Source organism: Streptomyces sp. RB17 (genome assembly GCF_009604455.1).
In the GTDB taxonomy this organism is placed as follows: Bacteria; Actinomycetota; Actinomycetes; order Streptomycetales; family Streptomycetaceae; genus Streptomyces.
The window spans coordinates 57672-173014 of sequence record NZ_WEGL01000004.1 but is presented as its reverse complement, the minus strand read 5'-3'; the positions used below and the strand labels follow the sequence as shown (position 1 = coordinate 173014).

Annotated in this window: 99 protein-coding genes, 12 tRNA genes, 1 other RNA gene and 2 pseudogenes (2 of these 114 cut by a window edge); 56 read left to right on the top strand and 58 right to left on the bottom strand. The window is 71.5% G+C overall.

Annotation, left to right across the window (positions count from 1 at the left end):
• The 3 genes from SRB17_RS18705 to SRB17_RS18695 all read right to left on the bottom strand — a co-directional run.
• Positions 1-344 carry the 5' portion of an SCO family protein gene (locus SRB17_RS18705; protein ID WP_153540183.1) on the bottom strand. It extends 310 nt beyond the left edge of the window, so the window shows 344 of its 654 coding nt (coding positions 1-344); the start codon lies at positions 342-344; its stop codon lies beyond the left edge, outside the window.
• Between the two features lie 117 nt (positions 345-461).
• Positions 462-1199 (bottom strand): YcnI family protein, encoded by a 738-nt coding sequence (locus tag SRB17_RS18700; protein ID WP_153540181.1) that lies wholly within the window; start codon positions 1197-1199, stop codon positions 462-464.
• Positions 1200-1316: 117 nt separating this feature from the next.
• Positions 1317-2189: a hypothetical protein gene (locus SRB17_RS18695; RefSeq protein ID WP_194294054.1), complete on the bottom strand. Its 873-nt coding sequence runs from the start codon at positions 2187-2189 to the stop codon at positions 1317-1319.
• A gap of 186 nt (positions 2190-2375) precedes the next feature.
• Here SRB17_RS18695 and SRB17_RS18690 point away from each other — a divergent pair, with 186 nt between their 5' ends.
• Both SRB17_RS18690 and SRB17_RS18685 read left to right on the top strand, forming a co-directional pair.
• On the top strand, positions 2376-2822 hold the full coding sequence (locus SRB17_RS18690; RefSeq protein WP_153540179.1) for an ATP-binding protein: 447 nt from the start codon (positions 2376-2378) through the stop codon (positions 2820-2822).
• Positions 2823-2829: 7 nt separating this feature from the next.
• On the top strand, positions 2830-3393 hold the full coding sequence (locus SRB17_RS18685; protein WP_153540177.1) for a GNAT family N-acetyltransferase: 564 nt from the start codon (positions 2830-2832) through the stop codon (positions 3391-3393).
• 46 nt (positions 3394-3439) lie between these two features.
• Here the strand turns inward: SRB17_RS18685 and SRB17_RS18680 are convergent, their stop codons facing one another.
• From SRB17_RS18680 to SRB17_RS18670, 3 genes are all read right to left on the bottom strand, one after another.
• On the bottom strand, positions 3440-4804 hold the full coding sequence (locus SRB17_RS18680; protein ID WP_323375880.1) for a PLP-dependent aminotransferase family protein: 1365 nt from the start codon (positions 4802-4804) through the stop codon (positions 3440-3442).
• A gap of 146 nt (positions 4805-4950) precedes the next feature.
• Positions 4951-6435: an aminopeptidase P family protein gene (locus tag SRB17_RS18675; RefSeq protein ID WP_323375879.1), complete on the bottom strand. Its 1485-nt coding sequence runs from the start codon at positions 6433-6435 to the stop codon at positions 4951-4953.
• A 147-nt stretch (positions 6436-6582) separates the two neighbouring features.
• A complete protein-coding gene (locus SRB17_RS18670; protein ID WP_194294086.1) occupies positions 6583-8100 on the bottom strand; it encodes a PP2C family protein-serine/threonine phosphatase in 1518 nt (505 codons plus the stop codon).
• 493 nt (positions 8101-8593) lie between these two features.
• Here SRB17_RS18670 and SRB17_RS18665 point away from each other — a divergent pair, with 493 nt between their 5' ends.
• Both SRB17_RS18665 and SRB17_RS18660 read left to right on the top strand, forming a co-directional pair.
• On the top strand, positions 8594-9280 hold the full coding sequence (locus tag SRB17_RS18665; protein WP_153540171.1) for a bifunctional DNA primase/polymerase: 687 nt from the start codon (positions 8594-8596) through the stop codon (positions 9278-9280).
• A 420-nt stretch (positions 9281-9700) separates the two neighbouring features.
• A complete protein-coding gene (locus SRB17_RS18660) occupies positions 9701-10363 on the top strand; it encodes a hypothetical protein (RefSeq protein WP_323375878.1) in 663 nt (220 codons plus the stop codon).
• A 242-nt stretch (positions 10364-10605) separates the two neighbouring features.
• On the opposite strand, the gene SRB17_RS18655 is transcribed toward SRB17_RS18660, so the two are convergent.
• The 3 genes from SRB17_RS18655 to SRB17_RS18645 all read right to left on the bottom strand — a co-directional run bounded on the left by SRB17_RS18655 (position 10606) and on the right by SRB17_RS18645 (position 13470).
• Positions 10606-11571 carry a DUF5926 family protein gene (locus SRB17_RS18655; protein WP_153540169.1) on the bottom strand — a complete coding sequence of 322 codons (966 nt, stop codon included), beginning with the start codon at positions 11569-11571 and terminating at the stop codon, positions 10606-10608.
• Positions 11572-11831: 260 nt separating this feature from the next.
• Complete coding sequence (locus SRB17_RS18650; protein ID WP_153541111.1) at positions 11832-12470, bottom strand: ATP-binding protein; 639 nt, start codon at positions 12468-12470, stop codon at positions 11832-11834.
• Positions 12471-12639: 169 nt separating this feature from the next.
• The gene (locus SRB17_RS18645; RefSeq protein WP_323375877.1) at positions 12640-13470 is read right to left on the bottom strand and encodes a glycerophosphodiester phosphodiesterase; all 831 of its coding nucleotides are present in this window, start codon (positions 13468-13470) and stop codon (positions 12640-12642) included.
• A 261-nt stretch (positions 13471-13731) separates the two neighbouring features.
• Here SRB17_RS18645 and SRB17_RS18640 point away from each other — a divergent pair, with 261 nt between their 5' ends.
• Together SRB17_RS18640 and SRB17_RS18635 are read left to right on the top strand one after the other, a co-directional pair.
• Positions 13732-15255 carry a S1C family serine protease gene (locus tag SRB17_RS18640; RefSeq protein WP_323375876.1) on the top strand — a complete coding sequence of 508 codons (1524 nt, stop codon included), beginning with the start codon at positions 13732-13734 and terminating at the stop codon, positions 15253-15255.
• A gap of 172 nt (positions 15256-15427) precedes the next feature.
• Positions 15428-15512: transfer RNA gene (locus tag SRB17_RS18635), tRNA-Ser, on the top strand.
• Between the two features lie 66 nt (positions 15513-15578).
• Here the strand turns inward: SRB17_RS18635 and SRB17_RS18630 are convergent.
• On the bottom strand, positions 15579-16457 hold the full coding sequence (locus SRB17_RS18630) for a bifunctional DNA primase/polymerase (RefSeq protein ID WP_153540167.1): 879 nt from the start codon (positions 16455-16457) through the stop codon (positions 15579-15581).
• 369 nt (positions 16458-16826) lie between these two features.
• Between SRB17_RS18630 and SRB17_RS18625 the strand changes: the two genes are divergently transcribed.
• The 7 genes from SRB17_RS18625 (at position 16827) to SRB17_RS18595 (ending at position 24031) form a co-directional block, all read left to right on the top strand.
• The gene (locus SRB17_RS18625) at positions 16827-17144 is read left to right on the top strand and encodes a hypothetical protein (RefSeq protein WP_153540165.1); all 318 of its coding nucleotides are present in this window, start codon (positions 16827-16829) and stop codon (positions 17142-17144) included.
• 181 nt (positions 17145-17325) lie between these two features.
• Entirely contained in the window at positions 17326-18189 is an 864-nt protein-coding gene (locus SRB17_RS18620; protein ID WP_323375874.1) for an acyl-CoA dehydrogenase family protein, read from the top strand.
• A gap of 11 nt (positions 18190-18200) precedes the next feature.
• On the top strand, positions 18201-19178 hold the full coding sequence (locus SRB17_RS18615) for a bifunctional MaoC family dehydratase N-terminal/OB-fold nucleic acid binding domain-containing protein (protein WP_153541103.1): 978 nt from the start codon (positions 18201-18203) through the stop codon (positions 19176-19178).
• Between the two features lie 123 nt (positions 19179-19301).
• Positions 19302-19709, top strand: a complete 408-nt coding sequence (locus tag SRB17_RS18610; protein ID WP_153541100.1) for a MaoC family dehydratase — start codon at positions 19302-19304, stop codon at positions 19707-19709.
• On the top strand, positions 19706-20872 hold the full coding sequence (locus SRB17_RS18605) for a lipid-transfer protein (RefSeq protein WP_153540161.1): 1167 nt from the start codon (positions 19706-19708) through the stop codon (positions 20870-20872). The genes SRB17_RS18610 and SRB17_RS18605 overlap by 4 nt, the downstream gene beginning before the upstream one ends.
• A 754-nt stretch (positions 20873-21626) precedes the next feature.
• Positions 21627-22232: a SigE family RNA polymerase sigma factor gene (locus SRB17_RS18600; RefSeq protein WP_153540159.1), complete on the top strand. Its 606-nt coding sequence runs from the start codon at positions 21627-21629 to the stop codon at positions 22230-22232.
• Between the two features lie 143 nt (positions 22233-22375).
• Positions 22376-24031, top strand: a complete 1656-nt coding sequence (locus SRB17_RS18595) for a long-chain fatty acid--CoA ligase (protein ID WP_323375873.1) — start codon at positions 22376-22378, stop codon at positions 24029-24031.
• Between the two features lie 191 nt (positions 24032-24222).
• Here SRB17_RS18595 and SRB17_RS18590 read toward each other — a convergent pair whose 3' ends face one another.
• The gene (locus SRB17_RS18590) at positions 24223-28797 is read right to left on the bottom strand and encodes a PAS domain-containing protein (protein WP_323375872.1); all 4575 of its coding nucleotides are present in this window, start codon (positions 28795-28797) and stop codon (positions 24223-24225) included.
• A 390-nt stretch (positions 28798-29187) separates the two neighbouring features.
• Positions 29188-29631 (bottom strand): SSI family serine proteinase inhibitor, encoded by a 444-nt coding sequence (locus SRB17_RS18585; RefSeq protein WP_323375870.1) that lies wholly within the window; start codon positions 29629-29631, stop codon positions 29188-29190.
• 300 nt (positions 29632-29931) lie between these two features.
• On the opposite strand from SRB17_RS18585, the gene SRB17_RS18580 reads away from it, so the two are divergent.
• Both SRB17_RS18580 and SRB17_RS18575 read left to right on the top strand, forming a co-directional pair.
• Positions 29932-30022: transfer RNA gene (locus SRB17_RS18580), tRNA-Ser, on the top strand.
• Between the two features lie 203 nt (positions 30023-30225).
• Positions 30226-30298 (top strand) — tRNA-Arg (locus SRB17_RS18575).
• A gap of 104 nt (positions 30299-30402) precedes the next feature.
• Here the strand turns inward: SRB17_RS18575 and SRB17_RS18570 are convergent.
• A complete protein-coding gene (locus tag SRB17_RS18570; RefSeq protein ID WP_153540155.1) occupies positions 30403-30894 on the bottom strand; it encodes a MarR family winged helix-turn-helix transcriptional regulator in 492 nt (163 codons plus the stop codon).
• Between the two features lie 98 nt (positions 30895-30992).
• Here SRB17_RS18570 and SRB17_RS46395 point away from each other — a divergent pair, with 98 nt between their 5' ends.
• The 8 genes from SRB17_RS46395 (at position 30993) to SRB17_RS18530 (ending at position 40691) form a co-directional block, all read left to right on the top strand.
• Complete coding sequence (locus SRB17_RS46395; RefSeq protein WP_228396134.1) at positions 30993-31361, top strand: HGxxPAAW family protein; 369 nt, start codon at positions 30993-30995, stop codon at positions 31359-31361.
• 66 nt (positions 31362-31427) lie between these two features.
• Entirely contained in the window at positions 31428-32417 is a 990-nt protein-coding gene (locus SRB17_RS18560) for a Bro-N domain-containing protein (protein ID WP_153540153.1), read from the top strand.
• 134 nt (positions 32418-32551) lie between these two features.
• Positions 32552-33445, top strand: coding sequence for a DUF2797 domain-containing protein (locus SRB17_RS18555; protein ID WP_153540151.1), 894 nt, complete (start codon positions 32552-32554; stop codon positions 33443-33445).
• Positions 33446-33670: 225 nt separating this feature from the next.
• Positions 33671-34411, top strand: coding sequence for a response regulator transcription factor (locus SRB17_RS18550; RefSeq protein ID WP_228396133.1), 741 nt, complete (start codon positions 33671-33673; stop codon positions 34409-34411).
• Positions 34408-36021 (top strand): sensor histidine kinase, encoded by a 1614-nt coding sequence (locus SRB17_RS18545; RefSeq protein ID WP_153540146.1) that lies wholly within the window; start codon positions 34408-34410, stop codon positions 36019-36021. The genes SRB17_RS18550 and SRB17_RS18545 overlap by 4 nt, the downstream gene beginning before the upstream one ends.
• Positions 36022-36035: 14 nt before the next feature.
• The gene (locus tag SRB17_RS18540; RefSeq protein ID WP_153540144.1) at positions 36036-37562 is read left to right on the top strand and encodes a bifunctional glycosyltransferase family 2/GtrA family protein; all 1527 of its coding nucleotides are present in this window, start codon (positions 36036-36038) and stop codon (positions 37560-37562) included.
• A complete protein-coding gene (locus SRB17_RS18535) occupies positions 37559-39778 on the top strand; it encodes an ArnT family glycosyltransferase (protein ID WP_153540142.1) in 2220 nt (739 codons plus the stop codon). The genes SRB17_RS18540 and SRB17_RS18535 overlap by 4 nt, the downstream gene beginning before the upstream one ends.
• A 151-nt stretch (positions 39779-39929) precedes the next feature.
• Positions 39930-40691, top strand: coding sequence for a TetR/AcrR family transcriptional regulator (locus SRB17_RS18530; protein ID WP_323375868.1), 762 nt, complete (start codon positions 39930-39932; stop codon positions 40689-40691).
• 82 nt (positions 40692-40773) lie between these two features.
• On the opposite strand, the pseudogene SRB17_RS46390 reads toward SRB17_RS18530, so the two are convergent.
• From SRB17_RS46390 to SRB17_RS18505, 5 genes and pseudogenes are all read right to left on the bottom strand, one after another.
• Positions 40774-40884, bottom strand: a pseudogene (locus SRB17_RS46390) (PPOX class F420-dependent oxidoreductase); the annotation flags it as partial.
• Positions 40885-40973: 89 nt separating this feature from the next.
• Complete coding sequence (locus SRB17_RS18520) at positions 40974-41447, bottom strand: PPOX class F420-dependent oxidoreductase (RefSeq protein ID WP_153540140.1); 474 nt, start codon at positions 41445-41447, stop codon at positions 40974-40976.
• Positions 41448-41496: 49 nt separating this feature from the next.
• Positions 41497-42318, bottom strand: a complete 822-nt coding sequence (locus tag SRB17_RS18515) for a YceI family protein (protein WP_153540138.1) — start codon at positions 42316-42318, stop codon at positions 41497-41499.
• A 103-nt stretch (positions 42319-42421) separates the two neighbouring features.
• A complete protein-coding gene (locus SRB17_RS18510; protein ID WP_153540136.1) occupies positions 42422-44989 on the bottom strand; it encodes an MFS transporter in 2568 nt (855 codons plus the stop codon).
• A 13-nt stretch (positions 44990-45002) separates the two neighbouring features.
• Positions 45003-45518: a MarR family winged helix-turn-helix transcriptional regulator gene (locus SRB17_RS18505; protein ID WP_153540134.1), complete on the bottom strand. Its 516-nt coding sequence runs from the start codon at positions 45516-45518 to the stop codon at positions 45003-45005.
• A 207-nt stretch (positions 45519-45725) separates the two neighbouring features.
• Here SRB17_RS18505 and SRB17_RS18500 point away from each other — a divergent pair, with 207 nt between their 5' ends.
• On the top strand, positions 45726-45923 hold the full coding sequence (locus SRB17_RS18500; RefSeq protein ID WP_153540132.1) for a hypothetical protein: 198 nt from the start codon (positions 45726-45728) through the stop codon (positions 45921-45923).
• A gap of 16 nt (positions 45924-45939) precedes the next feature.
• Here SRB17_RS18500 and SRB17_RS18495 read toward each other — a convergent pair whose 3' ends face one another.
• The 9 genes from SRB17_RS18495 to SRB17_RS18455 form a co-directional block, all read right to left on the bottom strand.
• On the bottom strand, positions 45940-46671 hold the full coding sequence (locus tag SRB17_RS18495) for a hypothetical protein (RefSeq protein WP_153540130.1): 732 nt from the start codon (positions 46669-46671) through the stop codon (positions 45940-45942).
• A gap of 73 nt (positions 46672-46744) precedes the next feature.
• Complete coding sequence (locus SRB17_RS18490) at positions 46745-47683, bottom strand: RNA polymerase sigma factor SigF (protein ID WP_153540127.1); 939 nt, start codon at positions 47681-47683, stop codon at positions 46745-46747.
• A gap of 326 nt (positions 47684-48009) precedes the next feature.
• Positions 48010-48900 carry an RNA polymerase sigma factor SigF gene (locus tag SRB17_RS18485; RefSeq protein WP_153540125.1) on the bottom strand — a complete coding sequence of 297 codons (891 nt, stop codon included), beginning with the start codon at positions 48898-48900 and terminating at the stop codon, positions 48010-48012.
• 132 nt (positions 48901-49032) lie between these two features.
• Complete coding sequence (locus SRB17_RS18480; protein WP_153540122.1) at positions 49033-49326, bottom strand: Dabb family protein; 294 nt, start codon at positions 49324-49326, stop codon at positions 49033-49035.
• A gap of 10 nt (positions 49327-49336) precedes the next feature.
• Positions 49337-49516 carry a hypothetical protein gene (locus tag SRB17_RS18475; RefSeq protein ID WP_153540120.1) on the bottom strand — a complete coding sequence of 60 codons (180 nt, stop codon included), beginning with the start codon at positions 49514-49516 and terminating at the stop codon, positions 49337-49339.
• A 172-nt stretch (positions 49517-49688) separates the two neighbouring features.
• Positions 49689-49773, bottom strand: a tRNA-Ser gene (locus SRB17_RS18470).
• Between the two features lie 81 nt (positions 49774-49854).
• Entirely contained in the window at positions 49855-50286 is a 432-nt protein-coding gene (gene tadA, locus SRB17_RS18465; RefSeq protein ID WP_228396132.1) for a tRNA adenosine(34) deaminase TadA, read from the bottom strand.
• 56 nt (positions 50287-50342) lie between these two features.
• Positions 50343-50879 carry a hypothetical protein gene (locus SRB17_RS18460; RefSeq protein WP_323376038.1) on the bottom strand — a complete coding sequence of 179 codons (537 nt, stop codon included), beginning with the start codon at positions 50877-50879 and terminating at the stop codon, positions 50343-50345.
• Positions 50880-51195: 316 nt separating this feature from the next.
• A complete protein-coding gene (locus SRB17_RS18455) occupies positions 51196-51438 on the bottom strand; it encodes a hypothetical protein (RefSeq protein WP_323376053.1) in 243 nt (80 codons plus the stop codon).
• A gap of 405 nt (positions 51439-51843) precedes the next feature.
• On the opposite strand from SRB17_RS18455, the gene upp reads away from it, so the two are divergent.
• The gene (gene upp, locus SRB17_RS18450; RefSeq protein WP_069783726.1) at positions 51844-52479 is read left to right on the top strand and encodes a uracil phosphoribosyltransferase; all 636 of its coding nucleotides are present in this window, start codon (positions 51844-51846) and stop codon (positions 52477-52479) included.
• A gap of 102 nt (positions 52480-52581) precedes the next feature.
• On the opposite strand, the gene SRB17_RS18445 is transcribed toward upp, so the two are convergent.
• From SRB17_RS18445 to SRB17_RS18420, 7 genes are all read right to left on the bottom strand, one after another.
• Positions 52582-53214: a LytR C-terminal domain-containing protein gene (locus tag SRB17_RS18445; RefSeq protein ID WP_228396131.1), complete on the bottom strand. Its 633-nt coding sequence runs from the start codon at positions 53212-53214 to the stop codon at positions 52582-52584.
• 105 nt (positions 53215-53319) lie between these two features.
• The gene (locus SRB17_RS18440; RefSeq protein ID WP_004943146.1) at positions 53320-53616 is read right to left on the bottom strand and encodes a type II toxin-antitoxin system VapB family antitoxin; all 297 of its coding nucleotides are present in this window, start codon (positions 53614-53616) and stop codon (positions 53320-53322) included.
• Between the two features lie 172 nt (positions 53617-53788).
• A complete protein-coding gene (locus SRB17_RS47600; RefSeq protein ID WP_267133438.1) occupies positions 53789-53923 on the bottom strand; it encodes a hypothetical protein in 135 nt (44 codons plus the stop codon).
• Between the two features lie 75 nt (positions 53924-53998).
• On the bottom strand, positions 53999-54319 hold the full coding sequence (locus SRB17_RS18435; RefSeq protein WP_323375866.1) for a hypothetical protein: 321 nt from the start codon (positions 54317-54319) through the stop codon (positions 53999-54001).
• A 96-nt stretch (positions 54320-54415) separates the two neighbouring features.
• A complete protein-coding gene (locus SRB17_RS18430) occupies positions 54416-55084 on the bottom strand; it encodes an HdeD family acid-resistance protein (RefSeq protein ID WP_153540114.1) in 669 nt (222 codons plus the stop codon).
• A gap of 93 nt (positions 55085-55177) precedes the next feature.
• Positions 55178-55780: an HhH-GPD-type base excision DNA repair protein gene (locus tag SRB17_RS18425; protein ID WP_153540112.1), complete on the bottom strand. Its 603-nt coding sequence runs from the start codon at positions 55778-55780 to the stop codon at positions 55178-55180.
• A 25-nt stretch (positions 55781-55805) separates the two neighbouring features.
• Positions 55806-57269: an FG-GAP-like repeat-containing protein gene (locus tag SRB17_RS18420; RefSeq protein WP_153540110.1), complete on the bottom strand. Its 1464-nt coding sequence runs from the start codon at positions 57267-57269 to the stop codon at positions 55806-55808.
• 299 nt (positions 57270-57568) lie between these two features.
• On the opposite strand from SRB17_RS18420, the gene SRB17_RS18415 reads away from it, so the two are divergent.
• Positions 57569-59347, top strand: coding sequence for a copper resistance protein CopC (locus SRB17_RS18415; RefSeq protein WP_323376037.1), 1779 nt, complete (start codon positions 57569-57571; stop codon positions 59345-59347).
• Between the two features lie 754 nt (positions 59348-60101).
• Here the strand turns inward: SRB17_RS18415 and SRB17_RS18405 are convergent.
• Positions 60102-60500: a hypothetical protein gene (locus SRB17_RS18405; RefSeq protein ID WP_228396130.1), complete on the bottom strand. Its 399-nt coding sequence runs from the start codon at positions 60498-60500 to the stop codon at positions 60102-60104.
• 123 nt (positions 60501-60623) lie between these two features.
• Between SRB17_RS18405 and SRB17_RS18400 the strand changes: the two genes are divergently transcribed.
• Entirely contained in the window at positions 60624-61610 is a 987-nt protein-coding gene (locus SRB17_RS18400; RefSeq protein ID WP_153540108.1) for an SMP-30/gluconolactonase/LRE family protein, read from the top strand.
• A 372-nt stretch (positions 61611-61982) separates the two neighbouring features.
• Here the strand turns inward: SRB17_RS18400 and SRB17_RS18395 are convergent, their stop codons facing one another.
• Positions 61983-62855 carry a helix-turn-helix transcriptional regulator gene (locus tag SRB17_RS18395; protein ID WP_153540106.1) on the bottom strand — a complete coding sequence of 291 codons (873 nt, stop codon included), beginning with the start codon at positions 62853-62855 and terminating at the stop codon, positions 61983-61985.
• A gap of 186 nt (positions 62856-63041) precedes the next feature.
• On the opposite strand from SRB17_RS18395, the gene SRB17_RS18390 reads away from it, so the two are divergent.
• Positions 63042-63809: an SDR family oxidoreductase gene (locus tag SRB17_RS18390; RefSeq protein ID WP_323375864.1), complete on the top strand. Its 768-nt coding sequence runs from the start codon at positions 63042-63044 to the stop codon at positions 63807-63809.
• 260 nt (positions 63810-64069) lie between these two features.
• Here SRB17_RS18390 and SRB17_RS18385 read toward each other — a convergent pair whose 3' ends face one another.
• From SRB17_RS18385 to SRB17_RS18375, 3 genes are all read right to left on the bottom strand, one after another.
• A complete protein-coding gene (locus tag SRB17_RS18385; RefSeq protein WP_153540104.1) occupies positions 64070-64729 on the bottom strand; it encodes an MOSC domain-containing protein in 660 nt (219 codons plus the stop codon).
• A gap of 357 nt (positions 64730-65086) precedes the next feature.
• Positions 65087-65407, bottom strand: a complete 321-nt coding sequence (locus SRB17_RS18380; RefSeq protein ID WP_153540102.1) for an NIPSNAP family protein — start codon at positions 65405-65407, stop codon at positions 65087-65089.
• 30 nt (positions 65408-65437) lie between these two features.
• On the bottom strand, positions 65438-66403 hold the full coding sequence (locus tag SRB17_RS18375) for an NADP-dependent oxidoreductase (RefSeq protein ID WP_153541074.1): 966 nt from the start codon (positions 66401-66403) through the stop codon (positions 65438-65440).
• A 128-nt stretch (positions 66404-66531) separates the two neighbouring features.
• Here SRB17_RS18375 and SRB17_RS18370 point away from each other — a divergent pair, with 128 nt between their 5' ends.
• Positions 66532-67512 carry a GlxA family transcriptional regulator gene (locus SRB17_RS18370; protein WP_153540100.1) on the top strand — a complete coding sequence of 327 codons (981 nt, stop codon included), beginning with the start codon at positions 66532-66534 and terminating at the stop codon, positions 67510-67512.
• 215 nt (positions 67513-67727) lie between these two features.
• Here the strand turns inward: SRB17_RS18370 and SRB17_RS18365 are convergent, their stop codons facing one another.
• Positions 67728-68096, bottom strand: coding sequence for a DoxX family protein (locus tag SRB17_RS18365; protein ID WP_153540098.1), 369 nt, complete (start codon positions 68094-68096; stop codon positions 67728-67730).
• 77 nt (positions 68097-68173) lie between these two features.
• On the opposite strand from SRB17_RS18365, the gene SRB17_RS18360 reads away from it, so the two are divergent.
• On the top strand, positions 68174-68584 hold the full coding sequence (locus tag SRB17_RS18360) for a winged helix-turn-helix transcriptional regulator (RefSeq protein ID WP_153540096.1): 411 nt from the start codon (positions 68174-68176) through the stop codon (positions 68582-68584).
• Positions 68585-68781: 197 nt separating this feature from the next.
• Here SRB17_RS18360 and SRB17_RS18355 read toward each other — a convergent pair.
• Positions 68782-68869, bottom strand: a tRNA-Ser gene (locus SRB17_RS18355).
• Between the two features lie 97 nt (positions 68870-68966).
• Between SRB17_RS18355 and ffs the strand changes: the two genes are divergently transcribed.
• From ffs to SRB17_RS18320, 6 genes are all read left to right on the top strand, one after another.
• Positions 68967-69063: signal recognition particle sRNA small type (gene ffs, locus SRB17_RS18350), an RNA gene on the top strand.
• Positions 69064-69143: 80 nt separating this feature from the next.
• Positions 69144-71549, top strand: a complete 2406-nt coding sequence (locus SRB17_RS18345; RefSeq protein ID WP_323375863.1) for a DNA polymerase III subunit gamma and tau — start codon at positions 69144-69146, stop codon at positions 71547-71549.
• A 474-nt stretch (positions 71550-72023) separates the two neighbouring features.
• Positions 72024-73310, top strand: coding sequence for a phosphoribosylamine--glycine ligase (gene purD, locus SRB17_RS18340; protein ID WP_323375862.1), 1287 nt, complete (start codon positions 72024-72026; stop codon positions 73308-73310).
• 273 nt (positions 73311-73583) lie between these two features.
• Positions 73584-75863: a hypothetical protein gene (locus SRB17_RS18335; protein WP_323375861.1), complete on the top strand. Its 2280-nt coding sequence runs from the start codon at positions 73584-73586 to the stop codon at positions 75861-75863.
• Between the two features lie 293 nt (positions 75864-76156).
• Complete coding sequence (locus SRB17_RS18325; RefSeq protein WP_153540092.1) at positions 76157-77638, top strand: N,N-dimethylformamidase beta subunit family domain-containing protein; 1482 nt, start codon at positions 76157-76159, stop codon at positions 77636-77638.
• 89 nt (positions 77639-77727) lie between these two features.
• The gene (locus tag SRB17_RS18320; RefSeq protein WP_323375860.1) at positions 77728-78627 is read left to right on the top strand and encodes a phosphoribosylaminoimidazolesuccinocarboxamide synthase; all 900 of its coding nucleotides are present in this window, start codon (positions 77728-77730) and stop codon (positions 78625-78627) included.
• Positions 78628-78672: 45 nt separating this feature from the next.
• On the opposite strand, the gene SRB17_RS18315 is transcribed toward SRB17_RS18320, so the two are convergent.
• The 5 genes and pseudogenes from SRB17_RS18315 to SRB17_RS18300 form a co-directional block, all read right to left on the bottom strand.
• Positions 78673-78745 (bottom strand) — tRNA-Gly (locus SRB17_RS18315).
• 31 nt (positions 78746-78776) lie between these two features.
• A pseudogene (locus tag SRB17_RS46385) lies at positions 78777-79215 on the bottom strand (DNA-binding response regulator); the annotation flags it as partial.
• Positions 79216-79383: 168 nt separating this feature from the next.
• Positions 79384-79456, bottom strand: a tRNA-Gly gene (locus SRB17_RS18310).
• An 82-nt stretch (positions 79457-79538) separates the two neighbouring features.
• Positions 79539-79610, bottom strand: a tRNA-Gly gene (locus SRB17_RS18305).
• 205 nt (positions 79611-79815) lie between these two features.
• Positions 79816-80133, bottom strand: coding sequence for a histone-like nucleoid-structuring protein Lsr2 (locus SRB17_RS18300; RefSeq protein ID WP_031164632.1), 318 nt, complete (start codon positions 80131-80133; stop codon positions 79816-79818).
• 310 nt (positions 80134-80443) lie between these two features.
• Between SRB17_RS18300 and purS the strand changes: the two genes are divergently transcribed.
• The 8 genes from purS to purM all read left to right on the top strand — a co-directional run bounded on the left by purS (position 80444) and on the right by purM (position 88158).
• Positions 80444-80716, top strand: coding sequence for a phosphoribosylformylglycinamidine synthase subunit PurS (gene purS, locus SRB17_RS18295; protein WP_323375858.1), 273 nt, complete (start codon positions 80444-80446; stop codon positions 80714-80716).
• Positions 80713-81417, top strand: a complete 705-nt coding sequence (gene purQ, locus SRB17_RS18290; RefSeq protein ID WP_323375857.1) for a phosphoribosylformylglycinamidine synthase subunit PurQ — start codon at positions 80713-80715, stop codon at positions 81415-81417. The genes purS and purQ overlap by 4 nt, the downstream gene beginning before the upstream one ends.
• Entirely contained in the window at positions 81414-83690 is a 2277-nt protein-coding gene (gene purL, locus SRB17_RS18285; protein ID WP_153540090.1) for a phosphoribosylformylglycinamidine synthase subunit PurL, read from the top strand. Before purQ ends, purL begins: the two co-directional genes overlap by 4 nt.
• A 189-nt stretch (positions 83691-83879) precedes the next feature.
• A complete protein-coding gene (locus SRB17_RS18280) occupies positions 83880-84026 on the top strand; it encodes a hypothetical protein (RefSeq protein WP_153540088.1) in 147 nt (48 codons plus the stop codon).
• Positions 84027-84036: 10 nt separating this feature from the next.
• Entirely contained in the window at positions 84037-84834 is a 798-nt protein-coding gene (locus SRB17_RS18275; protein WP_153540086.1) for a maleylpyruvate isomerase family mycothiol-dependent enzyme, read from the top strand.
• A 35-nt stretch (positions 84835-84869) separates the two neighbouring features.
• Positions 84870-85328: an META domain-containing protein gene (locus SRB17_RS18270; protein ID WP_153540084.1), complete on the top strand. Its 459-nt coding sequence runs from the start codon at positions 84870-84872 to the stop codon at positions 85326-85328.
• A gap of 200 nt (positions 85329-85528) precedes the next feature.
• Positions 85529-87058, top strand: a complete 1530-nt coding sequence (gene purF / locus SRB17_RS18265; protein WP_323375856.1) for an amidophosphoribosyltransferase — start codon at positions 85529-85531, stop codon at positions 87056-87058.
• A gap of 32 nt (positions 87059-87090) precedes the next feature.
• Complete coding sequence (gene purM, locus SRB17_RS18260) at positions 87091-88158, top strand: phosphoribosylformylglycinamidine cyclo-ligase (protein WP_153540082.1); 1068 nt, start codon at positions 87091-87093, stop codon at positions 88156-88158.
• Between the two features lie 67 nt (positions 88159-88225).
• Here purM and SRB17_RS18255 read toward each other — a convergent pair whose 3' ends face one another.
• Positions 88226-88477, bottom strand: coding sequence for a DUF3073 domain-containing protein (locus SRB17_RS18255; RefSeq protein WP_153540080.1), 252 nt, complete (start codon positions 88475-88477; stop codon positions 88226-88228).
• Between the two features lie 289 nt (positions 88478-88766).
• Positions 88767-89873, bottom strand: coding sequence for a Leu/Phe/Val dehydrogenase (locus tag SRB17_RS18250; protein ID WP_323375854.1), 1107 nt, complete (start codon positions 89871-89873; stop codon positions 88767-88769).
• 200 nt (positions 89874-90073) lie between these two features.
• On the opposite strand from SRB17_RS18250, the gene SRB17_RS18245 reads away from it, so the two are divergent.
• Positions 90074-90916, top strand: coding sequence for a hypothetical protein (locus SRB17_RS18245; protein WP_323375852.1), 843 nt, complete (start codon positions 90074-90076; stop codon positions 90914-90916).
• 539 nt (positions 90917-91455) lie between these two features.
• Positions 91456-91662, top strand: a complete 207-nt coding sequence (gene bldC, locus SRB17_RS18240) for a developmental transcriptional regulator BldC (protein WP_003949541.1) — start codon at positions 91456-91458, stop codon at positions 91660-91662.
• A 459-nt stretch (positions 91663-92121) separates the two neighbouring features.
• On the opposite strand, the gene SRB17_RS18235 is transcribed toward bldC, so the two are convergent.
• The 8 genes from SRB17_RS18235 to SRB17_RS18200 form a co-directional block, all read right to left on the bottom strand.
• Positions 92122-92313 carry a DUF6274 family protein gene (locus SRB17_RS18235; protein ID WP_153540076.1) on the bottom strand — a complete coding sequence of 64 codons (192 nt, stop codon included), beginning with the start codon at positions 92311-92313 and terminating at the stop codon, positions 92122-92124.
• Between the two features lie 475 nt (positions 92314-92788).
• Positions 92789-92863, bottom strand: a tRNA-Asp gene (locus tag SRB17_RS18230).
• 96 nt (positions 92864-92959) lie between these two features.
• Complete coding sequence (hrpA, locus tag SRB17_RS18225) at positions 92960-96940, bottom strand: ATP-dependent RNA helicase HrpA (protein WP_153540074.1); 3981 nt, start codon at positions 96938-96940, stop codon at positions 92960-92962.
• A 57-nt stretch (positions 96941-96997) separates the two neighbouring features.
• Positions 96998-97294 carry a hypothetical protein gene (locus SRB17_RS18220; protein WP_323375851.1) on the bottom strand — a complete coding sequence of 99 codons (297 nt, stop codon included), beginning with the start codon at positions 97292-97294 and terminating at the stop codon, positions 96998-97000.
• Between the two features lie 63 nt (positions 97295-97357).
• Positions 97358-97431: transfer RNA gene (locus tag SRB17_RS18215), tRNA-Phe, on the bottom strand.
• A 24-nt stretch (positions 97432-97455) separates the two neighbouring features.
• Positions 97456-97530 (bottom strand) — tRNA-Asp (locus tag SRB17_RS18210).
• 36 nt (positions 97531-97566) lie between these two features.
• Positions 97567-97639: transfer RNA gene (locus tag SRB17_RS18205), tRNA-Glu, on the bottom strand.
• Between the two features lie 80 nt (positions 97640-97719).
• Complete coding sequence (locus SRB17_RS18200) at positions 97720-99306, bottom strand: metallophosphoesterase family protein (RefSeq protein WP_194294053.1); 1587 nt, start codon at positions 99304-99306, stop codon at positions 97720-97722.
• 82 nt (positions 99307-99388) lie between these two features.
• On the opposite strand from SRB17_RS18200, the gene SRB17_RS18195 reads away from it, so the two are divergent.
• From SRB17_RS18195 to SRB17_RS18185, 3 genes are all read left to right on the top strand, one after another.
• Positions 99389-99739 carry a metallopeptidase family protein gene (locus SRB17_RS18195; RefSeq protein WP_323375850.1) on the top strand — a complete coding sequence of 117 codons (351 nt, stop codon included), beginning with the start codon at positions 99389-99391 and terminating at the stop codon, positions 99737-99739.
• A 102-nt stretch (positions 99740-99841) separates the two neighbouring features.
• Positions 99842-100375: a hypothetical protein gene (locus SRB17_RS18190; RefSeq protein ID WP_323375848.1), complete on the top strand. Its 534-nt coding sequence runs from the start codon at positions 99842-99844 to the stop codon at positions 100373-100375.
• 235 nt (positions 100376-100610) lie between these two features.
• Complete coding sequence (locus tag SRB17_RS18185) at positions 100611-102836, top strand: DEAD/DEAH box helicase (protein ID WP_153540066.1); 2226 nt, start codon at positions 100611-100613, stop codon at positions 102834-102836.
• A gap of 137 nt (positions 102837-102973) precedes the next feature.
• On the opposite strand, the gene SRB17_RS18180 is transcribed toward SRB17_RS18185, so the two are convergent.
• Positions 102974-104878 (bottom strand): helix-turn-helix domain-containing protein, encoded by a 1905-nt coding sequence (locus SRB17_RS18180; RefSeq protein WP_153540063.1) that lies wholly within the window; start codon positions 104876-104878, stop codon positions 102974-102976.
• Between the two features lie 421 nt (positions 104879-105299).
• Here SRB17_RS18180 and SRB17_RS18175 point away from each other — a divergent pair, with 421 nt between their 5' ends.
• Both SRB17_RS18175 and SRB17_RS18170 read left to right on the top strand, forming a co-directional pair.
• Positions 105300-105914 (top strand): methyltransferase, encoded by a 615-nt coding sequence (locus SRB17_RS18175; RefSeq protein WP_323375847.1) that lies wholly within the window; start codon positions 105300-105302, stop codon positions 105912-105914.
• A 314-nt stretch (positions 105915-106228) separates the two neighbouring features.
• Positions 106229-107035 carry a transketolase gene (locus SRB17_RS18170; RefSeq protein ID WP_153540059.1) on the top strand — a complete coding sequence of 269 codons (807 nt, stop codon included), beginning with the start codon at positions 106229-106231 and terminating at the stop codon, positions 107033-107035.
• Positions 107036-107158: 123 nt separating this feature from the next.
• Here SRB17_RS18170 and SRB17_RS18165 read toward each other — a convergent pair whose 3' ends face one another.
• Positions 107159-108004, bottom strand: a complete 846-nt coding sequence (locus SRB17_RS18165; protein ID WP_228396129.1) for a helix-turn-helix transcriptional regulator — start codon at positions 108002-108004, stop codon at positions 107159-107161.
• Positions 108005-108475: 471 nt separating this feature from the next.
• Here SRB17_RS18165 and SRB17_RS18160 point away from each other — a divergent pair, with 471 nt between their 5' ends.
• From SRB17_RS18160 to SRB17_RS18140, 5 genes are all read left to right on the top strand, one after another.
• Positions 108476-109819, top strand: a complete 1344-nt coding sequence (locus tag SRB17_RS18160; protein ID WP_323375845.1) for an NDP-sugar synthase — start codon at positions 108476-108478, stop codon at positions 109817-109819.
• A gap of 41 nt (positions 109820-109860) precedes the next feature.
• Positions 109861-110562 carry an SDR family oxidoreductase gene (locus SRB17_RS18155; RefSeq protein ID WP_228396128.1) on the top strand — a complete coding sequence of 234 codons (702 nt, stop codon included), beginning with the start codon at positions 109861-109863 and terminating at the stop codon, positions 110560-110562.
• A 218-nt stretch (positions 110563-110780) separates the two neighbouring features.
• Positions 110781-112103: a transposase gene (locus tag SRB17_RS18150; RefSeq protein ID WP_153540053.1), complete on the top strand. Its 1323-nt coding sequence runs from the start codon at positions 110781-110783 to the stop codon at positions 112101-112103.
• Positions 112104-112474: 371 nt separating this feature from the next.
• Entirely contained in the window at positions 112475-113923 is a 1449-nt protein-coding gene (locus tag SRB17_RS18145) for a maltokinase N-terminal cap-like domain-containing protein (RefSeq protein ID WP_153540051.1), read from the top strand.
• Between the two features lie 144 nt (positions 113924-114067).
• Positions 114068-115343 carry the 5' portion of an AGE family epimerase/isomerase gene (locus SRB17_RS18140; RefSeq protein ID WP_153540049.1) on the top strand. Its footprint extends 563 nt past the window's final position, so only the first 1276 of its 1839 coding nucleotides appear in the window; it begins with the start codon at positions 114068-114070; its stop codon lies beyond the right edge, outside the window.

Below are 115343 nucleotides of genomic sequence, written 5' to 3'. Positions count from 1 at the left end.
ACCCTCAGGTCGTTCTGCTCGGCCTTGGGCAGCGCCTTCTTGGCGACGGCGATGTTGCTCATCGTCGTCGGGCAGATGTCGGGGCAGTGGGTGTAGCCGAAGTACAGCAGGGTCGGACGGCCCTTGGTCTCCTGGCGGAGGTCGTACTTCTTGCCGTGCGTGTCGGTCAGGACCAGGTCCGGCTTCTGGAAGGGCTGGTCGAGGACGGTGGCGGCCTTGCCCGAGTCGGACTCCTCCGAGACCACGGAGACCGGCGACTTGTCGTCGTTCCCGCTGCCGCAGGCGGAGAGGGTGAGGGTGGCGGCGGCGACCAGCGCGGCCGCGGCGAACGTCTTCTTGCGCATAGAAAAATGTCCCAGATGTGAGTTCTCCGGCGCGCACCGGGGGCGTACGGCGGCTGACGAGGGCAACGACAGCGTCGCACGCGCCGCACGACCCCCGGTGCGCGGTCCGGAAGGGGCTTAGGCGGTCCGGCGGCGGCCGGCGAGGACGCCGTAGGCGACGCCCGCGACGCCGACGACGATGCCGACCACACCGAGCACGCGCGCGGTGGTGTCGGTGTCGTGGGAGCCGGCTCCGGAATCGGCGGACGCGTTCGCGGTCCTGTCGGAGGCGTCCTCGGGGCCCGCCGTGCCGTGGTGGTCGTCGGTCGCGGCGGACAGCTGCAGCACGGGGGCCGGGTTCTCCGGCTCGTCCTGGCCGGTCTGCGGCACCTCGATCCAGCGCACGACCTCCTTGTCGGAGTACGTCTGGATCGCCTTGAAGACGAGCTGGTCGGTGTTCTCGGGCAGGGCGCCGAGGGAGAGCGGGAACTTCTGGAAGTAGCCGGGCCGGATGCCCGTGCCGTCGGCGGCGGTCCAGGTGACCTTGGTGACGGCCTCGTCGAGCTTCTCGCCGTGCACGGTCAGCGGCTTGTCCAGCTTGGCCTTGGTGACCTTCACGTTCCAGCCGGCGACGGGCTCGGGCATGACCGAGGCGAGCGGGTGGTCGGCCGGGAAGTTGACCTCGATCTCGGTGGTCGAGGCGTTGTCGCGCTCGTTGGGGACCTTGAAGTCGACGACCGCGTAGCCGCCCTTGGCCGCGGGGCCCTCCGGCTGCACGGTGACGTGCGCGAAGGCGGGGACGGACAGCGCCAGTACGGCCGTGCCCGCGACGGCGGTGGCAGCGGTGACACGAGAAGCGATACGGGAAGCCTGCATGGCAGGAGCACTCCACTCTGAGAGTTCTGATGTCGAAGAGAGGTACGCGCACGCGCGCGTGCCGCGCGACGGCGGCGGCCTCTCCCGTGAACCCGTGAAGTGGTGGCGCGCGTCGCGTCAGGCGGCGAGACGGAAGCCGGCGGCGGGCGGGCCGCGCCGGATCACCGTGTGCTGGAGCGCGGTGGTGTGCGGGTCGGGTGCCTCGTCCCGGGCGGTACGGCGGCCGCGCGGAAGGGGCTCGGTGTCGGGCAGCAGCCCGGCGCACAGGGCGCGCGCCAGCGCGAGCGCGGCGCGCAGGGACCGTACGAGCGCCCCCTCTGCGACTCCGTGCACCGACAGTTCGATCAGCCGCAGCAGCGCCAGATCGCCCCGGCGCAGCAGCCAGCCCGCGGCGACGGCCGCGAGGACGTGACCGAGCAGCATCGGCAGCGAGGGCAGCAGCGCGGCGGAGGAGCCGGTGGCGGCGTACGCGTGGTGCATGCCGCCCGTCACCGCCGCGGGCCGGCCCGAACGGTCGACCAGGTGCGCGGCGAGCAGCAGGTGGTAGGCGTGCCCCGGGGTCAGGGCGGCCGGGCTCGACCCGCACAGCAGCCGTGCGGCCTGCTCGACCAGCGCGGTGTCGTTGAGCGAGGAGGCCGCCGAGCCGGTGGAGTTCATCGACTCCATCGATCCCATCGTCCCCATCGCCGTCCCGCCCGCGGCCATGGCGGTTCCGTGCTGGCCCAGTCCGAACAGCGTGTGCAGCGCGATCTGGCCGAGCGCGAGCAGCGCGGCGATGCCCGGCAGCGAGCGGGCCCGCCCGGCGAGCGGCACCACGAGCAGCAGACAGCCGACGAAGCCCGCGCCCAGGGTCCACAGGGGCACGCTCGCGCACGAGGCGAGGGTGTGCCCGCACGCGGCCAGCGCGACGCAGACCGCGGCGAACACCGCGGCCCGCAGGATCCGGAGCCCGGCTCCGGGACGCGCCGTGCGCGGGTGGGGGGCAGTCATGGCGGGCTCATCATCGCACTGCGCTTACGGGCGTCCTACGGCAGGGCCGTGGGATCGTCCGTCATACACCGATTCCTCCCTCGGCGCATCTGCCGTATGGGCGGAGTCACGTCAACTGTGTGCTTACGGCCCCCTACGGGCGGCAATACGTATCGGTATGTCGAGCCGCGGCCAGGAGGCTGGAGCATGAGCATCTGGTGGTCACTCCATCTGCGCCGCGAGGCCGCGAGCGTGCCGCTCGCCCGGCGGCTGTTGATCGGCACCATGGAGACGGCGGGCGTCGACCCCGAGGTCTCCTACGACCTGTCCGTCGCCCTGACCGAGGCCTGCGCCAACGCCGTCGAACACGGCGGGAACACGCCGTACGGCGGCTCCTCGGAGGCGTACCGGGTGACCGCGTATCTCGACGGCGAGAAGTGCCGTATCGAAGTGGCCGATTCCGGACCGGGGTTCTCCCGTGCCCACGAGATCCGGCCCGCCCGCGCGGACGCCGAGCACGGCCGCGGGCTCTGTCTCATCCGGGAACTGGCTGACCACGTCCACATCGGCGCCAAGCCCGGCCGGGCCGGCACGGTGGTCAGCTTCGACAAGATCCTCAAATGGACGAAGGATCCCTCGCTGCTGACGGCATAGTGAGGGCATGGGGATCGAGAGCGGTGACATAGCGGCCGGGGTGACGCTGCGGCTGCTGGCGCGGGCCGACGCGGGCGCGCTGAGCGCGGCCTACGTGGACAACCGTGAGCACCTGCGGCCGTGGGAGCCGCGCCGGCCGGAGTCCTTCTTCACCGAGGCGGGGCAGCGGGAGCGGATCGACAGCCAGCTGAGGTCGTACTCCGACGGCGGCCTGCTGCCGTTGGTGTTCGAGGCGGCGGACGGGCGGATCGTCGGGACCATCACCCTGAACGCCATCGTCCGGGGGGCCTTCTGCAGTTCGTTCGTCGGCTACTGGGTGGCCGCGGACCAGCAGGGCCGTGGCCTGGCCAGCGCCGCGCTGGAGCGGGTCTGCCGGATCGCGCGGGACACGGTGGGGCTGCACCGGATCGAGGCGTCGACACTGCTCGGGAACACGGGTTCCCAGCGGGTGCTGGCGAAATGCGGGTTCGAACCGATCGGCACGGCCCCGAAGTACCTGCACATCGACGGGGAGTGGCGGGACTGCCGGCTCTTCCAGCGGATCCTGCACGACCACGATCCGGTCCTGTGAGGGACGTTTCTGCGCAGGCCCGTGCCCCACGGCGCGACCCCGCACGTCACCCGAGCACCTTCGCCAGCACCTCCAGCGCCTGCGGATACACCCGCTCCCGCGGCGTCCCGTAGCCGACGACGAGCCCCTGCGGCCGGCCCTCGGCAACCGTGTGCCAGTGGTCGCCGAGGGCGCCGAGGGCGAGGCCCTCCGCCTCCGCGCGGGCCAGTACCTCCGCCTCGTCGGGCACGTCGATCAGGGCGTGGAGGCCGGCCGCGATCCCGTGCACGCTCCGAGCGGCCCCCAGCCGCTCCAGGAGCCGGTCCCGGCGGCGCCGGTAGCGCAGCCTGCACGCGCGCACGTGCCGGTCGTACGCGTGGCTGTCGATCAGCTCGGCGAGCGCGAGCTGGCCGATGGTCTCGGTGTGGTGGTCGCTGTGCAGCTTGGCGTCGGCGACCGCGTCGACCAGGTGCGGCGGCAGCACCATCCAGCCGAGGCGGAGCGCGGGGCCGAGCGTCTTGGAGGCGGTGCCCAGGTAGACCACGTGGCCCGGTGCCATGCCCTGCAACGCGCCCACCGGCTGGCGGTCGTAGCGGAACTCGCCGTCGTAGTCGTCCTCGACGATCAGCCCGCCACGCGCGCGTGCCCAGTCGCCGAGCGCCCGCCGCCGCTCCGGGTGCAGGGTCACCCCGGTCGGGTACTGGTGCGCCGGTGTGACCACGACGGCGGCGGCATCACCGAGGTCCTCGGGGCGCACCCCGCGCGCGTCGACCGGCGCCGGCCGGACCGTTCCGCCGTTGCGCCGCACGATCTCCCGGTGGAACGGCAGCCCGGGGTCCTCCATGGCCACGGCGGCGCCGTCCAGCACGCGCGTGAGCAGCGCGAGGCCCTGCACGTATCCGGAGGTGACGACGATCCGCTCCGGCGGCGCGAGCACCCCACGTGCCCGGCCCAGATAGCCGGAGAGCGCCGTGCGCAGCTCGATCCGGCCGCGGGGGTCGCCGTAGTCGTACGCCAGTGGGGGCGCCGTCGCCATGGCCCGGCGCAGCGCGCGCAGCCAGGCCGCCGCCGGGAACGCGCCGACGTCCGGGCTCCCGGGGCGCAGATCGAAACGCGGGGCAAGCGTGTGTGCCGCCGTTCCGGGCTCCGCCGAGGCGACGGGCGGCAGTTCGGCGACCCGGGTGCCCGAGCCCTGGAGCGCCGTGAGATACCCCTCGGCGACGAGCTGGTCGTACGCCGCCTTCACCGTGCCCCGCGAGACCCCGAGCTCGGTCGCGAGGCGCCGGGTGGCCGGCAGCCGCGTCGTGGGGGCCAGCCGCCCGTCCCGTACGGCGTCCCGCAGCGCCCGTTCGAGCCCGGCACGGCGCCCGTCGGTCGAGTCCGGCTCCACATGCAGATCGACACCGAACCCGGCCCAGAAGTCGTCGTCCACTTCTCCACCCCCGTGAGTGCAACGCGCCCCGCAAGGGGCACGGCACCGTGTCGATATGCGGCTCCGCCGCGTGGGCGCGACCAGCCGCCCACCGCGCGCAGACGAATGGCCGGGCACCCTCCGGTACCCGGCCATTCAAACGCAGATCAGCCCTTCAGCGCGGCCATCCACGCCTCGACCTCGCCCGACCGCCGAGGCAGCGCGGCGCTCAGGTTCCTGTTGCCGTCCTCGGTGACGAGGATGTCGTCCTCGATCCGGACACCGATGCCCCGGTACTCCTCCGGCACGGTCAGGTCGTCGGCCTGGAAGTACAGGCCCGGCTCGACCGTCAGCACCATGCCCGGCTCCAGGACACCGTCCACGTACGTCTCCGTCCGCGCGGCGGCGCAGTCGTGGACGTCCATGCCGAGCATGTGGCCGGTGCCGTGCAGGGTCCAGCGGCGCTGCAGGCCCAGTTCCAGGACGCGCTCGACCGGGCCCTCCACCAGGCCCCACTCGACGAGCCGCTCGGCGAGCACGCGCTGGGCGGCGTCGTGGAAGTCACGGTACTTGGCGCCCGGCTTCACGGCCGCGATACCGGCCTCCTGGGCCTCGTACACGGCGTCGTAGATCTTCTTCTGGATCTCGCTGTACGTGCCGTTGACCGGCAGCGTGCGCGTGACGTCGGCCGTGTACAGCGTGTGCGTCTCCACGCCCGCGTCCAGCAGGAGCAGGTCGCCGGAGCGGACCGGGCCGTCGTTGCGGACCCAGTGCAGGGTGCAGGCGTGCGGGCCGGCGGCGCAGATGGAGCCGTAGCCGACGTCGTTGCCCTCCACGCGCGCGCGGAGGAAGAACGTGCCCTCGATGTAGCGCTCACTCGTGGCCTCGGCCTTGTCGAGGACCTTCACGACGTCCTCGAAGCCGCGGACCGTGGAGTCGACGGCCTTCTGCAGCTCGCCGATCTCGAACTCGTCCTTGATCAGCCGCGCCTCGGAGAGGAAGACGCGCAGCTCCTCGTCCCGCTCCGCGGTGACCTTGTCGGTCAGCGCGGCCTCGATGCCGGCGTCGTAGCCACGCACCACGCGCACCGGGCCAGTGGCCTCGCGCAGCTTGTCGGCCAGCTCACGCACGTCGGCGGCCGGGATGCCGTACAGCGCCTCGGACTCGGCGAGGGAGTGGCGGCGGCCGACCCACAGCTCGCCCTGGCCGGAGAGCCAGAACTCGCCGTTCTCGCGGTCGGAGCGGGGCAGGAGGTAGATCGTCGCCTCGTGGCCGTCGGCGGTGGGCTCCAGGACCAGGACGCCGTCCTCGGTCTGGTTGCCGGTGAGGTACGCGTACTCGACGGAGGAGCGGAAGGCGTACTCGGTGTCGTTCGAGCGGGTCTTCAGGTTGCCCGCAGGGATCACCAGGCGCTCGCCCGGGTAGCGGGCGGACAGCGCGGCGCGGCGGCGCGCGGTCTCGGCGGCCTGCGGGATCGGCTCGAGGTCACGCAGCTCCGTGTCGGCCCAGCCCGACTTCATGTTCTCGGCCAGCTCGTCGGAGACGCCCGGGTACAGGCCGTTCTTCCGCTGCTTGACGGTCTCCTCGGCATCGGTCTCCGGGCCCTCTGCGGTAGCAGAGTCGGGCACAGCCGGGTTGAGCTCGTCGGACACGTGATCCTCCTCGATACGCCATGTGATCTCCCCCGGGCCCGCGACGCTCCTGCTTGTGGCCGAGCGGGGACCTCCATCATCGTACGGTCGTACCGGGCGGGAGCCAGGGACGGATGGCCTGCTATGCCCCCTCATGCCGGCGGGGGGTCAGTCGAAGCGGGCCGCCAGCAGCACCACGTCCTCCTCGCTGTGGGCCGCGTCCAGACCGTCGGGCAGGACGGTGCGGAGCACGTGGTCCGTGACGGCACCGGGGTCGTGGCGCAGCGCGCGAGGGATGCTCGCGGCGGCCGCGTGCAGGCGGGCGAAGGCGCGGTCCGTCGGGTCGCCGGTACGGTGCAGCAGCCCGTCGGTGTAGAGCAGGACCGTCTCCCCGGCCTCCGCCTGGATCTCCACGCTCGGCGCCTCCCAGCAGGCGAGCATGCCGAGCGGCGCGGAGACGGAGGTCTCGGCGAACTCGGTGCGCCGCTCGCCGATCAGCAGCGGCGGGCTGTGCCCGGCGCCGGCCAGGGTGACCTTGCGCAGAGCGGGCTCGCAGTAGGCGAACAGGGCGGTGGCCGAACGGGCGGGCTCGGTCAGCCGCAGCAGCAGCTCCAGGTCCGACAGGACGGCGACCGGGTCCTCGCCCTCCATCACGGCGTACGCGCGCAGTGAGGCACGCAGCCGGCCCATCGCGGCCACGGCGCTCGGCCCGGAGCCGGTGACCGAGCCGACGGACAGGCCGAGCGCGGCGTCCGGCAGCGGCAGCGCGTCGTACCAGTCACCGCCGCCGCGGGGGCCGGTGCGGCGCCGGGCGGCGAGCTGGACGCCGGGCACGCGGGGCAGCCGGGTGGGCAGCAGTTCCTCGGAGATGGTCGCCACGCACGCGCGCGTGCGCTCCACTTCCACCAGCCGGGCCAGGTGCTCGGTGGCGTGCCGGACGTAGAGGCCGACGAGGTGGCGCTGCCGCTCATGAGGTTCGGCCGGTTCGTCGTAGAGCCAGACGGCGGCGCCGAGACGTCCGGCGGTGTCGGTGGCGAGAGGCAGGGCGTAGCTGGCGGCATAGCCGAGGCGGGCGGCCACCTCCCGGTGCCGGGGGTCGAGGCCCTCCTCGGCCGGCAGGTCGGGGTGGACGATCTCGGTGGCCGTGTTCGTGTCGTACGGCAGCGCGCCGCGCGGGACGGTCTCGATGTGGCCGAGGTCGGCGCGGCCGAGGCCGAGGCCGAGGGTGGTGCGGGGGCCGAGGCCGTCGCCGGGCTCCAGGGCGACCAGGCCGCGGCGGGCGCCGACGAGGGCGGCTCCGGCGCGCAGGAGCTCGTGGAGGGCCGGTTCCAGTGCGCTCGTGCGGGACAGGCGCTCGGTGAGTTCGTGGAGGGTCGTGAGGTCCGAGACCCAGCCGGCCAGCCGGTCCTGGAGGAGGGCGCCGGGCGCGGGGGTGTGCGGGGCGGGGACGGGAGCGGGATCCTGGGCGGCACCGGCGTCGGCGGCGGGGGGAGTGGGCGCGACAGTGTGTGCGGGCGTCGGAACCGTTGGATCGATTCCAGCCACTTTCGGAGGGTGCGGGGCGTTCATGGCGTCCGGCTTTCCGACCGGTGCGTATTGCTGAAAAGCATCGCAAACCCCCATGGCATTCTGCGCCGCTAGCAGTGTCTCCACATGTACACGCACTCGTGAGGGGATGTCCAGCATTGTCCTGCGGGGATTCCTGGTGTCCATGAGCCGGACGAGGTTTCCCTCGAACCCCTTGCCTTACTGCCAAGTTGGCTGAAAACTGCACCAGGTATCGGTCCATTGCGGTCGACTGGCCTTGCTCCACGGAGCGTCACAGCGGTCGTGATGGGTACGTACTCGGTGAAGGCCAGGGGTGGTTGGGGGCCGCCCGGAACCTGGCGACGGACCCGGGCGTCATAGCCACCGACGGCCGAGCCCCATCCTCCCTGGCGGAGGCGGAGAGAAACACGCGCGACGGCAAAACGCCATACTTCGCCACCCCCGCGCCGCAGCCGTGCTTGTGAACGACGCACTATGGACGCGGACGCGGCCCTTGCTCGACCCCTTGGGGTTCCCCCTGCCCTGCGCAGGGGTGTGATGCGCCAATAGGTACGCACAGTGAAGTGATCGACACATGGTGTGATGTGGACCACGGTGTTGCCAGCGGTGCAACGGAAAGGAACGAGCGCTCATGCGCGAGATCCTCGGAAGGCGACGCAGGCTCCTGTCCAGGCGGAACGACGGGAGGCCCAGGCGGAACGACGCGAGGCCCGAGCTGGTCGGCGCGGCCCTGACCTTCGCGACCCAGTGGCAGTGGCCGGTACTCCCGGGCGTGGCCCCGGACCCGCAGGGGCGGGCCCGCTGCGCCTGCCCCGACCCGGAGTGCACGGTGCCCGGTGCGCACCCCTTCGATCCCGGCCTGCTCGCGGCCACGACCGACGCCCGCATGGTCCGCTGGTGGTGGACCAACCGGCCCAGCGCGCCGGTCATCCTCGCCACCGGGGGCAAGGCGCCCTGCGCGGTCAGCCTGCCCGCCCTCGCCGCCTCCCGCGCCCTCGCCCTGCTCGACCGGCGGGGCATGCGCCTCGGCCCGGTGATCGCCTCCCCGACCCGCTGGGCGCTGCTGGTGAAGCCGTATTCCATGGAGCAGTTGGGCGAACTGCTCTACGCCAAGGACTTCGTCCCGGGCTCCCTGCGCTTCCACGGTGAGGGCGGCTACCTCGCCCTGCCCCCGTCCGAGACAGGCCAGGGCGCCGTCCGCTGGGAGCGCGCCCCGCTGCCGGGCTCGGCCGCGCCCTGGGTGCCCGACGTGGAGGCCGTGGTGGACGCCGTGGTCGACGCCCTCACTCGTACGGGTGTGAGCGCGCCCGAGTTGTAGGGGTGTCCGGCGCGGGTGGGGCCGCGCGTCCCGCTCGCTCGTTATCTTCCGCACATGCTGCGAATGTCTGGGGGACATGGGGGACACGGCCGTCGGTTCTCCGGTAGGCCTTCTGGGGGGCACAGCCGTCGGTTCTCCGGGTGGACTTCCGGGGGGTACGGCGGCCGGGATTCCGAGGGGGCTTCCGGACGGTACGGCGGCGGGGGTTCCGAGGGGTCTTCCGCGGCGTACGGCCGCGAGGGCGTCGAAGGTTCTGCCGGAGGGTTTGGCGGCAGGGCATCCGAGGGGGCTTCCGGCCGCGGGGGCTCTGAGGGTTCTTCCGGACGGTATGGCCGTCGGGGGCCCGGACGGCACGGCCGCCGGTCGCCGCGGCACGCGGCGCGGGCGACGGGGGGCCGGGCCGCCGGGCTGCGGCCGTCGGTGCTGTGGCCGGCGCTGTCGCGCGAGCGGGATCCCCGAAAGCTACGGCTGCTCGCGCTCGCGGTCGCCGTGACGGCCGCGGTCGTGCTGCCGCTGGCCGTGGCGTCCGCGGGGCCGGTGGGCGAGGCGGCCCGGCACGCCATGGCCGGGAAGCCGCGGGACGCCGTACGGTCCCCGGGGCCTTCAGGCGCCTCCGGAAGCCGGGGCGCCGCCGGGTCCGAGGCTGCCGCCGGGTCCACCGACGCCAAGCTGCCGTCGCTCGACGGGCCCACTCGGCTGCTCGGGCTGGGCCTGGCCACCGCCGCGCGGTGCGGCCCCCAGCTCACCTCCCCCGACGGCATCGAGGCGCAGACCTGTGTGCTGGCCCAGGGCGCCGACACCTGGGCCCGCACCTACTACCGCAACTCCACCGGCAAGCCGCTGGACTCCGTGCTCAGCCTGATGGGCCCGGGCGGCCACAGCCTGGAGATGCGGTGTGTCACGGGCGCCGACGACGAGCCCGCCACCTGCGAGACACCCCGTGAGCACAGCCGGGGCGGGATGGACGCCTACACGGCCGTCACCGAGTTCGCCGCGCACGGGTCCGACGGCGCGCTGCTGCTGCGCTCCGGCAGCAACTCGATGGGCGCCGACGGCAACTCCGGGTCAATCGACGGGAGTTGACGCTGCGCGACCGGCTGTGCCCGGTACGCGGACATGGAAAGACCCGGTTGCTGGCGACGGGGGATGCACCAGCAACCGGGCTACTGGAACGGTAACAAGAGATCGGCGGTTCGCAAATTCCGTCTGGGGCATTCGGCCACCGATTTCCCTGTCATCAGCGGGAGTTGTGACAGGAGTCACCTGTTTCGCGGGCCGTGCGCACGCCTTACCGACCGTTCAGTCGCCAGACGCGCGCGGCGGCGTCAGCTGAGCGTGACCTGCCGGTTGGTCAGTCCGCCACGCGCCCGGCGCTCCTCCGGCGTGAGCGGCTCGGTGGCGGCCAGGGCGGCGGCGAGGCGCTCGGCGAACTCGGCGGCCGGCTTCTCCACGTCGTCCGCCGTGACCCCGCTCGGCAGGTCCCAGACGGGCACGGTGAGGCCGTGAGCTCGGAAGGAGCCCACGAGCCGGGTGCCCTCGCCCAGGTGGGAACGGCCCGCCGCGTGCAGCCGCGCGAGAGCGTCCAGAAGCTGCTCCTCCGGATGCGGCATCACCCAGCGCAGGTGGTTCTTCTCCGGGGTCTCGCACCAGTACGCGGCGTCCACGCCGGTCAGCCTCGCCGTCGGGATGGCGGCGGCGTTGGCCCGCTCCAGGGAGGCGGTCACCTCGGGCGTGGCGTTCTCCGCGTCCGGCACCCAGAACTCGAAGCCGCTCTGCACCTCCGGCTCGAACGGAGCCTGGAGGTCGAGCACGTCCTGCAGCCGCGGACCGTCGGCCGGGGCGCGGCGGCCCTGCACCGGGGTGCCGGGCTCGGCCGTGAGGGCGCGCTGGAGGGTGTCCGCGAGGTCGCGGCTGAGGTCACCGGACGACGTGTCGTTCTGCAGGCCGAGCAGCACCGCGCCGTCGTCGCGGCGCAGTGCCGGCCAGGCCATCGGCAGCACCGTGGCCAGCGTGACCGACGGGACGCCCTCGGGCAGGCCGTCCTTGAGGGTCAGCTCGACCGTCGCGGCCGGCACCAGCTCGCGCAGCGCCACCCAGTCGCACTCGCCGGGCAGCCCCTCGAACGGGCGATGCACCAGTTCGGTCACCGCGTGCGCCGCGGCCCGGCCGTGGCACGCCTTGTAGCGCCGGCCGCTGCCGCAGGGGCAGGGCTCGCGGGCGCCGACAACCGGGACCTCCGCATCGCTGAGCTGCGGCCGCTCGGCCTTCGTCTGGGGTCGCTTCTTGGCCATCGTGGGTGTCTCCCGGTTACGGCTCTTCTCGTACGGGCGGGAGCCTAGCCGTTCAGGCCATGACCGGCGGGAACCTGTGGACAACGCACGCCCGCTCGACTCCAACGGTGTGAACCTGTGGACGACTTCGGAGCATCCGGCGGCGCGGTCCGAGCCCTCCCGGCCGAGCCGTCGTACGGCCGTCGGGTCGGACCTGGCACTGCGTCCGCCGGCCCAGCTCTTCGACCGTGTCCGTGATTACAAGCCCCCCGGACTGTCCGTCAGTCCAGGTCGTCGAACGCGTCCGCGAAGTCCAGCTCGGGCAGGGCCGGGCGCGCGGGGGACGTGACGCGCGTAGCGAAACCGTCCCGGCGGTACCCGGCATCGGGATCGTGTACGTCCTGGTGGACCACCACCCAGACCGTCACCTCGCCGTGGACGTCGTCCCGGACGCCCCAGTCGTCGGCGAGCGCCGTGATGATGTTCAGCCCGCGGCCGCCGTGCGCTGTCACCGACGGGGTGGCCGGTGCCGGGCGGGTCGGGCCGCCGCCATCCGTCACCTCGACGATGAGCCGGCCCCGCGCGTCGACCCGCCACGAGGCGCGCACATCGCCGTCACCGGCCGGCGCGTCGCCCAGGGGCCGCCCGTGCTTGCAGGCATTGCTCAGCAGTTCGGAAAGGATCAGTACGGCATCGTCGACGACCGATTCGGACACGCCACCGCTGCGCAACTGCGAACGCATCCGGTGTCTCGCCTTCCCCACGCCCGCAGGGCCATGGGGTACGGCCATGCTCGACGACGTGGGCACCTCCTGTGCCACCACCAACGCCACCCCCGAGACCTCCTTTGCCCCACGCCACGGTGTGGATGCCCCATTGGCCTGTACCGGAAACCGGCCAATCCGCTTCCGGTGACGCATTCGCAACGGCCCTGCACGGAGCGAACGCGCCGGAGCACTCCCTGTGACGAAGGCCTTTCCTCCGGTCGTCGTATGGCTGGATTTCAATGGTGTGGCCAAGAGGGGAGAATTCACCCAGCCGCACAGCGGGGTCAAGGGACAGGCACGGCTCCTTACCGGCCTCTTGAGGTCACACACGTCCCAGTTGACGCAGGACCGCGCGCGGGCGGTTGGTGATGATGGCGTCGATGCCCAGCTTCACGCAGAGATCGACGTCCTCGGGCTCGTTCACGGTCCAGACGTGCACCCCGTGACCGGCGCGCTGCAGCCGCTCCACATAGGCGGGGTTGTTGCGCACGATGCGGATCGAGGGGCCCGCGATCCGCACGCCCGCCGGCAGCCGTCCGTCGCGCAGCCGCGGCGTAAGGAACTGCACCAGGTAGACCGTCGGCAGCGTCGGCGCGGCGGTACGCACGCGGTGCAGCGAGCGCGCCGAGAAGCTCATGATCCGGACCTGCGACTCGGCGGCCGAGGCCGGAGCGTCCAGGCCGAACCGCTTCAGCAGCGTCAGCAGCCGCTCCTCGACCTGGCCGGCCCAGCGCGTGGGGTGCTTGGTCTCGATGGCGAGCTCCACCCGCCGCCCGGCGTCCGAGACCAGCTCCAGCAGCCGTTCCAGAGTGAGCACGGAGGTCTCCTCGCGGTCCTCCGGCCGGTGCTCCCAGTCGGGCTCCTCGTCCCGTCCGTGCCAGCTCTCGCGCGGCTTCCAGGAGCCGAAGTCCAGGGCGGCGAGATCGGCCAGTTCCAGCGCGGAGACGGCACCGCGGCCGTTGGAGGTACGGTTCACACGCCGGTCGTGGACGCAGACCAGATGGCCGTCGGCGGTCAGCCGTACGTCGCACTCGAGGGCGTCGGCGCCGTCCTCGATCGCCTTCTTGTAGGCGGCCAGGGTGTGCTCGGGCGCGTCTTCGGAGGCGCCTCGGTGGGCGACGACCTGGACGGAGCGCTGTAGTGCGTGGGTCACCGCGTCATGGTGCCACCGTCCGGGGGTACGAGGGGCGGCCCGGGCGCACCCGGTGCCCGTTTATGTAACTTTTGCCAGTAAAGGCCCTATGTAAAGACTCGCCGTGGACCCACAGCCACCGCTTATGGTGCTCTGACGGCTCGTGGGAAAAGCTGACTGCATACAAACGGAACAGCGATGATTGACCACAGCACCATGCACAGCTGCCGAGCGTGACCGAGTGCGACCCAGAAGAACAGCCGTGGACCGAGGAGAAGAGCTGTGAGCACCGAGAACGAGGGCAACGAGGTACCCGAGGCCCCGTCCGCGCCTCCTGTGCCGATGGCCGCTCCCGCCACTTCCCCGCAGGGCTCCACCCCCGGGGGCAACGAGCCGACGGCCGCCCTCCCGCCCGTACCGCAGGACGCCCCGGCCGCGGCCGAAACCCAGCCGGGCCGGCCCGCCACCGCGCACGCCGCCACCCCGCACGCCTCCGGCCCGTCCGCCCCTGGTTCGGCCCCCGAAGGCTCCTGGCCGCCTCCGCCGCCGGCCAACCCGCCCTACGGCGAGGGCGCGCCCTACGGTGACGCCGGTGCCGGTGCCGCCGGCTTCGGTGCGGGTGGCGCGGGCGGTGGCGGCGGCTGGGGAGCGTCGTACCAGCAACCCGCCCCCAAGCCGCGCAACGGGCGCGGCGGGCTCGTCGCCGCGGTCCTGGTGGCCGCGTTGGTCGCGGGCGGCCTGGGCGGCGGCCTCGGCTACACCCTGGCCAAGGACCACGACAACAACGGCTCCACCACCGTCTCCGCCTCCGACGGCAGCGCCGCTCAGGTCAAGCGCGCGCCCGGCACGATCGCCAACGTGGCCGCCAGGGCACTGCCCAGCACCGTCACCATCGAGGCCGAGAGCACCAACGGCGAGGGCGGCACGGGCACCGGGTTCGTCTTCGACACCCAGGGCCACATCGTCACCAACAACCACGTGGTGGCGGACGCCCTCGACGGCGGCAAGCTGACCGCCACGTTCCCGAACGGCAGGAAGTACGACGCCGAGGTCGTCGGCCACGCCCAGGGCTACGACGTGGCGGTCATCAAGCTCAAGAACCCCCCGTCCGACCTCAAGCCCCTCGCCCTCGGCGACTCCGACAAGGTGGCCGTCGGTGACGAGACGATCGCCATCGGCGCCCCCTTCGGCCTGTCCAACACGGTGACGACCGGGATCATCAGCGCCAAGAACCGTCCGGTGGCCTCCAGCGACGGCAGCTCCTCCAGCAAGGCGTCGTACATGAGCGCGCTGCAGACCGACGCGTCGATCAACCCGGGCAACTCCGGCGGCCCGCTGCTGGACGCCTCCGGCGCGGTCATCGGCATCAATTCGGCGATCCAGTCGACCAGCAGCGGCGGCGGTTTCGGCGGCTCCGGCCAGTCCGGCTCGATCGGCCTCGGCTTCGCCATCCCGATCAACCAGGCCAAGTACGTAGCCCAGCAGCTGATCAAGACCGGCAAGCCGGTGTACGCCAAGATCGGCGCCTCCGTCTCGCTGGAGGACTCCACCGGCGGAGCGAAGATCACTGACCAGGGCGCGGCCGGCTCCGCCGCGGTCGAGCCGGGCGGTCCGGCCGACAAGGCGGGCCTCAAGCCGGGTGACGTGATCACCAAGCTGGACGACATGGTGATCGACAGCGGCCCGACCCTGATCGGCGACATCTGGACCCACAAGCCCGGCGACAAGGTCACGATCACCTACAAGCGCGGCGGCCAGGAACACACGGCCCAGCTGACCCTGGGCTCCCGGGCCGGCGACAACTGACCGGCCCGACCGGCACGCACGCGTAGGGGCGCTTCTCCTGGGAGGGGCGCCCTTGCCGGCGGCCACCCCGGGTCCCGTACCGGCTCCCGAGGCTCCACCACGGACCACGCCACCCGCCGGACGTCCGGTCCCGGTACGCTGTACCCGCTCCGCCCCAGGTGGGCGGGGACGAGGTGGGTTGCCCGAGCGGCCTAAGGGAACGGTCTTGAAAACCGTCGTGGCGCGAGTCACCGTGGGTTCAAATCCCACACCCACCGCGGATGTTGGAAAGGGGCGCCCCCTGAGGGGGCGCCCTTTTCATGTGTTCCGGCGGCGTCCCGCTGTCACGGTCGGTGGCCCGTCATCCGTGCGGCCGAGGCGATCGTCGCGCGGGCCTCGCGTTCGGACAGGCCGGTGCCCAGGGCGGCCTCGGTGAGGGGGTCGGCCAGGGCGGCGCCGATGCCGTTCTCGTAGGCGCGGCAGGCCGCCCAGAAGAGGCGGGTGTTGCGCTGGCCCTCGTGCGCCGAGAGGACGAACTGGACCAGGCCGCGGCCGTGGTCGACGGGGACCGGGGGGTCCGGGTGCGGATGCGGGGGCCGGGGTGGTGGCACCAGCAGGCGCAGCAGGGACGGCGGGCAGGGGGCGGGCGCGAGGTGTGCGGTGCCGGGGGCGGTCGTGTACGCGCCGTGGTCGGTGCGGGAGCCGGGGCCCACGAGGTAGCCGCCGGCGCCGCGGATGTCGATGCCTGGGGCGAGGCGCCCGGCGGAGTTCGGTACGACGACGTCCGGCGGGCCGGTGAGCCACAGGTGACGGCCGCCGCTCGGAGTGCGTACGACGACCGTCTCCGGAATGGTGAACAGATGGCGCAGCGCCAGTTCGCGCAGCGCGGTCGAGGAGCTCGTGCCCGACTTGGTGTCCAGGTCGACACCGATCAGGTGGTACGGCGGCAGCCCGCAGGCGATGCCGTAGCCGGTGGCCCAGGGCGCGGCGGCGAACAGCTCGCGGATGCGGACGGGGTCGGTCGAGGCGTCGTACACACCGTGGCCGAAGCGGCCGCACTCGCCGTGGCAGCGGGGTCCGGCCGGGTCGGGGCCGTCGCGGTGGGGGGAGCGCAGGGCCGGGAGCTTGGTACGGGACAGGGGGATGACGGCCAGGCCGCGTTCGGCGGCTGACAGAGCGTGTGCGAGGGCCAGCGTCGTGGCCTGACGGTCGGTGTAGGCCATGCCTCCATGTTCGTACGTACGTTCGAAAAAGTGAAGAGGGGTCGGTGGTGACGCGCCGGGAGCCGAGAAATTGGCCGGATATGTGAGGGAACGATTCACCCCTTGTGTCGCTTGGTGAGGGAAAGCGCCATCTGATCCCGCTCGGTGAGTGAAGTGACGAAAGGTGGCGATAGGGGTTTATCGACTTGTCATCACGCTTGCGTGCGAATCGGGTCTTCCGGGGTGGTTCGCCGGGGATTCGGTGGGCAACTCTGATCTCGCGACGTCGTCCACCACGGTCAGAGCGGTCGGCCAACTGCCCTGACACAAGCCGCACTTCACGCACTTCCGGCCCTAGGGCCGCAGAGTTCTCGGTTCTGGAGGAACAACATGGCAAGCATCCGCACCGCCCGCGTTCTCGCCGCCGTCGCAGCGCTCCCGCTCGCAGCCGCCCTGTTCAGCGGCGTCGCGGCCGCCGACAACGGCTCCTTCGCGGACGACGGATCGAGCGCCAACACCGGTGTGGCGGGCATCATCGGCAGCGGAGTCGGCCACGACAACTACGGCAACTCGTCCACCACGCAGCAGAACGCGGTCGGCAACGGTGCCTCGAACCAGAGCAACACCGCTCAGGTCAACGGCTCCGCCTGGACGGCCATCCAGCAGGGCAACGAGAACGTGGCCATCCACTTCACCCGCCTGTGGTGACCCTCGGGCGAGGCCCCTCCCGGTGAGGGTCCTCGTGGGGCGTGCTTCGGGGTCGTAACACGTCTGCGCGGCGGTACTTCGGTGCCGCCGCGCAGGCGTTTTCGACCTTGACAGCCACCTGGATCTGACGGACAGTCAGAAACTGTCCTGTCAGGTACGCGAGGCCGGGAGGGCCCCCGCCGTGCACCTCGCCCCCACGGAGCGGCAGCAACGCCCGCGCCCCGAACTCCGCGGCTGCTTCCGGGCGGTGCTGCCGGACCACCGCGACCGCTGCCACCGCCGAGATCACCGTGATGATCGTGATCACCGCGATCACCGCGGACAGGCGGGCGCCACCGATGCCCGCGCTCCGGTGCGCCGCATCGGCGCCGCCGGTGTCTTTGCGGTCGCGCCCAACACCGTGGGCCCCATCCTCATGAAGTACGGCAGCGAGCGGCAGAACGCCCACCTTCTGCCCCGCATTCTCGGCAGGGACGCCGCCTTCGCGATCGGCTGCACCGAGCCGTCCACCGGCACCGCCCTGGCCCCGTTGCGCACCCGGCCCGAAGGCGAGGGCTGGTCGCTGATGGCCGGCCGGCTCACCCACGAGCGGGTCGCGCTCGCCGCCCTCGGCATGCGGGCCGAGGATGTCCTCGCCGCCGTGCTCACCGCCGCCCGTACACCCGATCAGGTGAATCTGCGATGCCGCATCGATGAGCCGTGGGTGGGTCTCAGGGGCGCCGAGGCGCATGTCGGGCCGGCGGCAAAACGCCTGCTCAGCCGGCGTTTACTGGCGAATGTGGGGGCGGGCCGGCCGCCCCTGGGCGAGGCGAGTGGCGTGAAATCCGCGGGAACGGAATCGGCTGTCGCGACGTATCGCATGTGTCAGGAGATCGCCGGCGAGGCGGGCCTGATCCGCTCCGGCTTCCCGGGGGCCTTCGGGGACGGCGAACGGCAGCGGCTGAACAGGACGGTACGGATCAATACGTTCGGGGGCGGGGTGAGCGAGGTGCAGCGGGAGATCGTCGTGACGATGCGGCTCGGGATGACGAGGGGGCGGCGGTGAGCACGGAGGGCATGCGGCCGCGGGCCGGGGATGCGGGCGGTGCGGATCTCGACGAACTCGGCGCGCGGCTCAAGGCGTACGAGGGGCGGCCGGCCGCCGTCGCCGGGGCGGGCAAGGACCCGGTGAACGCGCCGATGATCCGGCACTGGTGCGAGGCCATGGGCGACACCAACCCGGCTTACTCCGGCCCCGACGCCATCGCCCCGCCCACCATGCTCCAGGCCTGGACGATGGGCGGCCTGTCCGGACACGAGGGCCGCACGGGGGCCTACGACGAGCTGCTGTCCCTCCTCGACGCCGCGGGTTGTACGGCCGTGGTGGCCACCGACTGCGAGCAGGAGTATCCACGGTCCCTGCGCCCGGGTGACCAGGTCACCTTCGACTCGGTGATCGAATCGGTCTCCGCCCGCAAGACGACGAGACTGGGCGCCGGGTACTTCGTCACGACCCGCACGGACGTCCGCGTCGACGGCGCCCTCGCGGGCACGCACCGCTTCCGCATCCTCAAGTACGCCCCTGCGCGCCGGAAACCCCCGGCCCGGCGCCCCCGCCCGGTGGTCAACCGGGACAACGCCGGCTTCTGGCAGGGCGTGGCCGAGCAGCGACTCCTCATCCAGCGCTGCACGGACTGCGGCACCCTGCGCCACCCCTGGCTGCCGGGCTGCAACGCGTGCGGCTGCCTGGACTGGGACACGGTCGAGGCGAGCGGCGAGGGGACGGTGTACTCGTACGTGGTGATGCACCACCCGCCCTTCCCCGCCTTCACCGAGTCCGATCACGCCGCCGACGCGCCGGGGCCCTACGCGGTCGGTCTGATCGAACTCGCCGAGGGCGTGCGGATGGTGAGCAATGTGATCGGGGTGCCGTACGACAAGGTGCGCATCGGCCTGCCGGTCCGGGTGGAGTTCCGGACCTACGAGGACGCGGAGGGCGCGCAGATCCTCCCGGTCTTCCGGGTCGTCGAAGGAAACGGCGAGGGCGAGGCCTGACATGGACTGGCAGACCGTCCAACTCCGCGCCACCGATGCCTACATGGTGCATGCCGGACGGCATCTGCACAGGAGTTGATCACGAGTGGGGAGTCAGCCATGAACACCGCGCCGACGACGGCACTGACGGCGGGAGCCGAGCTGCCCCCGCTGGAGATCCCGGTCACGCGGACGCTGATCGTGGCAGGGGCGATCGCCTCGCGGGACTACCAGGACGTGCACCACGACGCCGAGTCGGCCAGGCAGAAGGGCTCGCAGGACGTCTTCATGAACATCCTGACGACGAACGGCCTGGTCGGCAGGTACATCACGGACCAGTTCGGCCCGACGGCGGTACTCCGCAAGGTCGCCATCAGGCTCGGAGCGCCCAACTACCCAGGAGACACGATGGTGTTGACGGGCACGATCGAGGCGGTCGACGGCGACACCGCCACCGTCAGGGTCGTCGGCGCCAACTCCCTCGGCCGGCATGTGACGGGCACGGTGACGGTCACGGTCCCGACGGACCCGGGCGCGGAGGGCCGCTCATGAGTGCCCGGGTGCGCGACACCCTGGCCGGGCGCGCCGCGATCGCCGGGATCGGGGCCACCGAGTTCTCCAAGGACTCCGGGCGCAGCGAGCTGAGGCTGGCCGTGGAGGCGGTGCGGGCCGCGCTGGACGACGCGGGGCTCGCGCCGGCGGACGTGGACGGGATGGTGACGTTCACGATGGACACCAACCCGGAGATCACAGTGGCCCAGGCCTGTGGGATGGGCGAGCTGTCCTTCTTCTCCCGGGTGCACTACGGCGGCGGCGCGGCCTGCGCGACCGTGCTCCAGGCGGCGCTCGCGGTGGCGACGGGCGTGGCGGAGGTCGTGGTCTGCTACCGCGCCTTCAACGAACGTTCGGGCCGCAGGTTCGGCGCCGGTGTGCAGCACCGGGAGCCGTCGGCCGAGGGCGCCGCGCTCGGCTGGGTGCTGCCGTTCGGGCTGCTCACGCCGGCCTCCTGGGTGGCGATGGCGGCCCAGCGGTATCTGCACGCGTACGGGCTGACGCCGGAGGTCTTCGGGCATGTGGCCGTGGTGGACCGCAAGTACGCGGCGACGAACCCGGCGGCGTACTTCCACGGCCGCCCGATCACCCTCGCCGAACACACGGCGTCCCGCTGGATCGTGGAGCCGCTGCGGCTGCTCGACTGCTGCCAGGAGACCGACGGCGGGCAGGCGATCGTCGTCACCTCGGTGGAGCGGGCCCGGGACCTGCGGTACCCCCCTGCGGTGATCGCGGCGGCCGCCCAGGGCGCCGGTCGGGGGCAGGAGCAGATGACCAGCTTCTACCGGGACGATCTGACCGGCCTGCCGGAGATGGGCGCGGTGGCCCGCCGGTTGTGGAGGTCGTCCGGATTCGGCCCCGCGGACATCGACGTGGGGATCGTCTACGACCACTTCACACCGTTCGTGCTGATGCAGCTGGAGGAGTTCGGATTCTGCGGGAAGGGAGAGGCGGCGGACTTCGTGGCCGAGGAGCGGCTGCCGCTCAACACACACGGGGGCCAGCTCGGGGAGGCCTATCTGCACGGGATGAACGGCATAGCGGAGGCGGTACGCCAGCTGCGGGGCACGGCGGTGAACCAGATACCGGGCGCGACCCGGACCCTGGTGACGGCCGGCACCGGGGTGCCCACCTCGGGGCTGATCCTGACGACAGCCGACTGACCGACGACCGCCTGCCGCCTGCGGCGTTACCGACCGGCTCCCGTTCCCGGAATCGCGGCCCGGCTTCCTCGCCCCGGTGCGGATCGGCGCCACCGGGACTTGCCGACCGGCTCCCAGCCCCTGGAGTTGCCGACCGGCTCCGCCCCCGAGGTGCTGACTGACTCCCCCCTCCCGAGTCCCTGACAGGCTCTCCACACCCGGAGTCGCAGACCGGCTCGCCCTCCCGAGGCGCCGACCGGCGCTCCACACCCGGAGTTGCCGGCTGACCCCACCCCCTGAGGCGCAGACCGGTGCTCCACACCCGGAGTCGCCGACCGGCTCCCAGCCCCTGGAGTTGCCGACCGGCGACCACCCCCAAAGGGGCCGACCGGCTCCCACCCCCAAAGGGGCCGACCGGCTCCCCCCCCGAGGCGCCGACCGGTTCCCACCCCCGGAATCGCGGGTCGCCTCCCACCCCCGGAATCGCGGGTCGGCTCCCACCCCCGGAATCACACGTCGGCTTCCCCTCCCCCGAGCCGCTGACCGGCGGCGCTGAACCGTGCCGGGAGCGGGTCGGCTCGTCTCGGTCTCAGGGTCGGACAGTGGGCGGAGTCAGGTGCGTTGGGGGTGGCGTCAGGGTCGTACCCGCAGACGGGGTGCACCCGCCGTCCACCTTCAGGAGGTGGAGCCAGCCCCACCCCTACAACCTGAGGGGGACGCCGCTTCGGGACCTGGGGGCGATCCGCCGGAGGGGGTCCGCTCCTAGCGTGGAGCCATGACCACACCCGTCTGCACCAGCGCCTCGGCCGCCGCCGCACCAAGGCGGCAGACTCTCCCGCACTCCCGGCTCCGGCCGGGCGGGGAGGCTCCGACATATCCGACGTTCGCGTCGTATGTGCGCGCTCGTCAGCCGGTTCTGCTGCGCACCGCGCGCTCGCTCACCGCGAACCTGAGCGACGCCGAGGACCTGCTGCAGACCGCGCTCGCCAAGACCTACGTGGCCTGGGAGCGGATCGAGGACCAGCGGGCGCTCGACGGCTATGTGCGCCGCGCGCTGCTGAACACCCGGACCTCGCAGTGGCGCAAGCGCAGGGTGGACGAGTTCACCTGCGACGAGCTGCCCGAACCGGAGCCCGTGCCGGGCGACGACGACCCGGCCGAGCGCCAGGCGCTGCACGACGCCATGTGGCGGGCGATCACGAAACTGCCGGCGCGGCAGCGGGCGATGGTCGTCCTGCGCTACTACGAGGACCTCAGCGAGGCCCAGACCGCCGAGGTGCTCGGGGTGTCGGTGGGCACGGTGAAGTCGGCGGTGTCGCGTGCGCTGGCCAAGCTGCGCGAGGACCCCGAGCTGGTCCTTGTTCGCCAGTGGGTTCGCTAGTGGCCCGGTGGTGCGGCTGACCTGCTGGGGCTGCCCCCGGACAGGCTGATTGTCTCCTCCCTAGTGACATACCGCGCGGTATGTGAGCAGAATCAGCGCATCCCTCTACCACCGCGTAGGCAGTGCCGCCCCGGGAGGACTCCGTGCTGAGCACCATGCAGGACGTACCGCTGACCGTCACCCGCATCCTGACGCACGGGACGCTGGTGCACGGGCGGTCCCAGATCGTCACCTGGACCGGAGAGGCCGAGCCGCAGCGGCGCAGTTTCGCCGAGGCCGGGACGCGCGCGGTGCAGCTGGCGAACGCCCTGCGCGACGAACTCGGCGTGCGGGGCCACGACCGGGTGGCCACCCTGATGTGGAACAACGCCGAGCACGTGGAGGCGTACTTCGCGATCCCGTCCATGGGCGCGGTGCTGCACACCCTCAATCTGCGGCTGCCCGCCGAGCAGTTGGCGTGGATCGTCAATCACGCGGCCGACAAGGTCGTCGTCGTCAACGGCTCGCTGATCCCGCTGCTCGCGCCGTTGCTGCCCAAGCTGCCGACGGTGGAGCACATCGTCGTGTCGGGTCCCGGTGACCGTGCGCCGCTGCGGGGCGCCGCCGCACGGGTGCACGAGTACGAGGAGCTGATCGCGGACCGGCCGACCACGTTCGACTGGCCGGAGCTGGACGAACGCCAGGCCGCCGCCATGTGCTACACCTCCGGCACCACCGGCGACCCCAAGGGCGTGGTGTACAGCCACCGTTCGATCTACCTGCACTCCATGCAGGTCAACATGACCCAGTCGATGGGCCTGACCGACCGGGACACCTCACTGGTCGTCGTCCCCCAGTTCCACGTCAACGCCTGGGGCCTGCCGCACGCCACCTTCATGACCGGCGTCAACATGCTGATGCCGGACCGCTTCCTCCAGCCCGTGCCGCTCGCCGAGATGATCGAACGCGAGAGGCCGACGCACGCCGCGGCCGTCCCGACCATCTGGCAGGGCCTGCTCGCCGAACTGAACAACAGGCCCCGTGACGTCTCCTCCCTCACCCAGGTCACGATCGGCGGCTCCGCCTGCCCGCCCTCCCTCATGGAGGCCTTCGACACGCTCGGCATGCGCGTGTGCCACGCCTGGGGCATGACGGAGACCTCGCCGCTCGGCACCGTCGCGCGTCCCCCGGCCCACGCGGCCGGCACGGACGAGGAGTTCGCCTACCGCCTCACCCAGGGCCGCTTCCCGGCCGGCGTCGAGGCCCGGCTCACCGGCCCCGGCGGTGAACGCCTCCCCTGGGACGGCGAGTCGGCGGGCGAGCTGGAGGTGCGCGGCCCGTGGATCGCCGGCGCCTACTACAACGGCCCCGACGCCGAACCCCTCCGCCCCGCCGACAAGTTCAGCGCGGACGGCTGGCTGAAGACGGGTGACGTCGGGACCATCTCCCCCGACGGCTACCTCACCCTCACCGACCGCGCCAAGGACGTCATCAAGTCCGGCGGCGAGTGGATCTCCTCGGTGGAGCTGGAGAACGCGCTGATGTCCCACCCGGACGTCGCCGAGGCCGCGGTGGTCGCCGTACCCGACGAGAAGTGGGGTGAGCGCCCGCTGGCCACGGTCGTCCTCCGGGCGGGCGCCACCGCCGACTTCGAGGCCCTGCGCGTCTTCCTCGCCGAGGAGGGGCGCATCGCCCGCTGGCAGCTGCCCGAGCGCTGGACGATCGTCGAGTCGGTGCCGAAGACGAGCGTGGGCAAGTTCGACAAGAAGGTGTTGCGCAGGCAGTACGCGGACGGCCAGTTGGACGTCACCCGGCTCTGACGGCGGCCAACACGCACGCGGCGGTTTCGACGGGCCCTGTCGGTGCGGGGCCCGGCCGCAACCGCCGGGGGGAACAGCCCCCAGGTACCCGCAACCACCGGGCACGACGGCACCCGCACCCGCCCGCACGACGAGCCCCCGAGCCTGCCCCCCGAACCTGCCTGTCCCCCGAACCTCCGCCCGGCGTACGCCTAGTTCGTGCCGATCCGCGCCAGCAGGTCCACGATCCGGCTCTGGACCTCGGAGCTCGTGGAACGCTCCGCGAGGAACAGGACCGTCTCGCCCGAGGCCAGCCGGGGCAGGTCGGCCTGGTCGACGGCGGCGGTGTAGACGACCAGCGGGGTCCGGTTGAGCTGCCCGTTCGCGCGCAGCCAGTCGATGATCCCGGTGACCCCCGCCTGCCGCCGCTGCACCTGCATCAGGTCCATCACCACGAGGTTCGGCCGGAACTGCCCCGCCAGCGTCACCGCGTCGCCGTCGCTCGCGGCCCGCGCCACCTGCATCCCGCGCCGCTCCAGCGTCGAGGTCAGCGCCAGCGCGATCTCCGCGTGCTCCTCGATGAGCAGTACCCGCGGCGGATGCTGCTCGCTGTCCCGCGGCGCCAGCGCCTTCAGCAGCACGGCGGGATCGGCGCCGTACGCCGCCTCGCGTGTCGCCTGTCCGAGTCCGGCCGTCACCAGCACCGGTACCTCGGCCGCGACGGCGGCCTGTCGCAGCGACTGCAGGGCCGTACGCGTGATGGGCCCGGTCAGCGGATCCACGAACAGCGCGGCCGGGAACGCCGCGATCTGCGCGTCGACCTCCTCACGGGAGTGCACGATCACCGGCCGGTAGCCACGGTCGCTCAGCGCCTGCTGGGTCGTCGCGTCCGGCGCGGGCCACACCAGCAGCCGGCGCGGGTTGTCCAGCGGCTCCGGCGGCAGTTCGTCGTCGAGCGGCTGCGGACGCGGGGCGTCCGAGATCTCGACGGCACCCCCGGGGCCGTCCAGCGGCTCGGGGCCTTCGGCGGCGTTGGCGTCCGGTGCGCCTATGGCGTACGACCGTCCGCCGCCCTCGGTGCCGGGGGCGAGCCGGGACTGCCCGGCCAGGGACGGATGCCCGGTCGTCGGCTGTTCGGCCGCCTGCCCCGGCTGCTGCTCCGGGCGCTTGGCCGGGTCGGGCGGCGTGCCCAGCTTGCGCCGGCGGCCGGAACCGCCCGGCGCGTGCGGCGGCGGGGTCGGCGTCGGCTGCTGCACCTGAGCGGCCTGCCGCGAGAACGGCACACCCTGCCCGAGCGTGCGCACGCTGATCGCCCGGCTCTGCGTCGAGTTCGGATCGGCGCCGTTCTCGGCGGGCAACGGCAACGGCTGCGCGGCCCGTGGCACCTGGGCTCCGGCGTGTCCCGCGGGGAGCGGGGTGCCGGGGGCCGGGGTGCCGGTCGGCGGTACGGGCGTGCCCGCACCCGAGGTGTCATCGGCGCCGGCGCCGGGCCACTGCCGGGGCACGCCGGTCGCCTGGACGCCCGTCGGCACCGGTCCGGCACCGGCCTCCGCGGGCAGCGGCTGGGCGCCCGGCGTACCACCGGGCGGCGTTGCGGCCGTTGCCGTCGTCGTGGGCTGCTGGGCCGGGCCGGCCCGTCCGGGAGCCCCCGGAACCGGCCGGCCGACGGTGTCATGCGCGGGTGTGGCGGGGTGCGGTACGGCGGGGTGAGGTACGGCCGCCTGCTGACCGGGCGCGGCGACACCGGCCGGTGTGCCGGGTGCCGCAGCCGGCGTCTGCGCGGGACCGGCCTGGACGGGGATGCTCTGCCCGGCCGTACCCTGCGCCGGAACACCGTGAACCGGCGTGCCCTGACCGGGAGTCGGCGTTCCCACCGGGTGCGGGCCGGCCTGCCCGGGAGCGACCGGAACCCCCTGAGGGGGAGTCACCTGCCCCGGAACACCCTGCGCCGGGGCCGGCTGCGCGGGAACGGTCTGGCCCGGAGCGGCCTGGGACGGGGGCGTAGATACCGGGGCCGGCTGAGCGGGGTCCGCCGACTGGGCCACGGCCCGGCGGCGCCGGCCGGTCGGTGCGCTGGTCGGATGCGGCTGCGGCGGGGTGTGGTCCGCGGCCTGGTCGAGCGGTACGGCGTCGTGCCGGCCGTCGTCACCCGGTGCCCCCGCGGCGGACAGCGGCAGCTGAGCGGGGACCGGCACCGGGCCGGAAGCCTGACCGGGAACGGGAACGGGAGCGGAACCCGGGACGAGGCCGGGACCGGCAATCGGCCCCGCGCTCTGCGGCTGCCCCTCGGCGCCAGGAACAGCACCCGCACCGGGACCGACCGGCACAGCGCCCCCCGGCCCCACCGGCACACCGGCACCCGGAACGCCGCCGGCCGCCGGGACCGTACCCACTCCGGTCGCCGCGTCCGCGGACTGCGGGGAGCGGTCGGCCTCGGCCGGCGGCAGGGCGAAGACCGTACGCGCACCGCCCGCCTCCTGGGCGGCGGCACGCTCCGCCGCCGCGGCCAGCGCACGCCGGCGCCGTCCGGTCGGAACGGCCTCCGCACCCGCAGCGGCCTGCGCACCCGGCGCCGGCTCGCTGCCCGCCGCCGGCAGTGCGGGCGGCAGGGCGGCCTGCGGGGCGCCGGAGTCGGGGCGGGCGCGCCGGCCCGTGGGCGCGGGCACGCCATGCGGCGGAACGGTCGGCCCCAGTCCCGTACCGGAGGCGGCGGCCCCCGCCGCATGCTCGGCCGCGGTCACCACCGCGCCCTCGCTCACACCCTCACCGGCACCGGCGCCGACCTCGGCGGGCCGGCCACGGCGTCGCCCGGTACCCCCGGACGCGGCCTCCGCTCCCTCGGCCGGGACCGCGCCGGTCTCGTCGGCGGGCGCGGATGCACGCCTGCGGCGGCGCCCGGTCGGCGCGTTCCCGTCGGCCTCCCCGGCACCGGGAACGTCACTCTCCAGGAAGGCGTCGGTGGAGGACCGACGGGCTCGCCGCCGTCCACCACCGGACTGCTCGGCGGCACCGGCCTCGAACAGGGCCACCTCACCGGCACCGGAGACCTGGCCGCCCGCGTCCGGCGCGGCGGCCGGAAGCTCGGCGGCGGCCACCTGCCCCGCACCCGCCCCGCCGACCGTCCCGGCGCCACCGCCGAGCGGCACCTCCAGCACATACGCACTGCCGCTCATGCCCGGCACCTCGTGCGTCTGCAGCACGCCGCCGTGGGCCCGTACGATCCCGCGCACGATCGGCTCGTGCACCGCGTCTCCCCCGGCGTACGGCCCGCGCACCTCGATCCGCGCGACCTCACCGCGCTGCGCGGCCGCGACCACGACGGTGTTGTCCAGGTAACCGCCCGCGGAGACGGGCGAGTTCCCGGTGGCGTCGACACCGGCGACATCCGCCACCAGATGGGCCAGCGCGGTGGCGAGCCGCTGCGGGTCGACCTCGGCCTCGATGGGCGGCGCGTGCACGGCGAACTGCACCCGTCCCGGGCCGATCAGCTCGACGGCGCCGTCCACACCGGCGGCGACGACGGCGTCCAACAGCACTTTTGTACGAGTGATGTCCTCGGCGCCCGCGTCCAGCCGCTGGTACCCGAGGACGTTGTCGACAAGGGTCGTGATCCGCGAATATCCGGCCGAAAGGTGATGCAGGACCTGGTTGGCCTCGGGCCACAGCTGCCCGGCGTCGTCGGCGGCCAGGGCGGCCAGCTCGCGCCGCAGCTCCTCCAGCGGTCCGCGCAGCGACTGCCCGAGCAGGGTCAGCAACTGCTCGTGCCGCCCGGTGAGGGCCTCGTACCGGTCCTTCTCCCGCTCGGCGAGCGCGGCGTACCGCTCCTCGCCGGCCGCGAGCTCCTCGTCGTGCTTCTCCCGGAGCTCCTCGACCTCGGTGACATGCTGCTGGCGCAGCGCGGTCAGGTCGGAGGCGTGCTTCTCGGAGAGCCGCTCGACCTCCTCCGCGTGCGCCTTCTCCAGCGCGGCCTTCTCCTCGGCGAGGGCGTCGTAGGGCCGCCGGTCGGTGAAGGTCATGACGGCACCGACGAGCTGGTCCCCGTCGCGCACCGGCGCGGTGGTCAGATCGACCGAGACCTTCTCGTCTCCCTTGGACCACAGCACCTGCCCGCGCACCCGGTGCTTGCGCCCGGAGCGCAGGGTGTCGGCGAGCGGCGACTCCTCGTACGGGAACGGCGACCCGTCGACGCGGGAGTGCAGCACCAGCGTGTGCAGCTCCTTGCCGCCCAGCTCCCCGGCCCGGTACCCCAGAATCTGGGCCGCGGCCGGGTTGACGAGCACGATCCGCCCGCCGGTGTCCGTCCCCACCACACCCTCGGAGGCGGCCCGGAGGATCATCTCCGTCTGCCGCTGCGAGCGCGCCAGCTCGGCCTCGGTGTCGACGGTCCCGGACAGGTCCCGGACGACGAGCATGAGCAGCTCATCGCCCGTGTAGCCGTAACCGTCGTACGCCTGCTGACCGTTCTCCAGGTTCGCGCTCGTGACCTCGACGGGGAACTCGGACCCGTCGGTCCGTCGCGCGACCATCCGCGTGGGCTTGGTCCGCCCCTGCGGATCCATGTGATCGGGCCGCCGCATGGACCCCGGGATCAGCCGCGAGTCGAACTCGGGCAGCAGATCGAGCAGCCCACGCCCCACGAGAGCCGTACCGGGCGCCTCGAATGCCTCGAGCGCGATGGTGTTGGCGTTGACGACGGTTCCGTTGGCGTTGACCAGGACCAACGCGTCCGGCAGCGCGTCGAGTATGGCTGCGAGGCGAGCAGCGCCTCGGGATGGCCTGCTGCTCACGAGACGCCTTCCTCCCTGTTACCGCATCTTGCCGACCGCTCGGGCCATCTTGCCAACCGGCCCGCGACGTGTCACGCGAGGGAGTCTAAGGGCACACGTTGCGCTCGCGACGCCGGATGAGAGAGAGGTCCCACGACGAAGTGACACCGAACCGGCCACCACACGCCGGCCACGGCCTCCGACTCCGCGAGACCTTCGCGGGACCTTTACGGGACCGGTGATTTCGCCGGGCAAGCCTGCGAGCCGGCCCGCTGGGGGTGACCGGCGGTGCGGGCGGGGCGGGGCTGTGGGTCGTTGGGCTGGTGGGGAACTGGTGGGGGCTGGTGCGGACCGGTGAGCCGGTGGGCCGGTGGGCCGCCTACGGGCTTGCTGGCTGACAGGCTTATGGGCCTACGTCGCCGGACCCGGCTTCGGCAGCAGTGGCACCATCCGGTCCCACCGTCCGATCTCGCATCCGTTGCTGCGGTCGTAGGCGGCATCGACGCTGCGTCCGGCCCAGGTGCCGGTCACCCGGGCGGTGGCCGGTCCGCCGTAGAGCATGGTGCAGAGGGTGCCGGGCGGCACCGGGGCGAAGAGGTCCCGCCCCCACCGCGTGTGCTCGTCCAGCGCCCGGCAGGCCTCCGCCGCGTCCGGGCGTGTCCCGTCGGCCGGATGACAGAACAGCTCGTACGTCCCGTCCTGCCCGGACCCGGCATGCTGCACGACGACGGTGAGGTGATCACCGGCCCGGTCCTCGGGCCGCACGGGCGGCGGCACGACGGGCGCGGCGACGGCGGGCACGGCGCAGAGGGCGGTCAGGGCGGTCAGGGCGGATACGGCGGAGAGAGCGGACACGGCGGCGAGGGCGGGCGAGCCACCGCCATGCACACGCCACCCCCGACCACGAAAGGCACGCCCCGCATCCCGCTGACGTGCTCTGCGCCCCTGCCCCCGCTGCTGACCCGGCTGAAGGTGAGAAACCATGCCCTGACCAACGCCCCGGCCCCCCGGACGTTGCGTCTGCGCCGCGCCGTGCGGAAGCCCTTTGCCCTGTGACCCGACTGCCTAGTACCGTGGGAGCCGATTGGTGACAGGCCGCGTGGCTGTGTCATCATCTGCACGCACCACTCGCGCGCTCGCGTGAGCGGTTGTGCTGGAGGCGTCGCCTAGTCCGGTCTATGGCGCCGCACTGCTAATGCGGTTTGGGCCTTAAAGCCCATCGAGGGTTCAAATCCCTCCGCCTCCGCACCGATCCCGAAGCCCCGGTCCCCAGGACCGGGGCTTCGGCGTTCCCGCCCTCGACCACGCCCCACCCCGGATCTGGGCGTTTCCGCAGGTCACAAGGGGTTTGCCAAACGGATTTCACATGTCGGCGGCAGTCATGTAATGTTCTTCCTGTCGCCGGGACGGGCCGAAAGGGCCGAAACGGAGACAAGAACAAAAGAACAAGCACTCGTAGCTTAACGGATAGAGCATCTGACTACGGATCAGAAGGTTGCAGGTTCGAATCCTGCCGAGTGCACACAGGTTAGAGGCCCCGGAGAGATCCGGGGCCTCTGGCGTTTCGGCCGGGCGTGGCGGGCGACCGCTACGGCAACTGCGTGATCGAATTCGCCGCACCCTCGGTCAGCACTCCTCGTCGGGGTCGTTCCGGTTCAGCTTCTCCAGATATTCGTGCGCCAGCGTCGTGGCCCGGGTGAACCAGTCCGTGATGACCGCCAGTTCTGCGGGGGAGTAGTCGGCGAACAGGGCCGTCAGGCGTTTGTAGTGGCCCGCGTACACCGCCTCCACGCGAGTGACGGCATCCGGTACGGCGGCCACGCGGACCCGGCGTCGGTCGGCGGGGTCGGGGCGGCGGGTGACGTAACCGGCGCGTTCGAGGCGGTTGAGGATGCCGGTCACCGCGCCGGTGGTCACGTGGGCGCGGGCGGCGAGGTCGCCGGCCGTCAGCAGGTCGTCGCCGGCCTCCAGGACGAAGCCGAAACAGGTCAGGTCCGTGATGTTCAGGCCCAGCCGCCGGGCCAGCTCCTGCTGTCCGATCAGGTGGGCGGCGATGAGGTGGTCCATCGCCGACAGCGCCTGTGCCGGAGTGGCGGGTGGTCGCGGCATGCCGTGCATCTTTCGGAATCCCTTAGCTCGTGAGATATTCGGTTGAGAGAACTTCTTAGTCCGTGAGGGAATCTGATCTGTCTGGTTCTCGTTCCCGGGGGTGCTGTATGAGTCTGTACGACGAGGGTCACACGGTCGCCGGCTGGACCGGCTTCGGCATCGCGACGGTGGGAAGCGGTGCGGTGGGGGTGGGCGTGTGTACGGCCTCGCTCCCGCTGGTCGCGGGCGGGCTCGCCGTGGTGGCCGTGAGCGTCTTGGTGACGTGGGTCCTGCATCTGGCCGGCTGGGGCAAGCCGCCGGGGGCGCGGCTGCGGGGGCAGTGGGGGATGCGGGTCCGCGACGCGCAGGCTCGGAACGGGCATCCCGGGTGCGTCAGCTGTCGGCTGGCGGGGCGCGGGCGGAGGGCGGTCGTAGTGGCTGCGGGGGCGGGGCGGCCGACGGCTGGTGAATCGATACCTCTGTCACCTATCGAGTGAATGTGCTTTCGGCGAACGGAAGTTGGTGATCGCTGTCCCTAGCTTCCGGGGTGGAGGTGATGCTCGATGTACGAGCAGAACGAGAGCCTGTCGGAGCAGACGGAGCAGCCGGTGGCTCAGAAGCGGGACGCGATCGAGATCAGTGACTTCGTGTACGCGGCCACAGGGGCGCGGCTGCGGAGACTGACCATGCCCGACGGCACCCACTGGTTCCCGGCCGGCGACGTGTGCAGGCACCTGGGATACGCGCATGTGGGATCCGCTCTGCGCAATGTGGCCGACGCGACCAACTTCGCCCGTGCCGAGAGTGTGCTCCAGAAGCACAGTCTCAGCATTCCCGCAGGTCGGGAGTGGCGGCGAGACATGAATCTCGTGAATCTTCAGGGCTTGATCCGGTTGGTCAACGGTTGCACGAAGCCGGAGTCGGCTCCGTTCAAGGCGTGGGTTTCCCACATCATCGAGACCATCCAGCGCGACGGCTCCTACAGCCTCGACCCCGCCCCCGTGCAACCCGCTCCGGACGGGGCCACCGCCTACCTCATGCCGCAGCAGGTCGCCGACGCGATCGTCCGGCTGGAGGAGCGGAACATCCGGGCGGACGAGGCCCTGGCCGTCGCGCAGGTCGAGCGGATCGAGGAGATGCGCCGCACCAACGACCACCTCGGCCGCACCAACGACCACCTCGCCGTCCTCACCGACCGCGTCGGCGGTGTGCACCACGTGCTCGGTCGGATCGCCGACACCCTCGACCTCGTCGCCGACCGGCTGCGGCCCTCCAGCCCGGCACCGCCCCAGCAGACCATGACCCCCCAGCGTCTCTTCGCCACCTGGCGGGCGAAGAACCTGGTCGTCACCGAGGACGTGCACGCCGTCGCCGCGTATCTCGCCCCGGCGCTGGTGCGCGGGCCGGTGCACTGTCGGCTGGAGGAGGTCGCGGAGCGTACGGGGCTCACGCTGGACCGGGTCCATGACTGCGTGCGCATGCTGATCAAGCGAGGGTGCGTGCGACAGGCCGGGGTCGCTGCGGAAGGGGTGCCGGTGTACGTCCTGCCGTAGAGCGCGTGCCGCAGAGCCGATGGCAGGCAGGCCCGAAGTCGCAAAATCAGGTTGCGGCTTCGGGCCTTCGCACACCCTAAGCCTCTTTGCCGCCCGGAACCCGTTGTCAGACCCAACCCATACCCTGACGAGTGATGGCACAGGTACAGGCATGGAAGTGCACCGGACTTCGCTGGTCGCCCGACGGCCCCGTGCTGGTGTGGGACGGCGGGCGGCGTAGTGCGCTGCACTGGGGGAAGCGGGTCGGTTTCGCCGTGCCGGAAGGGGGTGTGCGGACGTGTGTGGGGGCGCGGGGGCATGCCTGTCCGGTGCGGGCCGTGGTGCCGGGGCGGAGTACGGGGGCTCGGTGCGAGGAGTGTGCGCGGTTGGACCGGGCGCACTCCGTGGCCGCCGACACGATCGCCGACGACCCGCGGCCGTACCGGGTGTATCTGGCGTGGTTCGGGCCCGGGATGGTGAAAGTCGGGATCACCGCGGTCGAGCGGGGCTCGGCCCGGCTGCTGGAGCAGGGTGCCGTCTGTTTCAGCTGGCTCGGCACCGGCCCGCTGATGGCCGCCCGCCGCACGGAGGAACTGCTGCGGGCCGCGCTGAACGTGCCGGACCGGATTCCGTACGCCGAGAAGCGCGCGGTGCGTTCGGCGTTGCCGGGGACCGGGGAGGAGCGGGCGGCGGAGGTGCGGGAGCTGCATGCGCGGGCCGTGGCGCTCAGCGGATGGCCCGAGTCCCTGCGGCCGGAACCCTGTGAAGTGGTCGATCACATGGGGGTGTTCGGGCTCGCCGATGGTCCGGGCGCTCTTGGGGAGGTGGTGGAGCTCGTCCCGGGGAGCGGTGTGAGCGGTGAGCTGGTCGCGGCCGCCGGGCCCGATCTGCATCTGACGGTCGCCGGAGGCCGACCGGGGGTCGTCGTCCTCGACACCCGGCTCATGACCGGGTGGGGTCTGGTGCCACCGGCCGCTTCGGATGCGGATACGAGTGGACTCACCTTCCCTGTCCGGGAGTTCAGACAACAGCCGGAGGGCCTGTTCTGAGGAGCGGTGGCGGGATCACCCGGCGCACCTCGCGGCCAAGCGGCATGGCCGAGAGCGCTGGTACGAGCGGTACGCGATCCACATCGCCAGGGTCGAGCGGGCGGCGCGTCTTCGCGCGGGAGTGAGTGTTTCCCAGGGGCTGCCTGAGAGGTGCCTGTGTGTTTCTCAGGGAAATCACAGATGGGGGAAAGCCTCTTCTCAGAGGACCCGGACAGGGTGTCCACCATGACCACGACCTCGCCCCAGGGGCGCACCGAACTGCTGAGGCCGGACGGGAGCCCCGTCCGAGTGCTTGTGGTGGACGACGAGCTGTCGATCACCGAACTGCTGAGCATGGCTCTTCGTTACGAGGGCTGGCAGATCAGGAGCGCGGGGGACGGGCAGGGAGCCATCCAGGCCGCCCGTGAGTTCCGGCCCGACGCCGTCGTGCTGGACATGATGCTGCCCGACATGGACGGGCTCTCCGTCCTCGGGCGGCTGCGGCGCGAACTGCCGGACGTGCCCGTGCTCTTCCTGACCGCCAAGGACGCGGTGGAGGACCGTATCGCCGGGCTCACGGCCGGCGGTGACGACTACGTCACCAAGCCGTTCAGCCTGGAGGAGGTCGTGGCGCGGCTGCGGGGGCTCATCCGCCGGTCCGGGGCCGCCGACCGACGGTCCGACTCCGTGCTCGTCGTGGGCGATCTGACCCTCGACGAGGACAGCCACGAGGTGTCGCGGGACGGGGAGTCCATCCATCTCACCGCCACCGAGTTCGAGCTGCTGCGCTTCCTCATGCGCAACCCGCGGCGCGTGCTCAGCAAGGCGCAGATACTGGACCGGGTGTGGTCGTACGACTTCGGCGGGCAGGCCAACGTCGTCGAGCTGTACATCTCCTATCTGCGGCGGAAGATCGACGCCGGGCGTGAGCCGATGATCCACACCCGGCGTGGGGCGGGTTACCTGATCAAGCCCGCCGCGTCATGAGCGGGCGACGACGGCCGGGTCCGCGGAAGCGACGAGCGGGACAGCCGCGCACCCTGCGGGCGCGGCTCGTCGTCGCTTCCGTGGTGCTGATCGCCGTCGTGTGTGCGGTGATCGGGACGGTGACGACGCTGGCGCTGCGGACTCATCTGTACGACCAGCTGGATGGGCAGCTGCGTGAGGCCGTGGCGCGTGCGTCGGGCGACTTCGCGCCGCCCGGCCCGGACAAGGACGCCGGCCTGCTCGGCCAGGGCATGCAGCAGAACCCACGCCGCAAGGCGACCGACCTCAGCGAGTTCGTCAAGCACGGTCCCCAGCCCAGCGGCACGGTCGCGGCCACGGTCGTGGGCGGCTCCGTCACCGGCGGCAAGGTCGGCAAGAAGTCCACGTCGACGTTCGACATGAGCGCCAGGGACCTCACCGACGCCCAGAAGACCGCCCTCGGCGAGGTCGTCCAGGACGGCAAGGCGCACAGTGCGGAGCTTCCGGGGCTCGGCACGTACCGCGTCCAGTACAAGAGCGGCTACTACGTCGCCCTCCCGACCAAGGAGGCCGACGGCACGATCAACACCCTCATCCTCGTCGAGATCAGCGTCACCGCCGCCGGTCTCATCGCCGCCACCCTCGCGGGGACCGTGATCGTCGGTGTGGCCACCCGCCCCCTCCGCAAGGTCGCCGCCACCGCCACCCGTGTCTCCGAACTGCCCCTGCACACCGGCGAGGTGAAGCTCAGCGAGCGGGTGCCGGAGTCCGAGTGCGACCCGCACACCGAGGTCGGCCAGGTCGGTGCCGCGCTCAACCGGATGCTCGACCATGTGCACGGCGCCCTGCACGCCCGGCAGCGGAGCGAGATGCGGGTACGGCAGTTCGTCGCCGACGCCAGTCATGAGCTGCGCACCCCGCTCGCGTCCATCCGCGGGTACGCGGAACTCACGAGACGCGGGCGGGAACAGGTCGGCCCCGACACCCGGCACGCGCTGGGCCGGATCGAGTCCGAGGCCGGGCGTATGACCCTCCTCGTCGAGGATCTGCTTCTGCTCGCCCGCCTCGACGCCGGCCGGCCGCTGCAGTTCGAGCAGACCGATCTCGTCCCGCTCGTCGTGGACACGGTCAGCGACTCCCGCGCGGCCGGCATGGACCACAACTGGCGGCTCGACCTGCCCGACGAGCCGGCGCTCGTGTCCGCCGACGCGGCACGCATCCAGCAGGTGCTCGTCAACCTGCTCGGCAACGCCCGCAAGCACACACCACCCGGTACGACCGTGATCGCGCGCGTGCAGCGGCGCGGGCCGTGGATGTGCGTCGACGTCGAGGACAACGGGCAGGGCGTCCCGCCGGATCTGCTGCCGCACGTCTTCGAGCGGTTCGCGCGCGGGGACTCCGCGCGGTCCAGGGCGACGGGGTCCACCGGGCTCGGACTGGCCATCGTGCAGGCGGTCGCGGCCGCGCACGGGGGTGCCGTCACCGTCGACAGCGTGCCCGGGCGGACCGTGTTCACCGTGCATCTGCCCGCGCTCGCACCGGCCGTTCCGCGGCCCGCGCCCGAAACGGACTGGCAATCACACTCACAGGCACAGCACAGTGCCACCACATGGGTGCGACAGGGCGCTTGAGTTGAGTCGGTTCCATGCGAACCGACACTTCTCCCGGCACCCTGCCGGCGCGGGAGCACCTCCCGGCCGGAGACGCCGGTACGCCTGTCCTGGACGTAGTGATCCCCGTCTACAACGAGGAGAAGGACCTCCAGCCGTGCGTCCGCAGACTGCACGAGCACCTCACGCGCACCTTCCCCTACGCCTTCCGCATCACGATCGCGGACAACGCGTCCACGGACAGCACCCCACTGGTCGCGGCGCGGCTGGAGGCGGAGATCCCCGAGGTCGCCAACTCCCGCCTGGAGCAGAAGGGCCGGGGGCGGGCCCTGCGGACGGTGTGGTCCGCGTCCGAGGCGCCGATCCTCGCCTACATGGACGTCGACCTGTCCACCGACCTCAACGCCCTGCTGCCGCTGGTGGCGCCGCTGATCTCCGGCCATTCGGACCTCGCGATCGGCTCCCGGCTCGCCCGCACCTCCCGGGTCGTGCGCGGCTCCAAGCGTGAGTTCATCAGCCGGGCCTACAACCTGATCCTTCGCGGCTCGCTCCAGGCCCGGTTCTCCGACGCCCAGTGCGGATTCAAGGCCATCCGGCGCGATGTGGCGCAGCTGCTGCTGCCGCTGGTGGAGGACACCGGCTGGTTCTTCGACACCGAGATGCTGGTGCTCGCCGAGCGGGCGGGCCTGAGGATCCACGAGGTGCCGGTCGACTGGGTCGACGACCCGGACTCCACCGTGCACATCGTGAAGACCGCGACCGACGACCTCAGGGGCGTATGGCGGGTCGGCAAGGCGCTGGCCACCGGTTCGCTCCCGCTGGACCGGCTCACCCGGCCCTTCGGCGACGATCCGCGCGACCGCGATCTGACCAACGTGCCCAGGGGACTCGCCCGTCAGCTCGTCGGCTTCTGCGTCGTCGGCGGCCTGTCCACCCTCTTCTACCTCCTCCTCTACAGCGCCTTCCGGCAGTTCTCCGGCTCCCAGATCGCCAACGCGCTCGCCCTGCTGGTCTCCGCGATCGCCAACACGGCCGCCAACCGCCGGCTCACCTTCGGGGTGCGCGGCCGGGGCGGCGCCGTACGGCACCAGGCACAGGGCCTGGTCGTCTTCGGCATCGGTCTCGCCCTGACCAGCGGTTCCCTGGCCGCCCTGGACGCGGCCGGCGACCACCCGGCGCACTCCACCGAACTGGCGGTCCTCATCGCCGCCAACCTCGCCGCGACCGTGCTGCGGTTCCTGCTCTTCCGCGCCTGGGTGTTCCCGGACCGCGGTGAGTCCGACGCGGGCTCGACGGTCGCATCCGGCAGCGGTTCGACGGTCGTCGCCTCCCACACCCTCTCCTCGCCGACCTACGACACGAGCACGACCCCGCCGTACGGCACGAACGCCCCGTACGCACCGCTGCCCCAGCGCCCGGTGCCGTACCAGCAGTCGTACGGGCAGCCCCACCAGACCACCCAGGTCCGCGCCGGTGAAGCCGCGGACGGCCGCTGGAGGGACGCGACGATGCGACTGCAGCCGGTGCGCCCTCACGACACAGATCCGGGGGATCCCCGATGACCATCCACCAGGAGAGCGGTACGACCGTCTGGGGGCCGCCGCCCACGGCACCCCCGCACCCGCACCGGGCGGCCGGTGAGCCCAAGGAGCCGTTCCTCCGCAGACTGTGGCGCGGCCGCCCCGAGGATCCGCGCTGGGTGCGCCCGGCCTTCCTCGGCCTGCTGGCCGCCACCCTGCTGCTCTACCTCTACAACCTCAGCGCCTCCGGTTACGCCAACTCCTTCTACTCGGCGGCCGTGCAGGCCGGCAGCACGTCCTGGAAGGCGTTCTTCTTCGGCTCGCTGGACGCGGGCAACGCCATCACCGTCGACAAGCCCTCGGCCTTCCTGTGGCCGATGGAGCTGTCGGTGCGGATCTTCGGCCTGAACTCCTGGGCCATCCTCACGCCCGAGGTGCTGATGGGCGTGGGCACGGTGGCCGTCGTCCACGCGGCCGTACGGCGCCGGTTCAGCCCGGCCGCGGGTCTGATCGCGGGCGCGGTGCTCGCGCTCACCCCCGTCGCCGCGCTGATGTTCCGGTTCGACAACCCGGACGCGATGCTGGCCCTGCTGATGGCGCTGGCCTGCTACTTCGTCGTACGGGCGGTGGAGGACGGCCGGAGCAGGTGGCTGGTGTGGGCCGGGACCGCGATCGGCTTCGCCTTCCTCGCCAAGACCCTGCAGGCCTTCCTGATCCTGCCTCCGCTGGCGATCGTGTACGCCGTCTGCGGTCCGGTGAAGCTGCGGAAGCGGCTCGGTCAACTCGCCCTCGCCACGGTCGCGCTGGTCGTCGCCGGCGGCTGGTGGGTCGCGGTCGTCGAGCTGTGGCCGGCCTCCTCCCGCCCCTACATCGGCGGTTCGCAGAACAACAGCTTCCTGGAGCTGACCTTCGGCTACAACGGCCTCGGCCGCATCAACGGCGACGAGACCGGCAGCGTCGGCGGCGGTGGCGGCGCGGGCGGTTCGGGCCGCTGGGGCGCCACCGGCTGGGACCGCATGGTCAGCTCCGAGATCGGCGGCCAGATCTCCTGGCTGCTCCCGGCCGCGCTGATCCTGCTGGTCGCGGGCCTGTGGGCGACCCGGAAGCTGGGCCGTACGTCCGTGACGCGGGCCTCGTTCCTGGTGTGGGGCGGCTCGCTGCTGATCACCATCGTGGTCTTCAGCTACATGGCGGGCATCTTCCACCAGTACTACACGGTGGCGCTCGCGCCCTACCTCGCGGCCGTCGTCGGCATGGGCGCCGGGCTGCTGTGGGAGCGGCGCACGGAGACCTGGGCGTCGACCACCCTCGCCGCGTCCGTGGTGGCCGCGGCCACCTGGGGGTACGTCCTGCTCAACCGCACCTCCGGCTACCTCCCCTGGCTGAAGTGGCTGGTGCTGATCGGCGGCATGGCGGCCGCGCTCGGTCTGATCTTCGCGGGCCGGATCTCCCGGCGGCCGGCCCTCGGGGCGGCGGCGGTGGGCCTGGTGGCCGCGCTCGCCGGTCCGACGGCGTACACCCTCAGCACGGTGGACTCCGCGCACACCGGCTCCATCCCGACGGCCGGTCCCGCGGGCGCGAGCATGATGGGCTTCGGCGGCGGCCGGGGGCCCGGCGGGGGCAACGGGGGCGGCACGCGCGGCGGGTTCGGCGGTGCGATGCCGGGGCAGCAGGGTCAGGGCGGGCAGGGCCAGCAGAACGGCAACGGCTTCCCTGGTGGCGGTGGCATCGGCGGTGGCATGCCGGGCCAGAACCAGCAGCAGGGCAACGGCAGCACGCAGGGCCGGGGTCAGGGGCAGGGCCAGGGCCAGGGCCAGAACGGCAACGGCTTCCCCGGTGCCGGCCAGAGGGGCGAAGGCGGTATGGGCGGCGGTGGCGTCGGCGGCCTGCTGAACGGCGCGAATGTCTCCTCCGCCGCCAGGCAGCTGCTGGAGAAGGACGCCGCCATGTACACCTGGGTCGCCGCGTCCATCGGCTCCCAGAACGCGGCCAGCTACCAGCTCGCCACCGGTGACCCGGTGATGGCGATCGGCGGCTTCAACGGCACCGACCCGTCCCCGACGCCGGCGCAGTTCAAGAAGTACGTGACGGACGGGAAGATCCACTACTTCATCGCCGGCGGAGGCATGGGCGGTGGCACGGGCGGCACCGGCAGCGGTACGTCGTCCCAGATCACCTCGTGGGTCGAGAGCAACTTCAAGAAGGTCACGGCCGGCTCGGCCACCTTCTACGACCTCACGCAGAAGAAGAGCGGCTGACAGGCGGGATCCTGCAGAGGCGGGGGTATGGATATGCGCGCGGGTGCGGGTTCGACGTGTTTTCCCGCGCCCGCGCGGTGACAGCCGCACATCGATACAGCCCCGCGCCCCTTAGGTTGGTGCAGTGGGCGGAATCGAGAAAGGTGCGCCCGTGGTGAAGGACGCAGGTCGGTCGGCGCGGGCCAGTGTGTGGCTGGAGGACAAGGCCCGACGGAGCGGTCGCGGCGGCGGCCAGCCCTCCGGGCTCGACCGGACGCGGATCACCGACGCGTCCGTACGACTGCTGGACGCCGAGGGGCTGGCGAAGTTCTCCATGCGGCGGCTGGCGGCGGAGCTGCATGTCACCGCGATGTCCCTGTACTGGTACGTCGACACCAAGGACGACCTGCTCGAACTCGCCCTGGACGCGGCCTTCGGAGAGCTGCGGCTGCCGGATCCGGACGCCGGGGGTGAGGACTGGCGCGAGCAGCTGCGCGGGCTGGCCGTCGAGTACCGGGCGCTGCTGGTGCGCCACCCCTGGCTGTCGCCGCTGGCGGGGCGCTACCTCAACATCGGCCCGAACGCGCTGGCGTTCTCCCGCGCGGTCCAGCGGGTCGTGCGCCGGGCGGGGCTGCCGGCGCACGGGGTGACGGGGGCGATCTCGGCGGTCTTCCAGTTCGTGTACGGCTTCGGCACGATCGAGGGCCACTTCTTCGCCCGGATCGCGGACACCGGGCTGAGCCCCGACGAGTACTACGAGCAGGCCATGGCCATGGTGACCGAGGCCCCGGCGACCGCCGAGGTCGTCGAGGAGTCGAAGGACCTCATGGCGGCCCGAGGCGGTGACACGGTCGCCGACATGATGGACCGGGACTTCACCTTCGCCCTGGACCTGCTGATCGCCGGCATCGAGACGATGGTCGACCGAGGCTGACCCCCACCTACCCCTCGTCCGCCACCAGCCGTGCGCAAACCCTCCGGTCACCACCGGCCCCCACATTCCGGCGGGCCGGTGTTCACTCCCCGCCGGATGCCAGCCGTGCCGGAAATCCCCCCGTGGCCACCGGGCCCCAGCGCTCCGGTGTGACCCGGATGATGGACTTGCCCTGCTTGACCATGGCCTCTCGGGCCCCTTCTTGCCTGCGCCCCTCGCACTGCTTCGCAGGCTTCGAGGCGCTGGGCCGGACTCCGTCCGTCGGTTCCGGCGGGCCGGTGTTCACTCCCCGCCGGATGCCAGCCGTGCCGGAAATCCCCCCGTGGCCACCGGGCCCCAGCGCTCCGGTGTGACCCGGATGATGGACTTGCCCTGCTTGACCATGGCCTCTCGGTACTCGTCCCAGTCGGGGTGTTCGCCGGCGATGTTGCGGTAGTACTCGACCAGTGGTTCCACCGATTCCGGCGTGTCGATGACCTCGGCCGTGCCGTCGATCTGGACCCAGGGGCCGTTCCATTCGTCGCTCAGGACGAGCAGGCTGACCCGGGGATCCCGCTTGGCGTTGCGGGTCTTGGCCCGTTCGGGGTAGGTGGAGACGACGATCCGACCCGAGTCGTCCACCCCGCAGGTCAGCGGGGAGGCCTGCGGTCCGCCGTCGGCGCGGCGGGTGATCAGCAGGGCGCGGTGGCGGGGCCGTACGAAGTCCAGCAGCTCGTTCAGCGATACACGGGTGTTGGTAGCGATGTTCGGTGCCATGGGGGCAGCCTAGGGGCAGTGTGCGCCCCTGTGGCTGACCCTGCGGTGCCTACGCCTGGGGCAGCGTGTCGCCCTGCACCGCCTGGATGTCCAGCTCCACCTTCAGCGTCGTACCGATCGCCGCGATGCCCGCCTGGAGAACCTGGTTGTAGTTCATCGCGAAGTCCTCGCGGTGCAGTTCGGCGGTCGCGCGGAACGCGGCCCGGGTGCCGCCCCAGGGGTCGGCGCCGGTGCCGAGGTAGGCGAGGTCCAGGTCGACGGGGCGTACCACCCCGTGCATGGACAGTTCGCCGTGGACGGTCCAGCGGTCCGAGCCGGCCGCCGTCAGCCCGGTGGACCGGTAGGTGATCTCCGGGTGCTGCTCGACGTCGAGGAAGTCCGCGGACTTCAGGTGCCCGTCGCGCATGCCGTTGCCCGTGTCGATGGACGCGGCCTTGATCACCGCCTCCACGCGGGACTTGGTGACGTCGTCCGGTGCGATCTCGATCGTGCCGCCGAACTCCGTGAACCGCCCGTGCACGCTGGAGATCCCCAGGTGCTGGGCGACCGCGGCGACGGAGGAGTGCACCGGGTCGATGGTCCAGGGCCCGGGCGGCGGCAGCTCCGTGCCGCCCTGCCGGGCCAGTGTGACCGTGCCGACCTCGGCCCGGCCGCTGGCGGTGACGATCGCGGAGGAGGCCACGGGCGCGTATCCGACGGCCGTCACGATCACCGTGTACGCCCCCGGCGCCAGCTCGGTGGCATCCCGTACGGCTCCCTCGGCGTCCGCCTCGGCGCGCAGCACCTGCGTACCGGTCATGTCGGTCACCGTGACGACCGCGTGCGACACGGCCCACCCGTCCCGCGTGCGGATCTTCGCGGTCAGTCCCATCCCGTTTTCTCCCTGCAAAGCCTTACACATTGGTCATATCGAATCGGCCCGTGGTGCGCGCCGTCCACTCTGCGGCGGCGCGCACCACGGGCCGTGGGCCGAACTACTCGCCGGGGTGGGCGAGTTCGATGTCGTGGCCGTCCACTCCGGCGCCGGCCACGGTCAGGGCCGTCGCCGCCGGCGGGTAGCCCGTCGCGATGACGGTGTACTCGCCGCTGTCCAGGTCCGTGAAGGCGTACGCGCCGTCCACGCCGGTGGTGGCGGTGCCGACCACGTTGCCCGCCTGGTCGACGAGGGTCACGCGGGCGTCGGCCAGCGGACCGTGCGGGGCCCTGACGACACCCTGGAGGCGGGCGCCGGCGTCGAGGTCGATCTCGATCCGGGTGAGGCCGGTGCCGCCGATCTCGACGGGCACGGCGCGCGGCCGGAACCCGCTCGCGTTGACCGCCATGGTCACCGTGCCGGGCACCAGGTCGGTGAAGGCGAAGTCGCCCTGCTCGCCGGTGGCGGCGGTGGCCAGCAGGTCGCCGCGCACGTCGGTGACGATCACCATGGCGTCCTTGACGGGCAGCGCGCTCCCCGCGGCCCGGACCACACCGGTCAGCCCGCTGGTGCCGCTGAGCAGGATGTCGTACGACAACGGCTCCTCGCCCACCACGACGGTGGAGGCCTGCGGCTGGTAGCCGTCGGCGGAGGCGATCAGGACGTACGACCCGGTGCCTGGGGCGTCGACGGAGTAGGAGCCGTCGGCCTGGGCGACCGCGCGGCCCAGCTGGCGGCCGGACAGCGAGATCAGGGTGACCGCCGCCTGTGGGACCGGGGCGCTCTCGGCGCCGCGGACGAAGCCGTGCACCGGGGTGCCGCCGCCCGCGCCCGTGCCGGGCTCGGCGATCGTGGCGACGGCGGTCAGCTGCCGGGTGGCGGTCGCGGTCGACGCCGCGTCCTGGAAGCGGTCCGCCGAGACGACGGGCTCGGCCCAGCTGGGCACCTTCTTCTCCTCGGCGGGTTCCTGCACGGCGTTCTCCAGGGTGGTCTCGACGGGGGCGGCGGTCGGGTCGGCCACGCGGGCCTCGCCCTCGGCGGCCTGCGCGAGGGCGCCCTTGGTCCTCAGCGGGACCTCCTTGATGAACAGCGTGATCAGGAAGGCGACGGCGGCGAGGCAGCCGGCGATGAAGAAGACATCGGCGATGCCGTGGCCGTAGGCGCTCTCCAGCAGCGTCCGGATGGGCGCCGGGAGCTTGTTCATGTCCGGGATGCTGTCGGTCGAGCCCGAGCTGCCGGCCAGGGCCGCCCGGTACTTGGGGCTCAGGGCGGACACGCCGTCCTGGACGTAGTGCGTGATCCGGCGGGACATCACCGCACCCAGCGCGGAGACGCCGACCGCGCCGCCGAGGGAGCGGAAGAAGGTGACCGTGGAGCTGGCCGAGCCCAGGTCGGAGGGGGCCACCTGGTTCTGCGTGGCGAGGACCAGGTTCTGCATCATCATGCCGATGCCGAGACCCAGCAGCGCCATGAAGATGGCCATCTTCCAGTACTCGGTGTCGTACCGGATGCCGCCGAGCAGCACCAGGCCGGCCGTGACCAGGACGCCACCGCTGACCAGCCACGCCTTCCAGCGGCCGGTGCGGGTGATGAACTGACCCGAGACGGTCGAGGAGACGAACAGACCGCCGATCATCGGGATGGTCATGACGCCCGACATCGTCGGGGACTTGTCGCGGGCCAGCTGGAAGTACTGGCTGAAGAACACGGTGCCGGTGAACATCGCGATACCGACGAACAGCGAGGCCAGCGACGCCAGCGTGATGGTGCGGTTCTTGAACAGGCGCAGCGGGATGATCGGCTCGCTTGCCTTGGCCTCGACGAGCACGAAGAGCGCGCCGAGGACGATCGAACCGCCGACCATCGCGTAGGTCTGCCAGGAGATCCAGTCGTACTTGTCCCCGGCGAAGGTGACCCAGATCAGCAGCAGGGAGACGGCGGCGGAGATGAGGGTGGCGCCGCCCCAGTCGACCTTGACCTCCCGCTTGACCACGGGCAGGTGCAGGGTCTTCTGCAGCACGATCAGCGCGATGACCGCGAAGGGGACACCGACGTAGAAGCACCAGCGCCAGCCCAGCCAGGAGGTGTCGGTGATGACACCGCCGAGCAGCGGGCCGCCGACGGTGGCGACGGCGAAGGTGGCGCCCAGATAGCCGGAGTAACGGCCGCGCTCACGCGGGGCGATCATCGCCGCCATGACGATCTGCGCCAGGGCGGACAGGCCGCCGACGCCGATGCCCTGCACCACACGGCAGGCGATCAGCATGGCGGGGTTCTGCGACAGGCCGGCCGCCATCGAGGCGACGACGTAGATGATCAGGGCTATCTGGACGAGAGCCTTCTTGCTGTACAGGTCGGCGAGCTTGCCCCACAGGGGAGTGGCCGCGGTCATCGACAGCAGGGCGGCGGTGACCACCCAGGTGTAGGCGGACTGGCCGCCGCCGAGGTCCCCGATGATGTGCGGCAGGGCGTTGGAGACGATCGTGGACGACAGGATCGCCACGAACATGCCGAGCAGCAGCCCGGACAGGGCCTCCATGATCTGCCGGTGCGTCATCGGGGCGTTGGCGTCCGCGCCTCCCCCGTGCTTGGCGTGAGCCCGCACACCGGCTGGTGTGGTCGTTGCCATGGGCTTCCTTTTCCTACGAGTTTGCGGGTGTACGGGTGGTCTCTTCGACCACGGGAGTGCTCTCCTGGACCGCGGGCGCGGGGAGCCGGACCGGGACGGACCGGCAGTCGCCGAAGGACGCGCGCAGGCGGGTCATCAGCCGGATCAGCTGGGCGACCTCGTCGTCGGTCCAGTCGGCGAGCCGTTCGGCGAGCAGATGCGTGGTCCGCCGGGACAGCTCGTGCAGCTGCTCCAGGCCCGTGGGCGTCAGGCGCAGGATGCGCGAGCGCTTGTCCGCGGGGTCCGGGTGCCGCTCGATCCAGCCGCGTGCGGCGACGTGCGCGACATGGCGGCTGGTGACCGACATGTCCACGGCGAGCAGCTCGGCGAGCTTGCTCATGCGCATGTCTTCGTGGCGGCCGAGCAGAGTCAGCACGGCGGCCGAGCCGGCCGGACAGTCGGGCGGCAGGATCCGGCCCATGTCCCGTTTCACGGCTCCGACGGCGCTGAGCTGACGTGCCAGCTCTTCGAACTGCGCCTGCTCGGCCATCACACCTCCCGTGTTCGTTGCTTGAGGCAACCATAGGCGTGTTTGGTTGCTGCAGGCAAATAAACGAGGGGTCCGGCGGCGTAAAAACTTGGCAAAGGCAAGTATTGCATCCGTAAATATGCAGGTCGGTGCGGGTGAGGTGCCCCCCTCTGTCCCGGTGGCCCCCCACTTGGGCGGCCCGGCCCGTCTTCGCTAAGGTCTCGGGCCATGGCTAACACCCAGGGCCCCCAGGGCAATTACGACCCCGCCGGCAGCACCCAGATGTTCCGCGCGTTCGTCGACGAGGCCCCCCAGGGCCGCCAGCAGCAGGCCGCGGCCCCCTCCGGCCCGCGCATCGGCCTGATCATCGGCGTCATCGTGGCCATCGCCGTGGTGGCCGGTGTCGCCTGGCTGGCGATGAAGTAGGACCGGCTTCCGGCGATCACTTCCACCGGACGGACACGTCCCGCGTCTCGATGTGCATGCCGAGCGGCACGCGCCAGGCGTCGACGCACACCGTCCAGGTGTGGTCCTCGTGCGCGCCCGGCGCGATCGGCACCGGGAGGTCCACCGTCGAGTCGACCGTCCCCCAGTCGATACCGAGCGCGCCGATGACGTGCGTCCCGAAGGTCACCGATCCCGAACGCACGGCCGTGCCCCCGGAGTTCTCGAAGCCGACGGTCACCTTCTGGCACCAGCGCTGATCCGCCGGCTCTGTCGTGGGGTCGCCCCAGGAGAGGTCGGCGGGTGTGGGCGCCTTGCTGCGGCCGGGGCTGGGGGCCGGGGCGGGCGAGGTGGCGGGCGGTGTCGTACGACCGCCCGTGCCGGTCGGGCCGGGGGTGGCGGGGGAGCCGTCACCGCCGGGGCCGGTTGCGGTCCGCTCCGGAGCGTCCGGGCTGCCCGAGGCACTTGTGCCGCCCGAAGCCGCGGCGTCGCCAGGGGATGTACGGCCGCCCCCGCTCGTGTTCTTCCCTCCGTCGAGCGGCACCAGCGTCACCGATCCCGTCGGGGTGACGGAGCCCGGCACGCGCTGCCCCGAGCCGACCGCGACATATCCGCCGCCCGGGCCGTGCGCCCCGCACGCGGCCAGCACCCCGCCCAGGACGACGACGGCCGCCGACGCTGCCGTAACGGCGCCCCGGCGGCCATGAGTCCATGTCGTCGTACGCAGCATCGGGCCATGGTGGCTGACACCACGTCAGATGGGAACCCTCGCGCAGGCCTGAACGGGGCTCCCGGACGAACCCTCAGTCCGAGATCAAGCCCTCCCGCAGCTGCGCCAGCGTCCGGGTCAGCAGGCGCGAGACGTGCATCTGGGAGATGCCGACCTCCTCGCCGATCTGGGACTGGGTCATGTTGGCGAAGAAGCGGAGCATGATGATCCGGCGCTCCCGGGGCGGGAGCTTGGCCAGCAGGGGCTTGAGCGACTCGCGGTACTCCACGCCCTCCAGGGCCGTGTCCTCGTAGCCGAGCCGGTCGGCGAGCGAGCCCTCGCCGCCGTCGTCCTCGGGGGCCGGGGAGTCGAGGGAGGAGGCGGTGTAGGCGTTGCCGACCGCGAGGCCGTCGACCACGTCCTCCTCGGAGACGCCGAGCACAGCCGCCAGCTCGGTGACCGTCGGGGAGCGGTCCAGCTTCTGGGACAGCTCGTCGCTCGCCTTGGTGAGGGCCAGGCGCAGCTCCTGCAGGCGGCGCGGGACGCGCACCGACCAGGACGTGTCCCGGAAGAAGCGCTTGATCTCGCCGACCACCGTGGGCATGGCGAAAGTCGGGAACTCCACGCCCCGTTCGCAGTCGAAGCGGTCGATCGCCTTGATCAGGCCGATGGTGCCGACCTGGACGATGTCCTCCATCGGCTCGTTGCGGGAGCGGAAGCGCGCGGCCGCGTAGCGGACCAGCGGCAGGTTCAGCTCGATCAGGGTGTCCCGGACATAGGCCCGCTCGGGGCTGTCCTCGTCCAGCGCGGCGAGCCGCAGGAACAGGGAGCGGGACAGGGTCCGGGTGTCGATGTCCCCGGAGGCCGGCGGAGCCGGGAGGTCGGCGGCCGCCGGAGCGGTCGGGGCCGGCACGGCGTCGAGGGCCGTGACGCCCTCGATGCCGTCGAGGACGTCGAGTGCGTCGAGCTCCTTGGGCGCTGCCTCGCTCGGCGCGGGCGTCAGCACCTTCGAGCTGCCCTGGTCTGCGGACATGCCACCCCCTTTGGGTCGCGGGACGGTCGTGGCGGCGCCGTCTTGACGAGCAACGCAGCCTTCACCTGAATACCGGCGCCGAAGGCCCGGCAAACGCGTCTCCCGCAGAATGTCACATGTCGGCAACACGCTGTAGTGACATGTCGACATGTGAGAAGTGAATCGGCCCTGGAAAGACGGGGTCTGACACTCTTTAAGGGCGCAACTGTCGGCATCTGTGCTGGTGAGCGATTCGCTCTCGATGGTGAGGCATCGATCGGGTTTGCGATGCAGGGGGTGATCCCGGGCGTGCTTCCGTGCGCCCGCTGTGCTCCGCCCCGGGCGTTCTATGCGTCGATGCGATTCGCCGAGCGCAGCCGCTGGAAACTGCGGGCGAGGAGGCGGGATACGTGCATCTGGGAGACGCCGAGTTCCGCGCTGATCTGCGACTGGGTGAGATTGCTGTAGTAGCGCAGGAGAAGGATTCGCTGTTCGCGTTCCGGTAGCTGGACGAGGAGATGGCGGACCAGGTCGCGGTGTTCCACGCCGTCCAGGGCGGGGTCCTCGTAGCCGATCCGGTCCAGCAGGCCGGGCAGTCCGTCGCCCTCCTGCGCGGCCTCCAGCGAGGTGGCGTGGTACGAGCGTCCCGCCTCGATGCAGCTCAGCACCTCGTCCTCGCTGATCCTGAGCCGCTCGGCGATCTCGGCGGTGGTCGGGGAGCGGCCGTAGAGCGTGGTGAGGTCCTCGGTGGCGCTGTTGACCTGCACCCACAGCTCGTGCAGCCGGCGCGGCACGTGGACGGTGCGGACGTTGTCCCGGAAGTAGCGCTTGATCTCGCCGACCACGGTCGGCATGGCGAAGGTGGGGAACTGCACGCCCCGGTCCGGGTCGAACCGGTCGATGGCGTTGATCAGGCCGATGGTGCCGACCTGGACGACGTCCTCCATCGGCTCGTTGCGGGAGCGGAAGCGGGCGGCGGCGTAGCGCACGAGCGGGAGGTTCGCCTCGATCAGCGCCCCGCGTACCCGGTGGTGCTCCGGCGTGCCCGGGGTGAGTTCCTTCAGTTCGGCGAAGAGGACCTGGGTGAGGGCTCGGGTGTCGGAGCCTCGCCGTTTCTCGGGGGTCTCGTCAGTGGTGGCGGGGGCGGGTGTGGCCGCCTCCTCCTGGGGCGGCGCAGTGCTGGCCGACACAGTCAACGCCACCTCTTCATCGCTCAATGATCGGTCAAAAGCGGTCATAGCATCACAAGACATGTGCACTGTGTGCAAGCACCGGATAACGTCGTGTTGAGTTCAAACGCCACCAAGTTGGGGACTGAGACGCACGAAAGCCCCCCGCCGTTGCGGCAGGGGGCTCCCGGGTGGAAGTGGTCAGAATTCGTAGTCCGCGATCACCCACGTGGCGAACTCGCGCCACAGCGCGACGCCCGCCTGATGGGCCGGGTGCTCCAGATAGCGCTTGAGGGCGTCGGCGTCCTCGACCGCCGAGTTGATCGCGAAGTCGTAGGCGATCGGCCGGTCGCTGATGTTCCAGCCGCACTCCCAGAAGCGCAGCTCCTCGATCCGGCCGCCGAGGGCCCTGAAGGCCTCCACTCCCGCCACGACCCGCGGATCGTCGCGCTCGACGCCCTCGTTGAGCCTGAAGAGGACCAGGTGGCGGATCATGGGGTGTACCTCAGCTCTTTCCTCCGTTGGCGACCCAGGTCATGAAGTCGCCGATGGCCTTGGCCGCGTCCGATATGCCCTCGAAGCCTATCTGGACGTAGTCGGCCGCCTTGGCCGGGTCCGTGATGATCACGTACAGCGCGAAGACCACGAGTGCGTATACGGCGATCTTCTTGGCGTTCACCGCCACCGCGGCCTCCCCTGTGCTTGCGCCTTGTGAGCCCCTGCTGCCGGGCGCGAGTGTAGCTTCACGCCCTTTTCAAGGACCAACGGCCCGCCACCGGAGGTCTTTTGCCGGGTCCGCGCGTCCGGTCCCCAGGATGCACGAAGGGCCCCGTCTCTCGACGGGGCCCTTCCACAAGCGGTAGCGGAGGGATTTGAACCCTCGGTGACTTGCGCCACACTCGCTTTCGAGGCGAGCTCCTTCGGCCGCTCGGACACGCTACCGAGGGAGACCTTACAGCACAGGGGGGCGTGCTCCGAAATCGGTATTCACCGGTCCCGGCACCGGTCCCGGCAGTGGACCCGTCACCGGTCCCGGAAGAAGTCGGTGAGGAGCCGGGAGCAGTCCGCCGCGAGGACGCCCTCGACGACCTCCGGACGGTGATTGAGCCGACGGTCGCGGATCACGTCCCACAGCGACCCCGCCGCGCCGGCCTTCTCGTCCCGGGCGCCGTAGACGACCCGGTCGAGGCGGGACTGGACGATCGCGCCCGCGCACATCGTGCACGGTTCCAGGGTGACCACGAGCGTGCAGCCGGTCAGCCGCCACTCCCCGAGCAGGGCGGCGGCCCGCCGGACGGCGAGGACCTCCGCGTGGGCCGTGGGATCACCGGTGGCCTCGCGTTCGTTGTGCCCGGTGGCGAGCACCGTCGTTCCGTCCCGGGACAGCACGACGGCGCCGACGGGGACGTCCCCGCCCCGGACGGCCCGTTCGGCCTCGGCCAGGGCGAGTCGCATCGCGGCCCGCCAGCGGTCGCGTACCGGGTCCGGTGCGGCGGACGGCTTCTCGGTCGTCAGCGGACGGTCTCCAGGACCTCCGAGGCGCCCAGGGCCTCGGCGATCGTGCCCAGCGCGTCCTCGGCGTCCAGCGAGCGCAGCTCCTTCTCGCTGATGCCCAGGTCGTCGAGGATCTGGCTGTCGCCCACCGGGCTGTGCGGAACGGCGTCGGCGGCGGTGCCGTCCTCGTCGTCCTCGTCGGACTCGGACTCGCCGTCCTCCGTGCCGTCGAGGTCGAGGGAGTCCAGGTCGGGTCCGTCGTCCGAGCCCGGCTCCCGGCCGAGCAACTCGTCGGTGAGCAGCAGCTCGCCGTACGCGCTGCGCTGCGCGGCGGCCGCGTCCGAGACGTAGATCCGCGGGTCGTCCTCACCGTCCACGCGGACGACGCCGAACCACGCGTCCTCCTGCTCGATCAGCACGAGCACCGTGTCCTCCTCGGGAGAGGCTTCCCGGGCCAGGTCGGCAAGATCCGACAGGGTCTCCACATCGTCGAGCTCTGTGTCGCTCGCTTCCCACCCGTCTTCGGTGCGCGCGAGCAGTGCGGCGAAGTACACCGTGACTCTCCCACTGGTCATAGGCGTGCCGGTTGGGGGTCCCCCCGGCGGAGGTACATGGGCGGGGAGAGCTGGGCTCCGAGCCCCACCCACTCGGAATCGTGGCAGAAACAAGGCGTTCAGGGGACGTCTTCGGCGCCCTGTGTCTTGCAGCCACCTGCGGATCGTACGCGGCTTTTGCAGCCGCTCACGCACGCCCCACCTGCCAAACCCCGGTGTGGGCGCGGATCTTCCTCACCCAGCAGAACTTCCTTGCGGGTTCTTGCTCCAGAGGGTTGCCAAGAGGATTCCCAAGCGTGTTCCTCCCGCAGTCGGTCTACCAGCGGAACGTCCGCATGCGCATCGCGTGGCGCAGCCGTGCGGCCTTGGCGCGTCGCGGCTGGACCCGGGCGCGCAGCTCACGGGCCTCGGCGAGGTCACGCAGGAACTGGGCGCGCCGACGCCGACGCTCGGCGTCCGTCTCCGGTACGGCCGCACCGCGTATCGCGGGCTCTCCGGCGCCCTCGGTTTCCTGGGCGTCCCCGGGTGAGTTCCCAGGAAGGTCAGACCGGCCAGGCACGTCACACCACCCCAGTTCCGTCCCTCCCACTTTCCCTCGTACGGCCGCGTCGACGCCAGGGCCGGAGGAGTGCCGGTGGTGGGCGCGCCGGGGTGGGTGGCGGGGTTCGGTCGCGGGTATGCCGGGGCGGTGGGGGCCGGTCGTGGCTGTGCCGGGGCAGGTGGGGTTTCGGTGGCGGGTAGGCAGGGGCGGTGCGGGTTGCGGTTGTGGGTACGGCCGGGCGGTGCGGGTTGCGGTCGCGGCTACGGCAGGTGGGGGTTTCGGTGCGCCGGGGCGGCCGAGGGTTTCAGTCGCGGGCACGCCGGGCGGGTCGAGGGGGCCAGTGGCGGTACGCCGGGGCGGTGGGGGTTCCGGTCGTGGGTACGCCGGGGCGGGCGGGGTTTTGCCGCGGGTACCGTTAGGGGCATGCGTCTCCACGTCGTCGACCACCCCCTGGTCGCCCACAAGCTCACCACGCTGCGCGACCAGCGCACCGACTCCGCGACCTTCCGCCGGCTCGCCGACGAACTGGTCACCCTGCTCGCCTACGAGGCCACGCGGGACGTGCGCACCGAAGCCGTCGACATCCAGACCCCGGTCGCCCGGACGACCGGCGTCAAGCTCGCCCGCCCGCGCCCGCTGGTCGTGCCGATCCTGCGCGCCGGCCTCGGCATGCTGGACGGCATGGTCCGGCTGCTGCCGACCGCCGAGGTGGGCTTCCTGGGCATGATCCGCAACGAGGAGACGCTGCAGGCCTCCACCTACGCCTCCCGCATGCCGGAGGACCTCTCGGGCCGCCAGGTGTACGTCCTGGACCCGATGCTGGCCACGGGCGGCACGCTGGTCGCGGCGATCCAGGAGCTGATCAAGCGCGGTGCGGACGATGTGACGGCGGTTGTTCTGCTCGCGGCTCCCGAGGGGGTCGAGCTCATGGAGCGGGAGCTGGCGGGGACGCCGGTGACCGTCGTGACGGCGGCTGTGGACGACCACCTCAACGAGCACGGGTACATCGTGCCGGGGCTGGGGGACGCGGGGGATCGTCTTTACGGCGCGGCTGAATAGGGGGCCGCTGGTCGTCCGGCGGCCGCGGTCCGTTGTGGTTGATCGCGACGACGCGGCGGAGCCGTATACGGGCAGGGCCCCGCGCCCCTTTCGGGGCGCTTGTCAGCAGCTCTTCTTCGTGGATGCCGTCGGTGCGGGTGCGGTCAGCCTGGTCAGCGCCTGTTCCGCGGCCGCCGGAGTGGCCAGGGTCTTGAAGCCGTCCCCCAGGATGAGGTCGACATCGGTGCCCTTGCGGCCGTCGGCGCGTTGTTCGGCGCCGGCGAGCTGCGCCCCCAGGACGGTCAGCGAGGTGTTCTGGGCGGAGGGCGGTCCGAGCAGTATCCCGGCGTTCTTGACCTTCTTGTCGTACTCCCCGGGCGCGTTGCCCACGTTGCCGATCTTGAAGCCGCGCTTCTTCAGCTCGTCGGCGGTGGACTTGGCGAGCCCGGTGCGCGCGGTGGCGTTGTAGACGTTCACGGTGATCTGGGCCGGCTTCGGCAGGGCCTTCACCTGTGCGGCCGTGTCGACCTTGGGGTGGCAGGCGGTCTTCGAGCCGGCTGTCGTGCTCTTCTTGGCGCCGCCGGTGAAGACGTCGATGAGCTGCAGGGTGCCCCAGCCGATCAGCGCGAGCACGGCGACGGACGCCACCACGGCGGCCACGAGCCGGGCGCGTCGGCGCGGCGGACGCATCCGGGGGTATTTGTCCCCCGTGATCCGGTACTGGCCGCCCATGCCGGGGGGAGTGAGCATGCTCATGGGCGCAGCGTAGTGCGCACGAGCGGCGCTGCCTATCAGATGATCAGTCGATGCCGCTCAGCGGAACCCGAAAGGGTCAAGGACCGGTGGTCGTGTCGCGCCGGGTCAGTCGAGTTCGAGCACGCGCGCGTGCAGCACCTGGCGCTGTTGGAGGGCGGCGCGGACCGCGCGGTGCAGCCCGTCCTCCAGATAGAGGTCGCCCTGCCACTTCACGACGTGCGCGAAGAGGTCGCCGTAGAACGTCGAGTCCTCCGCCAGCAGGGTCTCCAGGTCGAGCTGCTGCTTGGTGGTCACGAGCTGATCGAGGCGGACCGGGCGCGGCGCGACGTCCGCCCACTGCCGGGTGCTTTCCCGGCCGTGGTCGGGGTACGGCCGGCCGTTTCCGATGCGCTTGAAGATCACACGGAAAGCCTACCGGTCAAGACCTTCCGGGCGCAGCCATGGCGGCGTAGTGCACCACTTGAAAAGATGCCGCAAACGGGTCATATGCGCTGCTACCGGCAGCCGGGGTCCGGGAACGAGGGGCGTTCGGCACGGCCCGGCGGAGGCGTGGCCCGCCTCCGCCGGTACCGGGTCAGCGGTCCCGTTCCTCGGGCGGCCGCTGCGGTTCGTCCTTGCCCTTGTGCTTCTGCTCCGGCTCGGGTGCCGTGACCCGCCGGGCTTCCGCGCGCAGCAGGGCGCGCAGGACGGCGTAGGGATCCATGGGCATGGCTGTGCTGCTCCTTGCGTCTGCTCCTTGCGTCTGACTGACCGGTGACCGGCCTTTCGCGGGAACGCGGGTCTGTCAGCAGCGCAGGACCACCGTGCGGAGCAGGGGCGGGGCGTACGGCACCCGCGGTGTGGCGGGGCAGGCTCGTACCGCCGGCCGGATGGACGCCGGGGCGGGGAGGGGTGCGGGGCGCTCGGGTACGCCGGCGCGGTGGACGGCGGGGGCGGGCGGCCGTACGAGCGTGTCGAGGACGTCGTGCTCGAAGGTCCCGGCGGACGCGCCCAGCGCGGGGGCGGCCTGGGCCTGCACATGGGCGCCGGGCACCCACAGGGCGAGGAGCAGCGCGAGCGCCCGCAGCCAGGTACGGCTCCGGGGGACGCTCGCGGTCCTGCTCACGTCAGATGTGTCCCCGGGCGCGCGGGGTGTGCAGCGCGCCGGGCCCGAGATCCGCCCGCTCGGCGTAGGTGCGCCTCCGCCGGTTGACGCCGGTGTTCACAGCGTCCGCGGGATCGCCTTCGCCCGGCCGCGGATGCTCAACGCGGTGACGATCTCCACGATCCCCACGACCAGCAGCCAGACGCCGGCGACGAGCGTCAGCACGGCGACCGAGTGGAACGGCGAGTCGATGAGCACGATCCCGGCGATGAAGGTGAGCACCCCCAGACAGATCTGCCAGGCCCGGCCGGGCGTCCGGGAGTCCTGTACGGCGGCGATGGTCTGGGTGATCCCGCGGATCAGCCAGCCGATGCCGATCCACAGCGCGAGCAGCAGGATCGACTGCATGGGCCCACGGAAGCAGAACAGCCCGAGCAGGATCGACAGGGCGCCGCTGATGAACGCCAGCACGCGCAAAGAGGTCGTCTTGTGCGTGCCGAACGCGGCGACCAGCTGGAAGATGCCGCTGATCAGGAGGTAGAGCCCGAACAGGATGCCGGCGGCGAGCAGGGAGGGGCCGGGCCAGACGAGCACCAGGACACCGAGGATCAGCGAGGCGATGCCGGTGACCAGGACCACCTGCCAGGCGGCCCGGGACAGGGCGTGCAGGGGACCCTCGAACGGCGGCTCGGGCTCTCGGCGTTCGCCCGGCGGCGCGGCCGCGTGCACGTTCCGGTCGTCGTACTCACGGCCCCACTCCGGACCGGTGTTCGGTGCCTCGGTCATGGTCCATGCTGTGAACGGCGGGGACGGGGCGGCCACCAGGAAGAGGCCGGTCGGGTGAAGCGCCCGAAAGGGGCGCGGCCCCACCCTCCCCGCCTATCGGCCCGACTTGCCGGAGGCCTTCGCCGCCGCCTTCATCTCCTGCTTGTGCGCCCGGACCTTGGCCAGCGACTCCGGCCCGGTGATGTCGGCGACGGACCGGAAGGACTCGCGCTCGCCGTAGGCCCCCGCGGCCTCCCGCCAGCCCTCGGGCGTGACGCCGAGCTGCTTGCCGAGCAGGGCGAGGAAGATCTGGGCCTTCTGCTTGCCGAACCCGGGCAGGCCCTCCAGCCGTTTCAGCAGCTCGGCACCGGTCGGCACGTCCCGCCAGACCGCCTCGGCGTCCCCGTCGTAGTGCTCGACGAGGTACTGGCACAGCTGCTGGATGCGCTTGGCCATCGAGCCCGGGTAGCGGTGCACGGCCGGCTTCTCGGCGAGCAGCGCGGCGAAGGCCTCCGGGTCCGTCGCGGCGATGTCGTGCGCGTCGAGATCCCCGGCCGGTCCGGCGCCGAGCCGGTCGGCGATGGTCCGGGGTCCCTTGAACGCCCACTCCATCGGGACCTGCTGGTCGAGCAGCATGCCGGTGAGTGCGGCGAGCGGGGACCGCCCGAGCAGCGCGTCGGCGTCGGGGTCCTGGGCGAGGTGCAGGGTGACGTCCATGACCCCGATCATGCCCCGGCGGGGGTCAGAGCTCCACGTGAGCGCTGGTCGTGGCCGCGCCGAAGTAGCCCTTCACGTTGTACACGCCGATGCCGGCGCTCTTGCCGCACACGTTGAACGAGCCCTTGGCCACCGGACCGGAAGCCGAACCCCGGGCGACCCAGACACAGCCGTCGCTGTTCTCCGTGGGCGCGCCGACGACCGTCTCCGCCTTTCCGTCCCGGTTCAGGTCGGCCAGGTGCACCGCGGCCCCGAACTGGTCGCCGGTCTCGACCGCGCCCGGCACGTCGGCGGTGTCCTGGGTGTAGCCGACGGCCTTGGTGGCCGTCAGGCCGGAGGCGGAGCCGCGCAGCAGCACGGCGGTGCCGGCGAGCTTGTGCGTGCCGACCGCCTCCCAGGGGGAGCCGACGAGGACGTCCGCGTATCCGTCGCCGTCCACGTCGGCCACGCTGAGGGACTGGCCGAACGCGTCGCCGTTCTCCGCGGTCCCGGGGACGCCGGGCGTGTCCTGGTGGAACACCTGGGGATGCTGGTCGGCGGTGATGCCGCGCGGGCCGCCGTAGAGGACCTGGATCTCGCCGCCGCGGTGGGCGGCGCCGGTCTCGTTCGCGAGGTAGTCGTCCTCCGCGATGCCGGTGATCAGGTCGCCGTAGCCGTCACCGTTGACATCGCCGATCTGCCCGGCATGGCCGTCGGCGTAGGGGAGCTTGATACCGAAGCCGCCGTCGCCGTCGTCGTACCGGACCGGTCCGCGCAGGTCGCCGTCCGTCGGCCCGGGGAGCCAGAACCGTTCCGCCTTGCCGTCACCGTCGACGTCTCCCATGACCACACCGCGAGTGTCGCCCATGTCCCGGCGCCTCTCGACACCGGCCGCCTGCCCCGTGCGGCTGAACGGGCCGGCGTACGCCGTCGCTTCGCAGTCGGAGCCGACGGACAGTTCGGGCGCGCCGTCACCGTCCATGTCGCCGGTGGCCAGGGACATCCCGAAGCGGCAGTACGTCCGGCCGTCCCCGTACCCCTTGGGCGGCGCGACGGTCGCGCCGCCGCTCAGCCCCTTCGGACCGCCCCACACGACGGTCACGGAACCCCGTGAGAGCTTGTCGGCCACACCTTCGTTCGGGGCGCCCACGATCAGGTCGGCGTAGCCGTCCCGGTCGAGGTCGGCGCTCGCCACCGCCGTGCCGAAACGGTCGTACTCCTCCGGGTCCCCGGGGATGCCGGCGGTGGCCTGGGTGATCACTGTGCGGTGCGTGGCGCTCACCGTGGCGGAGGAGCCGTACAGCACCACCACGGCGCCGGCCCCCTCCACGGAGCCGTTGGCCGCGTACGGCGCTCCGACGACCAGGTCCCGGTAGCCGTCGCCGTTGAAGTCGTCCTGTACGGCTGCCGTGTTGGCCCCCTTGTAGGGCGCGGCGGCGGACGCGACCGGGGTGAGCGGAACGGCGACGACCGCGGTGACCACGGCTGCCACCGTGAGGACTCTGCGCAACGGGGCTCCTCGACTCGAGGCGGTGCCACGGACGCCGGATTGCGCCCGGGCGAACGCCGGTTGCTCACAGGACACACGAGTCGCGCGAATGGTTGTGCGTCACCCGCTCCTCCGGCCGTTCCCGGGTGGAGCACGCCCAACTGGCTGTTCTGGAAGGGGAGGTGGCCGTCGGCGGGTGACGACTCCCCCGGGTCCGAGTGAAGTCGAACATTTCGGGGAGGGCCGGCCCGGTGAGCACTCCGGCCGGTCGCCGCGTACTCATAGGGAGGGCATGCGGCGAGCGAGGAGACGAGGTGCTGGTGCTGCAGCGGGACCGACACCGGCGACGGGCGCGACGGCTGACCCTGCTCTGTGCGGGCCTCCTGCTCCTCCTGCTCGGCACGGCGGCCCCCGCTTCCGCCCACGCGGCCCTGCGCACGACCGACCCCGCCGACGGAACCCTCCTGCGCACGGCCCCCCGGCACGTCACCCTGACCTTCACCGAGTCGGTCGGCCTGCTCACCGACTCCTTCCGCGTCTACGACCCCACCAACCACCCGCTGCGCACGGGGCCCGCCGAGCACGCCCCCGGCCGCTCGGACACGGCCCGCGTCTCCCTGCCCGCCAAGCTCGCCGACGGCACCTACACGGTCGCCTGGCGGGTGGTGTCCGCGGACAGCCACCCGGTGTCCGGCGCGCTCACCTTCTCGGTCGGCACCCGCACGGCGACGACCGCGAGCCCGGCCCCCGACGACACGGAGAACCCCGCCACGGCGGCCCTGTACTCCATCGCCCGCTACCTCGCCTACCTCTCCCTGGCCCTGCTCCTCGGCACGGCGGCCTTCGTGGCGTACTGCCGTCCGCCGACGGCGGCACCGCTGCGCGCCCCGGTCCTGGGCGCCGCCTGGACCCTGCTGGCCACGACGGCGGCGCTGTACCTCCTGCGGACCCCCTACGAGGAGGGCACATCGCCCGCGTTCTCCCTCGGCTCCCTGACCCGCACGGCCACGACCCGCCCCGGCGCCCTCCTGCTCGCCCGCCTGACGCTGCTGCTCCTGTCCGGCGCCGCGGTGGCGCTCCTGCGGGCCCGCCGCAGAAGGCTCCCGCGCCGTACGACGCTCATCGTGGCCGGGGTCGTCTCCCTGCCCCTCGCCCTGACCTGGACGGCGGCCGAACACGCCTCGGTGGGCATCCAGGTCCCCGTGGCCATCGCCTCCGCCACGCTCCACCTGCTGGCCATGGCGGCCTGGCTCGGCGGTCTCGCGGCCCTGCTGCGCACCCTGCGGCGCACCTCCCTCGCCACCCTGGCCCGTTTCTCCCGCCTGGCCTTCGCCTCGGTGACGGTGCTGGTCCTGACCGGCGTCTACCAGTCCTGGCGGGGCCTCGGCTCCTGGCAGGCGCTCACGGACACGACGTACGGCCGCACCCTGCTGGCCAAACTGGCGGCGGTCACCGCGCTGCTGCTGGCGGCGGCCTGCTCCCGCGCCTGGACCAGCCGCCTGGCCCGAGAGCCCCGAGCCGCCGTCGCCCGCACCCCCGACCCGGCCACGGTCCCCCCACGCCCCCTGCCCCCGGTCCCCCCGGAACCTCCCACGCCGCCCCCACCCCCGCCCTTCCACATCCTGCGCCGCTCGGTGCTGGCGGAGGTGGCCGCCGGCGTGCTGGTGCTGGCCCTGACGACCCTGCTGACCAGCACGGTGCCCGGCCGTGCGGCCGAGGAGGCCGCGGCGGGGGGAACCCCGGCGGCCGGCATCCCGACCGTCTCCGTCACCACGATCCCCTTCGACGTCGGCATCCCCGGCGGCCACGGCAAGGTACAGATCACCCTGGACCCGGGCCGCGTCGGCCGCACCTCCGTCCAGGCGGTGGTCTACGGCCCCGACGGCGGCCTGTCCACGGTCCCCGAACTCCGCGTCACCCTCACCCTGCCCGCCCGGCACCTGGGCCCCCTCGACACCCGCATCACCGACCACGGCGGCTACTGGTCCAGCGACTCCTTCGACCTCCCCCTCCCGGGCACCTGGACGATGAAGGCGACGGTCCGGGTCTCGGACCTGGACCAGGCGACGGTGTCGGCGGCGGTGCGGGTGACGCGGTGATGTGTGAGCCGGACCGCCTAGGCGGCACCGGTGGAACCGGAGATGGGCACCAGCAGGGCGACGCCGGAAACGAGACCGGAACCGAGACCGGCGTGGGTCGGGTCACACCTGCCTGAACACGATCCTGTCCGGCACCAGCTTCTCCAGGTCGTCCACGTCCGAGGTGAAGACACGGTGACCTGTCCCTGCTGCCGTGCACCTGATGCTGATCTCGGTTGCCCGCTGGAACCGAGACCAAGGCCATGCAGAAGACCCCGGCCGCTGAAGCGGTCCGGGGTCTTCGTTCGCCGGTTGAGGCGGCTGCGGAGGATACGAGATTCGAACTCGTGAGGGGTTGCCCCCAACACGCTTTCCAACTGTTCGTCCTCCTGTCCAGCCAGGTCCATCAGCATTCTGACCTGCGGCGGAACGCCTGATCACGCCCTTCGCGGACCCCTCTGAACGGGGCTGAACGCAACCCGAACTGCAACCCTTGATGGTGGACTCGAGGCCCCGTGTCCAGGGGGCTCAGCGTCCCCAGGTCGGCTTCACCTTGGATGGCTGAGTTGAGCGAAGCGGACGAGATGCAGTGGTGGCGCCGGGCGTCGCCATGCGCGGCGAGGCATGGGCTTGCGCGTTCCCTCAACCTGTGGGCCCTCATCCGGTCGTCGTGCTCGCTGTCAACCGCATCGCTGAACCGCTGTCCTCGGTCGTCGTCGCGCTCATCACCGGTACGGCCGGCCCCTTCGTCACCCATATCCCGGTCGGTCCGGACTCAGAAGCGATCTGCAAACCGTGACCGGCGCTTGGGAGTTGGACGTGTGTTCGCCCTTGGTTCCTGGTTCGGGTGATCCCGCCTTGGCCACGGCATGAAGACAGGGTCCAGCGCCGCGGTGAATTCCTCGGGGAGCGCGCCGGTCGCGAGCGGGTGCTCGCCGGGCTCCTGCGTGTCGAGGACGATGCTGTCGGCGCTCTCCAGCACCGACTCGTCGTGGTCGACGACGAGTCGGTAGTCCTCGTGCGTGCGCACCGGCTGGCCGCCGAGGGCGCAGGTGACAACGGAGTACAGAGGGGTCCCGTCCGGCTCACGGGCCTCGTTGAACACCCGGGCCGGGATGCCGAGGTCCAGCGGGAGGACTCCGTCGAGGGCGAGAACAGCGACGCGATGCGACATGGCCGGAATGGCGCGATAGGTGGCCCCCCGGCCACTCACCGGCCCCGCCCGGCACACGCCACTCTTTGTGCAGCGGGGACGCGGTCCCCGACGCGCAAAGAGCAAGAGTAAGGAACCCAAGCCATGAGCGAGAGCCTCAACCTCGCCGCGGCCGTAGCTGCCGCAGCGGCCGTCTTCGTGTCGACCCCCTACGCGTCGGCCGCCGCGGGGCAGGAACACCCCAAGCCGGTCGTCACTGCCGTCAAGACCGTCGCCTCGTTCGACTGGTCCGCCGGGGAGGTGCCGGAGAACATCACAGTCAACCCGGACAGCACGCTCACCGTCTCCATGCTGGGCAGCTACGCCGGCGAGCGGCCGGAGCTGGTCCGCCTGAGCGCCAACGGGCAGCACAAGACCGTGTTGGTGACCGGCGTCCTCGGTGACGGCTTCACCGGGAGCACCCGCGGCAGCGACGGGACCATCTACTACAACGTGTGGTCCAAGGACGCCTCGCGCGCAGGAGTGTGGAAGCTGCCCCCGGGCGGCCACCCCAGCCGCGTCGCGGCCCTGCCCGCGGACGGCCTGCCGAACGGGCTCGCGATCGACCCTGCCGGACAGACGCTCTACGTCACCGACAGCTACAAGGGCACGATCTGGGCCGTCCCGGTCGCAGGGGGCCAAGCCAGGACGTGGCTGACCGACCAGGCTCTCGCGCCGGTCCCGACGGCTTCGGTGCCGATAGGCGTCAACGGGCTGCGCTACCACAACGGGGCGGTGTGGGTCACGAACTTCAACAAGGGCACCTTGCTGCGGGTTCCCGTGACTGCTGCCGGGGAGCCGGGCCGCATCCATCAGGTGGCCGATGGTGAGGTGGGCATTGACGACTTCAACTTCCTGTCCTCCCGCTCCGACATCGTGTTCGCCGCGGTGAACACCCAGGACAAGGTGGACGTGGTCTACCCGAACGGCACGAAGGTCACCGTGCTCACTGCGGCCGACGGGCTGGCCAGCCCCACCGCCACCGCCGTGCGCGGCACCGAGCTCTACGTCACCGACGCATCGCTTGCCGCCCCGCACCACGCGCAGCTGCAGGGTGGCCGGATCAACCTCGCGGGGCTGGAGGGCAGCTGACCGTGCAGCGCCGGAGCCACGGCCTCACACTTCGCCGCTCCCCGGCTTCGCCGGGGGGCGGCGTCGGCGTGCCGTCCGCACGCCGACCGAGCGCGGCAGTTGTCGCAGTGATCGGCGATCGAGGGAGGAGTCGGCGACCGCGTCGGCCACCAGGAACGGGTGTGGTCAACGGTGTGACTCCCGATCATGGAAGTAGCACCTGATGAACGACGTGATCGTCTCGTCCGAGGCGGTTGAGAAAGAAACGCTTCTTGATCGACGTCGGCATCTTGTTGGGGGCGTACCTCGGCATCCGAACATCCCTTCATCGGGGCGTTCGTAACCACCGATAGAACTCAAGCGGTCTACCCGGTCCTCTTCATCGACTGTCCGTCAGGGTGTCTTCGGGCGCGGTTCGTCCGCCGGTCTGTCGTGTGCCGCGTCGGCTGACCCGGTGAGCGTGAGTGCGGCGAGGAGCCGCAGTTTCTCGTCGCTGTCGCTGTCCTTGTCGGGGTAGTAGACGACGAGGAGGACGTCGTCGACGGGGAGTTTGTCGCGGTGGAGGCGTAGTTCACCGACGATGGGGTGGTGGACCGTGGTCGTGCCTCCGTCGAGACCGCGGACGTCGTGGCGGGCCCACAGGGTGCGGAAGCGCTGGCTGGACAGGGCGAGTTCTCCGACGAGCTCGACGAACCGGGGGTTGTCGGTGTCGTCCCCGATGGTGGTGCGCAGGGCGGCGACGAAATCGGCGGTGGCTTTCGCCCAGTCCTGGTGGAAGGCCCGTTCCTCGGGATCGAGGAGGAGAGAACGCAGCCGGTTCTGGCCGGGCCGCAGGCGGGGGGAGAGCGCGACGGCCATGGGGTTGGAGGCCAGGACGTCGAACGCGCGTCCTTCGACGAACGCGGGGATCTGCAGGTGGGCGAGCAGCTCGTGCACCCGGGCCGGTACGTGCTCGGGCCGCCTGCGGCGCGGGGCCCTGGGGCGCGCCGCCGTGAGGCCGAGCAGATAGGTCCGTTCGATGTCGTCGAGCTGCAGGACACGCGCGAGTGACTCGAGGACCTGCGGTGAGGGGTTCTTGTCACGGCCCCGCTCCAGGCGCAGGTAGTAGTCGGGACTGATCCCGGCGAGCAGGGCGACTTCCTCACGGCGCAGGCCGGGCACGCGGCGGTTGCCGCCGGGCGGGAGTCCCGCCTGCGCCGGGGAGACCAGCTCACGCCGTGCACGGAGGTAGCTGCCGAGCCGGTTGCCGGATTCCTCATCCTTCATACCGACACCGTAATGCGGTGCGCGTGTCTCACGGGGGCCCTGTCAGGACCAGGGAAGACGGGGGCCCTGCCGCACTCGGCGGATGCCGTCAAGACTGCAGGAGCACTGTTTCGAATGAGGCAGAGAGCATCACTGTCTGTGCCGGGCTTGAACGCCGTCGGCGCCCTGGACTGAAGGGAAGATCTCGTGGATCTCTCCAACCGCACCGTTCTCATCGTCGGCGGAACCTCGGGTATCGGGCGGGAGCTGGCCCGGCGGTTCGTCGCGGCGGGCAGCACCGTGGCCGTGGGCGGCCGCAGCCCGCAGGCACTCTCGGAACTCGCCGAGGAAGGCTTCGGCACGATCAGCATCGACGTCACCGACAGCGCCTCCGTCGCATCCGCGCGTGACGCGGCGCTCGCCCGGTATCCCGATCTGGACACCGTGGTGACCATGTCGGGCGTCATGCTCCTGGAGGACTTGCGCGACCCCGCGCACTTCGAGGCGGCGGAAACGACGATCGACACCAACCTGCTCGGCACCATCCGCGTCATCGACGCCTTCACCCCGCACCTGGTCCAGCGGGGCGCCGGCACCTTCATCACCGTCACCTCGGGCATCGCCTTCCTGCCCTTCCCGCCCATGCCCACATACGCCGCGTCCAAGGCCGCGGTGCACGCCTACTCCGAGGCACTGCGCGCTCAGCTCGACGGCACCGGTGTCGACGTCGTCGAGCTCGTCCCCCCGGCAGTCGCCACGGCAGGACAGGAAAAGGTCAACCCGCACGCGCTGCCGCTCGACGACTTCGCCACCGAGGTCATGGACCTGCTGGGGACCGAGCCCACTCCGCGCGAGATCCTCGTCGATCGCGTGCGGGTGCACCGGTGGGCCGAGCGCGACGGAGCCTACGACGAACTGGTGGCTCAGCGCTCGCAGGCCCTGGCGATGCTCCCGAGCCGGCAGGGACAGCGATGAACAGCGGGATCGCACCGGTCACCGGGGCCACATCGGGCTCCGCCCCGCTAGGCCGGAGGCCCGGCACCACACACGTGGTGCCGGGCCTCCGGCGTTCCCGCCGTGGGTGCCGAGGTCCCCGCCGTGCGGCTGCCGTGGCGCCCCGCCGCGGCCGCGCGGGCGAAGGGGGTCCGGCCGCGGCGGCCGGTGCGGGGGGAGCGGCGAGTGGTCGGGCGAGGACGGGTGCGGGTGAGCGGCCGGCGGGCCGGTGACGGAGCTGATCAGGCCCGGGTCGGCAGGCCCAGCCGCTTGCGGGCCGCCGCGCTCTGCGCCGGGGACAGCGCGTCGGCCTCCAGCAGGCGCGGCACCAGCTCGCGTTCACCGGTCAGTGCGCGCAGCACCATCGCCGACGTCACCCCGTGGTCCGGCCGCGACAGCAGCGTCACAGGGGCGCCGGCCGCGATGTGCCCGGGCACGACCACCCGGAAGTACACCCCGGGCATGGCGCGCCGGCTGAACCGCTTGATCCAGGACTCCTGTTCCAGCCAGCCGGCGAAGGTGCGGCAGGGGATCCGGGTGGCCGACGCCTCCAGCACCACCACATCGCCCACCCGCCAGCGCTCGCCGATGACGGTGCCGGAGACGTCCAGCCCGCGTGTGGTGAGGTTCTCGCCGAACACACCGGCGGGGAGTTCCCGTCCGATCTCCTGCTCCCACAGGTCCAGCTCCTCGCGGGCGTACGCGTAGACGGCCTGGTGGTCGCCGCCGTGGAAGCGTGCGTCGCAGACGGAGTCACCCGCCATCCCGCTGACCCCTTGGGGGCCGGGTGCCGACACGGCGACCGGGTGGGAGACGGGCCGCTTGTCGATGCCGGTGCGCCCGGCGCTCGAGTGCACGGTGACCCGGCTGCTGCCGATGTTGACGGATTCCACGATGCCCATGGCAGCCGACCTTAGCGTTTCCGTTTCTGTTCGAGTCAGCTGACCTGGGGTGATCCCTGTTCCCGAGGTCGTGGGGCTGTCGTCGGCTGCCGGACATGCCGAGGGCCCGGCGCGGTGGCCGGGCTCTTGGGCCCTCGGGTTGTGGGCGGCCGAATGCCTTCAGCCGCACGCCCTGGCGGGTGACAGCGGTGGCCGCCGCGAAGCCGTCCCGGTCAGCGGCGGGGTGTACCGCCGCTGACCGGGACGGCGGCATGGGCGACCGGCGGGCGGCACCGACGCCTGCGACGTGCCGGTGCTCATGACCGGTTCCTTCGCCGCGGTGCTGTGCGGCGGTGGAGGAAGCGGCCGTGAGCCCGGTCATCGCAGGGGTGAGGCCGGGGTGGGGACCACGCGGGTGACGACGGTCTTCTCGGGGATCAGCAGGCCGTGGACGGCCGGACCGATCTCGTTCTTCCAGCGGTCGTGCTCGTACACGGCCGCGTACAGGGCCTCACTTTGGGCCTCGTCCTCGAACCGGCGGATCCACACGTAGCCGTCCTCGTCCTGGGCGTCGACGAAGGAGGCGGTCACATCCATGCCCAGCGAGGCCTGGAACGGAATGACCACGTCCTCCATGTAGCGCACCCACTCCTCGCGGCGCCCGGGCTGCGCCTGGTAGCGGCGGATCTCGTAGTACATGCTGTTGCTCCGAACTGCTTGCGGGCAGGGTCAGTCGGTGACGGTGAGGACGACCTTGCCGCGGGTGCGGCCGGCCTCGACGCGGGCGTGGGCCGCGCCGGCCTGCTCGAGCGGGAAGGTTTCCTCCACCTCGACGGCGACCTCGCCCTCGTCGATCAGGTCTGCGATCGTGGTCAGCGCCTCGCCGTCCGGCTCGACCAGGTAGGCGGTGAAGCGGGCGCCGGCCGCCTCGGCGGCCTTGGCCAGTTCCGGGGAGACGCCGGACGGGACGGCGACCAGCAGGCCGCCCGGGCGCAGGACCTTGAGCGAGCGGGTGCTGGTGTTGTCGTGGGCGTCGCCCACCAGGTCGATGACGACGTCGATGTCCTTGGTGGCGTCCTCGAAGCGGGTGGTGGTGTAGTCGATGGTCTCGTCCGCGCCGAGTTCCTTGAGCCAGGGGTGACGGGCGGCGCTGGCGGTGGCGATCACGTGGGCACCCAGGTGCCGGGCGAACTGGACCGCGAAGTGGCCCACCCCGCCGGCGGCAGCCGTGATCAGGACCCGCTGGCCGGCCTGCACGTGGGCGGTGTCGACCACGGTCTGCCAGGCGGTCAGCGCCGCCAGCGGTACGGCGGCCGCGTGCACGTGGTCAAGGGCGGCCGGCTTGCGGGCCCACTGGCGGGCCGGTGCGGTCACGTACTCGGCGTAGCCGCCGGCGGCGCGCGGGAACCACGGCATGCCGTACACCTCGTCGCCGGCCTTCAGCGTGGTCACACCGAAGCCGACCTCCTCGACGACACCGGAGACGTCCCAGCCGAGGATCAGCGGGAACGTCTGCAGCCCCGCCATTCCCTGGCCCTCGCGGGTCTTCCAGTCCACCGGGTTGACGCCGGCCGCGTGCACCCGCACCAGCACCTCGGTCGGCAGCGGCACCGGGCGCGCAACCTCCTCGATGGTCAGCACCTCCGGCCCTCCGAACTCCCGGGTGGTGACTGCCCGCATGGTGTTCTCGCTCATGTTGTCCTCGCTCATGTACGTATCGCTCTTGCTCGGGCCGGGACTGCGGTCCCGGTGAAGACAAGACTCGCGTGTGCTCGCAAGGGCGGGTGAGTGGCCGGGAGGCCATCTGTCGTACCATTCCAGCCATGCCGCATCGTGTTGCCGTTCTCGCCCTCGACGGGGTCCTGCCGCTGGATCTGGGCATCCCGGCCCGGGTGTTCAACGAGGCCCGCGAGCCGGACGGGACCCCCTTGTACTCCGTCAGCACCTGCTCCCTCGGCGGCCGTCCGGTACGTACGCACGAGGACTACCAACTCGTCGTCGACCACGACGAGTCGGCGCTGCAGACCGCGGACACCGTCGTTCTCGCCACTCAGGAGCCCACCGAGCACCTGCTCGCGACCGGCAGACTCCCCGAGGGACTCACCGCGGCGCTGAACCGGATAGGGCCGCAAACCCGCATCGTCAGCCTGTGCACCTCGGCCTTCCTGCTTGCGGCGGCCGGTCTGCTGGACGGCCGGCGGGCCACCACGCACTGGGCGCTGTGTGACGCGCTGGCGCGGTTGTTCCCCGACGTCGAGGTCGATCCGGACGTGCTGTTCGTCGACAACGGACGCATCCTGACGTCCGCCGGCGGAGCGGCCGGCATCGACCTGTGCCTGCACCTGGTTCGTCTGGACCACGGTGCGGCGGTGGCCTCGGCCGCCGCACGGCGCTGCGTGGTGGCGCCGTGGCGCGAGGGCGGGCAGGCACAGTTCATCGAGCACCCGGTCCCGCAGGACACCGACCGCTCCACCTCGGCGACCCGCCAGTGGGCGCTGGACCGGCTGGCCGAGCCGATCACCCTGGAGGACATGGCCCGGCACGCACACATGAGCGTGCGCACCTTCACCCGGCGCTTCCGCAGCGAGGTGGGCAGCAGCCCGCTGAAGTGGCTGGCACAACGCCGGCTGGCACACGCGCGCCTGCTCCTTGAGTCCACCGACCTGACCGTCGCACGGATCGCCACCGCCTGCGGCTTCGGCGACCCCGTCGCCCTGCGCAAGCACTTCCACACGTATCTGGGCCTGTCACCACTGGCCTACCGTCGCGCCCACAACGCACCGGAGCCGATCTCGGCACGGTGACCACCCGGCCGGGTCATGGTCGGGGCAACGCCCCAACCGGTCGCCGTTACTGGTAACGAGAGCGGCCCCTGACCTGGAAACCCAGGTCAGGGGCCGTTGACGCTGCTCTCAGCGCGGAGGCGGTGGGACTTCCGCAGCACACGCGTGCGACGGCTCGGTCCACATGCGGCGGCGACCGCCGATCCGTGCCGCCCGGTCCACGTCGTCACAGCGGATCAGAGGGTTGCGGCGCCCAGCACGATCAGGGCAACGGAGGCCACGGTGAGGACTGCCGCCGGAGGCGCGCCCTTGTGGTCGCCGACGCGCAGGTGGGAGACGACCGCCCCGGCGAAATAAAGCGTCAGGCCGATCGCGGCGGCGATTCCGATGGGCCCCCACCAGAGCCCGGCGATCGCACCGGCCGCGCCCGCGATCTGGGCGCCGATCAGGAAAGCCATCATGCTCTGCGGCACTCCGAGGGCGGACATCTGCTCGGTGATGTGCCGTGTCCGCAGAGACTTGGCCCCAGCCGATACCAGGAGGACCGCCGACATGAACACGGTGAGGACGGCGAGGGAGACGAACACGGATGAAACCTCAATCATGCGAGATGCGAGTAAGGGGCGTGCGCACCTCGACGACGTTAGTCGGCCGTCAGGTACCTCCAGGTAACCTTCGGGGCATGAGCCTGCGACCCGGAATTGCCTTCCTCGCCGACTGCCCCGCTCTCCTGGCCATGGAGATCATTGCCAGCAAGTGGTCCATGGTCACGCTCTTCGCGCTGACCGACGGCCCGTTGCGTCACGGCGAGCTGGTCGAGCTGAGCGGTGGCATCTCGCGCAAGGTACTGACCCAGACGCTGCGCCGGCTCCAAGCCAACGGACTCGTCGAGCGGCAGGCGTACGCCGAGGCGCCGCCGCGCGTGGAGTACAGCCTGACCGATCTCGGGCGAACCCTGGAGGAGCCCATCAGGATGCTCACCGCATGGGCGCGGGAGAACGGCGAGGCGGTCGTCACCTTCCGGGAGGCAGTCGAGGCGGCCAGGACCGCCGAGGCGGACCAGGCGACTCTGGTGAAGACCACCCCCTGGTGATCGGAATCTGCACCGTTCTGATCAATAGGTCAGCGCAAGTCGAAGGGCAGGCCGCCACCGTCACTACACCCTGTCGCCGGACACCACCCGCTGCGTACCGCCGTGTATGCCGCGCGACTCGTCTCAAGGGCACGGCGACAACGACGAAGGGCCCCCTGTTTCCAGGGGGCCCTTCGACATCGTGCCCGGTGAGGCACTGGCGGAGGATACGAGATTCGAACTCGTGAGGGGTTGCCCCCAACACGCTTTCCAAGCGTGCGCCCTAGGCCTCTAGGCGAATCCTCCGCCGGAAACATTACATGACCGAGGGGAGTGCTCGCGAACTCGTTCCCGCAGGCCCCCGTCGGTTGCGGCCCGCGGGCCGCGATCGGGTACTGTGGGGCGCAGCCCCTCACGCGGCGCTATCTGACTGAACTCCCCCAGGGCCGGAAGGCAGCAAGGGTAGGTCGGCTCTGGCGGGTGCGTGGGGGGCCCTTGCGTTCCTGGGGCGGCATCCGTGGTCGGGGGCCGGGTTCCGCGGCGGGGCCGGTTGTCAGTGGGCGCCTATAACCTCGTATGCGTGTCGTCTCTCGCGCTGTACCGCCGCTATCGCCCGGAGACCTTTGCCGAGGTCATCGGGCAGGAGCATGTCACCGACCCGCTGCAGCAGGCGCTGCGGAACAACCGGGTCAATCACGCGTACCTGTTCAGCGGTCCGCGCGGCTGCGGCAAGACGACCAGCGCGCGGATCCTCGCCCGCTGCCTGAACTGTGAGCAAGGTCCCACTCCGACGCCGTGCGGCGAGTGCCAGTCGTGCCGGGACCTGGCGCGCAACGGCCCGGGCTCGATCGACGTCATCGAGATCGACGCGGCCTCGCACGGTGGTGTGGACGACGCCCGTGAGCTGCGCGAGAAGGCGTTCTTCGGCCCTGCGAGCAGCCGATACAAGATCTACATCATCGACGAGGCCCACATGGTCACGTCGGCGGGCTTCAACGCGCTGCTGAAGGTCGTCGAGGAGCCGCCGGAGCACCTCAAGTTCATCTTCGCGACCACCGAGCCCGAGAAGGTCATCGGCACGATCCGGTCGCGGACCCATCACTACCCCTTCCGGCTGGTGCCGCCCGGCACCCTGCGGGACTACCTCGCCGAGGTGTGCCAGAAGGAGAACATCCCGGTCGAGGAGGGCGTGCTGCCCCTCGTCGTGCGCGCCGGTGCGGGCTCCGTGCGTGACTCCATGTCCGTCATGGACCAGCTCCTCGCCGGTGCGGGCCCGGACGGTGTGACGTACGCCATGGCCACCTCTCTCCTCGGCTACACCGACGGCTCGCTCCTCGACTCCGTCGTCGAGGCCTTCGCCACCGGTGACGGGGCCGCCGCCTTCGAGGTCGTCGACCGTGTCATCGAGGGCGGAAACGACCCGCGCCGCTTCGTCGCCGACCTGCTGGAGCGGCTCCGGGACCTGGTGATCCTCGCCGCCGTGCCGGACGCCGCGGAGAAGGGGCTCTTCGACGCCCCGGCCGACGTCCTGGAACGCATGCAGGCCCAGGCCTCCACCTTCGGTGCGGCCGAGCTGAGCCGCGCCGCCGACCTCGTCAACGCGGGCCTGACGGAGATGCGCGGCGCCACCTCGCCCCGCCTCCAGCTGGAGCTGATCTGCGCCCGTGTGCTGCTCCCCGCCGCCTACGGCGACGAGCGGTCGATGATGGCCCGCCTGGACCGTCTCGAGCGCGGCGTCCACTTCTCGGCCGGATCCGGTGCGCCCACCCTGGGCTACGTCCCCGGACCGGAGGCCCACGGCGCCGGCGCCCCCATGCCCTCCACGCCACCCGTACCGCCCGGCACCGGCCCGGCAGCGGCCCGCGCGGCAGTGCGAGCGCCTGGTGGGCCTGGTGTGGGTGGGTCTGGTGTTGGTGGTTCGGGTGTTGCTGGGCCTGGTGCCGGTGGTCCCGTCGCGGGTGGTCCGGGTGCGGGTGGTCCGGGTGCGGGTGGTCCGGATGCTGGTGATCCCGGTGTCGGCGGCCCCGGTGCCGGCGGTCCGGCTCCGGCCGCCCCCGCACACACGGCTCCCACGGCCCCCGCGGCTCCCGCAGTCCCCCACGCGCCGACTCCCGCAGCGGCTGCCCCTGCCGCCCCGGCCCCGGCGCCGCCTTCCACGTCCCCCGGCGCTCAGCCGGCGGCCGGTGCCCCCGCCCCGGCCGCCGCTCCCGGCGCCTGGCCCACCGCCGCTGCCGCGGGAAGCGGTCGACGCCCCGGTGGCTGGCCCACGCCGGCGGCACCGGCGGGCGGCGCATCCCAGGGCCAGGCCCCCGCCCGTGGCCCGGCCCAGCAGCAGCCCCCGGCGTCCCCCGCGGCTCCGGCAGTGCCGGCGGCTACCCCCGCCGGCGGCCTCGACCCCCGCATGCTCTGGCCGAACATCCTGGAGGCCGTCAAGAACCGTCGTCGCTTCACCTGGATCCTGCTCAGCCAGAACGCGCAGGTGGCCGGCTTCGACGGCACCACCCTCCAGCTCGGCTTCGTCAACGCCGGTGCCCGTGACAACTTCGTCAGCAGTGGCAGCGAGGACGTGCTGCGGGCGGCGCTGGCCGAGCAGTTCAACGTGCAGTGGAAGATCGAGGCGGCCGTCGACCCGTCCGGTGGCGGCTCGGCACCCCCGCCCGCCGGGGGCTCGGGCTTCGGCGGGGGCGGCGGTTACGGCGCTCCTGCCGGTGCCGGTGGCTACGGCGCTCCGGCCGCACCCCGCCCCGCGGCTCCCCAGTCGGTCCCACAGGCGCCCGCGCCTCCGCAATCGGGTACCAGTAGCGGATCTGCCGCGCCCACCCCTGCCCGCCAGCCCGCCGCCGCGCCCGAGCCGCCTCCGGTGGCCCCCGAGGACGACATCCCCGAGGACGACGACCCCGACCTGGACGAGTCGGCCCTCTCCGGCCACGAACTGATCGTGCGGGAGCTGGGGGCGACGGTGGTCGAGGAGTTCTCCAACGAGTAGCCGCCCCGGACGGGGTGGCGCCGCGGGTGGCCGACCGGGACGGCGCGGTGCTGCGGGTGGCCTGCTGGGGTGGGGTGGTGTCGCTACTGGCTTGTCGGGCCAGGAGGTCGTCACCCTTCAGCCGAGCCAGCTGATTCCTCCTCGGGCCCGCGCGGCCCCGCACCCCTCACCTCTCTCCTGAGGGGGCACCCGCCCAGCCGACCGGAGCGGTGTGGTGCGGCGGGTAGCTGACCGGGCCGGTGTGGCACTGCGGTTGGTCGACTTTGAAGGGACGGGGTGCCCGCACCGCCCTCTCCCTACACCCCCACCCCAAACAGCACCCTCCCAGCCAACCGAGTCGGGTCGGCGGGTAGGCGAAGTCGGGGGCTGCGGGCGCAGCCCCCAGGGACGGCCGCACCGACACCCGGCGCCTTGGAGGAAAGCCCAACAAACCCGGCCCCCAACCTTCGGCGACCTTGCCAGTAGGCTGACCCCGTGAAGGTCCTCGTCATCGGCAGCGGCGCCCGCGAACACGCCCTGTGCCGCTCCATGTCCCTCGATCCCGACGTCACCGCGCTGCACTGCGCCCCCGGCAACGCCGGCATCGCCGAGGTCGCCGAGCTGCACCCGGTCGACGCGCTCGACGGCAAGGCGGTCGCCGAGCTGGCCGCAGGCCTCGGTGCCGACCTGGTCGTCGTCGGCCCGGAGGCCCCGCTGGTCGCCGGTGTGGCCGACGCCGTCCGCGCGGCGGGCATCCCGGTGTTCGGCCCGTCCGGGGAGGCCGCGCAACTGGAGGGGTCCAAGGCCTTCGCCAAGGACGTCATGGCGGCGGCCGGGGTGCCGACCGCCCGCTCCTACGTGTGCACGACCGCCGAGGAGGTCGCCGAGGCCCTGGACGCCTTCGGCGCCCCCTACGTCGTCAAGGACGACGGCCTCGCCGCCGGCAAGGGCGTGGTCGTCACCGACGACCAGGAGACCGCCAGGGTCCACGCCGCCGCCTGCGAGCGCGTGGTCATCGAGGAGTTCCTCGACGGCCCCGAGGTGTCCCTCTTCGCGATCACCGACGGGCAGACGGTCGTACCGCTCCAGCCCGCCCAGGACTTCAAGCGTGCCCTGGACGGTGACGAGGGCCCCAACACCGGCGGCATGGGCGCGTACTCGCCGCTGCCGTGGGCCGACCCGAAGCTGGTCGACGAGGTGCTGGAGACGGTTCTGCAGCCGACCGTGGACGAACTGCACCGCCGCGGCACCCCGTTCTCCGGTCTGCTCTACGCCGGCCTCGCGATCACCGGCCGCGGCGTCCGGGTGATCGAGTTCAACGCCCGCTTCGGCGACCCGGAGACCCAGGTCGTGCTGGCCAGGCTCAAGACCCCGCTGGCCGGCCTCCTGATGGCCGCCGCCACCGGCAACCTCGCCGATCTGCCGCCCCTGCGCTGGAGCGAGGACGCGGCCGTCACAGTCGTCGTCGCCTCGCACAACTACCCCGCCACCCCCCGCACCGGCGACCCGATCACCGGTCTGGACGAGGTGGCCGCCGAGGACGCCCCGCACGCGTACGTGCTGCACGCCGGGACCAGGCGGGACGGCGACGCAGTCGTCAGTGCGGGCGGGCGGGTGCTGTCCGTCACTGCCAGCGGCAAGGACCTGACCGAGGCGCGCGAGCGGGCGTACCGGGCGGTGGGCCGGATCCATCTGGACGGCTCCCAGCACCGCACGGACATCGCCGCGAAGGCGGCCCAGGCCGACCGGGCCGACCAGGCCGACCGGGCGACAACCGCCTGACCTGCCCTTCCGCGACACAGCCGCACCCAGGCCCCGGACCCACAATCCGGGGCCTGATCTTTGCTGTCTGTCACCCACCTCTGACCAAAGCCATTCCATCGAGTGAGCAATGGTCCATACGGCTGACGGGGGCGGGGGCCCCAACTAGGGTGCCGCGCAAGCGTTCCGGCACTTGGCCCACCGGCATTGCGATGTCAGTGGCGGGTGCCACAGTGGGGGAGTGAGCACAACCAGGACAGCACGGCATCGGCAGCGAGGGGGTGAGGGCGGGACGTGACCGGAATCGGTGTGGAGATCGGAGCCCAGGCCGCGCGCTCCCGGGCCCTCGCCGTACTGCGGGTCCGGGGCCGGGCGCTGGCCGTGGCCCTGCTGCCGGCGGCCGCCGCGGTGATCCTGCTGGCGGGCGGCCCCACCGGTCACTTCGTGGGCCGGGGCTGGGACGTGGCCCGCTGGATCGTGAGCCTGCTCGCCGTGCTGGTGCTGCTGGGCGCCGCCGGCATCGCCCTGGTCGTGGCCCGGGCCCGCCCCGCCGTCAGCCCGACGGTGCCGGTCCCCGAGGAGTCCGCCCCGGACCTGTACCGGATGGTGCGCGACCTCGCCGACCGGCTGGACGTGCCGGCCCCCTCGGCCATAGCGCTCACCCCGGACTGTGACAGCTGGCTGGAGGACCGTACGCACTCGGCCCACGGCCCACCCCCGCGCCCCGCGCCCGGCGAGGACGAATTGGCGGGTCCGGGCCGCCGCCGAGCGTCCCTCGCGCCGGTGCTCGTCATCGGCTCCCCGTTCCTGTGGTGGATGCGGGTCGGCGAACTGCGCGCGGTGCTGGCCCCGGTCATCGCCGGTACGGGCCCTTCGGCGCATCCGGACATAGCCGCCGCCCGGCGCTTCGTACGCGGCCTGGACGCGGCGGTCGCGGTCGCCTCGACACCGGGCCGCTGCCCGGCGACACGCGGTGTGTGCGCGGCCCTCGGCTGGGTGGCCCGGCTGCTGCTGCGCGGCTGCCGGGAGCACGCGACACAGATGGAGCGGGGAGTGGCCGCGGCGGCGGCCGAGCGGGCCCAGGCCGTCGACTACGGCCTGCGGATCGTCGCCCAGGAGCAGGTGGGACTCGCCTACGCCGGCTGGGACCGGCTGCTGACCAGAGTGGCGCTGCCCGCCTGGCGCATGGGCCGCTGGCCCTCGCGGCTGGACGCGGGCGTGGTGGCGGCGCTCACCGAGCTGTCCCGGCGCGACCGCCTGGCCGAGGGCTTCACCTCCCGGCTCGGCGAGCGCCCGGCCTGCGACCTCCTGGAGGAGCCGGGTGCCGTGGACGAGGCCGCGTCCCTGCTCGCCGCCCGCCTCTTCCACGGCGGCCCCGCTGAGTCCCGTCCGGACTGGGCGCCGGTGGACTGGCAGGCGTATCCCGAGGAGGTCGTGGACCGCACCTGGCGCGCCGACGCCGCCCGTCTGCACCGCGTCCTGGACTCCCTCGGCGTCCGCCCCTCCCTCGACCCCGCCACCCCCGACCCCGGCGGCCCGACCCTGGCCCGCGTCCTGGACCACCTCACCGAACGCCCCACGGAAGCGGCGATACCGAAATCCCCGCACCACACTCCCCGAGCCACCGCCGCCGAGCCCGGCCCCGGAGCCCCGCAAGCCACCGACGGCGAGCATGGCCCCGCAATCCCGCCCGTCCCGCAAGCCATCGCCGCCGAGCCCGGCCCCGGAGCCCCGCAAGCCACCGACGGCGAGCATGGCCCCGCAATCCCGCCCGTCCCGCAAGCCACCGCCGCCGAGCCCGGCCCCGGAGCCCCGCAAGCCACCGACGGCGAGCATGGCCCCGCAATCCCGCCCGTCCCGCAAGCCATCGACGGCGAGCCCGGCCCCGGAGCCCCGCAAGCCATCGACGGCGAGCATGGCCCCGCAGTCCCGCCCGTCCCGCAAGCCATCGACGGCGAGGACGCCGCAGAGGGGCCACTCGCAGCCGACGACGAAAGCCGCACCGATGGTCCTGGTCCGGGTGGGAACCCGGACGCCGCAGCCGAGGCGGAGGCGTCCCGCGCCGCCGAAGCCGCAGCCGCAGCCGCAGCCGAGGCGGAGGCATTCCGCGCCGCCAAAGCGCCGCAGGCAACCCGCGAGGCCGAGGCGGACCCTGCCACCGACGACCCCGGCACTGAACGCAGCGCCGCCCTCGCCGCAGGCCTGAGCGCCGCGCTGGCCCGCGAGGAGGCCGGCGCGCCGAGAACCGGCGCCACCGCCACCGGCCGGAGCCCCGAGAGCGCCCTGTGGGACGACACCGGCCTGCCGCTCTTCCCGCTGCAACCCCCACGCACCGCCCGCGACCTGCTCACCGAGCACGTCACGGCGATGGTGTGCTGCGCGGCCGTCGACACCGCCGACGCGGTCCCCGCCCTGGACTGGCTTGACGGCCCCTCCCTGCTGCTGGGCGGTGAGCGTGCCGCCGACCTCACGCCCAGGGTGCTCAGCCTCATCGAGGAGGGAGACCCGGGCCCGCTGCGCGACTGGCTGGCCGCGTCCGGGATACGCCCCGAGAAGCCCGTACGGCTCGTCTAGGAACCCGTGCGGAAGAAGCCCTTTTAGAAGCCGGTCTGCAAGCCCGTGCAGAAGCCCGTACCGCTCGCCAAACGGGAGCTCTGTCTTCCACTTCAGGTCAATTCGCAACGACTAGTGACCGACCCCGTGCGTTATGTGATGTGCTGGGAGCGACCAAGCACCTGGCAAGGGCGTGCGACATACGACAGCACGGCCGAGCACCGCGCGTACCACCGAGCAACAGCGAGAACAGCGAGCACGGCGAGCACCACCGAGACAGGACGACACGGGGGGCTTGAGGGAGGGGAGCGACCATGGCCTCGGACCACATCCGCCGCTGGGAGTCCGGAGCGCTCGCGCACGCCGTCACGGACCCTTTCGGTCAGGGCCCGGTGCCCTGGCTGCGCGGCAGTGAGACGTACTTCGACGACACGGGTCACGTCGTGCCCTGGTACGTCGACCCTAGCCCGCAGCCGCTCAAGGGGGTCGGTCCCGCCCCGCGCGTGCCCGGACCCCGCTCGGCCGACGACGTGCACCGCCAGATCAAGGGCTTCACCTCCACCGGCGCGGTCACGCCCGGCCAGGCGATCGACTTTCACATCACGGTCGACCCGCCTCAGGAGTTCGGCGTCGACATCTACCGCATCGGCCACTACGGCGGCGACGGCGCCGCGAAGATCACCACGAGCCCGCGCCTGTCCGGCATCGTCCAGCCCCCGCCGCTGGCCGTCGACCGCACGGTCTCCTGCCACCACTGGTGGCTGTCCTGGCGTCTCCAGGTGCCCGTCCACTGGCCCGTCGGCGCCTATGTGGCCGTCCTGACCACCGCCGGCGGCTACCGCTCCCACGTGCCGTTCACGGTTCGCGACGACCACCCCGCCGACCTGCTCCTGCTGCTGCCCGACATCACGTGGCAGGCGTACAACCTGTATCCCGAGGACGGCCGCACCGGCGCCAGCCTCTACCACGCCTGGGACGACAAGGGCCGCCTCCTCGGCGAGGCCGACGCGGCGACCACGGTCTCCTTCGACCGCCCCTACGCGGGCGCCGGCCTGCCCCTGCACGTCGGACACGCCTACGACTTCATCCGCTGGGCCGAGCGGTACGGCTACGACCTCGCCTACGCCGACGCGCGCGACCTGCACGCCGGCCGCGTCGACCCCGGGCGCTACCGGGGCCTGGTCTTCCCCGGCCACGACGAGTACTGGTCGATGCCGATGCGCCGCGCCGTCGAGGACGCCCGCGACCGGGGCACATCGCTGGTCTTCCTCTCCGCCAACACCATGTACTGGCAGGTGGAGCTGGGCCCGTCCCCGTCCGGTGTCCCGGACCGCCTGCTGACCTGCCGCAAACGCAAGGGGCCGGGCAAGCCGGTCCTCTGGCGCGAGATCGACCGGCCCGAGCAGCAACTGGTCGGCATCCAGTACGCGGGCCGGGTGCCCGAGCCGCATCCGCTGGTCGTCCGCAACGCCGGCCACTGGCTGTGGGAGGCGACCGGCGCGCACGAGGGCGACGAGATCGCGGGCCTGGTCGCCGGCGAGGCCGACCGGTACTTCCCGCGCACCCCGCTGCCCGCGCACGAGGAGCGCATCCTGCTCGCCCACTCCCCGTACACCGACAACGACGGCGTCCTGCGCCACCAGGAGACCTCCCTCTACCGCGCCCCCTCCGGCGCCTGGGTCTTCGCCTCCGGCACCTTCGCCTGGTCCCCGGCCCTGGACCGACCCGGCCATGTGGACCCCCGCATCCAGCGCGCCACGGCGAACCTGCTCGACCGCATCTGCAAACGCGACTGATCACCAGGAACGACACGACCCCCTGGCCGAAACCCATCACCCCCATAAGGGAGAATCGAGGCACTTGGACAGAACCACGGGGAGGAACCGTGTCCGGATTCGTAGAAAAGCCCGAGCCGATCCAGGTTCCGGGCCTGGTGCACCTGCACACCGGAAAGGTGCGCGAGCTGTACCAGAACGAGGCGGGCGACCTCGTGATGGTCGCCAGCGACCGCATGTCCGCGTACGACTGGGTGCTGCCCACGGAGATCCCCGACAAGGGCCGTGTCCTCACCCAGCTGTCCCTGTGGTGGTTCGACCAGCTGCGCGACCTGGCCCCCAACCACGTGATCAGCACCGAGCTGCCCGAGGGCGCCCCCGCCGACTGGGCGGGCCGCACGCTGGTCTGCAAGTCCCTGAAGATGGTCCCGGTGGAGTGCGTGGCCCGCGGCTACCTCACCGGCTCCGGCCTGGTCGAGTACGACGAGTCCCGTACGGTCTGCGGCCTCGCCCTCCCCGAAGGCCTCGTCGACGGCTCGGAACTCCCCGCCCCGATCTTCACCCCGGCGACCAAGGCCGAGGTCGGCGAGCACGACGAGAACGTCTCCTACGAGGAGGTCGCCCGCCAGGTCGGCGCCGACACCGCCGCCCAGCTGCGCCAGGCCACCCTCGCCGTGTACTCCCGGGCCCGGGACATCGCCCGCGACCGGGGGATCATCCTGGCGGACACCAAGTTCGAGTTCGGCTTCGACGGCGACTCCCTGGTCCTCGCGGACGAGGTCCTCACCCCGGACTCCTCCCGCTTCTGGCCGGCCGACCAGTGGCAGCCGGGCCGCGCCCAGCCGTCGTACGACAAGCAGTTCGTCCGCGACTGGCTGACCTCCGCCGCCTCCGGCTGGGACCGCAGGAGCGAGCAGCCCCCGCCACCGCTGCCGGACGAGGTCGTCCGGCAGACCCGGCAGAAGTACGTGGAGGCGTACGAGCGCCTCACGGGCCTGAGCTGGAGCTAGCAGCACGAAAAGACCCCGGTCCAGTGGACCGGGGTCTTTTTCCCGAGCGGACGACGAGGCTCGAACTCGCGACCTCAACCTTGGCAAGGTTGCGCTCTACCAACTGAGCTACGTCCGCGTTGCGCCGTGGCGCGAGAGCAACTATAGCAACCTCCTTCGCGTGTGAGACGCACTGCCGCGCGACGGTTCTCCGCGCCGGGCTTCGTGACGGCCGGGAAGAGGTGGTCCCGCTCGGTCCGCGGGGGCGCCGCGGACCGCTCGCCGATCTCCGCGACCGGCGCCCCGCCCGCCGCCGGCTCCAGCCCCTCGGCCTCCCGCGCGGTCGGTGAGCAGTCCCCCGGCGGAGATCGCGTCGACGGCCAACTCCGAGGCCGCCCACCGTTTTCCGGCAGGCACGGCCCGCGTGATCCCGGCGGGCCGCCGGGCACTGACGGTCTTCGGTGCGAACCCGCGCGCACCGGCCACGAGCGCCCGTTTCAGGTGGCCGGGCCACCCGCGCCCGGTGACGATCAGCATGTGACGGACGGGCAGTTCGACACGCAGAGATGTGGCGGCCTTCACACCGCCGAGGCCCGGCATCCGAAGATCCGGGCGGCTGCGACGGCCGCCCGGCCACTCGGGGAGTGACGCCGGTCCCGTCTTCCTCGTCCCGTGGCCTCCACCCGACGCCGGGGTCCTGCTCGGTACGACAGAGGTCGGAGCGGATCCCCGGGCAACGAAAAAGCCCCGGTCCAGTGGACCGGGGCTTTTATCCCGAGCGGACGACGAGGCTCGAACTCGCGACCTCAACCTTGGCAAGGTTGCGCTCTACCAACTGAGCTACGTCCGCACTGCTCCCGACCGGCTCCCACCGATCGGTGCGAGCACCAGCCTACCTGATCCACAAGAGTGGTCGTGACGACCGGTGCCGGAGCGGGTGACAGGAATCGCACACTGCGCCTTCCCCCTGGAAGGGGGATGTTCTGCTACTGAACTACACCCGCACGCTCCTCGGGGTTCCGGCCTTTCGGCCTGGCCCCTCGGCGTGCCCCAGACATTAGCTGATCAACAGGGGGGTGACGCAAGTCGGCTTCCCCTGGTGCCCGGTATGCCCAAGTGCGCGGCCCTCAGGGTCCGCTGACGGACCCTGAGGACTGCCCCTTCGCGGGCTCAGGCGGGCGGCCGCTCGCAACGGCTCCCGGTTGCGCCTCACTGCGCGGCGCTGAACGCCTCGTAGACCTTCTTGGGGATGCGTCCGCGGGCAGGGACGTCCATCTTGTTGGCCTGGGCCCAGGCGCGGACGGCCGCCGGGTCGGGGGCGACCTCCGTCTGCTTGTACGCCTTACCGGACCGCGACCGCTTGCGGCCGGCCTCGACGTAGGGCGCGAGCGCCTTGCGCAGTTTCTTGGCGTTGGTTTCGTTCAGGTCGATCTCGTACGACTTCCCGTCGAGTCCGAAGGCGATCGTTTCCGCCGCTTCCGAGCCGTCGATGTCGTCAAAGAGCGTGACCACGACCTTTTGCGCCACGAATATCGGTCCCTTCGTGCGGCACGTCGATACAGCTCACCGGCGATGACGTGCCGAGTATCGGCTATTGCCAATTCATTTGTACAGTGCTCGGCAATGCAAAGTGAAGCCCGACTAAATCCGTCCGCGTGTCCGAAGACAATAGGTGAACGGGGCGGACTGGGGAACTTTCCCAGAACTTTTCGCGGTGGTACGGCTTCGACACCCGATCGTGATGTGCCTCACGTAGTTTCCTACAACTCTACCCGCGTAGAAATTTTGTGCGGGTAGTCTGAAGGGACCTGCTCAGCACCACACACCGGGAGTGCCAGTGGCACGCGTCGTAGTCGACGTCATGCTCAAGCCGGAGATCCTCGACCCCCAGGGCCAGGCGGTCCAGCGTGCGCTGCCGCGCCTGGGTTTCGAAGGGATCTCGGACATACGTCAGGGAAAGCGATTCGAACTCGAAGTTGACGGGCCGGTCGATGCGGCCGCGCTCGCCCGCATCCACGAGCTCGCGGAATCCTTCCTCGCCAACACCGTGATCGAGGACTTCATCGTCAAGGTGGAAGAGGCCACGGAAGTCGCGGAGGCGGCCAAGTGACCGCTCGTATTGGCGTCGTCACTTTCCCGGGCAGCCTCGATGATCGGGATGCCCAGCGCGCGATCCGCCTCGCCGGCGCCGAACCGGTTGCCCTGTGGCACAAGGACAAGGACCTCAAGCAGGTCGACGCCGTGGTCCTGCCCGGCGGTTTCTCCTACGGCGACTATCTGCGTGCCGGTGCCATCTCCCGGTTCTCGCCGGTGATGGAGTCCGTGATCGAGCAGGCGAAGGCCGGTCTTCCGGTCCTCGGTATCTGCAACGGCTTCCAGATCCTCACCGAGGCCCACCTCCTCCCGGGCGGGATGCTCGGCAACGACCACCTCCACTTCATCTGCCGCGACCAGAAGCTGCGGGTGGAGAACGCGGAGACCGCCTGGACCAGCGACTACCGCGCCGGCCAGGAGATCCACATCCCGCTGAAGAACATGGACGGCCGGTACGTCGCCGACCGGTACACGCTGGACAAGCTGGAGGCCGAGGGCCGGGTCGTGGTCCGGTACCTCGCCCGCGACGATGTCGCCGATGAACGCGGCAACCCCAACGGGTCGCTCAACGACATCGCCGGCATCACCAACGAGGCCGGGAACGTCGTCGGCCTCATGCCGCACCCCGAGCACGCCGTCGAGCCGCTGGTCGGTACGGGTCGTACCGACGGACTCCCGTTCTTCACCTCGATCCTCAAGAAGCTGGTCAACGCATGAGCCGGACGCCTCTGGACACGGTCGAGCACGCGGCCGCGACCCCCGACGTCGAGCTGCCCTGGGCCGAACTCGGCCTGAAGAAGGACGAGTACGAGCGCGTGGTCGAGATCCTCGGCCGCCGCCCCACCGGTGCCGAACTCGCCATGTACTCGGTGATGTGGTCCGAGCACTGTTCGTACAAGTCCTCCAAGGTCCACCTGCGCCAGTTCGGCGAGAAGGCGCCCGAGAGCGATGCGCTGCTGGTGGGCATCGGAGAAAACGCGGGTGTCGTCGACGTCGGTCAGGGTTACGCCGTGACCTTCAAGGTCGAGTCGCACAACCACCCGTCGTACGTCGAGCCCTACCAGGGCGCGGCCACGGGTGTCGGCGGCATCGTCCGCGACATCATCGCCATGGGCGCCCGGCCGGTGGCCGTGGTCGACCCGCTGCGCTTCGGCGCGGCGGACCACCCGGACACCAAGCGTGTGCTCCCGGGCGTGGTCGCGGGCATCGGCGGCTACGGCAACTGCCTGGGCCTGCCCAACATCGGTGGCGAGGTCGTCTTCGACGCCTGCTACCAGGGCAATCCGCTGGTCAACGCGGGTGCCATCGGTGTCATGCGGCACGAGGACATCCACCTCGCCAAGGCCTCCGGGGCGGGCAACAAGGTCATCCTGTACGGGGCCCGGACCGGTGGTGACGGCATCGGCGGCGCGTCGATCCTGGCGTCCGAGACCTTCGACGACGCCAAGCCGAGCAAGCGCCCGGCGGTCCAGGTCGGCGACCCCTTCCAGGAGAAGCTGCTCATCGAGTGCACCCTGGAGGCCTTCAGGGAGAAGCTGGTCGTCGGCATCCAGGACCTGGGTGCGGCGGGCCTGTCCTGCGCCACCTCCGAGCTGGCGTCGAACGGCTCCGGCGGCATGCGCGTGACGCTGGACGACGTCCCCCTGCGCGACTCGACTCTCTCGCCCGAGGAAATCCTCATGAGCGAGTCGCAGGAACGCATGTGCGCGGTCGTGGAGCCGGAGAAGGTCGACCGCTTCCTGGAGATCTGCGAGAAGTGGGACGTCATCGCCACCGTCATCGGTGAGGTGACCGACGGCGACCGTCTGGAGATCTTCTGGCACGGCGGGAAGATCGTGGACGTCGACCCGCGCACGGTCGCCCACGAGGGCCCGACGTACGAGCGCCCGTACGCCCGCCCGGACTGGCAGGACGCCCTGCAGGCGGACGACGCGAACAAGCTCCCGCGTCCGACGACCTCGGAGGAGCTGAAGGACCAGGTCCTGAAGCTGGTCGCCTCCCCCAACCAGGCGTCCAAGAACTGGATCACCCAGCAGTACGACCACCTGGTACAGGGCAACACCGTCCTCGCCCAGCCGGAGGACTCCGGCATGATCCGCGTGGACGAGGAGTCCGGCCTCGGTGTCGCGATCGCCACGGACGGCAACGGTCGCTACGCCAAGCTCGACCCGTACACGGGCGCGCAGCTGGCCCTGGCGGAGGCCTACCGGAACGTGGCGACGACGGGCGCCAAACCCCTCGCGGTGTCGGACTGCCTGAACTTCGGTTCGCCCGAGGACCCGGCCGTGATGTGGCAGTTCGCGGAGGCCGTGCGCGGTCTGGCGGACGCCTGCCAGCAGCTGGGCACGCCCGTGACCGGCGGCAACGTCTCGCTCTACAACCAGACGGGCGAGGCGGCCATCCACCCGACCCCGGTGGTCGCGGTCCTGGGCGTGATCGACGACGTCGCGCGCCGCACGCCGGTCGCCTTCCAGGAGGAGGGTCAGCTGATCTACCTCCTCGGCGACACGCGCGAGGAGTTCGGCGGTTCGGCCTGGTCCCAGGTGGTCCACGACCACCTCGGCGGTCTGCCCCCGCAGGTCGACCTGGAGCGCGAGCGGCTGCTGGGCGAGATCCTGATCTCCGCCTCCCGCGACGGCATGATCGACTCCGCACACGACCTGTCCGACGGCGGCCTGATCCAGGCCGTGGTCGAGTCCGCGCTGCTCGGCGGCAAGGGTGCGCGGCTGGTCGTACCGGACGGCCTGGACGCGTTCACGTTCCTGTTCTCCGAGTCGGCCGGCCGCGCGATGGTCGCGGTGCCGCGCTCGGAGGAGGTCCGCTTCAACGACATGTGCGGTGCGCGGGGGCTGCCGGCCACGCGGATCGGCGTCGTGGACGGTACGGCGTCTGACGCGCAAGCAGTGGTGGAGGTCCAGGGCGAGTTCGCGCTCACGCTGGAGGAGCTGCGTGCGGCGCACGAGGGGACGATCCCGGCGCTGCTGGCGTAGCCAGGAGTCGGTGTCCCCGACAAGGCTGACGGCCCCGCCTGTTCCGACAGGCGGGGCCGAGTCATGCGCGCCGCCTGTTCCATCGCACCATCGGCTTTCGTGGCCGGCGTTCGCAAGTGGCCGTGGGGCGTACTACTACGGTGGCATCGGCCCGGCCCGGCACAGGAACAGCGTGTCCAGTGCCGAGAGGTGCGCCGGCAGTCCTGGAGATGGTGGAAGGGCGCGCGGGAACTGGGCGGCCTGCTCATCGAGGAGACCGTCGACGCCGCCGGACGCGCGCTGCAGGCGTTCGAGCTGATCGAAAAGGGCCTGAAGGACCATGCGGTCAGGACATAGGCTCACCGCCATGCCACCGGCGAAGAAGCGTGCCCGCAGCTATGACCCCGCCAAGACCCGCGCCGCGGTGCTGGCCCAGTTCGGAAACGTCCGGGAGGCCGTGCGCGGCCTCGGCCAGGAGCAGCTCGCGCTGCCCACCCGGCTCGGCGAGTGGACCGTACGGGACCTGATCGCGCACATCGGCATGGCGCTCACCGCCGTCCACCGCTCGCTCGCCCTGCCCGAGCCGGCCAAGGCGGACGCCGTCCTGCTCGACTGGCCCTTCGCCACCGCGGCCAACGCCGCCGCCATCGACGAGTTCACCCGGAACCTGTCCGCCGGACAACCCGACCTCGACGCCTACCTCACGGACATCGACCGGTCCATGCGCGCCCTGCTCGCCGAGCACTCCGGCAGCCGGATCCTGCAGACGAGCGCAGGTGCGCTGCCCCTGGACGACTACCTGGTCACCCGCACCGCCGAACTCGTCGTCCACACCGACGACCTGAACACCGCGGTGCCCGGCCTGGAGATCCCGTACGACCGCCAGGCCCTGGCCGCCGCCACCCGGCTGCTCGCCGACGCCCTCGCCGTGAAGGCGCCCGGCGGCTCCACCGAGGTGCGGGTGCCGCCGTACGCCGTGGTGCAGTGCGTCGAGGGGCCCCGGCACACCCGTGGCACCCCGCCCAATGTCGTGGAGACCGACCCGCTGACCTGGGTCCGGCTCGCCACCGGCCGCCTGAGCTGGAAGGACGCGCTGGAGGAGGCCAAGGTGAGCGCCAGTGGGGAGCGGGCGGACATCGGGGGGCTGCTGCCGCTGATGTCGTAGCGGAACCGGCAGGACGGGTCTACCGTCGAATCGCCATGAACCGGTACAAGCAGCGCATGATCCTCGCGCCGGTGGCCGCCACGCTGGCCGTGCTGACAGTGGCGTGCGGCAGCGGGAGGGCGGACAGTGGTGCGGTGACCGTCCCCCAGCCCGTGACCGGCATCGACTGGCGTATCGACAGCCTCACCGTCGGCGCTACGACCCGGCACGCGCCCGCCTCCGCCCGCCTTCGCATCGACGAGGGCGGCAAGGCGGCCGGCAACCTCGGGTGCAACCAGTTCAGCGCCCGGGTCACCGTCCACGGCGACCACCTCACGTTCGGCGACCTGCGCACGACCCGGATGGCCTGCGGCCCGGACCGGATGGACTTCGAGCGTGCACTCGCCCGCGCGCTCACCACCGGCACCCTCGTCGCCCGGACGGACCAGGCGAAACTCACGCTCACGGACGGCGACGGCGACCACATCCACCTCAGCCGCAACGCGCCCGGATGATGTGCGACACCTCACTCGCGCACCCGGCAACCGGCCGCGCGACCGCCGCCCACAGCGCCGCCACCGACGCCCAGAGCCCCCGGACACTCCGTTGACCAGCGCAAACGCGGAAGCCGACAAGCTGATCGGCAAAACCGGAGTAGGTGAGGGCACGAATCCCCAATTCGGACCAGTGGTCGACCTCGCCTACACTCGGTGGCGTGCCACGTGGTGACGGTCGACTCAATCACGATCTGCTTCCCGGCGAGAAGGGCCCCCAGGACGCTTGCGGCGTCTTCGGTGTCTGGGCTCCGGGTGAAGAGGTCGCAAAGCTCACGTACTTCGGGCTCTACGCCCTCCAGCACCGGGGTCAGGAATCCGCGGGAATCGCGGTCAGCAACGGCTCCCAGATCCTCGTCTTCAAGGACATGGGCCTGGTCTCCCAGGTCTTCGACGAGACCTCGCTCGGTTCGCTCCAGGGTCATATCGCGGTCGGACACGCCCGCTACTCGACCACCGGCGCCTCCGTGTGGGAGAACGCCCAGCCGACGTTCCGCGCCACCGCGCACGGTTCGATCGCGCTCGGCCACAACGGCAACCTGGTCAACACGGCGCAGCTCGCCGAGATGGTCGCCGAGCTGCCGAACGACAACAACAGCCGCTCCACCCGGGTCGCGGCCACCAACGACACCGACCTGCTGACGGCGCTGCTCGCCGCCCAGGTCGACGAGGACGGCAAGCCGCTGACCATCGAGGAGGCGGCCCACCAGGTCCTCCCGAAGGTGCGGGGCGCCTTCTCCCTCGTCTTCATGGACGAGGGCACCCTCTACGCCGCCCGTGACCCGCAGGGCATCCGTCCGCTGGTCCTCGGCCGGCTGGAGCGCGGCTGGGTGGTCGCCTCCGAGAGTGCCGCACTGGACATCTGCGGCGCCAGCTTCGTCCGCGAGATCGAGCCGGGCGAGTTCGTCGCCGTCGACGAGAACGGCCTGCGCAGCTCCCGATTCGCGGAAGCGAAGCCCAAGGGCTGTGTCTTCGAGTACGTGTACCTGGCCCGCCCGGACACCGACATCGCCGGCCGGAACGTGTACCTCTCCCGCGTGGAGATGGGCCGCCGGCTGGCCAAGGAAGCCCCCGTCGAGGCCGACCTCGTCATAGCGACGCCGGAGTCCGGCACCCCGGCCGCCATCGGCTACGCGGAGGCCTCCGGCATCCCCTTCGGTGCGGGTCTGGTGAAGAACGCGTACGTCGGCCGGACCTTCATCCAGCCCTCGCAGACCATCCGCCAGCTGGGCATCCGCCTGAAGCTGAACCCGCTGAAGGAAGTCATCAAGGGCAAGCGCCTGGTCGTCGTGGACGACTCGATCGTGCGCGGCAACACCCAGCGGGCCCTGGTCCGCATGCTCCGCGAGGCCGGCGCCGCCGAGGTCCACATCCGGATCTCCTCGCCGCCCGTGAAGTGGCCCTGCTTCTTCGGCATCGACTTCGCCACGCGCGCGGAACTCATCGCCAACGGCATGACGATCGAGGAGATCGGCACCTCGCTCGGCGCCGACTCGCTCGCCTACATCTCCATCGACGGCATGATCGAGGCGACCACCATCGCCAAGCCGAACCTGTGCCGCGCCTGCTTCGACGGCGAGTACCCGATGGAGCTGCCGGACCCCGAGCTGCTCGGCAAGCAGCTGCTGGAGACCGAGCTGGCGGCCGGTCCCGCCGCCACGGCCGCGGCCGACGCGATCCGTCGCCCGTAACACCGCAGTACGACACGAAAGCTCTCACAGTCATGTCTGAGACAACTGGTGCCAGCTACGCAGCGGCGGGCGTCGACATCGAGGCGGGCGACCGCGCCGTCGAGCTGATGAAGGAGTGGGTGAAGAAGACCCAGCGCCCCGAGGTCCTCGGCGGCCTCGGCGGCTTCGCCGGGCTCTTCGACGCCTCCGCCCTCAAGCGCTACGAGCGCCCGCTGCTCGCCTCCGCCACGGACGGCGTGGGCACGAAGGTGGACGTCGCACGCCGCATGGGCGTCTACGACTCCATCGGCCACGACCTGGTCGCCATGGTCATGGACGACATCGTGGTGTGCGGCGCCGAGCCGCTGTTCATGACCGACTACATCTGCGTCGGCAAGGTCCACCCGGAGCGCGTCGCCGCCATCGTGAAGGGCATCGCGGAGGGCTGTGTGCTCGCCGGATGCGCCCTGGTGGGCGGCGAGACGGCCGAACACCCGGGTCTGCTCGGCGAGGACGACTTCGACGTCGCCGGGGCCGGTACGGGAGTCGTGGAGGCCGACCGGCTGCTCGGCGCGGATCGCATCCGTAAGGGTGACGCGGTGATCGCCATGGCGTCCTCCGGGCTTCACTCGAACGGGTACTCCCTGGTCCGCCACGTCCTGCTGAACACGGCCGGCCTGGCCCTGGAGACGCAGATCCCGGAGCTCGGCCGCACCCTCGGCGAGGAGCTGCTGGAGCCCACGAAGATCTACTCGCTGGACTGCCTGGCACTGACCCGCACCACCGACGTGCACGCGTTCTCGCACATCACCGGCGGCGGACTCGCGGCCAACCTGGCCCGCGTGATCCCCGACACGCTGCACGCGACCGTCGACCGCTCCACCTGGGCCCCGGGCGCGATCTTCGACCTGGTCGGGAAGACCGGGAACGTCGAGCGCCTGGAGCTGGAGAAGACCCTCAACATGGGCGTCGGCATGATGGCGATCGTCCCGCCGGAGTCCACCGAGGTGGCCCTGGCCACGCTGGCCGACCGCGGGGTCGATGCCTGGGTCGCGGGCGAGATCGCCGACCGCGGCGCCAAGGAGACCGGCGCGGAGCTGGTCGGGGACTACGCGAGCTGAATCTGCGGGGTAGCACAGAACCCGGTCGGTGGCAGTGCCACCGACCGGGCGGGTGCTGAGTACTGGGTCAAGCGCCGCGACGGTGCTGTGAGGGACCCTCGTCCTCGTCCTCGTCGTCGTCCTCATAGAGGTCGGCGTAACGAGAGTACAGATCGTCCTCGTCGTTCTCATCGTCCTCGAACGGCTCGCCGTTCGGCGGCTGGCTCGAAGTCGATGCGCCCAGTTCACTGGCCAGACGTGACAGGTCAGTCCCACCGCTGTTGTACTTCAGCTGGCGGGCGACCTTTGTCTGCTTGGCCTTGGCCCGGCCGCGCCCCATGGCTCGACCCCCTCGGTGACGGGGCTTGACGGCCCCAGAGTCTGACACGCGTTCATGATCGGAACGGACCCTCCGTGGAGAGGCCGGTCCGTAGGGCTTCCACGGTACCTGAGCCCGCGCCCATACGGTACGTCGCCCGCAGCACGCGCGTGTGCCCTGGACCTTCGAGGCGCCCCGTCCTCGCTGGTCAGTGGCGATTTTAACCACTTATCGGGGAACGACCCGCCGATGGAAGTGAGAGTTCTCTCCAACTCCCCACCGGCGGGTACCGCTCACGCGTGCGACCGACTCAGTGCGCAGCGTGGCTGCCGCGCGCCTCGGCCATCCGCTGCTCGGCGATCCGGTCGGCCGCGGCGGCCGGCGGAATCCCGTCTTCCTTCGCACGTGCGAAGATTGCCAGCGTGGTGTCGAAGATCTTCGCGGCCTTCGCCTTGCACCGGTCGAAGTCGAACCCGTGCAGTTCGTCGGCCACCTGGATCACGCCGCCGGCGTTCACCACGTAGTCCGGCGCGTAGAGGATCCCGCGGTCCGCGATGTCCTTCTCCACGCCCGGGTGCGCGAGCTGGTTGTTGGCCGCGCCGCACACCACCTTGGCGGTGAGCACCGGAACGCTGACGTCGTTCAGGGCGCCGCCGAGCGCGCAGGGGGCGTAGATGTCGAGCCCCTCGACCCGGATCAGCTCCTCGGTGTCGGTGACCGCCGTCACCCGTCCGGGGTACTGGTCGACCATCCGCTGGACGGCGTCCGCGCGCACGTCCGTGACGACGACCTCGGCGCCCTCGTCCATCAGGTGCTTCACCAGGTGGTGGCCGACCTTGCCGACGCCCGCGATGCCGACCTTGCGGCCGCGCAGCGAGGGGTCGCCCCAGAGGTGCTGGGCGGAGGCGCGCATGCCCTGGTAGACGCCGAAGGCGGTGAGCACGGAGGAATCGCCGGCGCCGCCGTTCTCGGGGGAGCGGCCGGTGGTCCAGCGGCACTCGCGGGCCACGACGTCCATGTCGGCGACGTACGTGCCGACGTCGCAGGCGGTGACGTAGCGCCCGCCGAGCGAGGCGACCATGCGGCCGTAGGCGAGGAGCAGCTCCTCGGTCTTGTCGCGCTCCGGGTCGCCGATGATCACGGCCTTGCCGCCGCCGTGGTCGAGGCCGGCCATGGCGTTCTTGTACGACATCCCGCGCGCGAGGTTGAGGGCGTCGGCGACGGCCTCGGCCTCGGTCGCGTAGGGGTAGAAGCGCGTACCGCCGAGGGCCGGGCCCAGGGCGGTGGAGTGGATGGCGATCACGGCCTTGAGGCCGGTGGCGCGGTCCTGGCAGAGCACGACCTGCTCATGGCCCCCCTGGTCCGAGTGGAACAGGGTCTGCAGGACATCAGCAGATGCGCCAATTACGTCGGTCACTGTGGTGACTCCTGTGTAAAGAGCGGCGGGTGGGGTGGAACCCCGTACGGGTGGCGGGGTGCCGTGGCATGAGCGTAGAGCCTTGGCACGACCACCATCCGTGCAGTGTTCAGGATCACTCTCCCGTGCCTCGTGCGCACGCATGACCATGGCACGATTTGCAGTGGTTTCGAGCCGGGCCCGATGGGGAGGGAGCAGGCGTGCCGAAGGTGTCCTCCGTGGTCGTCCCCTATGCCGCGTACCTGCGCGTGTACGAGCCGCTGGGCGCCTTCCCGGAGCCGGAGCGCGGCCACTGGGCGCGCTACGCCCGCCGCCCCGACCGCCCCTCGTATCAGGACGAACTGCGCCGCTCCCTGGCAGGCTTGCTGCCCACCCCGCCGATCGCGGTGCCGGTGCACGAGAGCAGCGACGCCTTCGTGCTGGAGGTCGACGGCGTGGTCTGCGTGTGCCCCTGGCGGACCCGGCTGCGCGGCTGGCAGGCGCTCGGCGAGCTGGCCGAGGAGCTTCCGGCGCCGGTCCTGGACGCGGTGCTGCCCCCGGTCGTACGGCGCCAGGCGGCCCAGGACTACGAGCGCTGGCTCGACCGCAACCCCGACGCCCGCCCGTGGATCCGCACGGCGACCTGGCAGGTGCCGCTGAACTGGTTCGTGCTGGTCTCCGACGAGGAGCGGCGCTACGAGAAGGGCACCGCCGAGGTGCCGCCGCTGCTGCGCTACCGCACGCCGATGGTGCAGGCCCGGCGGCGGGTGGCGCGGGCGCTGCGCACGCTGAAGGACGCCATCGACGAGGGGCCGCTGATCGACGGCCTGGTGGACGTCGGCCGCTGGCTGGAGGAGTTCCACCCGCGCTCGCTGGTGGAACTGGACTACGGCGGCCTGGTGCATGTGCTGCCGGCCGGTGAGCTGGAGGGCGACCATTCGGCGGCGGACGTGGCCGAGGGCATCGCGGCGCTGCGCCGGGGCGACGGCGCGGCGGCCGGGGAGGCCTATGTGCGGCTCGTGGAGCGGTGGCGGGCGGTCCGGGACAGGCGTTCGGCGAACTGAAGTTCCTGAAACGCCTGAAGAGTGACGTACGTCACGGCCCAAACGGCGTCGAACGACGTACGGTCTAGGCCACTTGACCATGTGACGGGACGTTGGTCCCGATCTGGACTTTTGCCCCAAGGGTGATGGACGGCACTTACACGGCCCTTGCGCCTCTTGCCACCCCTCATGCCAAAATAGGACAAGGAGTCCGGGGAGGGTTCCTTCCGTCCAACTATGCTCCACTGCGGGCGGATTCTCGGCATTGCACGCTTTGGGGGGTCTTGTGACTCCTGATCGCCCTGTGACTGATCGTCACAGTGGCGTGACTGTCCGCTATGGCATGGTCCATCGGCTTCCGTCGCTGATGAACACCTGGGAGGGCAATTCCATCGGTTTGGCCGACGCGGCTGGACAGATGGTGTAGTTGTAGTGCCGAGGACAAGCCGTTCGTCCTATAACCGACTCGACTCGCGTCCGCCATTTCGGGCAACGCGGGTCAAGGTGCAGAATTTAGAGGAAAGAACCGAGAAGGTTCGGTTCTCCCGAGGAGGCCGCTCATGACCGCTCGCACCCCTGATGCCGAGCCGCTGCTGACCCCGGCTGAGGTCGCCACGATGTTCCGCGTCGACCCGAAGACGGTCACGCGGTGGGCGAAGGCCGGCAAGCTCACGTCCATCCGCACGCTCGGTGGGCACCGCCGCTACCGCGAGGCCGAGGTCCGCGCACTGCTCGCGGGCATCCCGCAGCAGCGCAGCGAGGCCTGAACAACCGAATAACCGGGCAAATCCGGCAGGTCCCCCAACCGGCCGAGGCGCCCGAACCCTAGCTCCAAGCGACGCGGGACCTGCCCCAACAGGCCCCTCGCCCAAGCCGAAGAGAACGTTGTAGGCAGCGACACAGGGTGCGTCGTAGATCGCGCTGGACTCCGCCGGGTCCAGCGCGATCTTTTTTGTGCGCTGGTCGGGGGCCGGGTGGGCCGCTGTGAGCGGCCTTGTCGGAGTCTGGGCGGGCTGTCGGTACGGCTGTGCGTGGGCTCTGAGGCCGGTGCAATTGCACATATTAAATTGACCAGTTGTATGACAGGGGTAAGTACCGCCCTTTCAAAAACTCATGCGGTGACTCCCGTCACACACCCCGGCGGTTGTTGCCGACGGCACGGGTGCGCTAGTGGAGCGGCCTGTTCCAGCGTCCCACGTGGAGCGGGCCGTTGGGGCCGGCGGCGGTCACGCGGTGCGGGGACGTTCGTCCTCGCCTTCCTCGTCGCTCGCTTCGGGGACTCGGGGGACGGCGTCCATCGCCAGCCGCAGGAGGTGATGGCAGATGGGGCAGTGGCGGGTGAGATGCCGGTAGGACGAGGCGGCCGCCAGATGGGCCCTCAGCAGCGCCCGCGTCTCGTGCCGGACCGATGCCGCCATACGCCACCTCCGCGGACCGCACAGGGGAACGGGCCCTGGTCCCTGGGTACCGGCGGAAAGAGACGTCGTCAAGGGCGGGCGGCTCCGCCGGTTCGGCCGGGGTCCCCCTCGAGGCTGCCGCTCCCAGCCCCCCGCACGGCCCTGAACGGTCCTTGTCCTCCATCGCCGGACGGGCTGGATGCGCAGAGCGGCACCGAGAAGCCGACGGCATGCGGAAGGGCCCGCTGAGGTGTGGGGGTGGGCCTGCGCCGGGGCAGAGGGGGTATGCCGAAGGGCCCGCTTCCGTTGTCGGATGCGGGCCCTTCGTTGATGCGGTCCTGACGGGATTTGCTGTGTCTGATTGCGGCTCCGCCGCGGGCGCGGCCTCCGGCTGGCCGGGGGATGGACGCTGAGGTGTGGGGGTGATCTGCGCTGCGGCAGAGGGGGTATGCCGAAGGGCCCGCTTCCGTTGTCGGATGCGGGCCCTTCGTTGATGCGGTCCTGACGGGATTTGAACCCGCGGCCTCCACCTTGACAGGGTGGCGAGCACTCCAAACTGCTCCACAGGACCAGGTTTCGCGGTGCTTGGTTCGTGCACTGCGCTGCGAGAAGAGACTGTACAGGAGGTGAGGCCGCCTGGTCGAACTCACCCCCTGTACGCGAACGGTTACGGCACGGCCGCGTCGATCGCCTTCACGATCCGCTTGTCGGAGACGGGGTACGCGGTGCCGAGGGCGTGGGCGAAGTAGCTGACCCTCAGCTCCTCGAGCATCCAGCGGATGTCCAGGACCGCGGACGGAACCGGGCGGCCCTTGGGGAGCTGTTCCAGGAGCCACGCGTACTCGTCCTGCATCTCGTGGACCTTCTCCATGCGCGTGGTGTCCCGCTGGACGTTCGTCGGCATCTGCTGCAGGCGCCGGTCCACGGCCACCAGGTAGCGCATCAGGTCGGGCAGACGCCCTGTGCCCGCCCAGGTGACGAATCCCGGCTTCACGAGGGCGTCCAGCTGCTTGCGCACGTCCGTCAGGTTCGCCAGCAGCGCGGGGCTGCTCACGGCCTTCAGGCGGCGTTCACAGGCCTGCCAGGCCGCCAGCACCTGCTGCACCTGGGCGACCGTACGGACCGTCGTGTCGACGATCTCCGCGCGCACCTTGTCGTACAGCTTCCGGTACGACTCCTCGTCCCAGACCGGGCCCCCGAAGTCCGCGATCAGCTTGTCGGCCGCCGCCATCGCGCAGTCGTCGAACAACGCCTGGATCGAGCCGTGCGGGTTCGAGGAGAGCGCCAGCTTCTGGGCGTTGGTCAGCTTCTCGGACGCGAACTTCGCCGGGTTCACCGGGATGTTGCGCAGGATCAGCCGCCGGGTGCCCTTCCACATGGCCTCGGCCTGCTCGGCCTCGGTGTCGAAGAGGCGGACGGAGACCGTGTCGCCGTCGTCCACCAGTGCCGGGTACGCCTTCACCGGCTGGCCGGCCCGGCGCGTCTCGAAGACCCGGGTGAGGGCTCCGATCGTCCAGTCGGTCAGGCCCCTGCGCTCCAGGGACTCGCCGCCCTCGCGGGACGCGGTCGCGGCCGCCGCCTGGGACAGGGCCTTCCTCGCCTTCGGCTTCAGGCTGAGCTTCAGCGCCTCCAGATCCTTGTCCTCGGCCAGCTTCCGGCGCCGCTCGTCGACGATCCGGAAGGTGATCTTGAGGTGGTCCGGGACCTTGGACCAGTCGAAGTCGTCCGCCTCGAACGGGACGCCGACCATCCGCTTCAGCTCGCGGGCCATCGTCACCGGCAGCGGCTCCTGCAGGGGCACCGCCCGCTCCAGGAACGCCTTCGCGTAGTTCGGCGCCGGTACGTAGTTGCGGCGGATCGGCTTCGGGAGGGTGCGGATCAGCTCCGTCACGACCTCCTCGCGCAGGCCCGGGATCTGCCAGTCGAAGCCCTCGTCCGTGACCTGGTTGAGGACCTGGAGCGGGATGTGGACCGTGACGCCGTCCGCGTCCGCGCCCGGCTCGAACTGGTAGGTGACCTTGAACTTCAGGTTGCCCTGCCGCCAGACGTCCGGATAGTCGGCCTTGGTGACCGCCTCCGCCGACTCCCGGATGAGCATCTCCCGCTCGAAGTCCAGGAAGTCGGGCTGCTCGTGCCGCATCCGCTTCCACCAGGAGTCGAAGTGCGCGCCGGACACGACGTGTTCGGGCACCCGCTGGTCGTAGAAGTCGAAGAGCGTCTCGTCGTCGACCACGATGTCCCGGCGCCGCGCCCGGTGCTCCAGCTCCTCGACCTCGCTGAGGAGTCTGCGGTTGTCGGCGAAGAACTTGTGGTGCGTGCGCCAGTCACCCTCCACCAGCGCGTTGCGGATGAACAGCTCGCGGCTCGTCTCCGGGTCGATGCGACCGTAGTTCACCTTGCGCTGGGCGACGATCGGGACGCCGTACAGCGTGACCTTCTCGTACGCCATCACGGCCGCCTGGTCCTTCTCCCAGTGCGGCTCGCTGTACGTCCGCTTGAGGAGGTGCTCGGCGAGCGGTTCGACCCACTCCGGCTCGATCTTCGCGTTGACCCGGGCCCAGAGCCGGCTCGTCTCCACCAGTTCGGCCGACATCACGAACTTCGGCTGCTTCTTGAACAGCGCCGAGCCCGGGAAGATCGCGAACTTGGCATTGCGGGCGCCCAGGTACTCGTTCTTGTTGCCGTCGCGTACGTCCTTCATCCCGACGTGCGAGAGGAGGCCGGCGAGCAGGGAGGTGTGGATGCGGTCGGCGGGGGCGTCCGTACCCGCCGCGGGCTCCTCGAGGTGCATGCCCATCTGCTTGGCGACCGTGCGCAGCTGGGTGTAGATGTCCTGCCACTCACGGATGCGCAGGAAGTTCAGGTACTCCTGCTTGCACATCCGGCGGAAGGAGCTCGATCCCCGCTCCTTCTGCTGCTCGCGGATGTACCGCCACAGGTTGAGGTAGGCGAGGAAGTCGCTGGTCTCGTCCTTGAAGCGGGCGTGCTGCTGGTCGGCCTGGGCCTGCTTGTCGGCCGGGCGCTCGCGCGGGTCCTGGATGGACAGCGCGGCCGCGATGACCATGACCTCGCGGACACAGCCGTTCTTGTCGGCCTCCAGGACCATGCGGGCCAGGCGCGGGTCGACGGGCAGCTGAGCCAGCTTGCGGCCGGTGTCGGTGAGGCGTTTGCGCGGGTCCTTCTGCGCGGGGTCGAGCGCGTGCAGCTCCTGCAGCAGCTGTACGCCGTCCCGGATGTTGCGATGGTCCGGCGGATCGATGAAGGGGAACTTCTCGATGTCGCCGAGGCCGGCCGCGGTCATCTGGAGGATGACGGAGGCGAGGTTCGTACGGAGGATCTCGGCGTCGGTGAACTCCGGGCGGGCGAGGAAGTCGTCCTCGGAGTACAGCCGGATGCAGATGCCGTCGGACGTACGGCCGCAGCGGCCCTTGCGCTGGTTGGCGCTGGCCTGCGAGACCGGCTCGATGGGCAGCCGCTGGACCTTGGTGCGGTGGCTGTAGCGGCTGATCCGGGCGAAGCCGGGGTCGATGACGTACTTGATGCCGGGGACCGTGAGGGAGGTCTCGGCGACGTTCGTGGCCAGAACGATCCTGCGCCCGGTGTGCGGCTGGAACACCCGGTGCTGCTCGGCGTGCGACAGCCGGGCGTACAGGGGCAGGATCTCCGTGCCCTGCCAATGAGCGCCTCCGGCGCGGGGGTACCTCTTCTTCTCCAGCGCGTCCGCCGTGTCCCGGATCTCCCGCTCACCGGAGAGGAAGACCAGGATGTCGCCCTGGCCTTCGGCCTGGAGTTCCTCGACCGCGTCGCAGATCGCGGTGATCTGGTCCCGGTCGGTGTCGTCCGAGTCCTCTTCGAGGAGCGGGCGATAGCGCACCTCCACGGGGTACGTCCGCCCGCTGACTTCGACGATCGGCGCGTCGTCGAAGTGCCGGGAGAAGCGTTCGGGGTCGATGGTCGCCGAGGTGATGACGACCTTGAGATCCGGCCGCTTCGGCAGCAGCTGGGCCAGGTAACCGAGCAGGAAGTCGATGTTGAGCGACCGCTCGTGCGCCTCGTCGATGATGATCGTGTCGTAGGCGCGCAGCTCGCGGTCGGTCTGGATCTCCGCGAGCAGGATGCCGTCCGTCATCAGCTTGATGAAGGTGGCCTCCGGATTCACCTGGTCGGTGAACCGCACCTTCCAGCCGACGGACTCACCGAGGGGCGTCTTCAGCTCCTCCGCCACGCGCTCGGCGACCGTCCGGGCGGCGATCCGCCGGGGCTGGGTGTGCCCGATCATGCCGCGCACACCCCGGCCCAGCTCCAGACAGATCTTCGGGATCTGCGTGGTCTTTCCGGAACCGGTCTCACCGGCCACGATGACGACCTGGTGATCGCGGATGGCCGCCGCGATCTCGTCCTTCTTCTGGCTGACCGGCAGCTGCTCGGGGTACGAGACGGCGGGCACGCGGACACGCCGCTCGGCCATACGGACCTCGGCCTTACCGACCTCCGCCTCGATCTCGGCGAGGACGGCGGCGCGGGCCTCCGGCTTACGGATCTTGCGCGCGCCCTCGAGCCGCCGGCCGAGCCGATGCGCGTCGCGCAGCGACAACTCGGTCAGACGGGGGGCGAGGGTGCCGAGAACGGGGGCGGGATGCGTAGACATACGGGATCCAGGATCGCACCCCGCCGGAAAAACACGCGAACGATTTGCCCGCGCTGCCTAGGGAGTGCGCTGAGCGGGCGCTGCGGAGGGGGCCGGTTCGCTCTGCCGCGGGGGCGTCGCGCCGCTGAGGCCGATCGACTTCGCGGTGTTGGCGACGGCCTTGATGCCCAGGTAGGCGGTCGTCATGCTGCTCATGGCGGTGAACGCGGCGGTCAGGATGCCGACGATCACGGACTTGTCCCCGTCGAGCCGCCATACCCCGACGGTCGCGACCGCGACGATCGCGAGATTGCTGACGATGACCGCGAGCAGTCCGTACCGCGCCCGGACCTTCTCCAGGTCGGTGTCCCCCACCGTTGCCTCCCCGAGTCCCAAGACAACGAAAGCCCCGTTCGGCTGAACGGGGCTTTCTGGCTGTGGCTGGGGCCGGGGTCGAACCGGCGACCTTCCGCTTTTCAGGCGGACGCTCGTACCAACTGAGCTACCCAGCCATGGTGTTTCACGTGAAACACCAGCGGTCCTGACGGGATTTGAACCCGCGGCCTCCACCTTGACAGGGTGGCGAGCACTCCAAACTGCTCCACAGGACCAAGCTTGCGTGCAACAGTGTCGCACACGGTATTGCGTGCCCCCAACGGGATTCGAACCCGTGCTACCGCCTTGAAAGGGCGGCGTCCTAGGCCGCTAGACGATGAGGGCTATCGGCCCGCCTGGGCGCTTCTCAGCGCGTCGGGGACGTGAGAAGCATATGGGATGGCGGGGAGTATCGCCAAAACGGTTTACGGCGAGGGGGCGGACGAGGTGGGGGAAGAGGGGGACGGGGTGCCCGGGGAAGGCATGGTCCGAGGTCGGTTCTCGTCCGCCAGATGGCGGCTGACCTCGGCCGTCGTCTCCCCCAGTCCGCCCAGTTTGATCGCGTCCCAGGCCTGGAGACGGTGGCTGTCGCGGTCGAAGTAGAGGATCGAGGCCTCGATGGGCGCGGGGTACTTGTGCTCCACCGCCCGCAGCCCGCTCCCGCCCGTGGAACCCTCCATGCGCAGCCGGGTGCCGTACGGCAGCATCTCGTCCCCCTCGTGGTGCAGATGGCCGCACAGCACCAGCGGCACCGCGCCGTCCGTCTCACGGGCCGCCGAGGGCTCGTGGGCGATCGCGACATCGACCGGGGTGCCGGTCGCCCGCTGGTCGCGCAGGGCGCTGGCCAGCCGGTCGCCCGCCAGCCGCTCGGCCGCGTCCCCGCCGGGCACCACCGAGCGGTCGGGGGTGAACTGCGGATCGCCGATGCCCGCGAACCGCAGCCCCGCGACCGTCTGCGCTCGGCCGTCGTCCAGGACGTGCACGTTCTTCATCCGCTCCAGATAGCGCTGGGTGATCCGGGAATCGTGGTTGCCGCGCACCCAGACGTACGGCACGCCCAGATCCCGGATCGGGTCCAGGAAGCCGTTCTCCGCCGCGATGCCGTGGTCCATCGTGTCGCCGGAGTCGACGATCACGTTCACCTGGTACTGCTCCACCAGCGAGGCGATGATCTTCCAGCTCGCCGGGTTGAGGTGGATGTCCGACACGTGCAGAACCCGGATGGTGGAGGGGTCCGGCTGGTAGGCCGGGAGTGTGGACGTGACGTCGTAGAGCTTCGTCACGTTCGTCACCAGGCGGGCCAGCTCCTTCTGGTAGACGTCGAAGTCGGTGACGATGCTGCGCGCGTTGCCGACCACCGCCGGCGCCGAGCTGAGCAGCCCGGAGAACTTCGGTTCCAGGACCGACTTCGGGTTCCAGGTGGCGTACGCGCTCGCCCCGGACGCGGCGAGCAGGGCCAGCGCGAGACCGCCGGCGGCCAGGGCGCGGCGGGGGCTGCGGTACACCGCGAGGCCGAGGGCCGTGGCGCCGGCGACCACGGCGATGCAGGAGCGCACGGCCAGGTCCAGCGTGCCGTGCTCGACGTCCTTGGCGACCTCGTCCTGCAGGCCGGAGATCCGCTCGGGGTGGTCGACCAGGGCCTGGGCGCGGAGCGGGTCCAGTTGGTCCACGTTGACGTCCAGGCGGACGGGCGCCACATGGCTGTCCAGGGTGAGCGCGCCCAGTGGCGAGACGTTGATCTTCGTGCCGCCGGTGAGTGACGGGCGCAGCGCCATCGTCGTGTTCATGGGGCCGACCGGGGCCCGTACGTTTCCGACGATCAGCAGGCCGAGCCAGGCGCCGAGGAGGACGACGGCCGTGAGGCCGAGGGCGCGCAGCCAGGGGCGGGGCCGGGCGGCGAGTTCCAGCACGGGAAGCGGGCGGGCGCCGCGGCGGCGGGGGCGCAGATGGTTCGCCGTGCTGCGCATGCGGTTCGTCATCGTGCGGAGGGCTGCGACAGGGACGCGGACCATTGGTGCCGTATGCCCATGGACCGGGGCGGATATGCGGCGCCGTACCGCTCTCGTACGGGGTCCTGTACCGGACAATGGCCCTGTGCTGGAGATGACGCGCGAGGACTTCGAGGAACTGGTCGCCGAGGCGCTCGACCGGATCCCGCCGGAGCTGATGCGGCTCATGGACAACGTGGCGGTGTTCGTCGAGGACGAACCGCCCGCCGGCGACCCCGAGCTGCTCGGACTGTACGAGGGCACGCCGCTGACCGACCGGGGCGAGTGGTACGCGGGTGTGCTGCCGGACCGGATCACCATCTACCGCGGGCCGACGCTGCGGATGTGCGCGTCACGCGAGGACGTCGTCGTGGAGACCGAGGTGACCGTGGTGCATGAGATCGCTCACCACTTCGGCATCGACGACGCCCGGCTGCACACCCTCGGGTACGGGTGAGGGTGGGGCGTCCGCGTCGGAGGCTTGCGGGGCGCGTGTCCTCTTGTGGGCGGCGGGAGTTGGGGAGGTTGACTCCTTTCCTTGCCTCCGGAGGTGGCCGCCGTGCGCCCCTTGTCCGTACCCGTCCGGCTCACCGTCACGGTGCTGACCCTCGCCGCTGCCGCCGGCTGTGTGAACGTGGGTGACGACGCGGGCCGGGCCCGGCCCCCGCACTCGGCGGGGCGGCACGGTGGCCAGGCGCCCGAGGGCGGCCCGGTGGACGGTGCCGGCGGCTTCGGCGGGCATGGTGGCGCGGCCGGTGACGGCAAACACAAGCACGACGGCAAGAAGAAGCCCGGGGAGGAGTCGGCCTCCCCGTCGGACTCCGCCCCGTCCGGCGAGGGCAGTTCGCCCGCGGCCTCGGCGAAGCCCGGCAAGCCCGGCAGGACCTCCGACCCGGGGGATCCGGCACCGACCAACGCCCCGCCGACGCCGCCCGCCACCTCCGCTCCGCCCCAGCCGCCCGCCTCCACCCCGCCGCCGGCGACCTCCGAGCCCCCGTCGGCCGAGCCGTCCTCCTCGGCCCACGAGGCGACGGGCACCCAGCTCGTCCAGCGCGAACCGGCGCCGGCACCCGGTGAGGGCGTCGGGGCGTGATCCCGGGCGGTGCCGGGGACGGGGCTCACCTGCGGATATGGAGCCGGTTTGCCTTCAGGGGTGGTGGGTGCGTATGGTGGTAGATCGTTTGATCCCATTTGCCCGGCGCCACCACAGAGCGCGCCGTGTGGCGCGTACTCTCCCTTGCCGTGGCGGACCGCATTGAGGCGGTCGTGAGCGAATCACGGAGTTGACGGGCGCGTGCCGACGAGACTCCGGAAGGTTTCGCATTCGCATGTCCGTGTCCAGTACTGATCAGTTCGTCGTGTCCGAGAACGAGCTCAACGAGCTCGATGAGCTCGACAAGGAGCTCACCGACGCGACGGGCGAGGTCACCGAGGCCCCCGAGGCCGCTGACACCCCCCAGACCCAGACCCCCCAGATCACCTTCGCCGACCTCGGCCTGCCCGAGGGCGTGGTGCGCAAGCTCGCGCAGAACGGCGTGACGACCCCCTTCCCGATCCAGGCCGCGACCATCCCGGACGCCCTGGCCGGCAAGGACATCCTCGGCCGTGGCCGCACCGGCTCCGGCAAGACGCTCTCCTTCGGTCTGCCGACCCTGGCCCAGCTGGCCGGCGGCCGTACCGAGAAGAAGCGGCCCCGTGCCGTCATCCTCACCCCGACCCGCGAGCTGGCCATGCAGGTCGCCGACGCCCTCCAGCCGTACGGCGACGTCGTCGGCCTGAAGATGAAGGTCGTCTGCGGCGGCACTTCGATGGGCAACCAGATCTACGCCCTGGAGCGCGGCGTCGACATCCTCGTCGCCACCCCGGGCCGCCTGCGCGACATCATCAACCGCGGCGCCTGCTCCCTCCAGGACGTCCAGATCGCCGTCCTCGACGAGGCCGACCAGATGTCCGACCTGGGCTTCCTGCCCGAGGTCACCGAGCTGCTCGACCAGGTCCCGGCCGGCGGCCAGCGCATGCTCTTCTCCGCCACGATGGAGAACGAGATCAAGACCCTGGTCGACCGCTACCTGAACAACCCCGTCCACCACGAGGTGGACGCGGCGCAGGGCGCGGTGACGACCATGTCGCACCACATCCTCATCGTGAAGCCCAAGGACAAGGCGCCGGTCACCGCCGCGATCGCCTCCCGCAAGGGCCGCACGATCATCTTCGTCCGCACCCAGCTGGGCGCCGACCGCGTCGCCGAGCAGCTGCGCGACGCGGGTGTGAAGGCCGACGCGCTGCACGGCGGCATGACCCAGGGCGCCCGTACCCGCACCCTGGCCGACTTCAAGGACGGTTACGTCAACGTCCTGGTCGCCACCGACGTCGCCGCCCGCGGCATCCACGTCGACGGCATCGACCTGGTCCTGAACGTGGACCCGGCCGGCGACCACAAGGACTACCTGCACCGGGCCGGCCGTACCGCGCGTGCGGGCCGTACCGGCACGGTCGTGTCGCTCTCCCTGCCGCACCAGCGGCGCCAGATCTTCCGTCTGATGGAGGACGCCGGCGTCGACGCGGCCCGCCACATCATCCAGGGCGGCGCCGCCTTCGACCCGGAGGTCGCCGAGATCACCGGCGCCCGCTCCATGACCGAGGTCCAGTCCGAGTCCGCCGCCAACGCCGCCCAGCAGGCCGAGCGTGAGGTCGCCCAGCTCACCAAGCAGCTGGAGCGCGCCCAGCGCCGTGCGACCGAGCTGCGCGAGGAGGCCGACCGGCTGGTCGCCCGGGTCGCCCGCGAGCGCGGCGAGGACCCGGAGGCCGCGGTGGCCGAGGCCCAGGCGACGGCGGCGGAGGAGCTCGTGGCCGTGGCCGAGGAGCCGGAGCGGCGGGAGGCCGAGCGCGAGGAGCGTCCGGCGGCTTCGGCGCCGTACGAGCGCCGGGAGCGGCGCGGCGGCTTCGACCGGGACCGTGGTGAGCGGGGCGAGCGCGGTGGTTACGACCGCGGTGACCGCGGTGGCCGTGGCTTCGAGCGGCGCGACGACCGCCGTGACGACCGCCGTCCGTTCGACCGTGACCGTGGGTTCGAGCGTCGTGAGGAGCGGGGCGACCGTGGTGGCCGGGGCTTCGAGCGCCGCGACGACCGCCGTCCGTTCGACCGCGACGACCGTCGCCCGTTCGACCGTGACCGTCGTGACGACCGTGGTGGCCGTTCCTTCGAGCGCCGTGACGACCGTGGTGAGCGCGGTGAGCGCGGTGGGCGCGGCTTCGAGCGCCGTGACGACCGCCGTCCTTTCGACCGCGACGACCGCCGTCCGTTCGACCGTGACCGTCGTGACGACCGTGGTGGCCGTTCCTTCGAGCGCCGTGACGACCGTGGCGGCTTCCGCCGGGACGAGCGCGGCGGGCACCGGGGCAGCGACCGTCCCTTCAACCGCGACCGCCGCGACGACCGTCCCGGCTTCCGCGCCGGCGGCCACGAGCGCCCCTACGGCCGCCGTGACGACCACCGTGGCAACGGCTCCGTCGGCCGCCGCGAGGACAAGCCGCGCTGGAAGCGCAACGGCTGACGGAACGACTGAGTGCTGAGTGACCGGCCTTTGCGCCGGTGAACGAACACGGCTGCGGGCCCCGGATCATCCGGGGCCCGCAGCCGTTTCGTTTCGCCAGGCGCCTGGTGGACCGATTCATCAGGCGGACAGGGGGGCTAGCGGACCGCGTGCCGGGTGCGCTGGAGGCGCAGGGCCAGTTGTACCTCCAGGGCCCGCATGGGTTCCTGCCAGCTGGGGCCCAGGAGGTCGGTGATCCGTTCCAGGCGCCGGGAGACCGTGTTGGGGTGCACGTGCAGGGCCTCGGCGGCGCGGCGGGGGCTGCCGCCGGACGCGAAGTAGGCCTCCAGGGTGTGCACCAGATCGGTGCAGTGCCGGCCGTCGTAGGCGATCACCGGGCCGATCGTGGTCTGCACGAAGGCCGTGATGTCGGGGTTGTCCGCGAGCAGCAGACCGAGAAAGCCCAGTTCCTGTGCCGAGGCGCTGCCCCCGTCGGTGCCGAGCGCGGTGAGCGCCTCCAGGCACCGCCTGGCCTCCTCGTACGTGGCGTGGACCGAGCTCGGCCGGGCCACCGGTCCGGCCGAGCCGACCGTGACCCGGCGCCCGGTCACCGAGGTCAGCTCGGCGGTGACCGCCCGTCCCGCGGCCCCCGAGTCCGTGCCCGGGATCAGCAGGACCAGGCAGTCGTTCACGATGGTCTGCAGTCCGGCCATCCGGTGGGCGTACGACGAGGCCCAGACCAGGGCGCGGCCGCTCGCCCCGCCGTCCGGCCGGGCGATGAGCACCACGTGGGGGTCGTCCAGGGCGACGCCGAGGCGTCGGGCGTGCACCGCGAGCTGCTCGGGCGAGCGGGGCGAGTCGGTGATCAGGTCCTGCAGCAGCCGGCTGCGGCCCCCGTCGGCGGAGGTCTCGGCACCGGCCTCGATGCGCAGCAGGACCGCGGTGGACTGGGCCGTGGCCCGCAGCAGCCGTAGCTGGTAGTCGATGGCCGGGCCGTCGGTGGCCAGGATCAGCGTGCCGAGCACTTCGCGGCCCGCGGTGGCCGGGCACAGCCACAGTCCGTCCGCGGAGCGGATGGGGGCGAGTTCGGCGTGGGCGTCCAGCGTCCGCTGGAACAGCTCCGCCTCGTCGAAGTCCGGGAAGCCGTCCGTGACCGCCACGGTCCGGCCGGTGGCGTCGCGCACCATCAGGGCGCCGCCCAGCTCGGCCGCGGCGCGGGCGGTCACCTCGCCGAGCTCGCAGCCGCTCAGCACCATGTCGATCAGCCGGGTGTGGACGCTGTTGACCAGGCGCTCGGCCGTGGCGGATTCCAGTGCCCGGGAGGCGTCGAGTTCGCGTTCGCTGATCTCGGAGCGGGTCTGGGCGAGCAGCCGGGCCTTCTTGATGGCCAGGGAGGCGAGGTCGCCCAGGGAGGACATCAGGGTGATCTCGTCGGGTGTGAGATGGCGCACCGAGCGGTCGGCGCCGTAGAGCGCGCCGAAGGTGTCGCTGCCCTCCTTCAGGGGCACCGCCATCACACCGTGCAAGCCCTCCGACAAGACCACCTCGTCGGTGGCCGGCGAGTGCGGAAAGCGGTCGTCGTTGAGGTAGTCGGCGGTCCAGAAGGGGGCGGAGCAGTCGGCCGCCGCGTTGCCGACGCCGCCCTTGGCCGGGACCGCGAACCCCGGGGTCATGGTGGAGACATGGCCGTCGGACTCCCGGACGTAGGACAGGCCGTCGGCGTCCTGGAGGGTGATCCACGCCATGTCGAAGTTGAGGAGCAGCCGAGCCCGCCGGGTGATCACCTGGAGCAGCGCGTCCACGTCGTACGGGAGGGTGAGTTCGCGTGCGGTGTCCACGAGTGCCGCGAGCGCGGCCTCGCGTTGCTGGCGGCGGGCGAACAGGCCGTGGACGTCCAGGGCCAGGGTCCGCGCGCGGTCGAGGACGGCCAGGGACTCGGGCGGCACCGGCGGGCCGGCGGCGGTCTTGGGGGGAGGTTCGAAGCGGTCGGGCGGGGCTTCGCCGGCGAGCAGTTCGAGAAGTCTGAGTAGTTCGTCCTGTACGAAGTCGTCCGTGTGCCGCATAGACCCCACCCCCTGTTTGATCCGCGGCGCCTGCAGCGCGTGGCTCTCCGGAACCTCCGTGAACCTAGATTGCGTGCATGACAGGCGTCAATGATGGCTGGAACCAGTACTATTGAGCTGATCTTTGGCTGAAATTGCCTGCCTGGGTCCATCCCGCTGTGACCGGAGCACCATCCGCCCGGTGTGCAGCGGTTACCCCTGCACATTCCCACGTCGCGCTCGGTGACCCGACAATAAGCCAGGACAGCGGGCCGGTGAGTCGACGGTGCCGCGGTCACGGAATGTCCGGCGGGGGGACTGAGACATGGTGGGAACACAGAGTTTCGTACGGTCGCTGGAGCGCAGCAGGTTGTCGCTGACGCGCCCGGATCGGCCGGTTGAGTTCGAGTTGTTGGGCTTGCGGTGGGACCTTCTTGACGAAGTGTTTGCCCCCGTCTTCTCTCCGTCGACGGCGGTCGCGCTCGATCTGCTGGGTCTCGGGCAGGCGGGCCGGGGCGGCTGGAGCGGTTCGTTCCTGGAGATCGGCTGCGGTACCGGTGTCATCGCCGTGTGCGCCGCGCTCGCCGGGTGCGAGCGGGTGGTCGCCGCCGACGTGAACCCGCGGGCGGTAGAGAACGCGGCGCTCAACGCGGCCCGCCACGGGGTGGCGGACCGGGTGCGGGCCGTACGGAGCGATCTGTTCTCGGAACTTCGGGAGGAACGTTTCGACACGGTCTTCTGGAGCTCCAACTACGTCCGTGCGCCCGAGGACTACACGTACGGTTCCATGCACGAGCGCGCCTATGTGGATCCGGGCTACCGCGCGCACCGGCGCTATGTCGCCGAGGCCCCGTTGCTGCTCGCCCCGGGCGGTCGGGCGCTGCTGCACTTCAGCAGTCGTGGTGTCCTCGGCGAACTGCGTGAGTTCGCCCGGGAGTACGGGCGGCACCTGGAGGTGGTGGGGTCCGTGGAGCTGGTCGAGGGGGAGTACGGCGACGACGTCGTCGAGCACCTGCTGCTGGAGATCGGCGCGGACGACGGCGCGGGGCGCGGCTGACCGGCGAAGTGCGATGACGGCTGGCGGGAATGCCGGTCAAGGCTGCCGGAAGTGCCGGCGATGGCTGCCGACAGCGCCGGTGACGGCTGCCGGAAGTGCCGGTGATGACCGCCGGGCGCGCGATCCGGGCGATCGCCGCGTGTGGCCTGTCGGCCGGCGGGGCGCGTTCCGATGCCGGGCGGGAGGCGGCCCGGTGACCGCAGGGGCGGGGTGTGCATGTCCCGCTGCCGGTCGCTCTGCGAGCAGTTGAACGCGGGCACGGTGCGGCCGGACACGGCCGCCGGGGCCCGCAGACGGGGGAAAGTGGTGTGGTGGTGACCCTCTCCGGACGGGACGCCTTTCGTAGTGAGCTGACGGCTGTCGCAGGGCGGGACGGCCGGGTCGTCTGCCTGGAGACGCTGCCCCGCAACAGGAACGACCATCCGTTCGAAGCGGCCCATCCGGACCGCTACTTCTCGCTGCCGAACGCGGGCTCCGTGCTGACGCAGATGGTGACGGGGCTGGGGGCGGCGGGCTTCAGGCCGTTCGTGGTCGTCACGCCGGGCGCGGTGGAGGGCCGGGTGGCGGTGCCGCGGACCTTGTGGCGGGACTGTCTGCAGGCGGGCGCCACGGTGGTGATGCCGCCCGAGAAGTTCCCCGAGGGGTACGACGAGGTGCGGGGGCTGTCCGGGATACCGCTGGCCGTGCCCTGCGGCGAGAAGGAGACGCGGGCCGTGGTGCGGCAGGCGGTGCGGTCCGGGCGGCCGCACTGTCTGGTGCTCGGCGGCGGGCCGGGGACGGATCTCTCCTGGGAGTCGAGCGAGCCTTCGGTGGCCGCGGCGCGGTTGATCTCCGTCGGTGAGGCCGGTACGCGGCTGGCGCTGGCCGCGCGCGCGGCGGCGCCGGGGCTGGGGCATGCGCACCTCGTCTACCTGGACGACGCCCGGTTGTCCGCCGCGGTGGCGGAACTCGGCGCGTGGACGGGGACGTCGGTGGTGGTTGCCGCGCCGCGGCTGCTGGGGCCGGTGGTGCGGGCGCTGCGGGATCGGCTGCCGGAGGACTCCGTGCGGGGAGTTCCGGCGGCGGTGGGGGGCGGGGGCGCCGACGTGGCGGAGGTGCTGGCCGCTGCGGCGGTCGGGTAGCAGGCCTCGGCCTCGGCTTCGCCGGATGAGGTCCGGGCCGTTCGGGATGCGGTTCTCACCCGCACCTGTGCTGCTCCCGCGGGGTGGACTCGCCGTCGGGGGCCGGCGGGTCCGGGGGCGGGGTCAGGCCAGGGGGTCCTCCAGGAGGCGGGACTGGGCCAGGGCGTAGGCCAGTTGGGCTCGGCTCTTGCTGTTCAGGGCCTCCGAGGCCCGGCCTATGTGGGTGGAGACCGTGCGGGCGCTGATGCCCAGGCGCTTGGCGATCGCCGCGTCGGTGTGGCCCTCGATCATGAGGCGCAGGACGGTGCGCCGGGTCTCGTCGGTCATCAGCGGGGGCCGTGCCTGTTCCTGGGTGATGCTCAGCGGTTCCGCGCGCTGCCAGGCGTGGTCGAAGACCGTGGCCAAGTAGTGGACGATCGCGGGATGCTCGATCGTCAGGGCCGTGGTCTTGAGGTCGTGCCGCGGATCGGGGATGAAGGCGATCTTGCGGTCGAAGATGATCAGGCGGTCGAAGAGCTCGTCGAGCGTGCGTACTTCGACGCCCACGGCGGTGACCTGCTCGATGTAGCCGAGGGTGGGGCCGTGCGTGCGGACCGAGTGCTGGTACAGCGTCCGCTGGCGGATGTGCCGTTCGGACAGCTCCAGGGTGCGGCGCAGGGCCTTGCTGAGGAGGGCGGTCGCCCTTCCGCCGCCGGGCTGGGCGGTCAGCAGTTCCGTACGGCAGGCGTCCGCCGACTTCTGGAGTGCCGCGCTGATGACGTCCTCGCCGTGCAGCAGACGGATGTCCGCGGAGGCCGTCCCCTGCTCCTCGCGGTAGACGTCCTCCGCGGCGCTCAGCGCCTCGCGGACGGCCGCCACGGCCTGCTGCTGGACGAGGATGGCGCGTTCGATGGGGCGGCAGAACTCGCTCACCGCGATGTCGGGCGGCACCACGCCCATGATCCGCGGATTTTCGGCCAGGGGCCGCATCAGGCCCAGTTCGACGAGGCAGTCAGGGACATCGCCATCAATCGGACCTTTCGAGAGCGCTTCCCGGTAGCGGGCCAAACCTTCGTCGCAGAGCCTGACCACATTGGTATGGGAGAGATTGTCCGACTTCCTGCACATTCGTTCCCCCTTCAGAAATGCGCAATGCGCGATCACGAGGCTACCAAGCGAAGAAATCCGGCCGGTCACTGCGTCATGCTTCTCGAGGCGAAGGCAACAACACCTATCAGCCACCTGGGAGGGAATCCTCATGAATTCCAAAGGAACGACTGTCAAGCGATTCGGCGCGATATTCGCTCTCATGCTCCTCCTCGGACTCGGTGCCCAGTCGGCCGAGCAGGCCGGGCACGTCACGTCGACCGCAATGTCGGCCAACGTCCCTGACCACGACCCGGAATGGGGCTGACCGAAGGTCCGGGCGGACGTCCGACGCACTCACAGGGGGAAGCGAAAGTGCCTCGTCGGAATCCGGAGACCGTCGGCATCATTCTCGCGGGCGGCAGGGGTGAGCGGGCCAAGCCCATCACTCTTGAATCGTCCGACTACATTCGCAGCAAGGCACTCATTCCGTTCGTCGGAAAGCGGCTCATCGAATGGGTCGTGGAGGCCTGCAGGGACCAGGGCATCCGCCGTTTCTATGTGGTGGCCCACGGTCTGGAGAACCGTCATCAGATCAAGCTGTTGCTGGGCCACGGCGAGCGGCACGGGGTGGACGTCAGATACTCCCGCTCGCGCCTGGACCGCTACAACGTGGGCTCGGCCGGAGCCACGCTGCACAACCTCGAACAGTGGGATCTCCAGGGCCAGGCCCTGGTGCTGCCGGTCGACTCGCTCTTCGACTTCGACCTGGAGGCCCTGCGGGCCACGCACGAGCGGCGCGGAGCCGTCGTGACGGTGGCCGCGGTGGAGCGGACGGCCCGGGAGATCGCCGGCAAGTACGGGGTGATGCACACCGACGCACGAGGGCTGGTGACGGACTTCGTCGAGAAGCCGGCCGCCGCCCGGCTGAGCGAGCTGTTCCCGGACGCGGTCGCCGACGGGCGGGCGACGTTGCCCACCAACGCCGGTATGTACCTGGTGGACTGCGGCCGACTGCGGCTGCTGGCCCGGGAACCTGAGCTGTTCCGGCAGTCCCACCAGCGGCTGGACTGGGGCGGGGACCTGCTGCCCTGGCTGGCCCGGCACGGCCACCCGGTCGCCGCCCACGCCATCGGCAGACTCGGCGACCTGGGAAACGTACAGGACTATCTGCACACGCTGCGGCTCGTGCTCGACGGGGAGTACGAGCAGATGAACCGGCTCATGGTGCGGTCCGGGCAGACCGGATCGCACCGGCTGATCCACGAGAGCAGCCTGCAGACGAAGGACGACCTGACCGGCACCACTCTCGCCCAGAAGATCGAGGAGGGGTCGGTACTGATCGGCCCCGGGGTGCGCATCGGCCATGACGTCGAGATCGGACCGGGCGTACGGCTGGAGCACACGGACGTCGGCGACGGGGCCGAGATCCGTGAGGGCAGCACGCTCGTGCACTCCGCCGTCGGCGAGTCCGCGGTGATCGGCGCGCACGCCGACGTCTCGGAGAGCTACGTCGGGCCGATGGCGGTGATCCATTCGGAACGCGGCCGGCCCACCCGGCTGGAGGGGCTCACGGCGATCGGCGACGGCGCCGTACTGCGTCCCGGGTCCCGCTTCCGCGGCGTCACCGTCTATCCGCGGCTGAGGGTGCCCACGCTCACCGGCGTGCCCGCGGCGACCGCGCTGACGAGCGCCGACGACGTCCTGCGCTGGGTGTGACCCGGCGGGGGACGACAGGTGTCAGACACATAGGGGGAATCATGCACATGCACGGCCCCATAGCGGTGATCGGCGGAGCCGGCCGGCTCGGCTCCCTCGTGACCAGGAGACTGGCCGAGGAGGGCGAGCGGGTCCGGGTGGTCAGCCGGCACCCGGAACGAGGAGCTGCCCCGCCGCCGGGGACCGAGCTGTGGCAGGCGGACGTACGGTACGCGGACACGCTGGTGCCCGCGTTGCGCGGCTGTGCCGCCGTGGTGTTCAGCGTGGAGCCGGGTACCGCCGACTCCGGTCCGGACTCTCCGGAGAGCACCGTGCACAGCGGAGTGCGCAACGTGCTGGCGGCGGTCGCCGACTATCCGGTCCGGCCGCGGTTCGTGCTGGTGAGCCAGATCTTCGTGACCCGCCGTGAGCATCCGATGAACGCCTACGGGCGGCTGCTCGACTGGCGGTTGCGCGGCGAGGACGCGGTACGGGACTCGGGGTTCGCCTACACGGTCGTACGGCCGGGCTGGCTGGCCGACGACGGCAGCGCGGGCACGGGTGTCCGGCTGGAGCAGGACGACCGCGGTGACGGCTGGGTCTCGCGCGCCGCGGTGGCCGAGGCGTGTGTCCGGGCGCTGGGTTCCCCGGCGGCCGTGGACCGCACCTTCGAGGTCTACAACGAGCCGGGCGCGGCCCCCGCGGACTGGGAACCGCTGTTCCGCCGGCTGAGCCCGGACCCGCTGCCGGCCCTGCGGCCGTAGGCCTGTCCGGCAGGCCCGAACAGCGCGGCCCCGGTCCGGGGCCGCACGGACGACGAGGCGGGTCCACCCCCGACCGCCCGCCCCGTCCCGCACACCCGTCGGCTCCACCCCCCTGAGCCGGCGGGTCCCTGCCGGGGCCGGCGCCCCGGCGGACGCACACCGCGTCCGCGGCGCCGGCCCCGGGCGAAAACCTCACGCATTCCAGAGAGGGCCGAGTCATGCCCGGCGAACGTCAAATGGTGGAGTCCGCCGAGATTTCCGAGACCGCGATCTCCGAGACTGTGATCTCCGAAAACGTGATCTCGGAGACCGTGATCTCCGAGATCATTTCCCGCACGTTCAGATCCATTCCGCGCAGCGACCAGAGGCGTTGGGGCGAGCTTTATGTGAGAGGCCTGCTCTCCGTCTCCGGGAGGAAGACGATGCGGGCGATCGCCGACGGTGCCGGCGGCGGCGTGGAACAGAGCCTCTACCAGTTCATCACCAAGTCCCCGTGGGCCGCCGAGCCGGTCCGCCGGGAGCTGGCGGACCTGCTGCTGCGGCTGGAGCCGCGCGCCTGGGTGGTCCACCCGCTGGTGATCTCCAAGGTGGGTCAGCACTCGGTGGGCGTGGAGCGACGGTGGGTCTCGCAGTACGGACGGGTCGTCAACTGTCAGCAGGCGGTCGGGGTGTGGCTCGCCGCCGACCGGGGATCGTGTCCGGTCGACTGGCGGCTCGCGCTGCCCGAGAGCTGGGCGGGCGAGGCCGCGCTGCGCCGCCGGGCCTGCATCCCGGCGGACGTCGGCTCCTGCCCGCCCGAGCAGTGCGCGGTGGAGGCGGTGTCCGCGATGGCCGGGGACTGGGGTCTGCCGCACCGGCCGGTGGTGATGGACCTGCGCGAGAGCGACGCGTACGGCATCTGCGCGATGCTGCTGGAACGCCGTATGCCCTTCGTGGTGCGGATCGACCCGGCGGCCCGGGGCGTCGCGCTGCGGGCGCTGCGGCCCTCGCCGCGCGCCGGACGGCCGGAGCCGGTGGCCGAGGACACGGGCGCGCCGTGCCCGCCCGGCTCCCCGCTCGCCCTGGTCCCGGAGCTGAGCCGGCAGTGCCTGCCGGTGGAGTGGTACGACCACGAGGCGGACGCCCTGCGGGCCACGTCGGTCGGCGCCGCCCGGGTCCTGCTGCGCCGGACGGGCCCAGGCGCCCCCCGGCCGGTCCCCGCCGACCAGCAGGAGCTGATCCTGGTCGGCGCCTGGCGGGATCCGGCGCGGCGCACGCCGAGCGAGTACTGGCTGTCGAACCTGCCGCAGTCCCAGCTCGGCACGGTCTACCGCACCGCCATGCTCGGGCACCGGGTCAGGCGTGACCTGGCAGAGGTCAGCGAGGGGCTCGGCATCCGGGACTTCGAGGGCCGCTCCTTCCGCGGCTGGCACCACCACATGACGATGGTCTCGCTGGCCCACGCGGCCACGGTCCTGTCCACGGCCCCGCACACCGAGGCCTGGCCGCCACCGGTGCGGATCCCCGCGCCTCGCGAGCGGATGGGGGCGCGGGCGGCATGACGAACCTGGTGGACACGGAGCGGGCGTGCGCGGTGCGCGGCGGGTTGCCTGTGGGCACGTGCCTCGGTGCCTTCGCGTCATCGGTGGCGGTGCCTGAGCGACATGAGCGGTCGGGGGTGTGGGCGGCGTGACGCATCTCGTGGATACGGAGCTGGAGCGGGCGTGTGCTGTGGCTCGGCTGCCGGTGGGCACGTGCCTCGGGGACTTCCCGCCGCCGGTGCGGATGTCTGTGCCTCGTGTGCGGTCGGGGGCGCGGGCGGCGTGACGAACCTGATGGATACGGAGCGGGCGTGCGCGGTGCGGGGCTTGCTGCCGGTGGGCGCGTGCCTCGGTGTCATTCCACCGCTGGTGCGGATGGGGGTGTGGGTGGCGTGACGACTCTCGTGGACGCGGAGTTGGAGCGGGTGCGGGTGGCGCTGGACGGGCTGCTTGCGGGCTGGTTGCCGGGACGGCGCTGGTTCGCGGGCAAGGACGCCGGGGCGCCGCTCGTCACCACACGGCTTCTGGAGCGGGTGCTGCCCGGTGATCCGGCGCTCCTGGTCGCGGTGTTCGACGCCGGGGCGGACGGGCCGTACCAGGCGCTGATCGGGATGTGCCGGGGGCCTGCCCCGGTGCCGTCCGAGGCGGTGATCGGACGGCTGTCCGCGCCCGGCGGGCCGGCCCTGACACTGTACGAGGCGACGCAGGAGCCGGAGTTGATGACCAGGCTGCTGGAACGCTTCGGCGCGGACGGGCACGGCCCGGTGCGTTTCGAGTGCCTGCCGGGGAGCGAACTGCCGCTCGGGGTCCCCGGAGTGGCGAGCACGGCGGAGCAGTCCAACACCTCGGTGGCCTTCGCGGACCGGGCGATGTTCAAGGTGCTGCGCCGGCCCGTGCCCGGGACCAGCCCGGAGCTGGAGCTGCTCGGCGCGCTGCAGCGGGCCGGCTCCGTGCCGAGCGCGGCGCCGCTCGCCCAGGTGCACACCACGGCGGAGTCGCCGGTGGGCGCGCTCACCCTCGGCATCGTGCAGGAGTTCGTGCGCTCGGGCGGGGACGGCTGGGCGGCCGCCACCGGCCAGGCCCGCGCCTGCCTGACGGGCGGCGACCGCACCGAGGCACCGCTCGGCGGCTTCGCCGAGGAGTCGTACCGGCTGGGCCTCGCCACCGCCCGGGTGCACACCGCGCTCGCCGAGCAGCTGGGCAGCCGGCCGATCGGCGGGCCGGAGGGCACGGCCCTGCTCGACCTGCTGGGCGAACGGCTGGCGGAGGGACTGCGGGCGGTGCCCGACCTGGCTCCGTACGCCGACGCGTTGCGGGCGCTGCACGAGGGGCTGCGGGAGAGCGTCCTCGGGGACCGGCCGCCGCTGGTCCAGCGGATCCACGGCGATCTGCACCTCGGGCAGGTGCTGCGCACCGAGCAGGGCTGGGTGCTCATCGACTTCGAGGGCGAACCCGGGCACTCGCCCGAGGAACGCCGCAGGCCGCAGCCGGCCCTGCGTGACGTGGCGGCGATGCTGCGCTCCTTCGACTACGCGGCCCACCACGCCCTGTCCGAGGTGCTGGGACGGCCGCCCGGCGAGCCGGGACCCGACGAGCCGCGTGCGGCCGGGTGGGCCCGCCGGGCCACGGCCTGGGCGGTGCACAACCGGCAGGCGTACTGCGCCGGTTACGCCGCCGGGGGCGGCCAGGATCCGCGCCGCGCCCCGTTGCTGGTGCGCGCCTTCGAGGCGGACAAGGCCGTCTACGAGGCGGTGTACGAGGCCCACAACCGGCCCGCCTGGCTGCCCATTCCGCTCGCCGCGGTCCGCCGTCTCACCGAAGAGATCCGGCAACAGTATTGAAAGTTCAGGAAGTCCGCGACCGCTCTTTGTCCTGCGGATACGAGCCCGCTGAAGATGTGACAGTTCGCGGAATGTCAAGAACGGGAGATTCGATGGTTCATCAGTCCCGGACGAATTCAAAATCATAATGCGAAGGGTGTGACCATGTCCGACACCGTCAACTTCACGTTCTCCGACACCATCGCCGGCCGGGTGGCCGGATTCGACCGCGAGGCGCGCGTCTTCACGCTCGTCACCGCCGACGGCCGCCCCTTCGACGTCTCCCTGGACGGCGGTCCCGGCGCCGAGCTGCTGCACAACCTCGGGGAGCCCTACCAGGACGCCAGCGGCCACATCGACTCCCTGCTGGAGGAGGGCCGTTACGTCCTGGCGTACGGCGTCTTCTACCCGCACGCGGACGGGCTGCGGTTCGAGGCCAAGCGGCTGGTCTTCACCGGCCGGCAGGCGGACGACCACCGGTTCGAGGAGGCCGGCTGGTGGGTCCGGCAGATCCGCGAGATCGCCGCCTTCTACCGCAAGGCCCAGTTCGGCGACGGGCCCATCGACTTCACCCGGTACCGCACGGAGATACGGCTCAGCGGCGAGAAGACCGCCAGCCACGTCCAGGAGACGGACACCATCTCCCGGCTGGTGTACGGCATGGCGTCCGCGTTCCTGCTGACCGGCGACGACGAGTACCTGGAGATCGCCGAGCGGGGCACCGAGTACCTGCGCGAGCACATGCGGTTCGTGGACGCCGACGAGAACGTCGTGTACTGGTACCACGGCCTCAAGGTCGACGGGGACGTCGAGACCAAGCTGTTCACCTCGGAGTTCTCCGACGACTACGACGCGCTGCCCGCGTACGAGCAGATCTACGCGCTGGCCGGTCCGGTCCAGACGTACCGGATCACCGGCGACCCCCGGATCAAGGCCGACGCGGACGCCACGATCCGGCTCTTCGACCGGTTCTACCTGGACCCGGAGCACGGCGGCTACTTCTCGCACATCGACCCGATCCTGCTCAGCCCGGAGCACGAGTCGCTCGGCCCCAACCGGGCCCGCAAGAACTGGAACTCCGTCGGCGACCACGCACCGGCCTATCTGATCAACCTGTACCTGGCCACCGGTGAGAAGACGTACGCCGACATGCTGGAGTACACCTTCGACACCATCACCACCCGTTTCCCCGACCCGGAGCACAGCCCCTTCGTGCAGGAACGGTTCCACAAGGACTGGTCCCACGACACCACGCACGGCTGGCAGCAGAACCGGGCGGTCGTCGGCCACAACCTCAAGATCGCCTGGAACCTGATGCGGATGCACTCGCTGCGTCCCAAGGAGGGCTATCTGGAGCTGGCCACGACCCTCGGCGAGACCATGCCCGAGTGGGGCGCGGACCGGCAGCGCGGCGGCTGGTACGACGTGCTGGAGCGGGTCC

Excerpts from the sequence above, each read along its gene's own strand:
- upp (WP_069783726.1), top strand. The coding sequence starts at position 51,844 with ATGCGTCTCCACGTCGTCGACCACCCCCTGGTCGCCCACAAGCTCACC.
- SRB17_RS18690 (WP_153540179.1), top strand. The coding sequence starts at position 2,376 with ATGAGCATCTGGTGGTCACTCCATCTGCGCCGCGAGGCCGCGAGCGTG.
- SRB17_RS18655 (WP_153540169.1), bottom strand. The coding sequence starts at position 11,571 with ATGGCCAAGAAGCGACCCCAGACGAAGGCCGAGCGGCCGCAGCTCAGC.
- SRB17_RS18185 (WP_153540066.1), top strand. The coding sequence starts at position 100,611 with ATGTCCGTGTCCAGTACTGATCAGTTCGTCGTGTCCGAGAACGAGCTC.
- SRB17_RS18430 (WP_153540114.1), bottom strand. The coding sequence starts at position 55,084 with ATGACCGAGGCACCGAACACCGGTCCGGAGTGGGGCCGTGAGTACGAC.
- SRB17_RS18500 (WP_153540132.1), top strand. The coding sequence starts at position 45,726 with ATGGCTAACACCCAGGGCCCCCAGGGCAATTACGACCCCGCCGGCAGC.
- SRB17_RS18560 (WP_153540153.1), top strand. The coding sequence starts at position 31,428 with ATGTACGAGCAGAACGAGAGCCTGTCGGAGCAGACGGAGCAGCCGGTG.
- hrpA (WP_153540074.1), bottom strand. The coding sequence starts at position 96,940 with ATGTCTACGCATCCCGCCCCCGTTCTCGGCACCCTCGCCCCCCGTCTG.
- SRB17_RS18540 (WP_153540144.1), top strand. The coding sequence starts at position 36,036 with ATGCGAACCGACACTTCTCCCGGCACCCTGCCGGCGCGGGAGCACCTC.
- SRB17_RS18615 (WP_153541103.1), top strand. The coding sequence starts at position 18,201 with ATGCGGCCGCGGGCCGGGGATGCGGGCGGTGCGGATCTCGACGAACTC.
- SRB17_RS18555 (WP_153540151.1), top strand. The coding sequence starts at position 32,552 with ATGGCACAGGTACAGGCATGGAAGTGCACCGGACTTCGCTGGTCGCCC.
- SRB17_RS18360 (WP_153540096.1), top strand. The coding sequence starts at position 68,174 with ATGAGCCTGCGACCCGGAATTGCCTTCCTCGCCGACTGCCCCGCTCTC.
- SRB17_RS18550 (WP_228396133.1), top strand. The coding sequence starts at position 33,671 with ATGACCACGACCTCGCCCCAGGGGCGCACCGAACTGCTGAGGCCGGAC.
- SRB17_RS18165 (WP_228396129.1), bottom strand. The coding sequence starts at position 108,004 with ATGCGGCCCCTGGCCGAAAATCCGCGGATCATGGGCGTGGTGCCGCCC.
- SRB17_RS18700 (WP_153540181.1), bottom strand. The coding sequence starts at position 1,199 with ATGCAGGCTTCCCGTATCGCTTCTCGTGTCACCGCTGCCACCGCCGTC.
- SRB17_RS18685 (WP_153540177.1), top strand. The coding sequence starts at position 2,830 with ATGGGGATCGAGAGCGGTGACATAGCGGCCGGGGTGACGCTGCGGCTG.
- SRB17_RS46395 (WP_228396134.1), top strand. The coding sequence starts at position 30,993 with ATGAGTCTGTACGACGAGGGTCACACGGTCGCCGGCTGGACCGGCTTC.
- SRB17_RS18365 (WP_153540098.1), bottom strand. The coding sequence starts at position 68,096 with ATGATTGAGGTTTCATCCGTGTTCGTCTCCCTCGCCGTCCTCACCGTG.
- SRB17_RS18325 (WP_153540092.1), top strand. The coding sequence starts at position 76,157 with ATGGCCTCGGACCACATCCGCCGCTGGGAGTCCGGAGCGCTCGCGCAC.
- tadA (WP_228396132.1), bottom strand. The coding sequence starts at position 50,286 with ATGCGACTCGCCCTGGCCGAGGCCGAACGGGCCGTCCGGGGCGGGGAC.
- SRB17_RS18490 (WP_153540127.1), bottom strand. The coding sequence starts at position 47,683 with ATGTCCGCAGACCAGGGCAGCTCGAAGGTGCTGACGCCCGCGCCGAGC.
- SRB17_RS18180 (WP_153540063.1), bottom strand. The coding sequence starts at position 104,878 with ATGCGGCACACGGACGACTTCGTACAGGACGAACTACTCAGACTTCTC.
- SRB17_RS18570 (WP_153540155.1), bottom strand. The coding sequence starts at position 30,894 with ATGCACGGCATGCCGCGACCACCCGCCACTCCGGCACAGGCGCTGTCG.
- SRB17_RS18155 (WP_228396128.1), top strand. The coding sequence starts at position 109,861 with ATGCACATGCACGGCCCCATAGCGGTGATCGGCGGAGCCGGCCGGCTC.
- SRB17_RS18695 (WP_194294054.1), bottom strand. The coding sequence starts at position 2,189 with ATGACTGCCCCCCACCCGCGCACGGCGCGTCCCGGAGCCGGGCTCCGG.
- SRB17_RS18445 (WP_228396131.1), bottom strand. The coding sequence starts at position 53,214 with ATGAGCATGCTCACTCCCCCCGGCATGGGCGGCCAGTACCGGATCACG.
- SRB17_RS18520 (WP_153540140.1), bottom strand. The coding sequence starts at position 41,447 with ATGGCACCGAACATCGCTACCAACACCCGTGTATCGCTGAACGAGCTG.
- SRB17_RS18630 (WP_153540167.1), bottom strand. The coding sequence starts at position 16,457 with ATGGCCTACACCGACCGTCAGGCCACGACGCTGGCCCTCGCACACGCT.
- SRB17_RS18510 (WP_153540136.1), bottom strand. The coding sequence starts at position 44,989 with ATGGCAACGACCACACCAGCCGGTGTGCGGGCTCACGCCAAGCACGGG.
- SRB17_RS18255 (WP_153540080.1), bottom strand. The coding sequence starts at position 88,477 with ATGGGGCGCGGCCGGGCCAAGGCCAAGCAGACAAAGGTCGCCCGCCAG.
- SRB17_RS18270 (WP_153540084.1), top strand. The coding sequence starts at position 84,870 with ATGAACCGGTACAAGCAGCGCATGATCCTCGCGCCGGTGGCCGCCACG.
- SRB17_RS18395 (WP_153540106.1), bottom strand. The coding sequence starts at position 62,855 with ATGAAGGATGAGGAATCCGGCAACCGGCTCGGCAGCTACCTCCGTGCA.
- SRB17_RS18425 (WP_153540112.1), bottom strand. The coding sequence starts at position 55,780 with ATGGACGTCACCCTGCACCTCGCCCAGGACCCCGACGCCGACGCGCTG.
- SRB17_RS18275 (WP_153540086.1), top strand. The coding sequence starts at position 84,037 with ATGCCACCGGCGAAGAAGCGTGCCCGCAGCTATGACCCCGCCAAGACC.
- SRB17_RS18535 (WP_153540142.1), top strand. The coding sequence starts at position 37,559 with ATGACCATCCACCAGGAGAGCGGTACGACCGTCTGGGGGCCGCCGCCC.
- SRB17_RS47600 (WP_267133438.1), bottom strand. The coding sequence starts at position 53,923 with ATGCCCATGGATCCCTACGCCGTCCTGCGCGCCCTGCTGCGCGCGGAA.
- SRB17_RS18505 (WP_153540134.1), bottom strand. The coding sequence starts at position 45,518 with ATGGCCGAGCAGGCGCAGTTCGAAGAGCTGGCACGTCAGCTCAGCGCC.
- SRB17_RS18665 (WP_153540171.1), top strand. The coding sequence starts at position 8,594 with ATGCGCGAGATCCTCGGAAGGCGACGCAGGCTCCTGTCCAGGCGGAAC.
- SRB17_RS18235 (WP_153540076.1), bottom strand. The coding sequence starts at position 92,313 with ATGGCGGCATCGGTCCGGCACGAGACGCGGGCGCTGCTGAGGGCCCAT.
- SRB17_RS18515 (WP_153540138.1), bottom strand. The coding sequence starts at position 42,318 with ATGGGACTGACCGCGAAGATCCGCACGCGGGACGGGTGGGCCGTGTCG.
- SRB17_RS18650 (WP_153541111.1), bottom strand. The coding sequence starts at position 12,470 with ATGCGTCACCGGAAGCGGATTGGCCGGTTTCCGGTACAGGCCAATGGG.
- SRB17_RS18200 (WP_194294053.1), bottom strand. The coding sequence starts at position 99,306 with ATGGTCCGCGTCCCTGTCGCAGCCCTCCGCACGATGACGAACCGCATG.
- purL (WP_153540090.1), top strand. The coding sequence starts at position 81,414 with ATGAGCCGGACGCCTCTGGACACGGTCGAGCACGCGGCCGCGACCCCC.
- SRB17_RS18495 (WP_153540130.1), bottom strand. The coding sequence starts at position 46,671 with ATGCTGCGTACGACGACATGGACTCATGGCCGCCGGGGCGCCGTTACG.
- SRB17_RS18375 (WP_153541074.1), bottom strand. The coding sequence starts at position 66,403 with ATGAGCGAGAACACCATGCGGGCAGTCACCACCCGGGAGTTCGGAGGG.
- SRB17_RS18480 (WP_153540122.1), bottom strand. The coding sequence starts at position 49,326 with ATGATCCGCCACCTGGTCCTCTTCAGGCTCAACGAGGGCGTCGAGCGC.
- SRB17_RS18545 (WP_153540146.1), top strand. The coding sequence starts at position 34,408 with ATGAGCGGGCGACGACGGCCGGGTCCGCGGAAGCGACGAGCGGGACAG.
- bldC (WP_003949541.1), top strand. The coding sequence starts at position 91,456 with ATGACCGCTCGCACCCCTGATGCCGAGCCGCTGCTGACCCCGGCTGAG.
- SRB17_RS18405 (WP_228396130.1), bottom strand. The coding sequence starts at position 60,500 with ATGTCGCATCGCGTCGCTGTTCTCGCCCTCGACGGAGTCCTCCCGCTG.
- SRB17_RS18600 (WP_153540159.1), top strand. The coding sequence starts at position 21,627 with ATGACCACACCCGTCTGCACCAGCGCCTCGGCCGCCGCCGCACCAAGG.
- SRB17_RS18625 (WP_153540165.1), top strand. The coding sequence starts at position 16,827 with ATGGCAAGCATCCGCACCGCCCGCGTTCTCGCCGCCGTCGCAGCGCTC.
- SRB17_RS18400 (WP_153540108.1), top strand. The coding sequence starts at position 60,624 with ATGAGCGAGAGCCTCAACCTCGCCGCGGCCGTAGCTGCCGCAGCGGCC.
- SRB17_RS18380 (WP_153540102.1), bottom strand. The coding sequence starts at position 65,407 with ATGTACTACGAGATCCGCCGCTACCAGGCGCAGCCCGGGCGCCGCGAG.
- SRB17_RS18385 (WP_153540104.1), bottom strand. The coding sequence starts at position 64,729 with ATGGGCATCGTGGAATCCGTCAACATCGGCAGCAGCCGGGTCACCGTG.
- SRB17_RS18485 (WP_153540125.1), bottom strand. The coding sequence starts at position 48,900 with ATGACCGCTTTTGACCGATCATTGAGCGATGAAGAGGTGGCGTTGACT.
- SRB17_RS18370 (WP_153540100.1), top strand. The coding sequence starts at position 66,532 with ATGCCGCATCGTGTTGCCGTTCTCGCCCTCGACGGGGTCCTGCCGCTG.
- purM (WP_153540082.1), top strand. The coding sequence starts at position 87,091 with ATGTCTGAGACAACTGGTGCCAGCTACGCAGCGGCGGGCGTCGACATC.
- SRB17_RS18670 (WP_194294086.1), bottom strand. The coding sequence starts at position 8,100 with ATGCTGGACATCCCCTCACGAGTGCGTGTACATGTGGAGACACTGCTA.
- SRB17_RS18605 (WP_153540161.1), top strand. The coding sequence starts at position 19,706 with ATGAGTGCCCGGGTGCGCGACACCCTGGCCGGGCGCGCCGCGATCGCC.
- SRB17_RS18150 (WP_153540053.1), top strand. The coding sequence starts at position 110,781 with ATGCCCGGCGAACGTCAAATGGTGGAGTCCGCCGAGATTTCCGAGACC.